At 47.7% G+C, this 115343-nt stretch carries 107 protein-coding genes, 1 tRNA gene and 1 pseudogene (1 of these 109 running past the window's edge); 78 read left to right on the top strand and 31 right to left on the bottom strand.

Features of this window, described 5'->3' with window-relative positions; genetic code table 11:
* Nucleotides 1-1461 carry the 3' portion of an amidohydrolase family protein gene (locus BM359_RS12485; protein WP_054490535.1) on the top strand. Its footprint begins 1716 nt before the window's first position, so the window shows 1461 of its 3177 coding nt (coding positions 1717-3177); its start codon lies beyond the left edge, outside the window; it ends in the stop codon at nt 1459-1461.
* A 16-nt stretch (nt 1462-1477) separates the two neighbouring features.
* On the opposite strand, the gene BM359_RS12480 is transcribed toward BM359_RS12485, so the two are convergent.
* Nucleotides 1478-2413 carry a LysR family transcriptional regulator gene (locus BM359_RS12480; protein ID WP_054490537.1) on the bottom strand — a complete coding sequence of 312 codons (936 nt, stop codon included), beginning with the start codon at nt 2411-2413 and terminating at the stop codon, nt 1478-1480.
* A 161-nt stretch (nt 2414-2574) separates the two neighbouring features.
* Between BM359_RS12480 and BM359_RS12475 the strand changes: the two genes are divergently transcribed.
* From BM359_RS12475 to aceK, 3 genes are read left to right on the top strand one after another with little or no spacing between them, the layout of a single operon-like run.
* A complete protein-coding gene (locus BM359_RS12475) occupies nt 2575-2874 on the top strand; it encodes a helix-turn-helix domain-containing protein (RefSeq protein ID WP_054490539.1) in 300 nt (99 codons plus the stop codon).
* Nucleotides 2864-4075 (top strand): type II toxin-antitoxin system HipA family toxin, encoded by a 1212-nt coding sequence (locus BM359_RS12470; RefSeq protein ID WP_054490541.1) that lies wholly within the window; start codon nt 2864-2866, stop codon nt 4073-4075. The genes BM359_RS12475 and BM359_RS12470 overlap by 11 nt, the downstream gene beginning before the upstream one ends.
* Before the next feature lie 17 nt (nt 4076-4092).
* Nucleotides 4093-5787, top strand: a complete 1695-nt coding sequence (gene aceK / locus BM359_RS12465) for a bifunctional isocitrate dehydrogenase kinase/phosphatase (protein ID WP_054490543.1) — start codon at nt 4093-4095, stop codon at nt 5785-5787.
* Here aceK and aceA read toward each other — a convergent pair.
* From aceA to argE, 4 genes are all read right to left on the bottom strand, one after another.
* Complete coding sequence (gene aceA / locus BM359_RS12460; RefSeq protein ID WP_054490545.1) at nt 5771-7108, bottom strand: isocitrate lyase; 1338 nt, start codon at nt 7106-7108, stop codon at nt 5771-5773. The two genes, aceK and aceA, sit on opposite strands and share 17 nt — an antisense overlap.
* A gap of 42 nt (nt 7109-7150) precedes the next feature.
* Nucleotides 7151-8734 (bottom strand): malate synthase A, encoded by a 1584-nt coding sequence (gene aceB / locus BM359_RS12455; protein WP_054490547.1) that lies wholly within the window; start codon nt 8732-8734, stop codon nt 7151-7153.
* A gap of 183 nt (nt 8735-8917) precedes the next feature.
* The gene (locus BM359_RS12450; RefSeq protein ID WP_054490549.1) at nt 8918-10543 is read right to left on the bottom strand and encodes a methyl-accepting chemotaxis protein; all 1626 of its coding nucleotides are present in this window, start codon (nt 10541-10543) and stop codon (nt 8918-8920) included.
* A 90-nt stretch (nt 10544-10633) separates the two neighbouring features.
* Entirely contained in the window at nt 10634-11797 is a 1164-nt protein-coding gene (gene argE, locus BM359_RS12445) for an acetylornithine deacetylase (protein ID WP_054490551.1), read from the bottom strand.
* Nucleotides 11798-11892: 95 nt separating this feature from the next.
* Between argE and argC the strand changes: the two genes are divergently transcribed.
* The 5 genes from argC to argH are packed head-to-tail and all read left to right on the top strand — an operon-like array spanning nt 11893 to nt 17685.
* Nucleotides 11893-12918 (top strand): N-acetyl-gamma-glutamyl-phosphate reductase, encoded by a 1026-nt coding sequence (gene argC / locus BM359_RS12440; RefSeq protein ID WP_054490553.1) that lies wholly within the window; start codon nt 11893-11895, stop codon nt 12916-12918.
* Nucleotides 12915-13658, top strand: a complete 744-nt coding sequence (gene argB / locus BM359_RS12435; RefSeq protein WP_054490554.1) for an acetylglutamate kinase — start codon at nt 12915-12917, stop codon at nt 13656-13658. Before argC ends, argB begins: the two co-directional genes overlap by 4 nt.
* Nucleotides 13659-13660: 2 nt before the next feature.
* On the top strand, nt 13661-14611 hold the full coding sequence (locus BM359_RS12430; protein WP_054490556.1) for an ornithine carbamoyltransferase: 951 nt from the start codon (nt 13661-13663) through the stop codon (nt 14609-14611).
* Complete coding sequence (locus BM359_RS12425) at nt 14608-15819, top strand: argininosuccinate synthase (RefSeq protein WP_054490557.1); 1212 nt, start codon at nt 14608-14610, stop codon at nt 15817-15819. The genes BM359_RS12430 and BM359_RS12425 overlap by 4 nt, the downstream gene beginning before the upstream one ends.
* Before the next feature lie 3 nt (nt 15820-15822).
* Nucleotides 15823-17685, top strand: a complete 1863-nt coding sequence (gene argH, locus BM359_RS12420) for an argininosuccinate lyase (protein ID WP_054490560.1) — start codon at nt 15823-15825, stop codon at nt 17683-17685.
* A 22-nt stretch (nt 17686-17707) separates the two neighbouring features.
* Here the strand turns inward: argH and BM359_RS13230 are convergent, their stop codons facing one another.
* Nucleotides 17708-18040: an MBL fold metallo-hydrolase gene (locus tag BM359_RS13230; protein WP_412458238.1), complete on the bottom strand. Its 333-nt coding sequence runs from the start codon at nt 18038-18040 to the stop codon at nt 17708-17710.
* Nucleotides 18041-18091: 51 nt separating this feature from the next.
* Nucleotides 18092-18550: an MBL fold metallo-hydrolase gene (locus BM359_RS13225; RefSeq protein ID WP_412458237.1), complete on the bottom strand. Its 459-nt coding sequence runs from the start codon at nt 18548-18550 to the stop codon at nt 18092-18094.
* A 200-nt stretch (nt 18551-18750) separates the two neighbouring features.
* Here BM359_RS13225 and BM359_RS12410 point away from each other — a divergent pair, with 200 nt between their 5' ends.
* Both BM359_RS12410 and BM359_RS12405 read left to right on the top strand, forming a co-directional pair.
* Nucleotides 18751-20331: a hypothetical protein gene (locus tag BM359_RS12410; protein WP_054490562.1), complete on the top strand. Its 1581-nt coding sequence runs from the start codon at nt 18751-18753 to the stop codon at nt 20329-20331.
* 73 nt (nt 20332-20404) lie between these two features.
* Nucleotides 20405-23110 (top strand): TonB-dependent receptor domain-containing protein, encoded by a 2706-nt coding sequence (locus BM359_RS12405; protein ID WP_054490564.1) that lies wholly within the window; start codon nt 20405-20407, stop codon nt 23108-23110.
* 72 nt (nt 23111-23182) lie between these two features.
* Here BM359_RS12405 and BM359_RS12400 read toward each other — a convergent pair whose 3' ends face one another.
* On the bottom strand, nt 23183-24070 hold the full coding sequence (locus BM359_RS12400) for a mechanosensitive ion channel family protein (RefSeq protein ID WP_054490566.1): 888 nt from the start codon (nt 24068-24070) through the stop codon (nt 23183-23185).
* 99 nt (nt 24071-24169) lie between these two features.
* On the opposite strand from BM359_RS12400, the gene BM359_RS12395 reads away from it, so the two are divergent.
* Nucleotides 24170-25762 carry an ABC-F family ATPase gene (locus tag BM359_RS12395; RefSeq protein WP_054490568.1) on the top strand — a complete coding sequence of 531 codons (1593 nt, stop codon included), beginning with the start codon at nt 24170-24172 and terminating at the stop codon, nt 25760-25762.
* On the opposite strand, the gene BM359_RS12390 is transcribed toward BM359_RS12395, so the two are convergent.
* The 3 genes from BM359_RS12390 to BM359_RS12380 are packed head-to-tail and all read right to left on the bottom strand — an operon-like array spanning nt 25759 to nt 27754.
* Complete coding sequence (locus BM359_RS12390) at nt 25759-26424, bottom strand: glutathione S-transferase family protein (RefSeq protein ID WP_054490570.1); 666 nt, start codon at nt 26422-26424, stop codon at nt 25759-25761. The two genes, BM359_RS12395 and BM359_RS12390, sit on opposite strands and share 4 nt — an antisense overlap.
* A 12-nt stretch (nt 26425-26436) precedes the next feature.
* On the bottom strand, nt 26437-27054 hold the full coding sequence (locus BM359_RS12385) for a glutathione S-transferase family protein (protein WP_054490571.1): 618 nt from the start codon (nt 27052-27054) through the stop codon (nt 26437-26439).
* A gap of 49 nt (nt 27055-27103) precedes the next feature.
* On the bottom strand, nt 27104-27754 hold the full coding sequence (locus BM359_RS12380) for a DUF1707 SHOCT-like domain-containing protein (RefSeq protein ID WP_054490572.1): 651 nt from the start codon (nt 27752-27754) through the stop codon (nt 27104-27106).
* Nucleotides 27755-27984: 230 nt separating this feature from the next.
* Between BM359_RS12380 and BM359_RS12375 the strand changes: the two genes are divergently transcribed.
* From BM359_RS12375 to BM359_RS12360, 4 genes are all read left to right on the top strand, one after another.
* Nucleotides 27985-29574, top strand: coding sequence for an amidohydrolase family protein (locus BM359_RS12375; RefSeq protein WP_054490688.1), 1590 nt, complete (start codon nt 27985-27987; stop codon nt 29572-29574).
* A gap of 180 nt (nt 29575-29754) precedes the next feature.
* Complete coding sequence (locus BM359_RS12370) at nt 29755-30159, top strand: GreA/GreB family elongation factor (RefSeq protein WP_234972504.1); 405 nt, start codon at nt 29755-29757, stop codon at nt 30157-30159.
* 220 nt (nt 30160-30379) lie between these two features.
* On the top strand, nt 30380-30757 hold the full coding sequence (locus BM359_RS12365) for a GreA/GreB family elongation factor (protein WP_054490575.1): 378 nt from the start codon (nt 30380-30382) through the stop codon (nt 30755-30757).
* 60 nt (nt 30758-30817) lie between these two features.
* On the top strand, nt 30818-32029 hold the full coding sequence (locus BM359_RS12360; protein WP_054490577.1) for a M24 family metallopeptidase: 1212 nt from the start codon (nt 30818-30820) through the stop codon (nt 32027-32029).
* A 469-nt stretch (nt 32030-32498) separates the two neighbouring features.
* Here BM359_RS12360 and cadR (BM359_RS12355) read toward each other — a convergent pair whose 3' ends face one another.
* The gene (gene cadR, locus BM359_RS12355; RefSeq protein ID WP_004364961.1) at nt 32499-32906 is read right to left on the bottom strand and encodes a Cd(II)/Pb(II)-responsive transcriptional regulator; all 408 of its coding nucleotides are present in this window, start codon (nt 32904-32906) and stop codon (nt 32499-32501) included.
* 95 nt (nt 32907-33001) lie between these two features.
* Here cadR (BM359_RS12355) and BM359_RS12350 point away from each other — a divergent pair, with 95 nt between their 5' ends.
* From BM359_RS12350 to BM359_RS12335, 3 genes and pseudogenes are all read left to right on the top strand, one after another.
* On the top strand, nt 33002-33898 hold the full coding sequence (locus tag BM359_RS12350) for a cation efflux transmembrane domain-containing protein (protein WP_004574643.1): 897 nt from the start codon (nt 33002-33004) through the stop codon (nt 33896-33898).
* Between the two features lie 3 nt (nt 33899-33901).
* Nucleotides 33902-34414: a signal peptidase II gene (gene lspA / locus BM359_RS12345; protein ID WP_004863699.1), complete on the top strand. Its 513-nt coding sequence runs from the start codon at nt 33902-33904 to the stop codon at nt 34412-34414.
* 21 nt (nt 34415-34435) lie between these two features.
* Nucleotides 34436-35726: pseudogene (locus tag BM359_RS12335) on the top strand (ISL3-like element ISPpu12 family transposase).
* A 122-nt stretch (nt 35727-35848) separates the two neighbouring features.
* On the opposite strand, the gene BM359_RS12325 reads toward BM359_RS12335, so the two are convergent.
* Complete coding sequence (locus tag BM359_RS12325) at nt 35849-36049, bottom strand: hypothetical protein (RefSeq protein WP_006956255.1); 201 nt, start codon at nt 36047-36049, stop codon at nt 35849-35851.
* Between the two features lie 75 nt (nt 36050-36124).
* On the opposite strand from BM359_RS12325, the gene BM359_RS12320 reads away from it, so the two are divergent.
* The 9 genes from BM359_RS12320 (at nt 36125) to BM359_RS12280 (ending at nt 42762) form a co-directional block, all read left to right on the top strand.
* Nucleotides 36125-36469, top strand: coding sequence for a hypothetical protein (locus tag BM359_RS12320; protein WP_054490579.1), 345 nt, complete (start codon nt 36125-36127; stop codon nt 36467-36469).
* Nucleotides 36470-36535: 66 nt separating this feature from the next.
* A complete protein-coding gene (locus tag BM359_RS12315) occupies nt 36536-37027 on the top strand; it encodes a DUF411 domain-containing protein (RefSeq protein ID WP_006956253.1) in 492 nt (163 codons plus the stop codon).
* A 2-nt stretch (nt 37028-37029) separates the two neighbouring features.
* Complete coding sequence (gene tatA / locus BM359_RS12310) at nt 37030-37248, top strand: twin-arginine translocase TatA/TatE family subunit (protein WP_053954069.1); 219 nt, start codon at nt 37030-37032, stop codon at nt 37246-37248.
* A complete protein-coding gene (locus tag BM359_RS12305) occupies nt 37238-39001 on the top strand; it encodes a copper resistance system multicopper oxidase (protein WP_054490581.1) in 1764 nt (587 codons plus the stop codon). The genes tatA and BM359_RS12305 overlap by 11 nt, the downstream gene beginning before the upstream one ends.
* Before the next feature lie 11 nt (nt 39002-39012).
* Nucleotides 39013-39756, top strand: coding sequence for a copper resistance protein B (locus BM359_RS12300; protein ID WP_053954067.1), 744 nt, complete (start codon nt 39013-39015; stop codon nt 39754-39756).
* A 26-nt stretch (nt 39757-39782) separates the two neighbouring features.
* Nucleotides 39783-40133 carry a copper resistance CopC family protein gene (locus BM359_RS12295; RefSeq protein WP_011234483.1) on the top strand — a complete coding sequence of 117 codons (351 nt, stop codon included), beginning with the start codon at nt 39783-39785 and terminating at the stop codon, nt 40131-40133.
* Nucleotides 40130-40978, top strand: coding sequence for a copper resistance D family protein (locus BM359_RS12290; RefSeq protein WP_234972503.1), 849 nt, complete (start codon nt 40130-40132; stop codon nt 40976-40978). Before BM359_RS12295 ends, BM359_RS12290 begins: the two co-directional genes overlap by 4 nt.
* Before the next feature lie 17 nt (nt 40979-40995).
* Nucleotides 40996-41430 (top strand): YybH family protein, encoded by a 435-nt coding sequence (locus tag BM359_RS12285; protein ID WP_054490583.1) that lies wholly within the window; start codon nt 40996-40998, stop codon nt 41428-41430.
* A gap of 21 nt (nt 41431-41451) precedes the next feature.
* On the top strand, nt 41452-42762 hold the full coding sequence (locus BM359_RS12280) for an APC family permease (protein ID WP_054490585.1): 1311 nt from the start codon (nt 41452-41454) through the stop codon (nt 42760-42762).
* A gap of 26 nt (nt 42763-42788) precedes the next feature.
* Here BM359_RS12280 and BM359_RS12275 read toward each other — a convergent pair whose 3' ends face one another.
* Nucleotides 42789-43535 (bottom strand): MauE/DoxX family redox-associated membrane protein, encoded by a 747-nt coding sequence (locus BM359_RS12275; RefSeq protein WP_054490587.1) that lies wholly within the window; start codon nt 43533-43535, stop codon nt 42789-42791.
* A gap of 388 nt (nt 43536-43923) precedes the next feature.
* Here BM359_RS12275 and BM359_RS12270 point away from each other — a divergent pair, with 388 nt between their 5' ends.
* The 15 genes from BM359_RS12270 to BM359_RS13175 all read left to right on the top strand — a co-directional run bounded on the left by BM359_RS12270 (nt 43924) and on the right by BM359_RS13175 (nt 61121).
* The gene (locus BM359_RS12270) at nt 43924-46629 is read left to right on the top strand and encodes a TonB-dependent receptor (protein ID WP_054490588.1); all 2706 of its coding nucleotides are present in this window, start codon (nt 43924-43926) and stop codon (nt 46627-46629) included.
* A gap of 66 nt (nt 46630-46695) precedes the next feature.
* A complete protein-coding gene (locus BM359_RS12265) occupies nt 46696-47427 on the top strand; it encodes a hypothetical protein (RefSeq protein ID WP_054490590.1) in 732 nt (243 codons plus the stop codon).
* Nucleotides 47428-47435: 8 nt separating this feature from the next.
* Nucleotides 47436-49070 carry a PepSY domain-containing protein gene (locus BM359_RS12260; protein ID WP_234972502.1) on the top strand — a complete coding sequence of 545 codons (1635 nt, stop codon included), beginning with the start codon at nt 47436-47438 and terminating at the stop codon, nt 49068-49070.
* Between the two features lie 159 nt (nt 49071-49229).
* Nucleotides 49230-49559 carry a hypothetical protein gene (locus BM359_RS12255; protein WP_074930881.1) on the top strand — a complete coding sequence of 110 codons (330 nt, stop codon included), beginning with the start codon at nt 49230-49232 and terminating at the stop codon, nt 49557-49559.
* 170 nt (nt 49560-49729) lie between these two features.
* Nucleotides 49730-51019 (top strand): TolC family protein, encoded by a 1290-nt coding sequence (locus tag BM359_RS12250; protein WP_054490594.1) that lies wholly within the window; start codon nt 49730-49732, stop codon nt 51017-51019.
* 1 nt (nt 51020) lies between these two features.
* Entirely contained in the window at nt 51021-52550 is a 1530-nt protein-coding gene (locus BM359_RS12245) for an efflux RND transporter periplasmic adaptor subunit (protein WP_011234473.1), read from the top strand.
* Entirely contained in the window at nt 52543-55668 is a 3126-nt protein-coding gene (locus tag BM359_RS12240; RefSeq protein WP_054490596.1) for an efflux RND transporter permease subunit, read from the top strand. The genes BM359_RS12245 and BM359_RS12240 overlap by 8 nt, the downstream gene beginning before the upstream one ends.
* Before the next feature lie 256 nt (nt 55669-55924).
* Complete coding sequence (locus BM359_RS12235) at nt 55925-56263, top strand: P-II family nitrogen regulator (protein WP_054490598.1); 339 nt, start codon at nt 55925-55927, stop codon at nt 56261-56263.
* 57 nt (nt 56264-56320) lie between these two features.
* Nucleotides 56321-56692, top strand: coding sequence for a cation transporter (locus tag BM359_RS12230; RefSeq protein ID WP_011234471.1), 372 nt, complete (start codon nt 56321-56323; stop codon nt 56690-56692).
* A 27-nt stretch (nt 56693-56719) separates the two neighbouring features.
* Nucleotides 56720-57178: a hypothetical protein gene (locus BM359_RS12225; RefSeq protein WP_011234470.1), complete on the top strand. Its 459-nt coding sequence runs from the start codon at nt 56720-56722 to the stop codon at nt 57176-57178.
* 79 nt (nt 57179-57257) lie between these two features.
* Nucleotides 57258-59519, top strand: coding sequence for a heavy metal translocating P-type ATPase (locus BM359_RS12220; RefSeq protein WP_054490601.1), 2262 nt, complete (start codon nt 57258-57260; stop codon nt 59517-59519).
* 37 nt (nt 59520-59556) lie between these two features.
* Complete coding sequence (locus BM359_RS12215; RefSeq protein ID WP_034818182.1) at nt 59557-59910, top strand: cupredoxin domain-containing protein; 354 nt, start codon at nt 59557-59559, stop codon at nt 59908-59910.
* 214 nt (nt 59911-60124) lie between these two features.
* Nucleotides 60125-60565 carry an EMC3/TMCO1 family protein gene (locus BM359_RS12210; RefSeq protein WP_034818226.1) on the top strand — a complete coding sequence of 147 codons (441 nt, stop codon included), beginning with the start codon at nt 60125-60127 and terminating at the stop codon, nt 60563-60565.
* 103 nt (nt 60566-60668) lie between these two features.
* Nucleotides 60669-60935: a DUF5676 family membrane protein gene (locus BM359_RS12205; RefSeq protein WP_034818180.1), complete on the top strand. Its 267-nt coding sequence runs from the start codon at nt 60669-60671 to the stop codon at nt 60933-60935.
* A gap of 45 nt (nt 60936-60980) precedes the next feature.
* Nucleotides 60981-61121: a cupredoxin domain-containing protein gene (locus BM359_RS13175; protein WP_153849795.1), complete on the top strand. Its 141-nt coding sequence runs from the start codon at nt 60981-60983 to the stop codon at nt 61119-61121.
* A gap of 142 nt (nt 61122-61263) precedes the next feature.
* Here the strand turns inward: BM359_RS13175 and merA are convergent, their stop codons facing one another.
* The 3 genes from merA to merT are packed head-to-tail and all read right to left on the bottom strand — an operon-like array spanning nt 61264 to nt 63386.
* A complete protein-coding gene (gene merA, locus BM359_RS12195; RefSeq protein ID WP_034818177.1) occupies nt 61264-62667 on the bottom strand; it encodes a mercury(II) reductase in 1404 nt (467 codons plus the stop codon).
* Between the two features lie 55 nt (nt 62668-62722).
* Nucleotides 62723-63022, bottom strand: a complete 300-nt coding sequence (merP, locus tag BM359_RS12190) for a mercury resistance system periplasmic binding protein MerP (RefSeq protein WP_034818174.1) — start codon at nt 63020-63022, stop codon at nt 62723-62725.
* A 13-nt stretch (nt 63023-63035) separates the two neighbouring features.
* Nucleotides 63036-63386, bottom strand: a complete 351-nt coding sequence (gene merT / locus BM359_RS12185; protein WP_011234881.1) for a mercuric ion transporter MerT — start codon at nt 63384-63386, stop codon at nt 63036-63038.
* Between the two features lie 74 nt (nt 63387-63460).
* Here merT and merR point away from each other — a divergent pair, with 74 nt between their 5' ends.
* Nucleotides 63461-63904: an Hg(II)-responsive transcriptional regulator gene (merR, locus tag BM359_RS12180; RefSeq protein ID WP_054490603.1), complete on the top strand. Its 444-nt coding sequence runs from the start codon at nt 63461-63463 to the stop codon at nt 63902-63904.
* A 48-nt stretch (nt 63905-63952) separates the two neighbouring features.
* Here the strand turns inward: merR and BM359_RS12175 are convergent, their stop codons facing one another.
* From BM359_RS12175 to BM359_RS12155, 5 genes are all read right to left on the bottom strand, one after another.
* A complete protein-coding gene (locus BM359_RS12175; protein WP_054490605.1) occupies nt 63953-64288 on the bottom strand; it encodes a YnfA family protein in 336 nt (111 codons plus the stop codon).
* Between the two features lie 2 nt (nt 64289-64290).
* Nucleotides 64291-65178 carry a cation diffusion facilitator family transporter gene (locus tag BM359_RS12170; RefSeq protein WP_054490607.1) on the bottom strand — a complete coding sequence of 296 codons (888 nt, stop codon included), beginning with the start codon at nt 65176-65178 and terminating at the stop codon, nt 64291-64293.
* 62 nt (nt 65179-65240) lie between these two features.
* Complete coding sequence (locus BM359_RS12165) at nt 65241-68438, bottom strand: efflux RND transporter permease subunit (RefSeq protein WP_054490609.1); 3198 nt, start codon at nt 68436-68438, stop codon at nt 65241-65243.
* A gap of 11 nt (nt 68439-68449) precedes the next feature.
* The gene (locus tag BM359_RS12160) at nt 68450-69595 is read right to left on the bottom strand and encodes an efflux RND transporter periplasmic adaptor subunit (RefSeq protein ID WP_054490611.1); all 1146 of its coding nucleotides are present in this window, start codon (nt 69593-69595) and stop codon (nt 68450-68452) included.
* A 3-nt stretch (nt 69596-69598) separates the two neighbouring features.
* The gene (locus BM359_RS12155; protein WP_054490612.1) at nt 69599-70849 is read right to left on the bottom strand and encodes a TolC family protein; all 1251 of its coding nucleotides are present in this window, start codon (nt 70847-70849) and stop codon (nt 69599-69601) included.
* A gap of 211 nt (nt 70850-71060) precedes the next feature.
* Between BM359_RS12155 and BM359_RS12150 the strand changes: the two genes are divergently transcribed.
* Entirely contained in the window at nt 71061-71246 is a 186-nt protein-coding gene (locus BM359_RS12150; RefSeq protein ID WP_054490613.1) for a hypothetical protein, read from the top strand.
* A gap of 186 nt (nt 71247-71432) precedes the next feature.
* Here the strand turns inward: BM359_RS12150 and cadR (BM359_RS12145) are convergent, their stop codons facing one another.
* Nucleotides 71433-71852 (bottom strand): Cd(II)/Pb(II)-responsive transcriptional regulator, encoded by a 420-nt coding sequence (gene cadR / locus BM359_RS12145; RefSeq protein ID WP_074668950.1) that lies wholly within the window; start codon nt 71850-71852, stop codon nt 71433-71435.
* A 94-nt stretch (nt 71853-71946) separates the two neighbouring features.
* Between cadR (BM359_RS12145) and BM359_RS12140 the strand changes: the two genes are divergently transcribed.
* From BM359_RS12140 to BM359_RS12115, 6 genes are all read left to right on the top strand, one after another.
* Nucleotides 71947-72825 (top strand): cation efflux transmembrane domain-containing protein, encoded by an 879-nt coding sequence (locus BM359_RS12140; RefSeq protein ID WP_054490616.1) that lies wholly within the window; start codon nt 71947-71949, stop codon nt 72823-72825.
* Nucleotides 72826-73329, top strand: coding sequence for a signal peptidase II (gene lspA / locus BM359_RS12135; protein WP_034818150.1), 504 nt, complete (start codon nt 72826-72828; stop codon nt 73327-73329).
* 75 nt (nt 73330-73404) lie between these two features.
* Nucleotides 73405-73728, top strand: coding sequence for a hypothetical protein (locus BM359_RS12130; protein ID WP_006955685.1), 324 nt, complete (start codon nt 73405-73407; stop codon nt 73726-73728).
* A gap of 47 nt (nt 73729-73775) precedes the next feature.
* On the top strand, nt 73776-75023 hold the full coding sequence (locus BM359_RS12125; RefSeq protein WP_011234871.1) for a TolC family protein: 1248 nt from the start codon (nt 73776-73778) through the stop codon (nt 75021-75023).
* Nucleotides 75020-75922, top strand: a complete 903-nt coding sequence (locus tag BM359_RS12120; protein WP_011234870.1) for an efflux RND transporter periplasmic adaptor subunit — start codon at nt 75020-75022, stop codon at nt 75920-75922. The genes BM359_RS12125 and BM359_RS12120 overlap by 4 nt, the downstream gene beginning before the upstream one ends.
* A gap of 12 nt (nt 75923-75934) precedes the next feature.
* Nucleotides 75935-79066, top strand: a complete 3132-nt coding sequence (locus BM359_RS12115) for an efflux RND transporter permease subunit (protein WP_054490618.1) — start codon at nt 75935-75937, stop codon at nt 79064-79066.
* Between the two features lie 134 nt (nt 79067-79200).
* Here the strand turns inward: BM359_RS12115 and BM359_RS12110 are convergent.
* The 4 genes from BM359_RS12110 to BM359_RS12095 form a co-directional block, all read right to left on the bottom strand.
* A tRNA-Phe gene (locus BM359_RS12110) sits at nt 79201-79276 on the bottom strand.
* 103 nt (nt 79277-79379) lie between these two features.
* The gene (speA, locus tag BM359_RS12105; RefSeq protein WP_054490620.1) at nt 79380-81290 is read right to left on the bottom strand and encodes a biosynthetic arginine decarboxylase; all 1911 of its coding nucleotides are present in this window, start codon (nt 81288-81290) and stop codon (nt 79380-79382) included.
* A gap of 1 nt (nt 81291) precedes the next feature.
* Nucleotides 81292-82218, bottom strand: coding sequence for an agmatinase (gene speB, locus BM359_RS12100; protein WP_054490622.1), 927 nt, complete (start codon nt 82216-82218; stop codon nt 81292-81294).
* Between the two features lie 18 nt (nt 82219-82236).
* Nucleotides 82237-83271, bottom strand: a complete 1035-nt coding sequence (locus BM359_RS12095; protein ID WP_054490624.1) for a 6-phosphofructokinase — start codon at nt 83269-83271, stop codon at nt 82237-82239.
* Nucleotides 83272-83342: 71 nt separating this feature from the next.
* Between BM359_RS12095 and BM359_RS12090 the strand changes: the two genes are divergently transcribed.
* Entirely contained in the window at nt 83343-84413 is a 1071-nt protein-coding gene (locus tag BM359_RS12090; protein WP_054490626.1) for an Ldh family oxidoreductase, read from the top strand.
* Here the strand turns inward: BM359_RS12090 and pdxH are convergent.
* Genes pdxH through BM359_RS12075 form a run of 3 tightly spaced genes read right to left on the bottom strand, consistent with a single transcriptional unit; the run spans nt 84394 to nt 88306 of the window.
* Nucleotides 84394-85032 (bottom strand): pyridoxamine 5'-phosphate oxidase, encoded by a 639-nt coding sequence (pdxH, locus tag BM359_RS12085; RefSeq protein WP_054490628.1) that lies wholly within the window; start codon nt 85030-85032, stop codon nt 84394-84396. The genes BM359_RS12090 and pdxH overlap by 20 nt on opposite strands.
* A gap of 58 nt (nt 85033-85090) precedes the next feature.
* Nucleotides 85091-86638, bottom strand: a complete 1548-nt coding sequence (locus BM359_RS12080; RefSeq protein ID WP_054490629.1) for a response regulator — start codon at nt 86636-86638, stop codon at nt 85091-85093.
* 15 nt (nt 86639-86653) lie between these two features.
* Nucleotides 86654-88306, bottom strand: a complete 1653-nt coding sequence (locus tag BM359_RS12075; protein ID WP_054490631.1) for an amidohydrolase — start codon at nt 88304-88306, stop codon at nt 86654-86656.
* Nucleotides 88307-88507: 201 nt separating this feature from the next.
* Between BM359_RS12075 and BM359_RS12070 the strand changes: the two genes are divergently transcribed.
* From BM359_RS12070 to glnB, 22 genes are all read left to right on the top strand, one after another.
* The gene (locus BM359_RS12070; protein WP_054490632.1) at nt 88508-89131 is read left to right on the top strand and encodes a LuxR C-terminal-related transcriptional regulator; all 624 of its coding nucleotides are present in this window, start codon (nt 88508-88510) and stop codon (nt 89129-89131) included.
* A gap of 10 nt (nt 89132-89141) precedes the next feature.
* A complete protein-coding gene (locus tag BM359_RS12065) occupies nt 89142-89669 on the top strand; it encodes a DUF1285 domain-containing protein (protein ID WP_054490635.1) in 528 nt (175 codons plus the stop codon).
* Nucleotides 89670-89690: 21 nt separating this feature from the next.
* A complete protein-coding gene (locus BM359_RS12060; RefSeq protein WP_054490638.1) occupies nt 89691-91133 on the top strand; it encodes a sigma-54 dependent transcriptional regulator in 1443 nt (480 codons plus the stop codon).
* Nucleotides 91134-91250: 117 nt separating this feature from the next.
* Nucleotides 91251-92258 (top strand): sensor histidine kinase, encoded by a 1008-nt coding sequence (locus BM359_RS12055; RefSeq protein ID WP_054490640.1) that lies wholly within the window; start codon nt 91251-91253, stop codon nt 92256-92258.
* Entirely contained in the window at nt 92251-93612 is a 1362-nt protein-coding gene (locus tag BM359_RS12050; protein WP_054490642.1) for a sigma-54-dependent transcriptional regulator, read from the top strand. Before BM359_RS12055 ends, BM359_RS12050 begins: the two co-directional genes overlap by 8 nt.
* 138 nt (nt 93613-93750) lie before the next feature.
* Nucleotides 93751-94083, top strand: a complete 333-nt coding sequence (fliE, locus tag BM359_RS12045; RefSeq protein ID WP_054490644.1) for a flagellar hook-basal body complex protein FliE — start codon at nt 93751-93753, stop codon at nt 94081-94083.
* A gap of 47 nt (nt 94084-94130) precedes the next feature.
* Nucleotides 94131-95822, top strand: a complete 1692-nt coding sequence (gene fliF, locus BM359_RS12040) for a flagellar basal-body MS-ring/collar protein FliF (protein WP_174507671.1) — start codon at nt 94131-94133, stop codon at nt 95820-95822.
* A complete protein-coding gene (fliG, locus tag BM359_RS12035) occupies nt 95815-96861 on the top strand; it encodes a flagellar motor switch protein FliG (RefSeq protein WP_054490648.1) in 1047 nt (348 codons plus the stop codon). The genes fliF and fliG overlap by 8 nt, the downstream gene beginning before the upstream one ends.
* Before the next feature lie 14 nt (nt 96862-96875).
* Nucleotides 96876-97625, top strand: a complete 750-nt coding sequence (gene fliH, locus BM359_RS12030) for a flagellar assembly protein FliH (RefSeq protein ID WP_054490650.1) — start codon at nt 96876-96878, stop codon at nt 97623-97625.
* Nucleotides 97626-97628: 3 nt separating this feature from the next.
* Complete coding sequence (gene fliI / locus BM359_RS12025; protein WP_054490652.1) at nt 97629-98984, top strand: flagellar protein export ATPase FliI; 1356 nt, start codon at nt 97629-97631, stop codon at nt 98982-98984.
* A gap of 3 nt (nt 98985-98987) precedes the next feature.
* The gene (fliJ, locus tag BM359_RS12020; protein ID WP_054490654.1) at nt 98988-99431 is read left to right on the top strand and encodes a flagellar export protein FliJ; all 444 of its coding nucleotides are present in this window, start codon (nt 98988-98990) and stop codon (nt 99429-99431) included.
* A 78-nt stretch (nt 99432-99509) separates the two neighbouring features.
* Nucleotides 99510-101252, top strand: a complete 1743-nt coding sequence (locus BM359_RS12015; RefSeq protein ID WP_054490656.1) for a flagellar hook-length control protein FliK — start codon at nt 99510-99512, stop codon at nt 101250-101252.
* Between the two features lie 68 nt (nt 101253-101320).
* The gene (gene fliL, locus BM359_RS12010) at nt 101321-101860 is read left to right on the top strand and encodes a flagellar basal body-associated protein FliL (protein WP_054490658.1); all 540 of its coding nucleotides are present in this window, start codon (nt 101321-101323) and stop codon (nt 101858-101860) included.
* Nucleotides 101861-101876: 16 nt separating this feature from the next.
* Complete coding sequence (gene fliM / locus BM359_RS12005; RefSeq protein ID WP_054490690.1) at nt 101877-102941, top strand: flagellar motor switch protein FliM; 1065 nt, start codon at nt 101877-101879, stop codon at nt 102939-102941.
* 31 nt (nt 102942-102972) lie between these two features.
* Nucleotides 102973-103428, top strand: coding sequence for a flagellar motor switch protein FliN (fliN, locus tag BM359_RS12000; protein WP_054490660.1), 456 nt, complete (start codon nt 102973-102975; stop codon nt 103426-103428).
* Nucleotides 103403-103759 carry a flagellar biosynthetic protein FliO gene (gene fliO, locus BM359_RS11995; RefSeq protein ID WP_233399236.1) on the top strand — a complete coding sequence of 119 codons (357 nt, stop codon included), beginning with the start codon at nt 103403-103405 and terminating at the stop codon, nt 103757-103759. Before fliN ends, fliO begins: the two co-directional genes overlap by 26 nt.
* Nucleotides 103756-104502: a flagellar type III secretion system pore protein FliP gene (gene fliP, locus BM359_RS11990; RefSeq protein WP_054490664.1), complete on the top strand. Its 747-nt coding sequence runs from the start codon at nt 103756-103758 to the stop codon at nt 104500-104502. The genes fliO and fliP overlap by 4 nt, the downstream gene beginning before the upstream one ends.
* 8 nt (nt 104503-104510) lie before the next feature.
* Nucleotides 104511-104780, top strand: a complete 270-nt coding sequence (gene fliQ, locus BM359_RS11985; RefSeq protein ID WP_054490666.1) for a flagellar biosynthesis protein FliQ — start codon at nt 104511-104513, stop codon at nt 104778-104780.
* Nucleotides 104780-105565 (top strand): flagellar biosynthetic protein FliR, encoded by a 786-nt coding sequence (gene fliR / locus BM359_RS11980; RefSeq protein ID WP_054490668.1) that lies wholly within the window; start codon nt 104780-104782, stop codon nt 105563-105565. Before fliQ ends, fliR begins: the two co-directional genes overlap by 1 nt.
* 30 nt (nt 105566-105595) lie before the next feature.
* The gene (flhB, locus tag BM359_RS11975; RefSeq protein ID WP_054490670.1) at nt 105596-106723 is read left to right on the top strand and encodes a flagellar biosynthesis protein FlhB; all 1128 of its coding nucleotides are present in this window, start codon (nt 105596-105598) and stop codon (nt 106721-106723) included.
* An 88-nt stretch (nt 106724-106811) separates the two neighbouring features.
* Nucleotides 106812-108443: an NAD+ synthase gene (locus BM359_RS11970; protein WP_054490672.1), complete on the top strand. Its 1632-nt coding sequence runs from the start codon at nt 106812-106814 to the stop codon at nt 108441-108443.
* A 10-nt stretch (nt 108444-108453) separates the two neighbouring features.
* Nucleotides 108454-108792, top strand: a complete 339-nt coding sequence (gene glnB, locus BM359_RS11965; protein ID WP_054490674.1) for a nitrogen regulatory protein P-II — start codon at nt 108454-108456, stop codon at nt 108790-108792.
* 27 nt (nt 108793-108819) lie between these two features.
* On the opposite strand, the gene BM359_RS11960 is transcribed toward glnB, so the two are convergent.
* Nucleotides 108820-109590 carry an outer membrane protein assembly factor BamD gene (locus BM359_RS11960; RefSeq protein WP_054490676.1) on the bottom strand — a complete coding sequence of 257 codons (771 nt, stop codon included), beginning with the start codon at nt 109588-109590 and terminating at the stop codon, nt 108820-108822.
* A 111-nt stretch (nt 109591-109701) separates the two neighbouring features.
* Here BM359_RS11960 and rluD point away from each other — a divergent pair, with 111 nt between their 5' ends.
* The 4 genes from rluD (at nt 109702) to pssA (ending at nt 114923) form a co-directional block, all read left to right on the top strand.
* Nucleotides 109702-110670, top strand: coding sequence for a 23S rRNA pseudouridine(1911/1915/1917) synthase RluD (gene rluD / locus BM359_RS11955; protein ID WP_054490692.1), 969 nt, complete (start codon nt 109702-109704; stop codon nt 110668-110670).
* Complete coding sequence (pgeF, locus tag BM359_RS11950; protein WP_234972501.1) at nt 110642-111361, top strand: peptidoglycan editing factor PgeF; 720 nt, start codon at nt 110642-110644, stop codon at nt 111359-111361. Before rluD ends, pgeF begins: the two co-directional genes overlap by 29 nt.
* A 72-nt stretch (nt 111362-111433) precedes the next feature.
* Entirely contained in the window at nt 111434-114007 is a 2574-nt protein-coding gene (clpB, locus tag BM359_RS11945) for an ATP-dependent chaperone ClpB (RefSeq protein WP_054490678.1), read from the top strand.
* Between the two features lie 88 nt (nt 114008-114095).
* Nucleotides 114096-114923, top strand: coding sequence for a CDP-diacylglycerol--serine O-phosphatidyltransferase (gene pssA / locus BM359_RS11940; RefSeq protein ID WP_054490680.1), 828 nt, complete (start codon nt 114096-114098; stop codon nt 114921-114923).
* Nucleotides 114924-115343 lie beyond the last annotated feature (420 nt).

The following is a 115343-nucleotide window of genomic DNA, read 5'->3' as shown; positions in this document are numbered from 1 at the left end:
AACGTAGGGCCGGGAGATAAGCAAATGCCGGTGCATCAGCTGTCTGTTCGTGCCGGTGAAAATCTATCCTGGACGGCAAACAGTGACCAGATTTACTGGACTCTGGGACCGGAGCTTTACCATACATCGGTGGCTGAAGCCTTTAATGCTGACACTGAAAGCGACACCCTGAAAGTAGAAAATGGCCAGAACATTGGTTTTGAACATGACGCCATGGTACCGGATACAACCGTTGCCTTTGTGGGTGGCCAGGTCATTACCATGAATGGCGATACCGTTTATGAGCAGGGCACTGTGGTCGTGCGCAATAATAAAATTGTGGCGGTGGGCCCTGAAGCTGAAGTTAATGTGCCTTCCGGCGCTGAGGTTATTGATACCAGTGGCAAAACTGTTATGCCGGGGTTATTCGATGCGCACGCGCATGGTGGTCAGGGCCAGGCGGAAGTTATCCCGCAACAGAACTGGGGACAATACGCGAACCTGGCATTTGGTGTGACCTCAATTCACGATCCGTCTAATGATACCACCGAGTTCTTTGCAGCCTCAGAACTGCAGAAAGCGGGCAGAATTGCCGCGCCACGATTGTTCTCAACCGGTACCATTTTATACGGTGCTAACGGCCCGGGTTACACCTCGCATGTGGATAGTTTAGAAGACGCTAAGTTTCATTTAGAGCGCCTGAAGAAAGTGGGTGCGTTTTCTGTGAAGAGTTATAACCAGCCACGTCGTAACCAGCGTCAACAAGTGGTTGAAGCCGGACGCGAGCTGGAAATGATGGTGGTGCCTGAGGGCGGCTCGTTGTTGCAGCATAATTTGAGCATGATCATGGACGGCCACACCACGGTTGAGCACTCACTACCGGTCGCCAATATCTATGATGATATCCGTCAGTTATGGCAGCAAAGTGACGTAGCTTACACACCAACTCTGGGTGTGGCTTATGGCGGTATCTGGGGTGAGAACTATTGGTATGCGGAAACCGATGTATGGAAGCATCCTAAGCTGACTCAGTATGTCCCTATGGACTTTTTAGTGGGTAAGTCGATGCGTCGTGAAAAAGCACCGCATAACCATTACAACCACTTTAATAATGCGGAAGTGGCTACTGAGCTGCAGGACTTAGGTGTTGATGTGCTCTCTGGTGCTCACGGTCAGCGTGAAGGTTTAGCGCAACACTGGGAAATTTGGATGATGGCGCAGGGCGGTATGGAGCCGCTGGAAGCACTGCGTACAACGACCATTGATCCGGCTAAAGTCTTTGGTATGGACCACGCTCTGGGCTCACTGGAAGAAGGTAAACTGGCGGATATTATTGTTATTGACGGTAACCCGCTGGAAAACATCCGTGACACCGACAAAGTGACTCACACCATGGTTAATGGCGTGTTGTATGATGCCACGACTATGGATCGCTTGTTGCCGGAGCCACGCAAACGTAAGGGCTTTTTCTGGGAGGAATAAGCCCCTGGTAACAAAGCTATGAAGCTGCCGCGGTTTCGGCGACCACTTGTCGGAACCAGCGGTGGCCTGCATCGTGCTGTAGTAGCGGTGACCAGATCATGGTCAGAGTTAACCCCGGTATTTCAAACGGTGGAGCCTTCATGACCAGTTGACTGTCCTGTGAATACAGTTCGGCGGCCCGTGTTGGCAAGGTAGCAACCAGCCCCTGACGAGCCAGGTACATAGCCACATGATAATTACGGGTAAACACTTTAATTTTCCGGCGTTTGCCCAGTTTATCTAAAGCGTCGTCGACCCAGCCAAGTTTTTGTACGTCGTGCGGATCCATCCCTACGCCCACACCAAAGCCCGTTTTACTCACCCACACATGTTGAGCCTTTAAGTAATTGTCCAGCGTGTAGTCTTCCAGTAATGGGTGGTCTTTGCGGATCAAACAGGAAAACTCGTCACTCCATAAGTTCTTTTGATGAAACGACTGTGGCAGTTGTTCAAAGCGGTTAATGGCCAGATCCACTTTGCCGTTCTCAACGTCGTGAAAGCTGATGTCGCTGGGGGTCATGATATCCAGTGAGACATTGGGTGCCTGCTCATCGAGTTTTTCCAGCAGTTTAGGCATAAGCGTGGAAGCGGCATAGTCGGACGCCATAATCCGAAAAACCTGATCACTGGTGGGGGCGTCAAACTCACGCACTGGCTGGATCATCTCTTCAACCGAGTACAATACCCCGCGCAGGGCTTCCTGCATGTCCAGCGCGCGTTGAGTCGGCACCATGCCTTCACTGGTACGTACTAAAATAGGGTCGTTTAACAGGTTACGTAAACGCTTCAGGCCGTTACTCATGGCCGGCTGGGTGATATTTAGCTGTGCTGCGGCACGGGTCACGTTTTTTTCCCGCAGCAAAACATCCAGGTAAACCAGCAGGTTCAGATCAATGTCTTTGATGGTATTCATAGCTATCCAGAATAAGTGGAATATGAAAAATCTATCGGGATTATAAATAGGGTGAATGTATAACGCCAGTCTTGTTTCGTTACCCTGGGTTAAGAAAGGGACTTGCTTATTTCTATTAATCCACCATAATCAATTTATTAAGCATTAATAAATGATATTTGGTGATTAAAGTGAATGGTGCAGATGGCTTTTTAAAAACAGTTGGTGAGCTCATTAAGCGTCAGCGTTCATTAACAATGGATCAGCAGGACTTCGCTAAGCGGCTGGGCTGCGGCGTTAATACGGTTTACCGTATGGAAAACGGTCATTCAGTTAACTCGTTGACCCTATTTACCGCGCTCGAATTACTGGGACTGCTGGAACATTTCACGCCGGTTTTGGATGATCAGTATGCACGGGTAGCTAATGCACCTAAGCGCAAACGCCGAAAAATCTCAGAGGATTTTTCTAATGACTTCTAAGGCTTATGTTTTTATCGAAGGGCTAGAGAATGAGCCGGTTATTTGTGGTGTTATTTGGTATGACCCGGAAAACAGAATTGGCCGTTTTCGATACGGTCAGTCCTATTTAGCCCGAAACGATGCTTTTGCACTGGATCCTGTTCATTTGCCGTTAACGGATGAACTATTTGAGACGCGAGCTAACAAAGGGCTGTTTGGTGTTTTGACCGATGCCGGAGCTGATGCCTGGGGACGAAAGCTGATCACCCAGTTACGCACAACCAAACCCGAAAATGAGTTGGAGTTTTTAATTGCCGGTGCATCCATGGGGGTGGGTGCTATTAGTTTTAGTCTTTCTCAATCCAAGTCAAAAGCTAAGGTATCCCGGAATACATTGGATGATATCGACTTGTTACTGGCCGGGAAAAACGCAATTTTGAACTCGAAGAATGTTTCTGTTGAGGTGAAAAAGGCGTTTCAATATGGTGAGTCAATGGGTGGTGCCAGACCAAAAACTGTACTCCAGCATAATGGACAAGCTCATTTATTAAAATTTAACCGCTCCGACGATCTCTACAACGTTGCCAGAGTAGAAAGCGCGACAATGGCAATGCTAAATGAAGTAGAAGGAGTCAATGTTGCCAGTACGCGGTTGCTTAACGGTGAAGAAGACGTACTAATGAGCGAGCGATTTGACCGTCGTGGTCTGGATGTTTCGCATCACTTTATTAGTGCTAACTCTTTGCTGACCGAGGGAAATGTCAGCGAAGCCATGCTTAAGACAACATACTCCTATGGTGCACTGGCGGAGTATCTGAGGAAAAACAGCCAGCGTGCTGAGGATGCAACCGAGCTTTATAGACGCATGGCATTTAATGTGTTTATTGGTAACACGGACGACCACGGCAGAAATCATGCTTTACTCTGGGATTTAAAGTCGGGCGGCTGGAAACTTTCGCCCGCCTATGACGTACTGCCTATTAATAATAGTCAGCAACATGCTTTAGGTATTGGCGAATATGGACGTGCAGGCAGTATTGATAATGTGCTGTCGCAATGCCGACGGTTTGGTGTTACCCCTAATAAAGCGAAGAATTTACTTAAAAACATTCAGGAGCTGATTGCTGAGTGGCCCGCTTACTATAAAAAGAACGGCGTCGGTGACGGTGATATTGAACGATTAAAAGCTGTTATTCCACAAGCGTCCAGATTAAAGGGCTGAATTCAGGAGAGGCAAGCATGACAATTAGCCCAGAGACATTGGCAAAAAGTATTCTGGATGGCTTCCATAGTCATTACCGGCGTTTTCAAGCGTTGACTCAGGGGGCACGCGAACGTTTTTTGCAGCGCGACTGGACCGCGGTTGTGTCGGCGGCCTCAGAGCGTATCCATTATTACGACCATCAGGTGGGTACAACGGCGAAAAAAGTGGAGCGCCGCGTGGGTAACGCGCTTGATGAAAACTTGTGGCGTGCAACCCGGCAACGTTACCAGCAATTACTGAAGTTTCATCCGCAGGCGGAGCTTGCAGAGACTTTTTACAACTCGGTATTTTGCCGGGTATTCGACCGTGCCTACTTTAATAACGACTATATTTTTGTAGAAACTGTGCTTGCGAACCACATTCCGGTGCCGGTGGAAAACGAATGCCACTCTTACTTTCCGGTGGTTGACGGGCTGGAAGGAACACTGACCCGGGTGTTTGAGGATATTGGGTTGGGCGGTGAGTTTGAAAGCTTCGAAAATGATATTGAACAGCTGCGCGATAAGTTCTTTGAGCGCGCAACTGAAACCGATATTGAAGCCCACAACCTGCGCATAGATGTTTTGAAGTCCCCGTTTTACCGCAATAAAGCCGCGTATATTGTCGGACGGGTAGTGACTGAAAATAACCATTATCCTTTTATTGTACCGGTGCTGATCAACTCGCAGGGCAAGCTTTATGTGGATGCCTTTATTACCCGGTCGGATCGCATGGCGACCATTTTCGGCTTTGCCCGTTCGTACTTTATGGTCGAAACCGAGGCGCCTTCTGCCTTGGTGCGGTTTTTAAAAGATTTAATGCCGCACAAAACGCTGGCTGAACTTTATTCGTCGGTGGGTTTTCATAAGCAGGGAAAAACCGAGTTTTATCGCGAGTTTTTGCATCACTTGCGCCGTACAGACGACCAATTGTCTGCGGCCCCTGGTGTTAAAGGCATGGTCATGACGGTGTTCACGCTGCCGTCTTTTCCTTATGTGTTTAAAGTCATTAAAGACCGGTTGGGCGGCACCAAGGAGTTTGGTCGGCAGACCGTTATTGACCGTTACCGCATGGTTAAACGACATGATCGGGTAGGGCGTATGGCCGATACACTGGAATTTGTCGATGTGGCATTGCCGCTTAAGCGTATTTCTGCGGACTTACTGGAGGAATTTAAGCAAACCATTAGTAATTCTATTTCGATAGAGGGTGACACTTTGGTGATTCACCAGTTGTTTGTTGAGCGCCGAATGACGCCACTGAATTTGTACTTAGAATACGCCAATGACGAAGAGATAGACGCGGCGATGGATGATTACGGCCGGGCCTTAAAAGAAATGATGGCGGCGAATATTTTCCCCGGCGACATGCTGTTAAAAAACTTTGGTGTCACGAGGCATAAACGGGTGGTGTTCTATGACTACGACGAAGTACGGTATTTAACGGACATGAGCTTTCGACGCTTACCGGACAACGACTGGGAAGTATCTATTGCCCCGGACGATGTGTTTCCGCAGCAGCTGGCGCAATTTGCGGTGCCGCAGGCGAAATACCGTGACAAATTATTGAAGCGTCATCCTGAATTGATTGACCCGGCTTATTGGTGCCGCGTACAAAAAAACATCCGCAAGGGTGAGCTTACGGATGTCTTTCCTTATAATGCCGACTTGCGCTTTACGCGGAGGTTTTAAACTGGTCTTCCTCGGTCGAGCCTTTCAGTGCTGTAACTGAGGATAGCCCGCCCTGAATCACGTTGGTCAGCTCGTCAAAGTAACCGGTACCCACTTCCTGCTGGTGCGCCACAAAGGTGTAGCCTTTGTCTGCTGCGTCAAACTCCTGCTGCTGCAGTTTAACGTAGGCTGACATGTCGTTGCGGGCATAATCATGTGCCAGTTCAAACATGTGGTACCACATATTGTGTACACCGGCCAAAGTAATAAACTGGAACTTGTAACCCATAGCGGCGAGCTCACGCTGAAACTTAGCTATGGTGTCGTCGTCCAGGTTGCGTTTCCAGTTAAACGACGGCGAGCAGTTGTAAGCCAACAGTTTTCCGGGGTATTTGGCATGCACAGCTTCAGCAAACTGGCGGGCTTCGTCTAAATCGGGCTTAGCGGTTTCGCACCAAATAAGGTCTGCAAACGGGGCATAGGCTAAACCGCGTGAAATGGCCTGTTCAATGCCCGGCTTAACCCGATAGAAACCTTCGGCAGTGCGCTCGCCGGTAATGAAAGGCTTGTCATTAGGGTCGAAGTCAGACGTCAGCAGGTCAGCGGCGTTGGCGTCAGTACGAGCCACAATCAGTGTTGGTGTACCGGCAACGTCTGCGGCTAAACGTGCGGCTGAAAGTTTCTGTACCGCTTCTTGTGTTGGTACCAGCACTTTGCCGCCCATGTGGCCACATTTTTTTACTGATGCCAATTGGTCTTCAAAGTGCACGCCGGCAGCACCGGACTGGATCATGCGCTTCATCAGTTCGTACGCATTGAGAACGCCACCAAAACCGGCTTCCGCGTCAGCAACAATCGGCGCAAAGTAGTCTACGTAATTGTCGTCTTCCGGCGTAACGCCTTTTGACCACTGTATCTGATCAGCACGGGCAAAGGAGTTATTAATGCGCTCAACCACCGTTGGTACCGAATCCACCGGGTACAGGGACTGGTCCGGATACATACTGCAGGCTGAGTTATTGTCAGCAGCGACCTGCCAGCCGGAAAGGTAAATGGCTTGTAAGCCAGCTTTAACCTGCTGTACCGCCTGACCGCCGGTTAAAGCACCCAGTGCGTTGACATAGTCTTTGCCAAATTTTTCCTGTGCTTTGCCGTGAATCAGCTGCCAGAGTTTATCGGCACCATTGCGGGCATAGGTGTATTCCGGCTGAACGGTACCACGCAAGCGCACTACGTCTTCGGCACTGTAGGGGCGCTCAACGCCGTGCCAGCGTGGGTCGGTATCCCATTGCTTTTGTAATTCTTTAACCTGTTGTGCGAATGAAAGATTCTGGGTTGTCATAAATAATTCCTTGTTGCTTTTTAATTGTTGCGAATTTTATTGTTATTTCAGTTGTTGGTAGCCGGGCAGAGTCAGAAAATCGACCAGCTCGTCGGCTGTGGTAATTTCTTCCAGTAAGCTCAGGGCCTGGGAAAAGGGTTCGTTGTTCCATCGTTGTTCACCGACCTCGTTTTTCACCACTTCTGCTTCTTCTTGGAGGTACTGTCGGAACAACTCTTTGGTAACCGGGGTTTTGTCGGAAAGCGTCTTGCCGTGGCGTATCCACTGCCAAATTGAGGTCCGTGAAATTTCAGCGGTGGCGGCGTCTTCCATCAGGCCGTAGATAGGCACGCAGCCTTTGCCGTTCAGCCAGGAGGCAATGTATTGCAGTGATACCCGAATATTAGTGCGCATGCCGGCTTCGGTACGCTCGCCGTCACAGGGTTGTAGTAGTAAGGCCTGATCAATTGGCGTGTCGTTTTCACGCAGTACGTTAAGCTGGTTGTCGCCCTCAATACCGTCGACAAAAATTTCGCGCACGGTATCCGCAAGCCCGGGGTGAGCAATCCAGGTGCCATCGTGGCCATTGTCGCGTTCCATGGTTTTGTCGGCATGAACTTTAGCGAGTATTTTCTCATTCTCAGCTGGATCTTTGCTGGGAATAAAGGCCGCCATGCCACCCATAGCCAGGGCGCCGCGCTGGTGACAAGTTTTCACTAACAAGCGTGAGTAGGCATTAAGGAAAGGTTTGTCCATGCTCACTACCTGGCGGTCGGGAAGAACCCGCTCCGGATGCTCTTTCAGGGTTTTAATGTAACTGAAAATGTAGTCCCAGCGACCGCAGTTAAGTGCAGCAATATGGTCTTTCATGGCGTGCAGTATTTCGTGCATTTGAAAAACCGCTGGCAGGGTTTCAATCAGTATGGTGGCGCGAATGGTGCTGGTTTTTAAGCTGAACTTTTTCTCGGTGAAATGAAAAACATCGGCCCACCATTTGGCTTCGTCGCTGTGCTCCAGCTTGGGCAGGTAGTAATACACCCCGGAGCCTTGTTGCAGGCGCTGCTGATAATTCAGTAAAAAGTACAGAGCAAAGTCCATTAAGGCACCGGGAATTGGCTTGCCGTTACGCTGTACGTGTTTTTCCGGTAAGTGCAGACCGCGAACCCGGGCAATCAATAATGCCGGGTCAGGCCCGACTTCATAGTGCTTGCCGCTGTCCGGGTCGGTGTAGGTCATGCCGCCAATGTTGGCGTCGCGCAGGTTAACTTGACCGTTTACCATGCCCTCCCAGGTGGGTGACTGGGAATCTTCAAAGTCCGCCATGTAACAGTCAACATTGGCATTCAGCGCGTTGATGACCATTTTGCGATCCACCGGTCCGGTAATTTCTAAGCGGCGTTTTTTCAAATCAGCCGGCAGTTCGGCAATGCGCCAGTTTCCTTCACGGATGTCCTGAGTTGCAGGATCAAAATTGGGTAACTGACCCTGGTCAAATTGCGCCTGACGTTGCTGGCGTTTCTTCAACAGGGACTCTAACTGTGGTTGAAAGGTATCGACTAACTCCGCGAGAAAAGACTGATTCTCGTCGTTGAACAATGCTTTTGCATCGTTATCAAGCGGTTGACTGAAGTTAAATAGATTATTCATTTTTGAATCCGTTGTTATTAGTTTGTTAACACGGATTTAGATTAGTTGCTGGTCGCACCATTAGTCTAATTTATGCGGTTGATTAGCAGTATTCAGGATGGTTATTTTGGTTGAGAGAGGTTCTGTGGCTAAAATTCGAACGGGGCCATTGCGGCCCCGTTCATCTTTAATGGTGAAATGTGGTTACAGTCTGAAAGCTCTAACCAGTTCACTGAGGTCAACGGCAAGTCGTGATAACTCTTTGCTTGATGCGCTGGTTTGTTCAGCGCCTGATGCTGTCGAGTTGGATAAGTCACGGATACTTACCAGGTTCTTATCAACGTCACGGGACACATTGGCCTGCTCTTCTGAAGCACTGGCTATCGAGGTGTTGTGGTTGTTGATTTCATCCACCGCGGTTGCTATAAGCTGTAAGGCTTCACCTGCTTCGCGAGCTACGTCCAGAGTTTTCGTTGCGCGCTCCAGACTTCTGTCCATAGTCGCTACTGAACGGTCGCTGGACTCGTTAATGGCTTTGACCATGTCTTCAATTTCAACGGTAGACTGTTGAGTTTTGTGCGCCAATGAACGAACTTCATCGGCTACCACTGCGAAGCCACGGCCAGATTCTCCGGCACGGGCAGCCTCAATAGCGGCGTTAAGTGCCAGTAAGTTAGTTTGTTCTGCTATACCGCGAATAACTTCAAGCACCTTGGTAATATTTTTCACCTTGTCGGCCAGTTCAGTTACGCTACCGGAAGAGTCGCCAATTTCCTGAGAGAGCTCTTCGATAGCGCGAACGGTTTGACGGACACGATCATCACCGTGTTGCGCTTGTCTGTTTGCTTCTTCAGATGCTTCCGACGCGTTTTGAGCGTCTTGTGCAACAGTTTCAACCGCAGTGGTTAATTCGGTAACTGCGGTTGCTGCCTGCTCCAGCTCTTCTGACTGCTGCTGAATGGTGCGGGTTGACTCGTCGGTAACCGAGCTTAATTCTTCAGATGTGGAAGCCAGCTGCTCTGAGGACTCCGAGATAGTACTCATGGACTCACGCAATTGGTTGCGCATCGTTTTTAACTGCTGCAGCAATTGTGCGGGCTCGTCCTTGCCTTCAATTTCAATGGTCTGACTTAAATCGCGTGATGCAATGATTTTGGCAAAATCTACCGCATCCCCAATGGGTTTAACGATGCTTCTGGTAAGCGTTACAGCAAATAACGCGAGTAAAGCGACCACAACCACTAAAGCAATAATCATCATGACTTGTGCGTTACTGGATACGGCATCGGCTTCGTCGGAAGCTGCGTCTATTAATGACATCTCTCTGTTTAAAAGCTCATCGAGTTTCGCTGACATTTTGTTGGTCAGCGGCAGAATGCTATTTTCCCGAATGGAGTCTATGGCATCGGAAAGCCCGGCATTAACCAGTTTTTCGAACTGGTTATTTAGCTTCCAGTACTCGTCATCAAGGGCCATGTACTCTGCAAATAGCTTTTGGGCTTCAGGGTCATCAAGCGTTTTCTTATATTCATTTTGATTACGCTTAAGAGCACTGATCGAATCATTTAAACTCTTTTGATACCTTTCCAGACGCGCAGGATCGTTAATGTAGGCTGCGACGTTAGCGGAGTGAATACGTACGCGCAGAAACTCTCTGTCTAAATCATTGACGTTATCAACGGAAGGAACCTGCTTGTCACTAATGATGTTTAGCTGAGTTTCAATCGCCCCCATTCGGTTGAGTGCGAAAATGCCCAAAATGAGCGTCAGTATTCCAATCAGTCCGAAAGCCGCGCTTGCGCGGGCACCTATGGAGAGCTGTCGTATCATGTGATAATCCTTTGTTGTACCAAAACTCATGGTCTACTACTGGCAGATTTGATGTGACTCAAATCTAAGACATAGTTTTGTTATCGGCAGCTACTGCGAAAAACAAAACGCTTTTAATAAACTTTTTAGTTTTTCTTGAGTGGGCTTTATAGAATCTACCGACAAATATTCATCCGGCTGGTGTGCCTGTTTTATTGAGCCCGGGCCCAAGACCAACGTTTCGCAGCCGAGCTCCTGCAGAAAAGGAGCCTCAGTGCAGTAGTTTACCGCCTGCGCTTTGCTTTGTGATATTTTTTCGGCCAGTTGCACCAAAGCTGAGTCGGTTGTTTGCCGGAAAGCCGGTACCGGGTGGTGCAGTGAGATTAATTCAACACAACCGGGGTAACGAGCCTGAACACTCTCGGTTGCTTTATGCAGGTGGGCATAAAGTTCGTCGACCGATAAACCCGGCAGCGGCCTAATGTCCAGATGCAACTCGCAACAACCACAAATACGATTAGCATTGTCACCGCCGTGTATGTGGCCAAAGTTCATGGTTGGCTGTGGCACTGTAAAGCTTGAATCTGAATATTTATGCTTAAACTCTTCTTTTAATTTCAGCAGTGCAGAAATGACTTCGTGCATCAGTTCTATGGCGTTAATTCCCAGTGCTGGATCGGAGCTGTGACCAGAGCGTCCGGTAATTCGAATAACCTCACTCATATGGCCTTTATGGGCATAGACCGGACGCATATCGGTGGGTTCGCCTATAACACAGTAGTCGGGCTTGAGGTTCGCAAAGCGGCTCACTTCACGGGCACCGTTCATGGTGGTTTCTTCGTCGGCGGTTGCCAGAACCATAATAGGTTTGTTTTGTTGGCTGGTATCCAGTTCACTCAAAGCTTGCATAACAAAGGCAAAAAAGCCTTTCATATCAATGCTTCCAAGCCCGTACCAGCGGTTATCCTGTTCGGTTAATTTAAAGGGATCGAAGTTCCAGCGACTGGCATCATAGGGAACGGTGTCGGTATGACCGGACAGCAGTAAACCGCCGCTTCCAGTGCCCCGCCGGGCCAGTAAATTGTACTTTCCTTGTTGGCTATTCAGCTCGTTTATTTCGCAGTCAAACCCAAGCAGTTCGAGCCATTCAGCTAATAAATGAATGACTTTCTGGTTGCTCTGATCCCACTTAGGGTCGGTGGCACTGATGGATGGCTGAGCAATGAGCTGCTGATACATAGCAAAAAAAGACGGCAAAGAACGGGCGGTTACCATAGCTTATCCTTAATATAATTATTCACTATTATTGCATAAATATATCTATTCAGTTATTCTGCATTTTTACTCAGGAACAGCAACAGGTTTTTCGCATGCAGTATCAACCAGCGCCGTCACACTCAGTGGCTATTATCGGAGCCAGCGGTTACGTTGGAGCTGAGCTTAGCCGTTTAGTGCAGCAACACCCGGCGCTTAGCCTTTTCGGTTGCTATGTGTCTGAGCATAGCAGCGATGCCGGTACCTTGTTGAGTGATTTGTATCCACAATACGCACATTGTTTAAAAATCCCTTTGCAAGGTCTGACGGATAACGAGAAGTCCAGCATTAAGCACCAGGCAGACACCGTGTTTTTATGCACGGAGCATAATATCAGTGTTGCACTGGCACCTGAGTTTCTTGAGGCGGGCTTAAAAGTCATAGACTTGTCCGGTGGTTTTCGCTTAGACGCAGTTGAAGACTATCCGCCATTTTATGGGTTCGAACACAAGCAGGCTCATTGGCTTCGCCAGGCTGTTTATGGTCTTGCTGAGTGGTATCCGCATGAGATAGCGGAAGCTCAGTTAGTTGCGGTTCCTGGCTGTTACCCGACAGCCAGCTTAATGGCATTACTTCCGCTTAAAAAGGCCGGTTTACTTAAAAGCAGCAAAGTTATTATTAATGCGGTCTCCGGAGTGACCGGAGCCGGACGTAAAGCGTCTCTTGCTACTCAGGGTGCAGAGCTCTCTTTGCAGGCATATGGTCTGTTTGAGCATCGGCATACGCCGGAAATTACACAGCAATTACAACATGAAGTGCTGTTCACTCCCCACTTGGCGCAATTCCCTCGTGGCATTTTGGCCACTTTGTACGCCGAGCTTAATGACGATACCAGCGATGATGACTTAACCGGCGCGTACCAATGCTATGCGGAGCAACCCTTAGTGCGCTTTAAGAAGCTGGCTCGCCCTGCCATTAAGGATGTCGTGCAGCAGCCGTTTGTGGATATTGGCTGGCACCGGCAGGGTAACCAACTGATTGTGCTGTCGGCTATTGATAACTTACTGAAAGGCGCGGCGAGTCAGGCCATTCAGTGCATTAACCTGCAACTGGGGTTGCCGGTTGAGGAGGGCTTGCTGTGAAAGTCATAAAACTCGGCGGCAGCTTGCTAGAACAGCCGGAAGCCTTAAGTGCGCTGTTTCAGTCACTAAAACAAAGCGAGGATGAAGTTGTGCTCGTGCACGGTGGTGGTGCCCTGGTGCAACAGTGGCTGGCAACCGCCGGTTTGCACAGCGAAAAGCAACACGGTTTAAGAGTCAGCCCGGAGCAGCACATGCCTTATATTGTCGGCGGTTTGGCAGGTGCGGCCAATAAAACCTTAATGAAACAGGCTATTGCCGTAAGCATAAAGCCTATTGGGATTACGCTTTATGAAGCAGGCGTTCTTTGTGCTAAACAGTCAGAAAGTTTAGGTCAGGTTGGGGTTTGTCAGCTTCCAAATGCAGAGCCCGTGCCCGGTCTTATTTCTGATTTACTGGCTCAGGGGTACCTGCCAGTTATCAGCTCTATTGGCTTCAGTGATTCCGGCGACTGGTTCAATGTGAATGCCGACGACGCCGCTGTGGCCGTTGCTGCCACCTACAATGCCGATTTGTTGTTGATTACCGATGTTGAAGCGGTGCTTGACGGCAACGGAGCCCCTTTAAGCCATCTCAATTCAGAGTCTATTCAGGAGCTTACCCGGGCGGGTGTTATTAAAGACGGTATGGAGGTAAAAGTCCGCGGGGCGCTAAGCGCCGCAAAACGCTTACGACGATGTGTGCGAATTGGCAGTTGTAATGTAATGAATAACCCCTTTTCAGGCACACAGATTAGTGAGTAAGTATGATGAAGCATTGTTTATCCGGGCTGGAGTTTTCTCCGGCTGACACTTTACAGTTATTGGCGTTAGCGCAAGCGCAAAAAGCCTACCCCGAAAAATACCAACACACGCTGGCCGGCAAAAGCGTGGTTACCCTATTTGAAAAACCAAGTTTACGCACGCGGCTGTCTTTTGACATTGGTTTGCAGAAGCTGGGTGGTCATGCGGTTTACCTGAACGAGCAGGGGCAGGGCATGGGCGTGCGTGAAACCGTTGCCGACTACGCCCGAAACCTCTCCTGCTGGGCCGATGCCATTGTCGCCCGGGTGATGTCGCACAGTACCTTAGAAGAATTAGCGCAGCATGCTTCGGTACCTGTGGTGAACAGCTTGTGCGACTGCTTTCATCCTTGTCAGGCACTGGCGGACTTTTTAACGCTACAGGAGCAGTACGGAAAGGTACAGGGACTAAAACTGGTGTACTTAGGCGACGGTAATAACGTGTCGCATTCACTGATGCTAACCGCTGCCGCAGTCGGCACCGATTGCACTATTATTTGCCCGAAAGGCTATGCACCCAATGCGGACCTTGTGAAAAAAGCGAAGGCTTTGGCGAAGAAGAGCGGCGCCAACATTGTGGTGACGCACGATATTGCTGCGGTGGCAGATGCCGATGCGCTCTACACCGACACCTGGGTGTCCATGGGGGATGATCAACCTCTGGATGCGGTCCGTGAGATTTTCCATCCCTATCAAATTAACGCGCAGCTGGTTGAGCACAGTGGTGCCACTTCGGTGCTGCACTGTCAGCCGGCGCATCGCGGCTATGAAATTACCTCCGATGTTATGGACGGCCCGCTATCGCGCTGTTTCCAGCAGGCCGAGAACCGGCTTTACGCGCAAAACGCTTTATTAACCCTGTTATTAAACCCAACGGCAGCAGTACTGCCAGAATCTATGGAGAAAGCCTCATGAGTTACGTGAAGAAAGTTGTATTGGCCTATTCTGGCGGTCTGGACACCTCGGCCATTGTGCCCTGGTTAAAAGAAAATTATGGCTGTGAGGTCGTGGCTTTTGTGGCTGACGTGGGCCAGGGCGCCGAAGAGCTGGAAGGCGTGGAAGAAAAAGCCAAAGCGTCCGGTGCGTTCGAATGCCACGTGGTCGATTTAAAAGACGAGTTTGTGGAGAGCTACGTGTACCCAACGCTCAAAACCGGGGCTATTTATGAGGGCACTTATTTGCTGGGTACGGCCATGGCGCGTCCGATTATTGCCAAAGCGCAGGTTGAAGTGGCTCGTAAAGTGGGTGCGGATGCGCTGGCGCACGGTTGTACCGGTAAAGGTAATGATCAGGTCCGCTTTGAGTCCTGCTACGCAGCTTTAGCTCCTGACTTACAAGTGATAGCTCCGTGGCGCGAATGGGAGCTGAGCAGCCGGGAGTCTCTGTTGGATTATCTGGCAGAGCGCAATATTCCGTGCTCGGCGTCGGCGACCAAAATCTACAGCCGGGACGCTAACGCCTGGCATATTTCGCACGAAGGCGGTGAGCTGGAAGACCCTTGGTGTGAACCCAAAGATAAAGTCTGGACCATGACGGCATCGCCGGAGCAGGCGCCGGATAAGCCGGAATATGTTTCCGTTAAGGTTGAAGATGGCGAAATTACCGCGGTGAATGACAAAGCGTTGTCGCCTTTTGAATGCCTGGAAGTGTTGAACGACATTGGCGCTAAGCATGGCATCGGGCGGGTGGATATTGTGGAAAACCGTCTGGTGGGCATGAAAAGCCGGGGCTGTTACGAAACACCGGGCGGCACCGTCATGATGGCTGCCTTGCAGGCTATTGACGAGCTGGTATTGGATAAAACCAGCCGTAGCTGGAAAGCGCAATTGAGCGAGCAGTTCGCACAGTTGTTGTACGACGGACGCTGGTTCACACCGCTGCAACAGTCGGTGATGGCGGCCGCACAATCACTGTGCTCGACCGCCAGCGGCGACGTGGTGCTGAAGCTCTATAAAGGCTCAGTGACTGCGGTTCAGAAACGTTCTCCGAATAGCTTATACAGCGAAGACTTTGCGACCTTTGGTGCGGACGAAGTCTATAACCAGGCGCACGCCGAAGGTTTTATTCGGTTGTTCTCCCTTCCCAGCCGGATAGCGGCGTTACAGAAGCAGCAAAAGGGGTAGATTATGGCGCTATGGGGTGGACGTTTTGCGGCAGGACCCGATGCCGCGTTTCAGCAGTTTAATGATTCGCTGCCTTTTGACTATGTGCTGGCTGAGCAGGACATTACCGGCTCTAAAGCCTGGGCGAATGCGTTGCACAAGGTTGGCGTACTGAGTACGGAAGAGTGCCAGCAGTTACAGCAGGCATTGAGTGAACTGCTCAGCGAAGTACGCGAAGGCCCGACGGCAGTTGCTGTTGGCGGCGACGAGGATATTCATTCTTTTGTGGAAGCTGCTTTGATAGCTAAGGTGGGTGATTTAGCCAAAAAGCTTCATACCGGGCGTAGCCGTAATGATCAGGTAGCGACCGATTTACGCTTGTGGTGCCGCGAGCAGGTTGGTGTACTGCAGCAGTCTCTGAAGCAAACTCAGCAGGCATTACTGGACCTTGCGCAACGTGAAAAAGACACGGTCATACCCGGTTACACACACCTGCAACGGGCGCAACCGGTTTTGCTGGCGCACTGGTGCCTGGCCTATGTGGAAATGCTGCAGCGCGATAGTGAGCGCTTACAAGACGCTACTGAACGGCTCAATAAAAGCCCCTTAGGTTGCGGTGCACTGGCGGGGACGGCGTATGCAGTCGACCGCGAAGCCATTGCCAGCGAGTTGGGGTTTAGCGAAGTAACGCGTAACAGTCTGGATTCAGTATCTGATCGTGATTTTGTGGTGGAGCTGTTAAGCACCGCGTCGCTGTCGATGCTGCATTTGTCGCGCTTAGCGGAAGACTTAATTTTCTACAATTCAGGCGAAGCTGGTTTTATTGAGCTGGCAGACAACGTGACCTCGGGGTCTTCGCTCATGCCGCAGAAGAAAAACCCGGACGCGCTGGAGTTGGTGCGCGGTAAAAGTGGCCGGGTGGTGGGCTCGTTAACCGGCTTAATGATGACCTTAAAAGCGCTGCCATTGGCTTACAACAAAGACATGCAGGAAGATAAAGAAGGTCTGTTCGATGCTTTTACCACCTGGCAGGCGTCATTGGCTATGGTGACCTCGAGCCTGAATGGTCTGACGGTTAACCATGAAGCCTGTTGCAAAGCGGCGCAGGGCGGTTACGCCAATGCGACGGAGTTAGCGGACTATATGGTGTCCAAAGGTATTCCTTTCCGGCAGGCGCATCACAACGTCGGTGAACTGGTTCAACAAGCCATCCAGGCGAAAAAGCCATTAGAGGATATGCCGCTGGAGGCGTTTCAGGCGGTGGCTCCGGTGATTGAGCAGGACGTTTATGGCTGGCTGACTCTGGATGCTCTGCTGGAAAAACGCTGTGCGCTGGGCGGTACCTCGCCGCAACGGGTGAATGAAGCTTTAAAAGCGGCACAGCAGCAACAGCAGATTCAGGTGCGTGATGCTAATCTGGGGGATATTGGTGCCATTTTAGACTTAGTTCAGCATTGGGCCGGAGCCGGCGAGAACCTGCCGCGGGCTAAAGACGACATCGTGCATTCTATTAACGAATTTGCGGTGACGGAAGTTGACGGTAAGGTGATGGGTTGTGCGTCTTTGTATATTTACACCACAGGTTTAGCGGAAATTCGCTCGTTAGGAGTCAACCCAAAAACCGAGGTGCGTGGTCAGGGGCGTATGCTGGTGGCTTACTTATTGAAAAAAGCCCGTTTGTTGCAGCTAAACCGAGTGATAGTACTGACCCGGGTGCCGGACTTTTTTGAGCAGCAGGGCTTTAGCCATTGCTCAAAAGACACTTTACCGGAAAAGGTCATGAAAGACTGTGAGATTTGCCCAAGGCTGGCCAACTGCGACGAGCTGGCCATGGAATACCACCTTGAACAGCCGAACGAACAGTTAATTTTCCGTTCGGTTTGTTAGTCATATTACGGTTACTTAAAGCTTAGTAGAGCGTTGCAATCCAACGCTCTTCGTTAATAAAGGACCAACTCCAGTCTTTCCATTTGTCGCTCAGACCCTTGGTCTTCACTTCATCAAGGGTCATGCCGCTTTGCTTCATGGCATCAACTTCGGCTTTGGTTTTTTTCATCATGTTCAAAAAGCTTTGGTAATCGGCTTTATTTGCCAACGGACCATGGCCGGGAATAATCACGGTTTCATCGGTAATACGGTTCAACAACTGCTCCACATTTGCGATATAGCCATCCACGTCTCCGCCACTTTTCAGATCAATAAACGGGAAACGTTTATTAAAGAACAAATCGCCCGGATGCAATACGTTCGCATTTTTAAACCATACCGCGCTGTCACCGTCAGTATGACCGTTTTAGAGGTGGAAAACGTAAATGGTGTCATTGTTAAAGTGGAAGGTAATGGCAGAGTCAAAAGTAATGGCCGGCAGACCCGTTTCGTTAAAGCTGTCGTCGTTACTTAAGCGCTCACGCACATGGTCATGAGCAAAAATGGTCGAGCTTTGGTTGTTCGCGAACCACATATTGGAGCCGACATGGTCGCCGTGGAAGTGCGTGTTCAGAATATAATGAACTTCTTCACCGCTTAACTCCTGAATTTTTTCCGCAATACGCTCTGCTACCTGAGTGTATTGGTCATCGACCAGAAACACGCCATCGTCACCTGATGACATCAGCATATTGCCGCCGGCTCCGGTCAGCATGTAAATATTGTCGGCTACTTCATTGTGTTCAATGGTTACATCTTCGAAACGGTCAGCCGCAGCGGGTAAAGCAAAGGCTGCCATTAAACCGCTGATTAAAAGTTTACGCATGGGGTCTTTCCTCGTTTGTGTTTTTATTACTGATATAGGTTACTTATTCAACAAGCGCAAAGATCAAAAGAGAAAACTTAGGTTACCGAATGGTGAATATTTTGTGACACTTTTGTGTTGTCACAATCCTGTCATGCAGGCGTCTTAGTCTGCTCCCGACTTAAATCATAACTGGACAACATCCAAGTCGGGAGAACCCAATGAAATTTAATACTTTATTCAAAATCTCTGCAGTTACAGCAGCCTTATTTTTAGCTGGTTGCGGCGGCGATATTAATGTTACCCCAACGGTGAATAACAATGGCGGATCTGATGCTGGCGGCGATACGGGCGGTGGCGACAGCGGCTCATCAAACCCTTGTGCAAGCTATGCAGACATTCAGGGTGAGTACGACGGTCAGGACTGTTCTTATGATACAGACTTTGCCAGTGCAACCATTGAAATAGCTGAGGACATTACTTTTGAAGAGTTGCCTGACGGCGGTGTTCATGTGTTTGATGGTGCTCTGCAAATTGGTGAAGACTGCGACACCACAACCGATTGTGAAATTAATCAAAATGGCCCGGTCATGACGGTTGAACCTGGCGCGGTGCTGGCATTCACTTCTGGCGAAGCCATTATTCAGATTGCTCGTGGCGCTCAGTTGAACGCTATCGGTACTTTCGACAAGCCGGTTAAGTTCACCTCGGCTAACGAGTTTGACCGTTTAAACGTATCAGGCGACGCTCCACGCTACGCAGACTGGGGTGGGATCATCGTTAACGGTAACGGTATTACCAATGAGTGTACTGATGCAGAGCGCGACGGTGGTACCTGTAACCGTGAATCGGAAGGTATTGTCAGCTTCTACGGTGGTAACGACAACACTGACGACAGCGGCTCAATGAAGTACGCACAAATTTGGTACGCAGGCTCGGGCCCTCGTGACGGCGGTGACGGTGATGACTTGAACTCACTAACGCTAAACGCAGTAGGTTCAGGCTCTTCTTATGAGTTTATTCACATTCACCAGGGCTTTGATGATGGCATTGAGTTCTTCGGTGGCGCTGCTGACTTAAGAAACATTGTCGTAACGGATACCCAGGATGACTCGCTGGATATGGACGCTGGTTGGCAGGGACGTGCGCAATTTGTGTTTATTAAACATGGCACAGTGACGGTAGACGGTCAGACCAACTACATGGGTAACGGTGGTTTTGAGGCAGACGGCGAGAAAAACAACGGTCCGGACTACTCGCAGGCACCAACATCTGCACCGACTATTGCTAACGTGACTATTATCACTACCGACGGCACATCCGTACGTGATAACGACCCGTCAATCGCTACGAAATTTGACGACAACTTCCAGGGTCAGATGTATAACGTACTGAAAATTAAAGAGAACGGTACGGCAGACGACGGCTGTGTCTTCTTCACTTCAGACGGTGAAGCGGGCGTTGATAATGGCGAACTCGATTTCTACAGCTCGGTTATGGCGTGTACCAATAACTTTGTGAACACCGGTGACAATACCTTTGGTGACGGCGAAACCTACAGCCAATGGTATGACAACGGTGGTGAAAATGAAGTGTTAGACGGTTCAGCAATGGTTCTGAATGACGATGGTATTTCGACCGATATGTCTTCTTCAATCACTATTGCTGCGAATGACTTAACCGCATTGAATGATGACTTCTTTACTCCGGTTGATTTTATCGGCGCACTTTCTGACGACGATACAAGCTCTGAATGGTACCAGTGGGTTGAAACTGCTGTAGCTGCTTCTGAGCAGGACTAATTAGAGTTGGAATGCGAATAAATAGGCGCACCACAGTTGCGCCTATTTTCCGATTTTATTGCAGGAGTTGATTATGAAGAATCAATACAAACTCAAACCTGTTGCTTTAGCGGTTGGTTTGGGCCTGTTTGCCACGGCTCCGATAGCTTTGGCACAGCAAGCTGACGAAACCGAAGTTGAACGCGAGTCGACCATTGAAGAAGTGGTTACTACCGGTAGTCGTTTGCAGGGAAGTGCGGCTGCGGTGGTTGAAGAGCGCAAGAACCAGGCCTTTGTGGCGGATATTCTGGGTGCAGAGCAGCTGTCCCGCTCGGGTGACAGTGACGCTGCTTCAGCGCTGCGCCGGGTGACCGGTTTGACCCTGGTGGACGGCAAGTTCATTTACGTGCGTGGTTTAGGTGAGCGCTATTCAAGTGCCCGCATTAACGGTGCCAGTATTCCCAGCCCGGACTTAACTCGTAACGTGGTACCGCTGGATATTATTCCTTCGACCATTATTGAAAGCATGGCGGTACAAAAGGTGTTTTCACCTTCCATGCCAGCGGCTTTTGGCGGTGGTAACATTGATATCCGCACGCGCTCGCTACCGGATGACTTTATTTTTAACGTTGAGGCCGGAGTCGGTCTTAACAGCAATGCGGATGACGGCTACACCTATAACCGCAACGATGACGGCATTCCTGATGGGATCCGCGATGCGATTGGTCGTTATCAGGGTGACTTTAGCTTACGCAACATTATTAATACCGATGGACTGAGCGGTAGCGGGAACAGTGCCGGTGATCAGGCGCGGGCGATTAATGCGTCACTGGCGAAACAATTACCTCGTGACATGGTGCTAAAGGAAGAGTCTCTGGATCCTAACTTTGATTTAAAAGCGACCTTAGGTAACAGTTTTGATGAGTCCTGGTTGGGCGGCACTATCGGAGTGTTGGCTGCTGCGTCTTATGACAATGACTGGGATGTCTCAGAGCGTCGTAATGCGGTTATCAGTAACAATGCCGAAGCGGGATGTTCAACGTCTTTAGAAACTGCGGAAGATGTTTCTAACTCGTGTTACAACACCTTGTCTGAAACTACGGTGACACAGGAAACAGAACGTCTTAACGGCTTTTTTACCGCAGGCTATGAATTAGACACACACAGCGTCAGCTACACTAAAATTTACCTGGAAGACTCAGAGGACGAGTCAGAATTTGGTATTAAGCAAAGCCCCAACGGCAGTAACCTGAAAACCATTGCCGGAACCGGTATTGCTAACCGCGAACATGAGTTCAAATACGAAGAGCGGGTACTAAACGTTGACCAATTCCGCGGCCAGCACACCTTTATGGACTACTGGGGGGTTGGCTTTGACTGGCAGTACACTGAGTCAAAAGCGGAAACGGAAATTCCGACCGAAGTGTCTTACCGTTTTGATGACATTTACAACACTGACGGTAGCTTCTCTGAGACTCGGGTAACGGGTGATGACAACCGCGCTATTTTCCAGTTCGTAGATATGGAAGACAACGTGAAGTCATACGGTGGTAATTTCTCGCTGCCATTAATGTTTTCCGGATTAGAGCTGGAATTGAAAGCGGGCTACGACTTTGTTGATAAAGCACGTTACTACAACACCAGTCGTTTTAGTCTGGATAACGCTTCTGGATCACGTTTGTCAGTGCTGGATGATTTAGACAACGTACTGGGAGTTACTGGGTATCTGACCGATGAGGTCATCGACGAAAATGACTTCCGTATTACCTTCCGTGAACCGGGTGCGCCAAATGCGGATGATTACCTGGCTGCTCAGAAAATCGATGCGTATTACGGTGAGTTCGATGCCATATTCGACAATACCTGGCGTGTCAGTGGTGGTATTCGTTACGAAGACTTTAAGCAAGTGTCATTGGCGACCTCGAGCTTAATTTTCGACGAGCAGGACCTGAATAACTACTTCAACCCTCAGCGCGTTATCGATAGCTCGATTTCAGAAGACGATGTTTACACCGCTTTGTCACTGACCTATATGGCTAATGAAAATTATCAGCTTCGCTTTGGTTACGGTGAAACGGTTGTTCGTCCGGACTTGCGCGAGACGGTTCCGGTAGCTTACTACGACCCGACTACGGATATTCGCACCTTTGGTACGGCCGGTTTGCAAAGCAGTGACTTACGTAACTACGATGCACGCTTTGAGTATTACGCGGATAATGGCGATAACTACACCGTTGCAGCCTTCTATAAGGACATAGAAAACCCAATTGAGTCGGTGCTGCGCGTGGGTGATGAAGATTACACACTGATCTATGTGAACGGTGAATCAGCCGAAGTGTACGGTGTTGAGTTTGAATGGCTGCACGACTTAGGCTACTTGGCGAACGGCTTCTTCACCTCAGGTAACTTAACCTGGAGTGACTCAGAAGCGTCGATTGACCCTGCCTTGGCGGGTAACTTAACTAACCCGACGAAGCGTATGACCGGACACTCAGAATACGTAGCGAACTTCCAGTTAAACTACGACTCTGCCAACGGCGAGCACTCAACCTCGTTGGTTTACAACGTGTTTGGTGAACGCATTCTTGCAGCTGGTGTTGGTGGACGTGAAGACGCTTACGAACAGCCTTTCCACTCGCTGGATTTGGTGTACAACTACTATCCGAGCTTTAGTTCAAAAATCGGCTTCAAGGTAAAGAACATTCTTGGAGAAGATCAGGAAGTGACGCAATCGGATATTTTAGTTCGTAGCAAAGAAGTCGGAACCGTTGTTAGCTTAAGTTACAGCTACGAGTTCTAGGTAGCCTGATGTTTACATCAGGTGAGGTGGATGTTGCGGGCGCTGAGGTCGCGCCCTCTATCACCAGCATCATTACGTCATCTTTATTTCTAAAGGTTTTAACGTATCTAAATGCACATCGCGCTGCGGGAAGGCGATGGTGATGTCATTCTCGGCGAATATCTTATCGATTTTAAAGCGTATGTCGGACTGTACTCGACGAATGTCCATCGGGGCTTCAACTTCTGTCCAGAACAGTAAATTGAAGGTTAAGCTGTTGTCACCAAAGTCATCGAAAAAGACTTCAAAAGGCAGGCGTTGAACAATTTTTTCGTGTTGGCTGGCAGCTTCCAGCATGAGTTCGCGAACTTTGTCGATAGGCGAGCCATAGGCAACCCCAACGGTGACTGTGCTGCGTATTTCCGTCGAAACTAGTGTCCAGTTCACTACCCGCTGCTCAAGGAAATAACTGTTTGGAACCAGCACATGCACGCCGTCGAAGCGTTTGATGCGAACACAGCGGTTGCCAATTTCTTCAATTTTGCCCCGTTCATTTTCCAGCTCAACAATGTCGCCAATGCGAATAGGGCGCTCTGCAACCAATATCATTCCGGAAATTAGATTGTTTAACAGGTTCTGCGCACCAAAACCGACACCAATGGCTAACGCACCACCTAACACAGCAAATATGGTAATGGGGATGCCTGCAACGGGCAGGGCTATTAAGACAATGAGCACGTAAGCCAGGAAAGAGAACAGCTTTCGAAAGGCATAAATGGTGTTCTGAGAGGCATGACCCGATTTAAGAGCTCGTTTTACCAGACTGGAACCAACCCAGCGTATAACAATAACGCCAACAATAATCAGCGTAATGGCAATAATTACCTGACTGAGGTATATCTGTGCGTCGCCGGTCTTCCAAAGCTCGGTGTTCCAAATTTTACTTAAATTCGTGGAGACATCATTCCAGGACATTTGCATAGTCTATTTACCCATTAGTGAATCTTTCTTTGTAATTTACGCGAAAAACACGTACATTGCGCGCTCAATTTTTACCCTATAGTCCTGGATGTTGAATACGTGATTTCTGCTGCAAATATCACCATGCAATTTGGTGCGAAGCCTCTTTTTGAAAATATTTCTGTTAAATTCGGCAATGGCAACCGTTATGGCCTTATTGGTGCTAATGGCTGTGGTAAGTCGACCTTTATGCGCATTTTAAGTGGTGAGCAGGAGCCTTCCTCCGGCAACGTCTCGCTGGAGCCGAATACCCGCATTGGTAAGTTGCGCCAGGACCAGTTTGCGTACGAAGAGTACAGCGTGGTTGACGCCGTTATTATGGGGCACGAAGAGCTGTGGGCGGTAAAAGAAGAGCGTGACCGTATTTATAGCAGTGGCGAAATGAGTGAAGAAGACGGTATGCGTGTAGCCGATTTGGAAACCGAATTCGCTGAAATGGACGGTTACACAGCTGAATCTCGTGCAGGCGAATTGCTGTTGGGCTTAGGTATACCGGTAGAGCAGCACTTTGGCTTAATGTCGGCACTGGCACCGGGTGTGAAAATTCGGGTGTTATTGGCGCAGGTGCTGTTCTCTGAGCCGGATATTATGCTGCTGGACGAGCCGACCAACAACCTGGACATTAACACCATTCGCTGGCTGGAAGAGGTGCTGGCGGAAAAGCAAAGCACCATGATCATTATTTCGCACGACCGTCACTTTCTGAACACGGTTTGTACACACATGGCCGATATCGATTACGGCGAGTTGCGCGTGTACCCGGGTAACTATGACGAATACATGTTTGCCGCTACTCAGGCGCGCGAACAGCTGATGAGCGATAACGCCAAGAAGAAAGAGAAAATTGCGGAGCTGCAGAGCTTTGTCAGTCGTTTCTCGGCGAATGCGTCAAAAGCCAAGCAGGCGACCTCGCGTCAGCGACAAATGGAAAAGATTCAGTTGGATGAGGTTAAAGCATCCAGCCGGGTGAATCCGTATATTCGTTTCACGCAAGAGAAGAAGCTTTACCGGCTGGCGCTTGAAACTGAAAACGTACGTAAGAGCTTTGATGACGAAGCCGTTTTAAAAGGCTTGAGCACATCGATAGAAGTGGGTGAGAAAGTCGCTATTATCGGTGCCAACGGTATTGGTAAAACGACGTTGCTGAAATGTTTGATGGGCGAGTACACGCCGGATTCAGGCAGCATCAAGTGGTCTGAAAATGCAGCGATAGGCTACTACGCGCAGGATCACGCCCACTGGTTTAAGCAGGAAATGACCGTTTACGAATGGATGTATCAGTGGAAGAAGCCAGGCGATGACGAACAGGCTATTCGTGGTGTGCTGGGTCGTATGCTGTTTTCTTCAGACGATATTCAGAAGCCGGTATCGATTTTATCCGGTGGTGAAAAAGGGCGGATGATCTTCGGGAAACTGATTTTGCAGCGCCCGAACATTCTGGTGATGGACGAACCGACGAACCATTTGGATATGGAATCGATAGAGTCGTTAAACATGGCACTGGAGCAGTTTGAAGGGACCTTGTTGTTTGTCAGCCATGACCGCGAGTTCGTGTCGACTTTGGCTACGCGTATTATCGAAATTACCGACAAAGGCTTACGTGACTTTGCCGGCAGTTACGATGAGTACCTGGCGCAGTTGGCTGCCGCTTAACGCTGCACCATTTTTTGGGCGCTCTTGACCAGTTCGTCAGGATCGCCCATCCGCTCCGGCTTCGTGACACCGCGTTGGCAGGCCGGACGCTCACTGATGGTGTTCATCCATCGCTTCAGGTTTTCCAGGCCGTCAAGACTGACACCGGACCAGTCGTGGGTACGCACCCAGCACCAGTTGGCAATATCCGCTAACGAGAAGTTTTCACCGGCTAAGTATTCAGACTCTCCTAAACGCTTATTCAGCACCTCGAACAGCCGACGGCTTTCGTTTTGATAACGTTCAATGGCTGACGGCAGCTTCTCCGGAAAGTACCGATAGAAGACATTAGCTTGTCCCATCATGGGGCCAATGCCACCCATTTGAAACATCAGCCACTGAATCATACGTGAGCGTTCTTTTGGGTCTTTGGGGTTCAGTTTGTCGTAGGTTTCCGCCAAATACAGCATAATGGCACCGGACTCAAATACCGCGAAGTCGTCGTTGTCTTTATCGACAATTACCGGAATGCGCCCGTTAGGGTTCATTTTCAGAAAGTCCGGACGCTTTTGCTCGTCGTCCTGCAACTGAACGTGATGGAGATTATAGTCCAGCCCCATTTCTTCTAATGTGACCGTGGCTTTGTAACCGTTGGGTGTCGCTGCTGTGTAGAGTTCAATCATATGTCCCCCTCCTTAAACCTTTGATGAGTCACGCTCTTTCATACGCTCATACCAGGCTTTTAGATTAGGCCAGCGCTGATCGACACGCAGCTGGATCACCTTGGCGAAATCCACCGTGCAAAAGGCGTTAATGTCAGCAATGGTAAAACGTTCCAGCGCAATGAACTGATGCTCGGCTAAGTGTTTTTCCAGAAAGTCGAAGAAGGTCAGGGTTGCTGCGTGGTTTGCCTCGCCCCACTCTTTAATGGGTGTCATTTTGTGTTTGAAGTAGTCGGTGGTGTGCTGAAAACACATGCCAATTGGGGTAAATAAATAGAAGTCTATCCAGCGTGTCCATTGTTCGAGAATGGCCTGCTCTTCAGCGGTATTGCCTAGTAAGGCTTCAGATTCCGGGAAGGCGGCTTCAAAGTAGCGGCAAATGGCCATGGTTTCGCCAATGCAGGTGCCGTTGTCGAGTTCCAGTACCGGCACTTTTTTCATTGGGTTTTTTCGTTCAAATTCCTGCGTTAAGTTCTCGCCTTTGGCCAGATCGAGCTCAACGCAGTCGACCTTGTTCAGGAGCCCTTTTTCAGCGAGAAACATCCGCACCCGCCGAGGATTGGGCGCTTTTGCCATTTCATAGAGTTTCATGGAGCTAACTCTCCGTTAAATTGAGTGTTAGCTCCAATTTACTCCGACACTAACGAGATTGAAAGGTGCCTTTTAAGCTATTTGCAAAGGCAACAAACTTCTCTTTTATGGTGCGCTTCACTTTTACCTCAACAGAACCCAGTACCTGGAAGCCCTCAATGCGTATATGTGGTGCCTGCTTTAAGTTGCCCATAGACGGGGCTTTATTCTCTGTGGACCCAAGAATGCTAAAGACGTTGGTGCTAATGGTGATTTCTTCAGGCACAAAAATTTCAAGACTTGAAAGGCCGCCTATAATTTTTATAGTAACGTCCGGGTGTTGAAAAACGGCATCGGTAAAGTCCAGCTCTACTGAGCCTAACAGGGAGTAGATGGTGATTTCGCGCGGAACCGTCCATACGCCACACCGCTCATTAGAAGACAGTATGGAGACGACGTTTTCTGTCGGTTGAACACGCCCCTCGCCGTAATGTGGCGAGAACTGCTGCTCTTTCATGCTGTCGTATGAGGTATCGGGCCTAAGCTCCAGGTCTTCTACCAGTTCCGCCAGCTGGCTATGTGCCGTCGCGTCCATGGCTTGATCAAGTCGGCGTTCAAAGGCTTCTGCCGACAGTTCACCGTGGCTGTAATTCATGACCAGTTGGTCGATGGTTTCTTCCCGGACTTTTTCTATTGGGCGATCTTCAAACTTTACACTCATGATGGTTCCTTGTTGTTCTTATCTTCTTATTATGGACAACAAAGCAATTCTTAGGCCAGAAATAATTTCTTTAATAATCATGCGCTTATAATTTCATTGAAAGTTCAGGTTTGTGCTTGTGACCAAATATTGGGAAGAACGACCAATTTAAACGAGAGCAGTTGACCTTATGCGAGTTATTAACTTAACTAAAATTCAGGAAAATCAGGCTACTTGAGATGGATACGACCATGAATAAACTCCCTTTTGTTGTTGATGCCCATACCCACCTTTTCAACGCTCGTTATATGCCTTTGCAGGGAATTCTTGAGAGTTGGGGTATTTGGAAATTACCGGCAAAGTTAATTAGCAAACTGGCGTATTCACTGACCGCCAGCTCTACATTACAAGAGCGGCTGGCGTCATTTTCAGTCACCACTCAAAAAGGTGCCACAGAAAAAATCTGCAACGAATTTGCCCATCTGGTTTGTGTTGAAATAGAGCATTACTTACCGGGAGAATTAAGTGAAGAGGGCAGTAGCAATCCGGAGTTAGCGAAAGCCTACCAGGAGAAATTCATTAATAGTGAGTTGTACTCGGTTCTGAGAGAAATACATCAGTATTACGGTGACAGCGAATCGGCCCGGGAGTTGGAGTTAGATTACATAGAAACAAAATTAACCTTCAAAGCAGAAACTCACCCTCAGGATAAAATATCGGGCTGGTTTTCCGGCATTCATAAAATGATAGAGCGCATGCTGCGCAAGTCACTGGAGTTTTTGGAAAACGCTGCGGACAAAATAGATTTTGTTTTAAATATGCTGCGTAGTGAAGTCGGGATACTCAAGCGGTTAAAAGGCTATTACGGCAACTTTGCGGAAAATTATGTGCTTTTTCATTACATGATGGATATGGCCTATCCGTTTGATGATAACCCCAAGTATGAGTTTTATGATCAGCAGTTAGAGCGCATGACTGCGTTGGAGAATTATTCAGAGGGAATCGTGCTGGGGTTCTCTGCCTTTGATCCTTTGCGATTTGTTTCTCAGTCTGCCACTGATCGCGTGCTTCGAGATGCCATAGAGCGATCGTTAGAGCACGGCAAAGCGGGATTCAAGTTTTATCCTCCCATGGGTTACAAGCCAGCGGGTAATGAACCTCCGGTTGAACGGGTTGTTGATTACTTTCTGGATTTTTGTGTGGAGTATTCCATTCCGGTTTTCACTCACTGCACGCCGGAAGGCTTTCAGGCTTATAAAGGGTCAGGGCTAAATTCAGACCCGGATTACTGGGAGCAGGCGCTGACAAAAAGTGAGCAAAGGCAAACAATGAGACTCTGCTTTGGCCATGCCGGTGGCGGAAAGCGAAAAGTGAACGGGCGCTGGGTTAAAGGTTGGCTGGCAGAGACAGAAGAGGAGTGGAGTGATCCGAACAATTACGCCCGTAAAGTTGTTGAGCTGTGTCGGCGTTACCCGCATGTTTATTGCGATTTGTCCTACTTACATGAAATTGTCGGCAGTAAGAAAGCACAGGCAAGCCTGGCCCGGCGGCTTGAAATTGAGCTAACGCGTGAAGCGACCGCAGACAAACCTTTTAAGCTGGCTGACAAAATAATGTACGGTAGCGACTGGCATATGGTGTCTATGGTTGACGACATTGAAGCCTATTTTGGGCAAATAAAGGACATTTTTGAAAAGCAGAAAATGCAGCCTTTTGCCGATAGGTTCTATTTTAAAAATGCACTGAGGTATGTTGATTTAGAGGCTTATATTAAACGTGCGGAAAATGTGTTTAGTTCGAATTACGTTGCTCGGCTAGAGAATATCGCCGGCTTGCTTTAAATTTCTAACGGGCTATGATGGATTCAGTTGTTAAGAGGACATCATGTTTAAGTCTAACTATTCAATACAGAGTACCGCTCTCACCTTTCCAAATTAAGCCGGACGCGCCTTAAGCGTCCGGCCAGTCTGTCTGTTATTCCCTTTAAATAATTTATGTTCAGTTCGGTTGGAGATAAAGCCGTGCTTAAGCGTGCATTCAGGTTCTGTAAAACCTCGGTTTGTCCGTCAAACCCAATTTTTCAGGAAGCGGGGCAGCAAATGCTGATAGACCCCGTAGAGCTCAGTATTTTGTTGAATAGACTTGAGTTCAGTGAATCAAAAGAAGCCTTAATTGAAAAACGCATTCGAGTTGGAGCTTCGGTTGTCTTGCGTAATGTAAAAACAATGGAACAGGTAAGGGTTAGGTTGGTTCCGCCAGAGTTAGCGGATACTGATAACTACCTGGTGTCTTTTATTTCCCCCTTAGGCTCGACGTTGCTTGGTCTTCGCGTAGGCGATATAGCAACAGTCATTGTTAAAGGTATATCAATAAAGTGGGAGGTTCTGACGGTAAATCAGAATCGACTCGCATCTGTTGATGCTTAGCCAGAATTCAAAGGAGGGTAGTGCCTTGGAGTAACTTAGTTGTGCAATGTGTCGATTAACTTAAACATTTGAACAGATAAGGTGAATCCAATGAGTAAAGAAAAGCAGAAGAAAAAACCGCAGTTAACGTTGAAAGAAAAACGAAAAGAAAAGAAGAAAAAGAAACTTGAAGAGTAAACTTAAAGGGCTCTCCGGAGCCCTTTTTTTATGAGAGAGAATTATGAATACTAGACCTAACATTGTTATTTCGTGTGTCGATATGGCCTTAATTGAACATCATTTAGATGAGACCAGTTTACCCCGGGAGTTTTTGGATGAGTTAGAGGTTGAGCTGGCCCGTGCTAAAATTGTTGAGCCGAATGTCATGCCTGCCGACGTTGCTTGTCTGAATCGGCAAGTGACCTTTAAGGTTTTAGAAACGGGGAAAGTTTTTACAAAAACTCTGACTGCACCCGATCAGGTGGATAAATATGAAGACAGTTTATCGGTTTTTGCTCCTTTGGGAGCAGCGCTTATTGGTCTTTCCGTAGGGCAGTCTATTCAATGGAAAACCAACCGCGGTCTACAGTCAGTTGAGATTATTCATGTAGCCAAGTAGGTAATCGATGAATCGATACAGAATTTGTCCTGGTGGCACAATTAATGAGAGGAGTGTTTTATGACGCATGGTGTGGGAGTTGCGCGGGCTGAAGAGGCTCTCAGCGCTTTGGAGAATATGACCGCAGGTGTTCAGCCTATTGCGTTGGAAGAATACCAACAGCGCGTTGCCAGAGCGCAGGCACTGATGCAGGAGCAAGGCATTAGCGCTATGTACTTAAACGCAGGAACCAACTTAGAATATTTTACTGGTTTAAAGTGGTACCCCAGTGAGCGCCTGGTTGGCGCTGTTCTCCCGGTTGAAGGGGATGTCACCCTGATAGCGCCGGCGTTTGAAGTCGGTTCATTAACTCAGGCAATGATACTGCCCATGGATACGGTTTTGTGGGACGAGCACGAATCACCCTACGAACGGTTGTTGGCGTTCTTAACGGAGCATTTTTCTGATGGTTATAAGCTGGCATTAGATGAATCCACACCCTACAGCGTGGTGGCACAGCTGGAGGAACGTAAACCCGCCGAAACAATGTGCGACGCAAAAGTCATTACCGCTGCCTGCAGAATGCATAAATCTCCCGCAGAATTAGCGTTAATTCAGGCCGCAATGGATATGACCATGGCTGTGCACAGAGCCACCGGTGCTATGCTTCACGAAGGCATCACAGCGTCGGAAGTCAGAGCTTTTATTGATAAAGCACATCGTAAGGTGGGAGCGTCCGGTTCGTTTTTCTGTATTGTTTTATTTGGCAAGGGCACCAGCTACCCGCACGGAGTTAATTACGAACAGCGCTTAGAAAAAGACGACTGGGTGCTGATAGATACCGGCTGCAAGTTGCATGGGTATCATTCTGATATTACCCGTACATACGCTTTTGGCACTGCAACTGAAGAGCAGCAGAAATTTTGGCAGTACGAACGAGATTTGCAACAAGCCGCTTTTGATGCCGCTGTATTGGGTAAGACTTGTGAGTCAGTGGATGACGCCGTGCGTGTTAAATTAAAAGAACAGGGCCTGGAGCCCGACTATCAATTACCGGGTGTGCCGCACAGAACAGGCCACGGTATTGGTATGGATTTGCATGAATGGCCCTATCTAGTTGGAGGCGATAAAACTGAATTAGCGCCGGCAATGTGCTTTAGTAATGAACCCATGGTGATTAACCCGGAGAAGTTCGGCGTGCGCCTGGAAGACCATTTTTATATGAGCGAAGAGGGGGCTTTTTGGTTTACCGAGCCGTCGCGCTCAGTGGATGACCCTTTTAACCTTTTGTAACTGACGCATATGTAGCCTGACCTTTCACGTCAGGCTCTATGCTTAAATATCGTACCTGATGTAAACATCAGGCTACTGGTACAAAATTGGCACAATGGCTAAAATGAAAAAAGCCCCGCACTTGCGTGCAGGGCTTTAAAATAGTGGTGCCGGAGGCGGAATCGATAAGATCTAATAACTTATTGTTTTATAGTGGATAAAAAATATTAAGATTCAAGCGTGTTACTTACCTTGTTACTAAAACTTCAGCTTTAGTTTTTTGATTGAAAGCTTTTTCACAAATGAATCTTTTAACTTTTTGGCTATGCCCAATACTCGCTTAACACGTTGAACATAGCTATAGTGGTCTGCAACTTGTGAACGTGTAGTGGCAAATAAATTCGGGTAAGCGGATTAAATGGTTGATCTTACCTTTGCATGAGAGTGAGACAGACCGGCATCTCATCGGATTATCTGGTTGATGCTTCACCTACTGCTGGTGCATGTTTCCTTCGCTAATTCCAGCAAGAACCCCACACGCCTCAACTTCCCGGTCATCGTTGCAACTCGCTCTCAGTGAAACGAGTTGTTTCTCAAGCGCTTGCAGAGCGGTTATCTGCGACCGCACATGAGAGATGTGATCATCGAGCAAGGCGTTGACGGCGGTACAAGGCTGATGAGGGTCGTCCTGATAGCTCTGTAGTTCGTGAATCTCAGCCAGTGACAGGCCCAGGATTCTGCAGCGACGGATGAAGGCCAGCCCCTCACCATGCTTCTCGGTATAGACACGGTAACCGTTGTCCTGCCGATCAGGCGGCGGCAACAAGCCCTGCTGTTCATAGAAGCGGATCGTCTGTGTTTCGACCCCTACCAACTGCGCCAACTGACCAATGCGCATCAGCCTCCTCCCCAACGGATTCTTTACTCTATTGACCTTATAGTAGCTTTATAGTTTAAAATGGTACCACAACATTGTTCAAGTGGAGTCGTATCATGAGCAAATCCTGTGGTGGCGCCTGTGGCGGTGATGCAACGTCCGCAGCGGATACCGATATACAGGCCTCCTCCGAGGCGCCAGGGAGATGGGTCAGTGTTTATGCCGTGCCGAAGATGGACTGTCCATCAGAAGAACGAATGATTCGCCTAGCCCTGAACGGCTTTGAGGAGATTCGGGCGCTGTCCTTCGACTTGTCGAACCGCCGGCTGAAGGTCGTGCATGACGGCGAGGTCGAGCCCGTCACCTCGAAACTGAAGACCTTGGGGCTAGGCGCCTCGCTTCAGGAAACCGTCGCTGCAAATCCGGAGACCATCAAGGCCGCCGAGTTTTCGGCAGCTTCTGCTAAGCAAGAATCCGGGACCCTGCGCTGGTTGCTCGGCATCAATGCACTTCTGTTCGTGGTGGAAATGACTGCCGGTCTGATCGCCCAGTCCACCGGCCTGATTGGAGAATCCCTGGACAATTTTGCCGATGCGGCGGTGTACGGGCTTGCCCTTTATGCGGTTGGACATAGCGTGAAAATGCAGGTACGTGCCGCGCATCTTGCTGGTGTACTGCAACTGATCTTGGCTGTGGGCGTGCTCGTAGAGGTGGTGAGACGCTTTGTATTCGGTAGTGAGCCTGAATCGCTGGTGATGATGGCTATCGCATTCGTCGCATTGATTGCCAATACCAGTTGTCTGCTGCTCATATCCAAACATCGGGAAGGCGGGGCGCACATGAAGGCAAGCTGGATATTCTCGGCCAACGACGTGGTGATCAACCTGGGGGTCATCACCGCCGGCGCCCTGGTCGCGTGGACCGGTTCCAATTATCCGGATCTGATTATCGGCACCATCGCGGGGGGCATTGTACTTAACGGTGCCAGACGCATTTTGGCGTTGAAGGGTTAAATAATGCTCATTATTGGCAAAAAGCTCTCGCCGTATGCCCTATTGTCCATATCGGGCCTGCTGGCAGCGTCTGATCAGGCTGTAAAGTGGCTGGTGCAGCAATCAATGGCCTATGGCGAGTATGTTTCGGTGACCCCGTTCTTTAACTGGGTGCACCTATGGAACACCGGTGCCGCATTCAGTCTTTTTGCGAATGGTGGAGGCTGGCAGCGCTACTTTTTTATCGGAATCGCGGTAGTGGTCTCGATTTTTTTGATCAAGCTGATCCTTGAAAATCGTCATAAAGGAGAAGCCATCGCTTACAGTCTTATCCTCGGTGGCGCCATGGGCAACCTGATTGACCGGGTCTTTCGCGGCTATGTTGTGGATTCCTTTGATTTCTATTGGCGAGACTGGCATTGGCCGGCCTTCAACCTGGCTGATATTGCAATTGTCCTCGGTGCCTTACTTTTCGTTTCCAGCAGCTTGTTGGGTAAAAAAGCAAACACCAATGCCGAGCCGGATGGATCTGACTGACACCTACGCCTATACAACACCATGACCGAACTTCCCGACAACATCCTTCACCTGCCGCAATACCAAGTACTGGGCTGCAAATCAACCGACGACGAAATGCACTTCCAGGTGGACGTGCCCGATCCCATCGCCTGCGAGGAATGCGGCGTGCAGGGTGAGTTCGTACGGTTCGGCAAGCGTGACGTTCCCTATCGTGATCTGCCCATCCACGGCAAGCGGGTCACTCTCTGGGTGGTCCGCCGCCGATACACCTGCCGGGCCTGCAAGACAACATTCAGGCCCCAGCTACCGGAGATCGGTGGACGGATTCCGTATGACACTGCGGCTGCATGAGTACGTGGAGAAGGAATCCTTCAACCACCCCTACACCTTTGTGGCGGCACAGACCGGCCTGGACGAGAAGACGGTGCGCGACATCTTCAACGCCCGCGCCGAGTTCCTGGGGCGCTGGCACCGCTTCGAGACGCCCCGCATCCTGGGCATTGACGAGCTATACCTGAACAAGCGCTACCGCTGCATTCTGACCAACATTGAGGAGCGAACCCTGCTCGACCTGCTGGCCACCCGCCGCCAGGACGTGGTGACCAACTACCTGATGAAGCTGAAAGACCGGCAGAAGGTCGAGATCGTCAGCATGGACATGTGGAACCCCTACCGGGCAGCGGTCAAGGCTGTGCTGCCCCAGGCCCGTATCGTGGTCGATAAGTTCCATGTGGTGCGCATGGCCAACGATGCCCTAGAGAGAGTGCGCAAGGGCCTCAGAAAGGAGCTGAAACCGTCCCAGAGCCGGACTCTCAAGGGAGACCGGAAAATCCTGCTGAAACGCGCTCACGAAGTCTCAGACCGGGAGCGCCTCATCATGGAGACCTGGACAGGCGCGTTCCCGCAACTGCTGGCCGCCTACGAGCACAAGGAGCGCTTCTACGGCATCTGGGACGCCACCACACGGCTCCAGGCAGAAGCCGCCCTGGACGAGTGGATAGCCACCATCCCGAAGGGCCAAAAGGAAGTCTGGAGCGATCTGGTCAGGGCAGTGGGAAACTGGCGCGAAGAGACCATGACCTACTTCGAGACGGACATGCCCGTCACCAACGCTTACACGGAGTCCATCAACCGACTGGCCAAGGACAAGAACCGTGAAGGGCGCGGTTACTCCTTCGAGGTGATGCGGGCACGAATGCTCTACACCACGAAGCACAAGAAGAAGGCACCGACTGCGAAGGTCTCTCCTTTCTACAAGAAAACCATCGGTTACGGACTGCCGGACTTCGCAGAGGAACTCAACTACGGAGTCGATCTATCAACCATCTGAGGGTGGTATCAGATTGATGGGGTGAAGGTGCCCCATCAACCATTAAATCCGTATACCCATAAATTCGTGCTTCTGATCAGAGATGAAAAGCTATACTTGTTGCTTTGGTTAAAGTGAATTAGCTATTTATCAACATTTTTCCATGGGCCGAACGCTATAAAGTAAAGAAGAATGATATTTGCGATAGGGATAACAATCAGAAGACCCAATGGACCAGGGTAGCCAACTCGTTGGCAGATACGCCATGCGGGAACAATAAAAATAGCTCCCACAATCAGCATCCATAGAAAGCCCATACCTGCGAACATTTCGTGATTCATCATTATCTGCTCCTTATTTGACATGCGTTAAAATGACGTTAGACTGAAGTTTATTAAATTGCAAAAAGCAGGGTGCTCGTGCTAATTCGAATTCTGTTATTAATGACAGTGCTATTGGTGTCGATGTCGTTTTCGCAAACGGCAGATGCTCACGCATGTCATGGTAAAGGACAAATGCAGCACAGCATGATGCAAAAAGCAGACGTAAGCGACTGCGAACATGAGAAGCAAAAGCACAACTCGTGCTGTGCTGACATGACAATTCGGCATTGCTCCGGCGGCTCGGTTTTATTTGTCGGACAGTCTTCTTCGGTTAATGCTGCTGCAGTTAACCTCTCTGCCAAAGTCGATGCGCCCATCGACACCTCAATTCGTGCTAAACACGCGTCTAATTTATTCCGTCCCCCAATAATTACCGCTTAATAAGTTACTAGAAATTTAACACACGCTCGGCGTGTTTCCTTAAAACTTACTAATCGGTGAATAATTATGTCTATCAAACGCAATATCGCTGTTTTGGCGATGCTGTTTTCCGTGTCTGTATCTGCAACCGATGTAGAAGAGCAGCAACTAACCGTTCTAAAAGATCCCAACTGCGGTTGCTGTGAAAAGTGGTTACAAGCTTTACCCGATAGCTTTAGTGTGTCCGTACAACATCCGAACAACCTGACCCAACGAAAACGTGACTCCGGTATTAGTGCCGAGGTCCAATCCTGTCATACCGCTATTTCTAGTAATGGCTATGTCTTTGAGGGGCACGTTCCTCCTACATTGGTTTCTCATTATTTAGCTGGGAAAAAGTCAGAAAATGGCATTGGATTAACTGTTCCTGGCATGCCGGTAGGGTCTGTTGGTATGGAAATGGGTACTCGGTTTCAACCGTATACGGTCTATGAAATCAAAAAGGACGGTTCAATTACACCTTATCAGCAGATAGCAAGTTTAGAGCAGCAGCAAGCACTCTCAAATGGAGGGCTTTAGCTATGGGATTTGGCGGCATGAGTATGGTTCAGTTAGGAGTTTTACTGGTTATTGTCATTCTTCTTTTTGGTAGTAAAAAGCTACGAACCCTGGGCTCCGATCTTGGTAGTGCGATTAAAGGGTTTAAATCATCGGTTTCTGATGAGCCGTCTGATAAGGAACAGGACGTTCAACGTTATCAAAATTTAACCTCAAAAGAGGAGCGTCATAATGAGCAATGAGTTTAACAAAGGGCGTCGAAAGTTTATTAAATCTGCATTCACTGTGGCGTCTGCTTTAGCAATCGCCAAAGTAGCCCCAACTTGGGCTGCTCCTCAGGGACGCAGTTTTAAAGATCAGATCCTGACAAACGATGAGATTGATCTGACCATTGCAAAGTCCCCACTGCTCGTGGGAAATAAAGTAGGAGCACCAATAACCATCAATGGCCAAATGCCGGGCCCTTTGATTCGTTTAAAAGAAGGGCAGCGAGCAAAGCTAAATGTGACTAACCGGTTGTCGGAAGACACGTCAATTCACTGGCACGGAATTATATTGCCGGAGAATATGGATGGCGTGCCTGGCGTATCTTTCGAAGGGATAAAGCCAGGACGAACGTTCAAATACCGCTACGATGTCGAGCAAAACGGAACTTATTGGTATCACAGCCATTCCGGTTTGCAGGAGCAATTGGGACACCTGGGGCCGTTAGTGATTGAACCGAAAGACGGAGACATTGGTGCTGATCGAGAACATACCATTATTCTCAGCGACTGGACATTCGAAGATCCGGATACCGTGTTTCGTAACTTGAAAGTTGCGGAGGGGTACTATAACTATCAAAAACGTACGATATTTGAGACCTTCGAGGACGTGCGACAGCAAGGGTTAGAGAAAACCTGGAAGCAACGAGAAATGTGGGGGCAAATGCGAATGAGCCCCCGTGATATTGCGGATGTGACGGGCAGTACTTATACCTACCTGATGAATGGCCGCGATTCACAGATGAACTGGTCAGCATTGTTTAAGCCTGGTGAAAAAGTACGCCTGCGTATCATTAATGGTTCGGCAATGAGTTTCTTCGACGTAAGAATCCCTGGATTGGAGATGACGGTAGTGGCCGCTGACGGGCAGCCTGTGAAGCCAGTGCCAGTTGACGAGTTCCGCATTGGTGTGGCGGAAACCTACGATGTAATTGTCCAGCCTAAGCAAAACAAGCCTTACACTATTTATGCTGAGAGCTTTGATCGAAGTGGTTATGTCAGAGGTACATTAACGCCGGAACTTGGTCTTGAGGCTGAAGTGCCTGAACTACGGCAAGTTCCTGAGCGAGGCATGGCCGCTATGGGCATGGGAGCGATGGCGATGTCCGGTGATATGAAAGGCAATAGCATGAATATGAAGCATATGGGCGGCAATAACAGCCATATGACGCATAAAATGACACACAAAAAAGAGCTCCCGGTCGAAAACATTAAAATCAAACACCGTGAGTCCGGACATGGCGCCGGGGCGGCTATGATTGCTACAAACCCGGTAAGCCGTTTGCATGAACCCGGGATTGGATTGGAAGACGTTGATCATAAAGTCTTAGTGTATACCGACTTGGTCGGCGCGCATGAATGGCCGGATACGCGGGAGCCCGAACGACAGATAGAGCTGCACTTAACGGGTAATATGGAGCGTTACATGTGGTCTTTCGACGGGAGTAAGTTTACCGAAGTGGATGGCCCGGTTCAGTTTCATCATGGAGAACGACTGAGGTTGGTGATGGTAAACGATACGATGATGGACCACCCCATACACCTACACGGTATGTGGATGGAACTTGAAAACGGACAGTATCCACGCCCACGCAAACATACGATTAGCCTGAAGCCGAGCGAAAAAGTGTCGTTATTGATAACGGCAGACGCGCCGGGTAGTTGGGCGTTCCACTGTCACCTGTTGTATCACATGAAAGCGGGTATGTTCCGTGTGGTCAATGTCGCATAAGGAGGACAATTATGTACGGTAAATCATTATTAGTGGGTGCGGCGTTGTTGCCAGGTTTAGCAGTCGCCGGACATGCGAAAGAGGACTGGCCTGAACCCGTCAAAGAATATTACACCGGGCAAGTACTGTTCGATCGGTTGGAGTTAACGCGAACCAACGAGGAAGAGAACCTAGCCGTCTGGGACATGATGGCTTGGTATGGCGGTGACTATCACCGAGCTGTTTTCAAGAGTGAAGGGGAGAATGTTCAAGACGACGGTGAGCCCACTGACTTGGAAAGTGCCGAACTGCTGTATGGATACTTGGTGTCTCCGTTTTGGTCGTTTCAGGCCGGTATTGGTACGCGAGGTACCTTATCGTCGGACGCGTCTATGGAAAATTATGCTGTCGTGAGTTTTATGGGGTTGGCGCCCTATTGGTTCGAAATGGATAACTCGCTGATGGTGAATGAAGAAGGCGACGTCCAATTTGTTAGCGAAACTGAGTACGAGTGGCAGCTCACACAAACATCGTACTTACAGCCTCGCATTGAGTTTACAGCCAACCTGACAGATTCAGACAAATATGAACGGCAAAGTGGCTTGAGCAACTTGCGTGTGGGGTTGCGTTATCGTCACGAAATCAGTCGTGAGTTTGCACCCTACATTGGTGTTTATTGGAACGGCGCGTTAGGCAACACGGCAGATGAAATGAAACGAATGGGTGAGGACACCACAGAAACAGGCGTGGTCCTTGGGGCCAGAGTTTGGTTTTAATTGATAATAAACAAAGAGGAAACAACATGAAAAACATACTTAAGTTAGCCTTCGGTACCACGTTATTTTTTAGTGCATGGGCCAGCGCTCACGTCGGCCTAACATCCAGTAGCCCGGAGGACGGTGCGACTTTGTCCGAGTCACCAACGGAAATTACGATGAATTTTTCCGGTGATGTTCGTCTGGCTAAAATTATGCTGCACTCAGATGACGGTAAAATGCATCCGCTGGACTTTTCGATGAGCATGACTCCCAAAGCAGCGTACGAAATTGCTGTTAAAAACAATTTGGCGTCAGGTGGTTATACGGTTTATTGGACGGCAATGGGTGGGGACAGTCATAAAATATCGGGTGATTTTAGCTTTGAGGTGAAATGATGACCCTTTGGAGTGTGGCCAGCGTTTTAACGTTGGCCTTTATATTCTGGCTTAACGCGGTGATGACCGCCTCGCCTTATATCGTTTATTTGTCCGGTTTAAAAAAGCAGTCTGAACGAAAGAATAGCCTTGTTGCGTTGCTTCTATTACTGGCAAGCCTTCTGTATTTTTTTCTGAAAGTCGGTAGTTTTGCTGCTGAAGGCTTTGCCGGCATGATTGACACGACCTACATGCAGTTTATATGGACCGGCCCTGTTGGGTTGTTCATCCAACTTCAGATAGCGGTTGCTATTGCTTGGATTGTTTACTCCGTTGTTAAGCTAAAACGTATAAAGTGGGTGCTATATGTTGTCGCCATTGGACTCATGGGATGGAGCTTTTTAAGTATTGGTCACGGCAGTGACGCCGTCTGGTGGGGAAAGCTAGCGCTTTTAACACACTTGTTAGTCGCTTGGGTTTGGTTCGGCAGTCTTAACTCATTGCGAAAGCTGGCAACGTCGGTACCGCTTGCTAAAGCGAAAGCCATTATGGAGCGTTTTGGTGTGCATATGTCTGCAGCGGTTCCAATACTCCTTATTGCGGGCTTGGTTATGTATCGTAGTGCAACAGGGCGATGGATGCCAGAGCTGCCGCTTACGTCGTATGACACGGTACTACTAGCGAAACTTGTGTTTGTGGCGCTGATTCTCCTTGTTGCCGCATTGCATAAATTAAAGTTCGTACCGCAATTAAATGATAACGCGGCCGCCAAGCGACTCAAAAACTCCATAACGGCGGAAATGGTATTGGCTGTCACTATTTTTACCCTGGCCTCTGCGCTAAGCAGCGCGTTTTCCCCCGGTTAATGTAAGGAATAAGAAGAATGAAATTACTTGTGAGTGTTTTTATGGTTTCGGTAATGTTTATTTCAGCGCCCAGTAGCGCCGAAAAACTATCTGAGCCGACCGCTGTGCTTGATGCATTTCGAACTGCTTTAACTGAAGGTGACACGGAGGTCGTTAAAGACGTGCTTTCCGATGATGTGCTTATCTTTGAAGGTGGTGGTGTTGAACGGTCCCTGGCTGAATACAGAGCTCATCATCTTAAGTCAGATATCAAATTTAGCCAGGCGGTTCCTTCCAAGCTGATTGAAAGAACACGATATGAAGTGGCTAGCCTTGCTGTGATCACTTCTCGATATAGTATTTCCGGGGCGTACAACGGGCGTGAGATTGATTTAACGATGAATGAAACTGTAACCGTATCAAATACGACTGAGTCTGGCTGGAAAATTATCCGGATTCACTGGTCCAACTAACGTCAACCACAGGAGCTGATTATGGCAGAACACGATCACGAACACGGACATCAGGGTTATCAGAAAGGAAGCCTTAGTCTTTGGGGGGCGGTGTCGCTGGGGACTGGTGTGATGATTGGCGCTGGTATTTTTGCACTGACCGGACAAGTTGCTCAGCTGGCAAGAGAGTGGTTTGTCCTGGCGTTTGTGTGCGGCGGTATCATTGCCGGCTTTAGCGCTTACTCTTACGTTAAGTTGGCGAAAGCCTATCCGTCAGCGGGCGGTATTGCGATGTTCCTCAGTAAAGCTTATGGAAAAGGAAGTGTGACGGCGATATTCGCACTCTTGATGTACTTTTCTATGGTGATTAATGAAAGTTTAGTCGCTCGGACATTTGCGTCTTATACCAGCCAGTTAATTTCTTTTGAAGCGCAGTGGCTTATCCCTTTGTTGGCGGTGGGTTTGCTGGTCTTTGCGTTTTTTATCAATATTTTGAGTAATCAGTTTATTCAAACGTTCTCGTTTTTTATGGCCTTTGTTAAGACTTTAGGGTTGGTCATTTTAGCGGCTGGTGGTTTGTGGGCCTCAGGCATTCAGTTTGAATCGATATCGGCTATTCCAGAAGAAGCTACGGGTGGCGGTATTTTAGCGGGGATTGCTTTAAGCATACTTGCGTACAAAGGGTTTACAACAATAACCAATAGTGGCGGTGAAATTGTTGAGCCTAAGAGAAATGTCGGGCGTGCCATTATTATTTCGCTGATTATCTGCGCGTTAATATACGTTCTGGTCACTCTGGCGGTTGGCTCGAGCCTGTCCATAGATGAGATTGTGAAAGCGAAAGACTACGCGCTTGCTGAAGCAGCCAGACCCGTCTATGGCGAGACCGGACTATGGGTGACGGTCGCTTTTGCAATTGTAGCAACGGTATCAGGAGTGATTGCCAGCGCGTTTGCCGTTTCAAGAATGTTAGCCATGTTGACCAATATGAAGCTTGTTCCACACAGTCATTTTGGCATGCCAGGTTCCATTCAGAAGCATACGCTGGTTTACACCATTGTTATGGCTATGATCTTAGCGGCATTCTTCGATTTGAGTCGAATTGCGTCACTGGGCGCTATTTTTTATATCGTGATGGACATTGCGATCCACTGGGGCGTATTACGGCATCTAAGGCAAAAGGTGAATGCCAATATTTACATACTTGTCAGCGCAATCACGCTAGACGTCATCGTTTTAGTCGCTTTTATATGGGTGAAATGGACGAGCGATCCGCTGGTGATTTGGGCGTCTCTTATCGGTATGGCATTGATTGCCGCTGGTGAGATTTTGTTTTTACGTAAAAAGCGTTAAGAAAAAGAGCGCATAGCGCTCTTTTTCTAGTTCATTGTAAAAAACATCCAGACAGCCATAGCGACCATCATGAGGTTTTCAGTGAGCGAAATGAAGCCTAACGGCACATTACTGGAGCCACCGACACAGGCACATTTTAGCTCGCGTTTGTCGACATAAACGGCTTTAAACACCGAGACAGAGCCCACCATGCCGATAAATAACGCGATAGGGATGGAAATGACGTGAGCAAATTCCGCAGCCATTAACAGACCCGCCAAGCCTTCGGCGTAGGGGTAAATACGGCCATAAGGCACCCATTTTTTGGCGAGAAGATCGTAATTGAGAAACATGGTAGAGAATTTCTCTACGTCCTGGAGTTTGAGCAAGGCCAGAACCACCATAGAGAAACTGATGAACCACTCGATGGTTTGTACGGTAAATACGCGACCAAAAGACAACCACGACGTGGCTACAGAGAGGAGTGCCGTCATAGTAAATAATGCAATAACGGGTCGGTAACTGGTTGCGTCAGGGTCAGGAAGAGGCTTTCCAAGAAAGGCTCGAACCTCCTCGTACCCACCGATACGTTTATCACCAATAAACACTTGTGGAGTGGTATCGACGTCGTGCTTTTCCTTGAATTTGTCGGTTTTTTGACGACTCTCTAACAGATTGTCGTCTACTTCGAAGCCATTGGCTTTAAGTAAGTGCCGGGTTTTTAGCCCAAAAGGGCACTGGTGATCAGGCGTTGACATTCTGTAAAGCGTAGCTTTTTGAGTTGACTGACTCATAGCCAAGTTCCTTACGTAAAAGTTATGTATTCATGTACGCATTATAGTCGGCAAGAGATTAAAAGCATCAATAATCAGAAGAGGGTAAAAATTCATTAAAAATGAAAAATTATTTTTATTTTGAAAAAAGTGGACAACTTTTTTTATTGCTTTTCTAGCTATCTTGAAGAGCTTATTTTAAAAGATTATTGATACATGAGGATAACTTAAAGTTGAATATACAACCTCTATAAGCTTTGCTATTAAAGGGTTTTTTATACAACTTTAATCGTTTTTAGCTTGACTAAAATCCTAAGGTTTCTATTCTGAAGGTTGTATAAACAACTTAGATGGCAGTACGAAGTCTAATCGGAAAGTACAATAATTATAATTTAATCGAGGTGACAAAATGCAAAAGTTACTTAAGTCTGCTGTCGCTATAGGCGTATCTGCGGCACTCTTCAATACAACAACAGTCTGGGCTCAGTCAGGGCCTGATAATACTCAAGCCGAAGACGTTGAGAAAATCACGGTGACCGGTTCGCGAATTCAGCGAATAGAAGCAGAAAGTGCTGCTCCTGTTCAGGTTTTTACGGCGGAAGATATTGAAGTATCGGGAATGACCTCGGTAGAAATGATTTTACAGAGAATGTCAGCCTCCGCTGGTTTTGCTGGCAGTCAGAGCAATGCTTATTGGACAGGTAATGGCTATGGTACCGCCCAAGTTAATTTGCGTGGACTGGGCATTAACCGAACACTTGTGCTTCTGAATGGCCGCCGTGTTGTAAATGGTGGGACCGGTGCTAATAGTTCAGTCGACTTAAATATGATACCTGTCGAAATGATCCAACGTATCGAAGTACTGAAAGACGGCGCTTCAGCGATATACGGTGCGGATGCTGTAGCAGGTGTGGTCAACATCATCACTCGTAAAAGTTATGACGGCTTTACTATAGAAGGGCGCTTGGGCTCGACAGATGACGGTGAGGGCCAAGATCGTAAAGTTAACATGATCTTTGGCGCCAGCAGCGACAAAGGTCGCATAATGGCGACTCTAGGCTACCGTTCTTCCGATGAGGTCAATATGGCTGATCAAGCCGGCTGTGCTTTGGGTGAATTAACACCAGGCCAACTGGATTGCTTCGGGAGCTCAAGTACCATTGGGGGTAGAGCAACCATATTGACGGGGCCAAATGCTGGCGAACGGATTAATTTCAGTCAAGATGCGGACGGTAACGGGGACTTTTATGAACCCTACAGCTCTGAAAAACACAACTTTGCATTTTTTCCTTACCTAAATTCGGTTAACCCAATTACAAACTGGAATTTCTCCGCTTTCGGGGATTATCAACTGTCGCCAGATACGACGGTATTTACTGAAGTTTTATACAACAATCGAACATCCGATCAATTAGCGACACCCGGAACATTAAGAGGTATTGAGTTTGATGCCAGCCACCCAACAAACCCAACGGGTGAAACAATTCGACTTGAAGGTCGTCGCTTATTAGAAGGTGGACCAAGAACGTTCTTTCAAGATGTTAATACGTTCAGAACGGTCGTCGGCATGAATGGTGTTATTGGCTCAGGTTGGAACTGGGAAGTTGCTTATAACTATGGCCGTAATACAGCCATTGACGGCATGACCAATATAGTCAACATGCAGCGTCTATCTGCGGGTTTAGATCCGAATACTTGTGGCTCCAACGGCATTCCTTGTATTGACTTGCTGGGGTACGGTGACCTGTCTCAAGAAGCTTTGGACTACATTATGTTTCGGACGACTGACAACGGTGGTAATGAGCAGCGTTCATTGACAGCAAATATTTCCGGAGACTTATTCGAAATGCCTTCTGGATGGGTTCCTGTCGCTTTTGGTGTTGAACACCGTAAAGAGAAAGGTTGGCGAAACCCGGACTCATCAATTGTCGCTGGTATTATGAATACTAACCAAGCAGATCCTATTGAGGGAAGCTATACGGTCGATGAGGTGTATGGTGAAACTTCGTTACCTTTATTAGCTGACTTACCGTTGGTTCAATCTTTAAACTTAGATTTAGCATACCGTTATAGTGACTATGACACCTTTGGTAGTGATGGGAACTACAAAGCGAGTGTTCACTGGCGTGTATCTGATGCGTTGAAAGTGCGTGCGACTCAGTCAACTGCTTTTCGGATCCCGAACATACCTGAACTCTTTGGTGGTGTTGCTGAAGGAAACCTGACAACAACGGATCCGTGTGACGGATGGGATCAAGCCGGTGCTAATCCAACTGTGGCGGCAAATTGCCAAGCAGATGGTGTCCCTGCAGGGTATGAACAATTTGGTGCAACCGTTCTTACCACTGTTGGCGGGAACCCTGATTTAAAACCGGAAGACGCAGATACTTTCACTGCTGGTTTCGTATGGGATATCGGCTCAGCGGACAATTTACAATTGACGGTTGATTACTACGATATTGATATTGAGAATGCTATCCAAAGAATTCCCGGTTCAACGAAGCTGTCTGTCTGCTATAACTCAGAAAATCTATCGCACCCATTTTGCAGTCCGGAGCATTTCACGAGAGATTCTTTAACTGGCGATATTAACTTTTTGTCTGCTCAACCCACCAATGCCGCAACTGAAAATGTGTCGGGTATTGATACGGCTTTGTTTTATAACACCGAGCTGCTGGGTTGGAAAAGTGACTTCAGTTGGAATGTCAGTTACCTAAATGAGTATACATTTGCGCCTTTCGTTGGTGCGGATGAAATTGAATATGCCGGGTACATTACTGGTGGCAGAGGAAGCTATACGCACTGGCGTTCAAACGCTTCGGGAACCTTTATGAAACAGGACTGGCGTGTACATTACTCCGTCCAGTACATTGGACCTGCCGATGACATTAATGCTGCTCCGGGAGATATTGGAGCCCGAGCCCCCAGTGTTTTCTATCATAACGTGCAGGGAACTTATTTCGTAAATTCAAAACTGAGCGTGACTGGCGGTGTTAATAACCTTTTTGACAAAGAACCGCCTTATATTCAAAGTTGGACGGACGCCAATACTGACACTATGACATATGACTTGTTAGGCCGTCAGTTATATCTGAAGGTACGTTACAGCTTTTAAAGACTAGACTGGCTGTCGCTTTTCCCTGGGAGCGGCAGCTTTTTTTTATTAAATTTGAGGTAGGGTATGACTCAAAAGAAACGCTCCAGTAGCTGGCGAGTTTGGCATCGTTGGCTATCTTTGATTTTTGGCCTGCAAATGGTTATTTGGACAATCAGTGGCGCTTACATGGTGTTCTTCGATTTGGATTATATTCATGGTGATCACTTAGTTCAGGATATAAGCCAGCCAATACCGAAAGGTGTTGAAATATCAAGCTTAAATGACCTGTTGAGCCGCTATCCAGAAACACGAAAAACGTCGTTAAAAAGCGTATGGCTGAATCAGAAGTTACAGCCGGTGTATAAAATAGAGAGTAACGAGGGAGCGTTTTTAGTTAATGCGGAGTCGCTGCAGCGTATTGATATAACCGAACAACACATTAAAGAGTTAGCGAATCAATATTACACGAAGGATCCCGACGCTATTGAATCGGTCGTTTACATGACTGATAACCCACCAACAGAAGTGAGTGGTGCTTTGTTACCGATTTGGCAGGTAAATTATAACGATTTCGGTAATACCAGTCTGTATTTATCTGAAACGACCGGGGAGCTTTTGATAAAGCGACATACGTTTTGGCGGGGGTTTGATATCGCCTGGATGTTACACATAATGGACTACGACGAGCGTGTGGATATCGAGACCTGGTGGTTAAAGGGCTTTATTATCGGTACGTTTATTTTAATGATAACGGGCACTGTCCTGCTTTTTTATACGATTACGTTTAAGAGAAAATCGACTGGGGGTGCTCAATGATAAGGTTTATGCAATGGCTTCATCGTTGGGTGAGTTTGGTTTTAGTGATTCAAGTCGCTTTGTGGCTAGTGAGTGGGTTATTTTTTAGCTTAACCGGACATCACGGAATGTCAGGCCACCAATATATGGTCTCAAAAAACTCTGAACCCCCACTTAAAAAAATAGCGCCTCAAATCGATGTTACTGAAATGCATCAACGATTCCCCTTAGCTCACTCCATTGAACTGGTCAGTGTTGCCGGGGTAGGTCAGTATCAGGTGTCTCTGCCAGATGGACGTTTGCTTTACTTCAACGCAGATACCGGTGAACGGTGGTCTACGGACCAAGCTTTGGCGACTCAGCTAGCGCTGAATAGCTACAATGGACCGGGCCAGGTTGAAAGGGTTGAAAGAGTCAAGGGAAGCGATGAAGTGAATGGCTGGAATGCCTCAGGATTCCGCATTGATATCGAGGATGATCTTAATACCCGAATATATATCGATGAAGCGTCATCCCGGGTTGTGGAACATCGTAATACGCCATGGACAATCGCTGACTGGGCGTTTCGTCTGCACTTTATGGATTACACGGGCGGTCGAAGTTTTAATCATCTATTGATATGGAGTGCTGGATTATTCGCTCTTTGGTTTTCATTATCCGGTTTAATTCTCTTAGGCCGAAATATTACTAACGGTGACTTTAATCCAAAACGTAAGAAAACGTGGCTAGAATATTTTCAGCAGAAAGGGCAACCAATTGCGAGTAATTGTGGCGGAGGCGGTACCTGTGGGTTATGTAAAGTGACACTGCAAGGCAGCAATATACCCAGCCCGAAAGCAGCTGATAAAGCGTTATTGAGCGCCAACGAATTAGAAGCAGGAACGCGCCTATCTTGTCAACACAGAACGTCATCCAATTATGACGTTAAGCTGCATAATGCCGGAGTCGATGATATTGCTTTAACACTTGATTCAAAGCGGCAACTTACTCCATCCATTATGGAGCTTACTTTTGTAAGTTCAGACCCCGTTAGTTATGAAGCCGGGCAATTTATGCAGTTCCGTATTCCACATATAAACGAAATATTGTCACGGCATTACTCGGTTGCTACGCGGCCTCACCCGACTCGGTTTGTATTTAACATAAGGCTGCTGCCATCGCCAAGCGAAGGGATTCCCCCAGGTATCGGTTCAAGCTACCTATGTAACCTAGAGGCTGGTGCGAGTGTCGATGCTGTAGGACCATTTGGTGACTTTCAGCTGACGAAACAAAATAATTACACGCAAGTCTTTATCGGAGGCGGCGCAGGTGTTGCACCGTTAAGAGCGTTAATACAAAGTGAATTAGCAGCAGGCTCTCCTCGTCGCTGTATCTTTTTTTACGGCGCACGATATGAAAAAGAGCTCTGTTATAGAAACGAGTTTGAAAGAGAAGAGCGGTTAACTTATATACCTGTTCTTTCTGAGAGCGCCAAGTCGGATGACTGGACTGGACCAACTGGCTTTGTGCACGAAACCGCAATGAAATGGTTGGCCGGCAAAAACAAAGAAACATTAGATATTTACGTGTGTGGTCCTCCGCCGATGCTAGAAGCAACGTTAAAGTCTCTTGCTGACTTTGGTATTCCGCGAGAACGCATAAAGTTCGATGACTTTGGTATTTAGACTTTAAAATCGCCTAAGTTAGTCGTAAATCTGGGTGGTGATATAGTAGTCGTATCGCCACCTGGATTGACTACCTCGTTATGGGTACTTCCTTTAATCGGTTGATCTTTATCAGACAAAGAGATATTATTTTAACATGTTTTTACAGCAGAACTTCGCATGTATCGTTTAATCATTGCTCTATTGCTATTGGCAGTAACAACAATGTCATTTTCACAAACTATCAGTACGGAAGAGGCATGTATGCACGATCCTACTGAGCAGGTTTCTGATCTTGCTGATTGCGAAGTGTCACATTCTCTTACCGATAACTGTAGCTCTGATTCAATGATGCGACATTGTTACAGCCCGTCGATTACTGTCGTTTATTCTGAGCAACCCACCGTTCCGCCTATTGAGAAGCTGGTTTTTAACGCTTCCTCATTCTTAGATACGAATATTAAAGAAAAGCATTCTCTCTCGCTTTTTCGCCCCCCAATCCACTCTTAAAAATACGAAATTTCTCGCTCCTGGCGCGTTTATCGTCCAGGTAAAAGCACAGCTATAAGCTTTGGTTCGGTCATTGTCGTTACGACGTCGTTCGTCGTCCTCGTTACGGTCCGACTCATAACTTGAGTCTGTGTTTAATTTAAAAATTCACAGTTTTTGAGAGTAACAATATGAAACTTTTAAGAAGAATGGCTTATTTAAGTGTTCTGACTGTAGTGGTGCCAAATGTCGTTAATGCACAAGAGCCGCTTTTGAATTTGCAAGAAGCAGTGAGTATCGCTGTACAAGAAGATCCTTGGTTAACGGCAAGTAAGCAAACCCAAGAGGCATTCGCGAGTGAAGCTATAGCCTCTTCCAGCTTACCTGACCCTAAAATATCGCTCACGGCTGCCAGTTTCCCTGTTGACAGTTTTAGTTCAAGACAGGAAGGGATGACCCAGTTAGTCGTCGGTGTTTCACAAGCATTTCCCAGAGGAGACACTTTATCGTTGTCTCGTAAGCAGAAAAACCAATTAGCTCAAAAACAACCGTTTTTGAGAGCGGATCGTATTGCAAAGGTCAAAACAACGGTCACGAAGTTGTGGTTAGATGTTTTTTTCTCTCAGCAAAGTATTCGCTTGATTGAATCGGATAGAGCGCTTTTTGAACAGTTAGTGTCAACCGCTAAGGCGAGTTATACCAGTACCGAGGGAAAAGCACGGCAGCAAGATGTTATTAGAGCCCAACTTGAGCTTACACGCCTGGATGATAGGTTGACGTCACTGCGACAAAAAGAGGAGCGACTTCAAAGCGAATTGTCGGAATGGATAGGTGTTATAGCGAAATCAAAGTTACCGGATGACGTTCCTAACCTTACGCTACAGGAGGCATTGAGTTCGCCTTCAACAATGCCTAAACAAGCCTTGTACGAATTGATAAAAGAACACCCGGTTTTGCAAGCGACCGATCAAGACATTTTGGCGTCGGAGACGTCTGTCGAGCTCGCTCAGCAAGGTTATAAACCGCAATGGTCAGCCAATCTGAAATATGGCCATAGAAACGACGATCCAAGCGGCAATGACCGTGCCAACTTGCTGTCAGCCGGGGTTACGTTCGATGTCCCTTTATTTACTGATAACAAACAGGATAAGCAGGTACGCTCAGCAAAGTTTAGAACGGAAGCGAAAAAAACTGAGAAGTTATTGGTTGCCAGGCAGTTAATAGCCAATTTACGCAGTACGTTTTTACAACTGAACCGTTTGAATGAACGTGCTGCCCTATATCACGAAGAGCTACTTCCACAAATGTCCGCCCAGTCTGAAGCCGCATTGACTGCCTACAACAATGATGATGGCGACTTTGCCGAGGCGGTACGGTCACAGATTGCGGAAGTCAACGCAAAAATTGATGCATTAGCGATCGCCATCAACCGCCAAAAGCTGATTGCCGAAGCAAACTACTTATTATTTTCAGGAGTTTAAAATGAAAACAGTCACTAAATCTCTTATAAGTTTAGCTGTAGGATTTGCGGTTGGCGCTGGCGCTATTGGCTACTTAATGCAGTCAACTGCGGGCTCCGCTGGTTCATCGGATAATGCCAAAAAAGAGCCGTTATATTGGGTGGCTCCGATGGATCCCAATTATCGCAGAGACAAGCCTGGAAAGTCTCCAATGGGGATGGACCTTATTCCGTTCTATGGCGATGATGGGGGAGAGAGTTCACCAGGTACTGTGAGAATCGATCCCGATGTTATTAACAACCTTGGGGTTACAACTGCAACCGTCACGTCCTCGAGACTCAACCTGGATATCGAAACAGTTGGCTATGTTCAGTTTGATGAGAACCGAGTATTAACAGTAAGCCCTCGTGTTGAAGGCTGGATTGAAAACCTTTTTGTAAAAGCGGTCGGTAACTCGGTTAAAGCAGGCCAACCTTTATACAGTATTTACTCCCCGGAAATGGTTAATGCTCAAGAGGAGCTTGTACTGGCCTCGCAGCGAGGTAATCAGGTTCTAATAGACGCTGCTGAAGAACGCTTAAGAGCCCTGCAAGTCTCTGAATCTGAGATTAAGAAGTTAAAAGAGACTCATAAAATTCAGAAAACAATTACGGTAAAAGCAAAGCAGTCAGGGGTATTGGATAAACTGACTGTGCGTGAAGGTGCGTTTGTAAAGCCGAGTATGAATTTAATGACGATCGCCCAACTGGATAAAATATGGGTTATTGCAGAAGTCTTTGAGCGGCAACTGAACCAAGTTGAGGTAGGTAATAAAGTTCAAATGGATCTTGAGTATGCTCCGGGTAAAGACTGGGAAGGAAAGGTTGATTATGTCTATCCGTCACTTAACCCTAAAACTCGGACGGGACAAGTTCGAATTCACTTCAATAACCCTGACGCTTTTTTGAAGCCGGGCATGTTTGCGAATCTTAATATTAATGCTGGTTTAGGCGACGAAAGCTTAATCATCCCCAAAGAAGCGCTGATTCGAATGGGTGGTTCGAACCGAGTTGTACTGGCACTGGGTGATGGGAAATTTAAATCAGTTAATGTTGACGTTGGGCGGTTAGGTAGCTCGCGAGTTGAGATTTTATCGGGTCTTATGGCAGGTGATGAAATTGTTACATCGGCTCAGTTCTTAATTGACTCTGAGTCCAGTAAGTCTTCCGACTTTAAACGTATGAACCACGACTCTAACACTGATAGCGAGAGCCACGACACTATGTTAAATGAAGCTGTATCAGTCGAAGCTGTCTGGGTCGAAGCAACAGTTAAAAGTGTTATGCCTCAACATTCGATGGTTACGCTGAATCACGGTGAGATTCCTGAATGGGACTGGCCTGCAATGACGATGGACTTCGATGTTGCTTCGGATGTTGAACTTTCTCAGCTTAGCACGGGGTTATCCTTGCATGCGGAAATAACGCAAGTCGGGAAGCAACAGTACCAGCTCACATCGATTCATATTCCTGAGCAAAAACAAGTGACAGAGCAGGAGCATAACCATGATTAAGTCAGTCATTCGATGGTCAGTGAATAACCGTTTTTTCGTTCTTCTGGCGACATTAATCCTCGTGGGTGTTGGTGCTTTTGCGGTTAAGAATACGCCCGTAGACGCACTGCCGGACTTGTCGGATGTCCAGGTGATCATTAAAACCAGCTATCCGGGTCAAGCGCCGCAGGTGGTAGAAGATCAAGTAACCTATCCATTAACAACCGCTATGCTGTCTGTCCCCGGCGCTAAAACCGTCCGTGGATATTCGTTTTTCGGCGACTCCTATGTGTATGTCATTTTTGACGAAGATACAGACGCTTACTGGGCGCGTTCGCGAGTACTGGAATATTTGTCTCAGGTTGCTCCGACACTGCCTTCTAATGCAAGACCGCAATTAGGCCCTGATGCAACAGGGGTTGGTTGGGTGTATTTGTATGCCTTGGTTGATCGTACGGGTAACCACAATTTGAGTGAGTTACGCAGTATGCAGGATTGGTTTTTAAAGTATGAACTGCAAACGGTCGAGGGGGTTTCGGAAGTTGCCGCCCTCGGCGGGATGGTAAAGCAGTACCAGGTGAAAGTGGATCCGGAGAAGCTGCGCGCATTCGATATTCCTCTTGCTCACATACAAAATGCTATCCAGCGAGGTAATCAGGAAGTGGGGGCGTCGGTGGTTGAAATGGCGGAAGCTGAGTATATGGTCCGGGCCTCAGGCTATATTGATGGTGTGTCAGACTTAGAGAGTATCCCGCTTGGCGTTGATGAAAATGGCACGCCATTATTGCTTAAAGACGTTGCTGATGTGGGTGTGGGCCCCCAAATGAGACGCGGTATCGCCGAACTCAACGGTGAGGGAGAAGCCGTGGGTGGTATTGTGGTAATGCGTTTCGGAGAAAATGCCCAAAAAACGATTGATGGCGTTAAACAAAAGTTGGAAGAATTAAAGTCTGGGCTACCAGAAGGTGTCGATATAGTCACTGTCTATGATCGTTCGGGGCTTATCTCGGATGCCGTGGAAAGTCTCTGGAAAAGTTTAATAGAAGAACTCGCTATTGTCGCGTTTATCTGTGTGATATTTCTCTTCCATGTCCGCTCCTCGCTGGTTGCCGTTATCAGCTTGCCTTTGGGTATTTTAACCGCGTTTATTGTCATGTATTGGCAAGGAATTAACGCGAATATTATGTCACTTGGAGGGATCGCAATCGCTATTGGCGCTATGCTCGATGGTGCCATCGTCATGATTGAAAATATGCATAAGCATATGGAAAAAACGCCACTGACAGCAGAGAACCGCTGGCGGGTGGTTGCCGCCTCTGCTTCAGAGGTGGGCCCTGCTCTTTTCTTTAGCTTGCTCATTATTACCGTCAGCTTTATGCCGGTATTTACCTTAGAAGCCCAGGAAGGGCGGATGTTTTCTCCGCTTGCTTTCACGAAAACTTACGCAATGGCAGCCAGTGCAGCCTTAGCGGTTACCGTTATCCCCGTGTTGATGGGATATTTTATCAGAGGAAAGGTAACACCTGAGGGGAAAAACCCGCTTAATCGGTTATTGATCGCCGGGTATAAACCGCTTTTAAAAGGCATTTTGAAATACCCCAAGACAGCAGTTGTCGGAGCGCTTGTTATCCTGGCTGTTGGTGTCTGGCCGATTGACAAAATTGGTAGTGAATTTATTCCAGATTTGGATGAGGGCGATTTGATGTATATGCCCACTACCTATCCCGGATTATCAATTGGTAAAGCAAGGGAGCTGTTGCAGCAAACCGACAAGCTCATAAAAACGGTACCGGAAGTGAAGACGGTTTTTGGCAAAATTGGTCGAGCGGATACCGCCACTGATCCGGCACCCCTAACGATGATTGAAACCTTTATTCAACTGAAACCGAAAGATCAGTGGAGAGACGGTATGACCACTGAGAAGTTGAAAAAAGAACTGGATGCGCTTGTAAAGTTTCCGGGGCTGACCAATGCGTGGGTTTACCCCATTAAAACTCGCATTGATATGCTATCGACAGGTATCAAAACGCCGGTAGGTATAAAAGTTGCCGGAGCCGATCTTAATGAAATTCAGACGATAGGGCAGCAGCTTGAAACGATACTTGAAGATGTAGATGGTACGGCTTCTGTTTATTCAGAACGTGTGGCAGGTGGGCGCTATGTCAAAGTTGACATAAAAAGAGAGCAAGCTGCACGTTACGGTTTGAACATTGAGGATGTTCAACAGGTTGTTGCCACGGCTATTGGTGGAATGAATGTTTCAGAGACCATTGAAGGGCTTGAACGTTACCCAATAAACTTGCGCTACCCTCAAGATTACCGTGATTCGCCGGAAGAATTAAAGAAGCTACCTTTAGTTACGCCAAACGGGCAGCGTATTAGTTTGGCGGATGTGGCTGATGTCTACGTTGAACTTGGACCGCCGGCAATTAAAAGCGAAAACGCAAGACTTAATGGCTGGACTTTTGTCGACATTGAGGGAGTTGATGTCGGCACTTATGTTGAAAAAGCAATGAAGGTTGTAGAACAAGAACTCGAGTTGCCAGCAGGGTATTCAGTTACCTGGTCCGGGCAGTACGAATATATGGAAAGGGCAAAGGAAAAACTGACTTACGTGATTCCGTTAACGCTCGCGATTATTATCGTTCTTTTATATATGAACTTTCGAAACGCTACAGAAATAGCCATTATATTGGGAACTTTGCCTCTCGCATTGGTGGGGTCAATCTGGCTAATGTATCTTTTAGATTATAATTTCTCAGTTGCTGTAGCGGTTGGTTTTATAGCACTAGCGGGGGTTACCGTAGAAATAGGGATATTAATGCTGACTTATCTTAATCAGTCCTATAACGAATACGAACAACGCCAACTAGAGCAAGGTAAAGCTTTGACTAAAGACGGTGTTTCTCGCGCTGTAATGGAAGGGGCTGGGCTTCGTGTTCGTCCTGTCATGATGACGGCGGTTTCTACAATTGCTGGTCTATTGCCTATAATGTTTAGTACAGGGACTGGGGCTGAGGTGGTTAGTAGAATAGCGGCGCCAATGGTTGGAGGAATGATCAGCGCTGTTATCTTAACCTTGCTCGTATTACCTGCTGTTTACTATTTGTGGCGAAAGAAAGACGTTAAGGTTAGATGATACCTTACTCTGTAAATATCACCTGCGCACCTTTGATCTCGATCAATGATGTGCAGGTGGTAGTATGCTAATTCATAGCATGGCAATAGGAGCGCACATATGTTTCAAGCAAAATTTTTAGTTGTGCTTATGTTAGGAATAGTGATACAGCTATCCTTCCCAGCCGCTCCTGCTTATAACAATGCTTCCAATGTACAGCACGAAAAAAGTGTTAGCCATCCATAAGCTATATGCTTTAGGGCTTTTAGGGGGGTATATGAACCTATCTAAAATTACCGCTATTTTTGATCAACTTCGACAAGACTCAGTGGAAGAGGCTCTCATCGGCCGTGGCGTTAGCGGCTTTACGCTGTTTCCTGTGCGAGGACGGGGTTACTACTTCGATAGCTATAACGATGATCACTTAGTTGATCACGTACAGCTTGAAGTTTATGTGAACAGTGATGACGCGCGTGACGTTGCGTTTTTGGTAGTTGAAGCGGCCCATACCGGGGTATCTAACGAGGGCTTAGTCTGTATCTCGCCAATAGATGAATTGCTTTGGGTTCACGACAAACGAGCAGCGACTGATAAAGAACTCTCGTTACAAAGTTAACACCGAGCAAATGTTGCCTGAAACGTATTGGTAGTTTTAATTAACAGGACAGTATTGATGTCAAATAACGATCATAGAGCAGGAGTGCGGGGAATTAACTTAGTAAACCGCACTTTAAAGCTAAACGCAGAGAGTGTGAAAGAAGTTCGCAAAGCTATCAAAGAAATTGACTTGTTGGTTGGTCTCGATAGCGTTGCCTATGACTCTGAGCGTAACTTGTTATTGGTAGCTTATGATGCCTCTAAAGTGGATCTCAATGTTATAGAGGAAAAGCTCAGGAAGTTTGGTGTTGAAATAAATAGTGGGTGGTGGACTCATCTGAAAGAAGAGTACTACAAGTTTATTGACCAAAATATTAAAGATAATTCGGAACATACACCGTGGAGTTGTCATAGAAGTCCGCCAGTTAACAAAAGCAAACGAAAGTAACAATTAATTATAGGTAAGGAGTAAAAAATGCAAATAGAAACAATCAAAGATGTGCTGAGTTGGACCGTTGATTTCCACAAAAACCTGAAGGAGTGTGTTACTCACTGCTCTAAACAAAACCAAGATGAACGAGCTCGGATGATTCTAAACTACGTGTCGGGTCATGAGGCTAGCTTAGAGCGAATGGTCGAAGGTTTTTTGAGTACAGCAAACCGAAATGCATTAGACACTTGGTGTTATGACTATATTGGGAAACATCCCATCGTTGAGCATGGACACTGTGATTCGCCTTTTAAAGAGTTAGATACTGATCACATTATGGAGAACATTGTAAACCATCATGAGCAAGTCATTGAGTTGTATGAACACCTATATTCCCGTGTTGATATAGACAGCGCAAAAGAGCTGTTAGAAACAGTAAAAAACGTTGAAGAAAATGAAATTAAACGAATGGTGCAAACTGCGAATCGATTTTCGGATATGTAGTTAGTGAAAATTTTATCGTTGGTACTTTGTGGGAAAGAGCCCTGATTTGGTTAATTTTCCATAAATAAGGAGCACTTGTATGGGTGTGAAAACTGAGGACGTTAGTAGTAGTTCCATTGAGGAACTCATTATCGAGGGAGCCGGTTGCGCGAGTTGTGTTGGCAAAATCGAGAGTGCACTAAAGTCTGTATCCGGTGTGGAAAATGCAGAGATGAACTTTGCGCAGCGAACAGTCAGTGTGACAGGAACAGCAAGTCCGAGCGCTTTAGTGAAAGCGGTAGAGAAGGCGGGGTATAGCGCTAAAGTAGCCACTTCCCAAAGTGGCGATGATGCGTTGGCAGAAAAAGAGCAAGCCGACTGGGCTTACTATAAGCGACTGATGCGTGAGATGACCGTCGCGCTGTCGTTAGGTGTACCCCTAATGATTTATAGCCTTTTTGTTGGTGAAATGACGGTTACCACTACCTCAGAACGTGTGACATGGTTAGTCGTAGGTATTCTAACGTTAGGTGTACTTTATTTCTCTGGCAAACACTTCTTTGTTGGTGCCTGGCAATCCCTGAAAAATCATTCCGCTAATATGGATACGCTGATCGCGCTTGGTACTGGTACAGCCTGGTTGTATTCTATGGTGGTTGTAATCGTTCCACACCTGGTTCCGGAAATGGCGCGTCACGTTTACTTTGAAGCGACTGCGATGATTATCGGTTTGATCAATCTGGGGTTGGCACTTGAACTGAAAGCTCGTGGGCGCACGTCCGAAGCCATAAAGCGTCTCATTGGTTTGCAGGCCAAAACAGCTAGGGTGATTCGTGACGATAAACAATTGGATATCGCCATCGAAAAAGTACTTCAGGGCGATTTAGTGCGTGTCCGTCCGGGAGAAAAAATTCCCGTAGATGGGGAGGTAACCGAGGGAAATACCACCGTTGACGAATCTATGTTAACGGGTGAACCCATGCCAGTGGAAAAAGCTGCTGGTGATAAAATCGTGGCTGGAACTATAAATAAGAGCGGCTCCTTTTTGTTTCAAGCGACGAGAGTTGGTAAAGATACAGCACTTGCTCAAATTATTAACATGGTGAAACGGGCGCAAAACTCTAAGCCCCCAATCGGTCGTCTTGCCGATATTATTTCAGCTTACTTTGTGCCAGTCGTTATGATTATCGCTGTTATCAGTGCTCTAGCTTGGCTTAACTTTGGGCCTGAGCCGGCACTGGCCTTTGCTGTGGTATCAGCGACCACTGTCTTGATTATTGCTTGCCCTTGCGCATTAGGCCTGGCGACGCCTATGTCGGTAATGGTGGGTGTAGGAAAAGCCGCAGAGGCAGGTGTGCTGATTCGCAATGGCGAAGCATTGCAAACAGCGTCGAAAGTATCGGCTATGATCCTGGATAAAACGGGCACCATTACACTTGGTTCTCCTAAAGTCACCGACGTATTAGTAGCGAGTGAGTACGATGAGCAAACCGTACTGCAACTTGCAGCGACACTTGAGTCTGGCTCTGAACATCCGCTAGCACAGGCGATAGTTGAGTCAGCCAGGGAAAGAGGGATTAAGACAAGTAAGGTCTCGAACTTCAACGCCATCGCTGGTCATGGCGTGGAGGCAGAAGTTGACGGGAAGTCCCTCCTTTTCGGTAATGAAAAGCTGTTGCGTGAACGTCAAGTTGAGCTCGGTAACTTTGTTGAAAAAGCCCAAGGCTTAGCTGCTGAAGCTAAGACGCCTATGTACTTTGCCGTTGATAATGAGTTAGCTGCAATTATTGCAGTTGCCGACCCGATAAAAGACGACTCCGTAGCCGCCATTAAACGTTTGCAAGATAACGGTGTGCGAGTAGTGATGCTTACTGGTGATAATCGCGCGACAGCAGAAGCAGTTGCTGAAAAAGTAGGAATTAAAGAATTTTTCGCTGAAGTTCTGCCGGAAGAAAAATCAAAAAAGGTTCAGGAGCTGCAGATGGAAGGCGAAATCGTTGGCATGACGGGAGATGGTATTAATGATGCGCCAGCACTAGCTATTGCCAATGTAGGCTTCGCGATTGGCACGGGAACGGACGTCGCTATTGAAAGTGCTGATATTACATTGATGCGCGGGTCGTTGCACGGGCTTGCCGATGCGGTCGCGGTGAGCAAGGCCACACTGAGCAACATTAAACAAAACTTATTTGGTGCTTTTATTTACAACGTAGCAGGTATTCCTTTTGCCGCAGGCGTTCTGTATCCATTTTTTGGAATGCTGTTGAGTCCGGTTATTGCAGGTGCAGCAATGGCTTTTTCTTCGCTTACGGTAGTGAGCAACGCTAACCGGTTACGCTTTTTCAAAGCCAAGAAACATTAATGCACCTTTTAACATTGGCGCATTCAGGAGAATAAATATGTTATTTATTAATATTGCTGGTATCGCTCTGATCGCACTGATCGTCTGGTGGTTTTGGCTTTACACGCCCAAGCAGATGAAGCTGGGAGAAGGTGATTGGGTGATTGCCGTCGAAAACGGCACCTACTCGCCTTCGAGAATAAACGTACCTGAAGGTAAGCCGGTTGAACTCAGGTTTCTGCGGAAGGATCAATCGCCTTGCTCTGAAACTCTGCTTATCCCTGACCTGGAAATCAGTGAAACGTTGCCTTTTAACAAATTAAAGCCAATTCAAATACCAGCACTGGAACCCGGAGAGTATGACTTTCATTGCCAGATGCAAATGTATCGGGGAAAGCTAGTTGTCGGTTAAATGGCTTAAAACGTCCAGGTCACAATATGAGCTTTAAAAGTTTCCCGTTAGATTCGATGAAATTCAATTTCATCGAAGGCATTGAAGGATTCGGCAATAAATATCGCCGTTATATGAGGTCTACGTCAGCGTGGGCTCCAAGATTTAACGATAGTGAAACAAAGTAAAATTAATGAGACCAATACAATTTGGTCATAGTCAAGAGGGTAATAAAATGAAAAAAGTACTTTCAGCTTTAACTATCACAGCTTTAATGGCCTCTCCTGTCTTTGCTGATGCACAGCATAAACATGGTGATGATAAAACAGGTTCAATGAGTGGAATGATGCATCATGAAAAAATGACATCAATGAATGAGCACATGCAAGAAATGCGCGAAGCTATGGAAAAAATAAAAAGCGAATCCGATCCCAAGAAACGTAAAAAACTAATGGAAGAACACATGAAGTCAATGCAGAAGGGAATGCAAATGATGAACCATGGGATGGATAAAGGCATGAACAAAGGAGAACATAAAAAGGGAGACAAAGCAGAGCAAATGGGCAAAGAGAATATGATGAATAAAATGAAAATGATGGAGCATAGAATGGATATGATGCAAATGATGATGGAGCAGATGATGGAACATCAGAGTGAAGAAAAAAAGGAAATGTAGTAGAGATTAAGCTCTCCGTTGGAAATGCCGCTACTTGCAGTGTGCAAGTAGCGGTACTTTTTCAATATATCTAATTTACAACGGTATTTTTAAGGAGGAAGTTATGAAACTTAATGCAAAGAAATTTGGCTTAGCAGCTGGCGGTGCTTTCGCAGTTTTATGGGGAGTTTGTAGCTTGCTAGTGCTTATTATGCCCTCTAGCATGATGGCTTTAACAGAAGGCATGGTTCACGGAAAACTCTCTGGTTTCGAGTGGCATTTGAGTTTTAGTGGATTTGTTACGGGATTATTCGGGTGGTCCTTGGGAGCTATGATTACTGGCTGGCTAATTGTAACGTTATATAATAAACAAATGAAAACGGCTAAATGAGATTGTTGTCAAACTGGAAGCCTTTAAATCTGTTGCTCTGAAACTTTGCTTATTCCTGATCTGGGGATCAGCGATACTTTACCGACCAATAAGTTAAAGTTGATCGAATTGCCAGTATTAAAGACCGGAGAATACGATTTTCATTGTCAGATGCAAAGGTATCTAGGAAAACTTATTGTCAAATAAGTGAGACAAATAAGAGCTAATATGAATGAAAAAAAAGTGCTTATAACAACTATTATCACTCCTGAACTAGCTTAACCTATCACCAACCAGCAGCTAAACCCGAAATATTGGTAACTGTCCAGTGAAGTTAAGCTAGGTTATCTCACCCAGCGCAGCAAGATAATTGGCTAACATCTTTAGTAAACGTTTGAGCGCATAATTTTAAGCCTTCTACCATCGTAAGGTATGGGAAGAGCTCATCAGCCAACTCATTGACTGTCATTCCTGCTCTTATCGCCATTACAGCAGCTTGAATCAACTCACCAGCTTCTCCTGCGACGACTTGAACACCGAGCAGCCGGCCGCTGCCACTTTCTGCGACAATTTTTATAAACCCTTGGGTATCGAAGTTAACCAATGCCCGTGGGACATTTTCAAGGCCCAACGTGCGGCTTTCGGTGACGTAACCACCAGTTTTAGCATCAGCTTCTGATAAACCCACCGTGGCGACTTGTGGATCAGTAAAGATAACCTCGGGCATGGCACTGAGATCAAGATGCGCATCACCGCCCGTCATGTTAATAGCGGCTCGGCTGCCGCCTGCGGCGGCGACATAGACAAACTTCGGCTGATTCGTACAGTCGCCTGCCGCATATACTCTTGAGTTAGAGGTTTGCATGCGATCGTTAATCGTTATGGCACCGCGCTCGGTTTGTACGGCGATGGTTTCTAAATCGAGGTTTTCCGTATTGGGCGTGCGGCCTGTGGCCACGAGCAGTTGTTCTGCTTTTAATGTTCCGGCATTGGTTTTGAGAATGAAGTGTTGTCCGTCGTAACGCACTTCGCTGGCTTCTGTATGCTCAAGCACATTGATGCCTTCGTGATAAAAAACAGTGGCTATTGCCTCACCAATGGCAGGCTCGTCTTGGGATAACACCCGACTGCGAGCCAAAACAGTAACTTCACTACCGAGACGCGCGAAGGCCTGTGCTAATTCAAGAGCAACGACCGAGGCTCCAATAATAGCGAGGCGCTTAGGAATGTTACTTAGCCCTAATGCGCTTGTCGAAGTAAGGTAAGGGGTTTCAGCTAAGCCGGGGATGGGTGGTTGTGCGGGTCGGGCCCCGGTGCCGATAAAAGCACGGTCAAAGTGAACCGTTTGCTCACCGCCATCGCAAAGTGATACGGAAAGAGTTTCATCGTTTATAAAGCGGGCTTCGCCGTTAATAACGGTAATGGCGGAATTCTCTCTAAGAATACTCTGGTATTTGGATTCACGGAGTTCTTCTACCCGAGCCTGTTGTTGCTCGAGGAGAGCTGATCGATTTACCTTAAGAGTATGGGTACTTAAGCCTTTATCAAAAGGGCTTTCTCGCCGCAGTTGGGCGATATGAGCCGCTCGGATCATGATTTTAGACGGGACACAGCCAATATTGACACAAGTTCCGCCAATAGTACCTCTCTCAATGAGCGTCACTCGGGCACCTCCCTCGGTCGCTTTGAGTGCCGCAGCCATCGCACTGCCGCCGCTACCAATGACAGCAATGTGTAAATTGTTATTACTCATAACGGTTACTCCTTGGTCTTTCAGTTTTACAGCAGCTATAAGGCATTGTGATGTTTCATGACTGATTTTTTGGTGCCGTTGCTTTCAGTGTTGATGGGTATCCTGCATTTGTCGTTGCTTCAGTGAGCTGCTTAACTGACGTTTTTTCGTCGTCGAATGTCACGGTTGCATCCCGCTCTTCAAAACGGACATCGACGGCGCTCACACCTGCAACTTGGCCAAGTGCAGCTTTGACAGTAATTGGGCAGGTGACGCATGTCATACCGGGTACTGATAGCGTAACCGTTTTCTCAACCGCCAATGCGGGCATGCTAAACAGTAAAAATAAAATGGTTGTTATCATTGTTTTTTTCATCGTGTATTGCCTCCTAGTAAAACAAAGGAACAACATAGGGGTAAGCCAATGCTGTTAAAGTAAGCACCGCAACGAGCCAAAACATCACTTTGTAGCTCTTACGAGCATTTGGCGTTGCGCAGGTGTTATCAGGGTTGCAGTCATCAGCACGCCGGTATATTCGACGCCAGGCAAAGAATATGGCAATCAATGCAATGGTAATAAAAATGGGTCGATAAGGCTCAAGTGCTGTGAGGCTCCCAATCCAGGCCCCGGATACACCGAGTGCAAGTAATATGAGGGGACCCAGACAACACGCAGATGCCAGAGTCGCTGCGATCCCTCCCGCGAGAAGAGAGCCCCGACCAGATTTTGAATTTGACATAAGAGTAACTCCTTCGGGCATTTTGCTTTAATGTGTTAATCTTAAACCCGTACCTCACTACGGAAGCAATAGCTATGTTAAAAAAACGCAACGTAATGACAATTGGCACGCTGGCCAAAACAGCCGGCGTGGGCGTGGAAACGGTGCGCTATTATCAGCGCCGAGGGCTAATGAGCGAGCCGGAAAAGCCGTATGGGGGGATCCGACATTACGACGAACAAGCGCTTGCTCGGCTTCATTTTATTCGCGCGTCTCAATGGCTTGGATTTAGTCTGGATGAAATTGGTGAGCTATTAACTCTGCAAGATGGCGCTCATTGCGATGAAGCACGGGAGCTTGGAGAGCAAAAGCTCATCAGTGTTCGTCGAAAGATATCGCACTTACAGCAAATTGAACAAGCGCTGAATGAGTTGGTGCAAAAATGCAGCGCCGGACACGGAGATGTCTATTGTCCACTGATGGCGTCGCTTAATGATGGGTTTGAGGACGCTACGACGGACAAACATAAGGTGCGCTAGTCTGTGTAAAACTTTTGAGTGGAGTTCTTTAACTGAATTGCTTTATAGCTAACGCCAGCCATACACAAGAATCCCCATACCGGTTAGCACAAACGTCGTGCCAATCAGGTCGAAATTGGATAGTGGCGATTTATCGACAATTCGCAGCCAGACTATGGCAGTTAACACGTAAATACCACCATAAGCTGCGTAGACCCGCCCGCTTTCCGCCGGATGAAGTGTTAACAAGTAAGCAAATAAGGCTAAGCTCACTGCCGCCGGAATGAGCAACCAAACCGAATGGCCCTCTTTGAGCCATAGGTAGGGTAAATAGCATCCGACAATTTCAGCAATTGCGGTGGCAATAAATAAGCCCAATGTTTTCATTAAAAATAATGCACTCATTATCAGTTGTCCCTACAGGCTTCATCAGGATCTTCTAGTTCTACCGTTGTATGGCTTAAAGCATAGGGCGCAAGGACGTCATCGATGCGCTGTTTTAAATCGCTACGGGCCTCGATATCAAGGTTTTTAGATAACACCAAATGAACGGTTAATACATGCTCCTCGCCATCTAGTGACCAAAAATGCAGATGGTGTAGGTCAGCAACATGAGGTAGCTCCAGCAAAGTGTCAGCGACTTGTCTGTAGGTTTCTTTGTCCGGAGTTGCTTGTATGAAGAGTTTCAGCGTTGCCCACAGGTTGCGCAGCACATTCACTAAAATAAATAGAGTAAAACCAATCGACAATATAGGGTCGAGAATTGGCCAGTCTACGAACAACAAAACAATACCAACGATAAGTACAGCGACCCAGCCGAGAACATCCTCCAGCAAGTGCCAGTTAATAACGCGTTCGTTTAACGTTTTGCCCTCTGACAATTTGTAAGCAGCAAATCCATTAACTGTAATGCCAACGACGGCTAAAGCAATCATGCCATCAGCGACGGGCATCTGAGGGTTCCAGAGTCTGGGAATTGCTTCCACAAGTACCCAGGCAGAGCCTGCGATTAACACAACGGCATTAATAAATGCACCGGCAAGATTCAGTCTTTTATAACCGTAGGTAAAGTGTTGGTTAGCCTGTTTTTTGCCAAGTTTATTTAGTATCCACGCGAGACCTAACGACAGGCTATCGCCAAGATCATGAACGGCATCAGCTAAAATGGCGGTACTGTTGGTAAGAAAACCACCAATGAACTCAATAATGGTAAAAACAAAGTTAAGCAGGAATGCCCAACCTAATCGGTTGGACGGCATGTCCTTTGAGTGATCATGGTTATGGTGATGTCCCATAATACGTTCCTCTTTTAATAAAAGGGGGCGACAATAACCGCCCCCTTAAATGCTATTGAACCCTAACGGCTCAGATCCTTAATTTTTTGTTTCGAAAACCAAGGATAGAGCACGGGTAAGATAACCAATGTCAGCAGAGTAGCTGATACCAAACCACCAACAATGACGGTAGCCAGTGGGCGTTGAATTTCAGCCCCTGCACCGGTTGCAAACAGCATGGGAATGAGTCCTAACGCTGAGGTTATTGCTGTCATTAATACCGGGCGTAGTCGAGACCATGCGCCATCAAACACGGCATCATTAACCGCATGCCCATCGGTTATTCTCTGGTTAATACTTTCGACCAGAACTACACCGTTTAGTACCGCCACACCAAACAGCGTGATGAAACCCACGGCGCTGGGCACCGATAAGTACTGTCCTGACACATAGAGAGCCACAATACCGCCGATGACTGCCAATGGTACATTCACCAAAATCAACATGGCTTGACCCATGGTGCCGAAAGCAAAATAAAGCAGCAGGGCGATGAGTGCCAGCGATATGGGAACGACAATGGACAAGCGCTCCTGTGCTCGTTGTTGACTTTCGAACTGGCCACCAATGTCGACTGAGTAACCGGTTGGTAAATCCACCTTCTCGTCAATCGCCTTCCGAATATCGGCAACCACGCTGCCCATGTCACGACCCTGAACGTTCGATTGAATCACAACGCGACGCTGTACATCATCACGACGTATTTGCGGTGGTCCTGATTCAATTGCAACGTTGGCGACTTCGCCTAAGGTTACCCAGGCCCCCGAGGGAGTTAACAAGCGTAACGAGCGAATAGACTCCGGCGTATCGCGGAATTGCTTGGCTAGCCGTACGTAAATATCATAGCGCTCATTACCGCGAATGATCTGGCCTGCCGAAGCGCCACCCAAGCCATTGTCGACAACGCTAAGTACATCGGAGACATTTAAGCCGTAGCGTGAAAGTTGTTGACGTTTCGGAGAAACCACCAGTTGTGCTTCACCTTTTATTTGCTCCATCGCTACAGCAACCGCCCCGTCAACTTGCTTGACAGCACTTTCTATTTCCTGGCCTTTACGGGCCAACACGTCAAGCTCGGGTCCAAATAGTTTGATGGCTAGCTGCGATTTCACACCTGAGAGCAGTTCATCAACCCGTGTTGCGATAGGTTGTGAAAAATTAAACAACAAGCCTGGGTGAGCATCGAGTTTTGCCTCCATTTTTTCTTGTAAGGCGTAGCGATCGGATGCTGTTGTCCATTCAGACTGCGGCTTAAGACCCACGTATATCTCGATGTTGCTGATAGGCTCGGGGTCGCCACCCACTTCTGCTCGTCCAATGCGGCTGAGTGCGTAGGTGGTTTCCGGGAACGACATCAGGATTTTTTCAAGCTTAGGTGCCACCTCTAAGGCCGTTTCAAGGTTAGAGGAGGGGGCTAATGTCACGCGAATATTAATCGTGCCTTCTTCCAGTTCGGGCGCGAACTCTGTGCCGAGACGAGGCACTAACACCAAAGCGCCGACAAACAACACACCGGCCAGGGTAATAACAGCCTTTTTACTGCGTAACGCCACCGATAATAGTCTTTTATAACCATTATCTAATGGCTTAAGCAGCTTATTCTCACGAGGTTTAATACCCCGACTGAAAAAGTAACTGGCTAATGCCGGTACAACCATAATGGCCACAAAAACCGCGGAGATAATGGCCAACATAATACTGATCGCCATGGGCTCAAATAATTTAGCTTCAACACCCTGAAAACTAAACAGTGGCATAAAGACCACCAAGATAATCATGGCGGCAAAGAATACCGGTCGTGCCACTTCGTTAGCCGCTTCCTTAACTCGCAGCTTGATACCATGGCTATCGAGTTTGGCTGCCTGAGGATCTGGGTCGCGGTGCTCTGTGCGTTGCTCGGCGTCGTCATGGTGTTCACTATCCGGACGACTTAAGTGCTTAAAGATGTTTTCAACCATCACCACGGAGCCGTCGACCAGCATACCAATGGCAACAGCAATCCCGCCCAGCGACATCAGGTTAGCTGACATGCCCATCGCGGACATTACCATCAGGGCAATGGCGATAGAAACGGGAATGGACAGTAACACTAAAAAAGTAGCGCGTATGTTGAGCAAAAACAGTGCTAATACTGCGATAATAAAGACAAAGGCAATGAGCAGTGAATACGCGACCGTAGATACGGCTTTTTGTATTAAATCGGCCTGATCATAATACGGCTCAAAGGTGACACCCTCGGGTAATGCTTGCTGAATAAGCGGAATGCGCTTTTTAATACCGTCGATAGTGGCTTTGGTATTCGAGCCCATGCGTTTGAGCACAATACCCGACACCACTTCGCCCAGCTGGTTGACCTCGCCGTCGACTTTACGCGACATTGAGACCGCCCCCTGGCGAATTTCACTGCCGACTTCGACGTCGGCAACCTGGCCCAGTGTTACGGAAACGCCGTCAACGGTTTTGAGCGGTATTTGTCGTATTTGTTGCAGGCCTTTTTTACCACTATCCAACCAGCCGGTGCCGCGAATAACCAACTGCTCCTGACCGCGGGGCATATACCAACCACCAACGTTACCGTTATTCTTGTTGACCGCGCCCATGACGTCCTGCTGGGTAAGGTCGTAAGACAACAGCTTGGCGGGATTGAGGTTAACCTGATATTGCTTAACTTCACCACCAAAGGACAAGACTTCGGTAATTCCCTCAACGGGCATCAGTAGCAGTTTAACCACATAGTCGTTAAGACTGCGTAGCTCCATACTGCTGACACCGGAGCCCGGTTCGGCAAGTAGCAGATACTGATAAACCTGGCCGAGGCCGGAAGAGTTAGGGCCCATTTCGGGCGTACCTACGCCTTCGGGTATCAACTCCTTTGCTGCCTGTAGTCGTTCAAACACCAGTTGCCGGGCAAAATAGATATCGACACTCTCGTCAAATACCACAGTAATGCCCGATAAACCTGTTTTTGAGATTGACCGAACTTCTTTGACGTCGGGCAGGGCATACATCACCGACTCTATCGGATAGGTAATCAGCTGCTCGACTTCAGTCGCCGCTAATCCGGGTGCTTCCGTATTTACCGTTACCTGAACGTTGGTAACATCGGGAAAGGCATCCAGATTAAGTTTGGGAATAATAAAAAATGACGCAATGCTGATGCTGAATAAAGCCAATACCAATAACAGGCGATTGGCGACAGCAAACTGAATAATGCGCTGAAACATACAACCTCCTGTTAGTGGTTATGTGGGTCAAAACCGCCTTTAGCGATTTGTGAGCGAACGAAAAACGCGCCGTTGTCTACGTATTTTGTGCCTTCCTTAACGCCTCGAATAACTTTCCACGGACCCTTTTCATCAACCAATTCGACTTTCTTCGGTTCAAACTTTCCGGGTTCGTGCTCAATGAATATCTGCCAGTCACCATCAGGGGCCCGCATTAAGGCTGAGTCCTTAACTGCAAGCACCGGTCCATCCGACTTGACTGAGAAATAAACATCCGCAAATAAACCAGGGTGTAATTGGTCCTTTTCGTTATTTACCGCAAGTCGTACCGTTCGGGTGCGGGTTTTATGGTCTATTGTGTGGCCTTCCTGAATGACTTTTGCCGCAAAGCGCTGATTGTCGACACTCACTGTAACAGGATCACCAAACTGCACACTAAGGTCAGCTGAGCCTGGTAGACGAGCATTAACCCACAAGGTTTCTTCTTGCAGCACTTCAACCAAGTGATTACCGGCATTAACTTGCTGGCCTTGCTTGAAGTTATCGCTAACCACAATCCCGCCAATTTCTGAGGTCAGTTGGTATTCGCCGATAGGGTAGTTAGCTTTACTTAAACGCTTAATGTCGCTGGCTGACATACCAAATGCTTTGAGTTGCGCTTGCGCTGAGGTAAAGGCGTTTTTCGCTTCGACAAAGCGTTTTTCACCCACCGTTGACTCGCCGAGTGACTGCACGCGTTGCCACTCGTTAAGTGTGACCAAATACTGACTTTGCGCCTCCGCCATGGTCGCGCTGAAGAGGGTTGCCAGCGGCTCACCTTTTTCGACGTGGTCGCCAATACTGACAAAACGTTTGAGCACGGTCGAATCGATGCGCGGACTCACGATGTAGCTGTTAAAGTCGTTAGCAACCACCTCGCCCGGAGCATAAACCGGGTATTCAATAACTTGAGTTTGCAAGGTTCGCGTGGTGATATACGCCATGGACAGCTGCTTGCTGGATAGCTCCACGCCTGCACTTTCCTTATGTTCACCTTGCTCGTGTTTGCCTTTTTCCTTGTGGGTATCTTCTTTTTCGTCGTGTCCGTGTTCATCCTGCGCCATAACCGAAAAGCTCAGCGCAAGTGCTATTGCTGCGTATAAAGGTTTTACTGACATCGTTTACTCTCCAATCTCTGCGTTTGTTGGCTGGCTTAACGGCGATAACGTCAGCGCTTTACTGAGTTCGCCCGAACGGTACAACCATTCAATGGCGGCCAACCGATATTGTGTTTGCAGCGCTATCCCTGCAAATTGGCTATCGAGCTGCTGTTGCACAGCGGTGAGGTAGTCTGTGGTGGATAGGTCACCGGCGAGCCAGGACTGTTCAATCACCTGCATCGACTCATCCTGCCGAGATTGAAAGTCTTTTTGCCAGCTTTGCCACTGTTTTTTCACAAAGCGGTAGTTGTTAAGGGACGATTTCAGTGCTGCTTGCCATTGTTGGCGTAGTGCAATCAAACGTTTTTCTTCAGCAACAGCTTCGCTATTGGCTGCGCGTACTGCATCGCTGTAGTTATTGCGAATCTGTAGTGGAATGCTGAATGATAAGCCAACTACTGTTTCGTTATCGTTCTCGCCCGCTTCGACGCCTACGGTTGGGTTGGCGGTGGTTAACGAGCGTTTCCAGTCGACATCGGCGCGCTTTAATTGCCATTGCAGGTAAGCAGCTTTTAACGCCGGATGTTGTTGCCAGCGAGCCGTTAACGCAGGTTCAACGTTAAATAGCTCCTCATTCACGGAGAGTTGAGCGACGTCAATCGTGGTTAGCAGAGCGTTTAACTCTGCTTCAGCGGATTGCAGTTGTTGATAAGCCGCTGCCGTTTGTTGCAGTTGCCGACTTAGCGCGAGTACCGTCAGTTGTTCGTCGACGGCACCTAAGTCACCGGCTTTACGTCGTTCGGCAACCAGGCTTATCGCCTGTTTAACGATTTTCTCTTGCTGCTCAGCCAGTGCGTAACGCTGTTTTGCGTCCAGCCATTGCACATAGGCATTCAACAAAGTTTTAGCATGCGATGTCGCCGACTGGCGATAAATACTCACTGCCATAGCCGTCATGGCGTCACTCTGACTGGCCCTTGCTTCATTGCGAGTGCTCCAGTCCAGCGTCTGGCTTAGACCAACAGCGTAATTATTGATGTCACCCTCGCGCTCTAAGCGTGACGATAAGCTAGGGTTGTACAAAGGCTGATTTAATTGTTTGCCCTGTTGGATCAGCGCTTCAGCCTGCTGTTGAGCGGCTTCAACACTGGGGTGTTGCTGCACAGTTTTTTGCCATTGATCGGGCAACTGTTGTGCATTGGCGTAGCTTGAACTTATTGCCAGACTAACGGCAATAAACAAGCGTTTGCTATGTGTCGAAAACGGACCCATAGATAGACTCCTCAGTCATATTACTGCGTAAAATAATGATTTTCTTGCGCTGCTAAAGCAGCTTATTAGGCAGTTATGAGGAGATAGGAGGCCGGAACAGCGGCGATGATAGAAGGTTAGTGTAAAACTCAGTATACCCAAGACGTATTGTGCCCATTCGTGGTAACGCGAGAGTTTTTTCAGCCTTCATGGCATATAAATGAAATGAACCATGGCAGTGACAGCAATGATGGCAGTCAAAGCTGATTTCGCCACTTTTAGGGAGATTGCGCTTATCGATGTGGGATTCGTCATGCTCAAAGTTGAGGTGTTGCTCAGAAGAGGACTGGTGAGATTGATGCACATCAGCAACCGCCTGACTGATTTGAGTCAGAACAGCAACAAGCACCAGTATTAAAAATCCGAGTCTAAGCATCATTACCTACAGTTCTAAATAAGCAGCTTAACGGTACATTAATTAAAAATAGTTCTCAACTAGTGCATTCTGAATCGCCACTAGTTCACTAGACACTCAGTAGCCTAACGAAGCTCCGCTGGACAACCTTAAAAAATTGTGTAAGTACGTTGTGTAACCTCCGGAAATTTAGACGTCTCGGTTACAACTAACAGATTCTATTTCATCAATTTTATTAAGAATTGTACACGCAATAACTTTGCTTTGGCCAGTACAACTTGTTCTAATTGAAGTGAGTTGCTTCTCAAGATCTTGCAAAGAAGTAATTTGAGAGCGTATGTGCATTATGTGTTCATCAATCAGGGTATTAACGGCTGAGCAAGGTTGATGTGGATTGTCTTGATAATCTTGTAATCTGCGGGTTTCAGATAATGAAAGGCCTATAGCTCTGCAGCTACATACAAACTTAAGTCTTTTGTAATGTTTTTCAGTGTATACTCGATATCCGTTATAACTACGAGCTGGTAAAGGTAACAAACCCTTTTTTTCATAGAACCTTATTGTCTGGGTTTGAATTCCTAATAAGTCTGCTAGTTGACCAATACGCATAAGAAAATTTCCTATCTAGTTAAGTAATTTCTTGACCTTATAGTAACTTTATAGTTTTTAATTGTGAAACTATATATTTAAGGTAAGTAATACGATGGCTAGTTCCTTTGATACGGTTCGAACAAATGGCGACTCAAAAAATGCCTACGAAGAGTCAGGTAAACGGCTCATCGTTTACTCTGTAGCAAAAATGGATTGCCCATCAGAAGAACGAATGATTCGCTTGGCACTGAATGGGTTTGAGGAAATTCATTCATTATCCTTCGACTTGTCAAACCGTCGGCTGAAGGTATTACATGATGGTGAGACAGCCTTTATTACTTCTAAATTAGAGACTCTAGGTTTGGGTGCCTCGCTTGAAAGAGACACTGCTGCGGACTCCGAGGCAATCAAAGCTGAGGAGTTTTCGGCAAGTTCGGATAAGCAGGAGTCCCGCACCTTGTGTTGGTTGCTCACCATCAATACTGTTCTGTTCTTGGTGGAAATGACTGCCGGACTGCTTTGGCAGTCTGCTGGTTTGATTGGGGAATCTTTAGATAATTTTGCCGATGCGGCAGTTTACGGGCTTTCTCTTTATGCCGTAGCGCGTAGTGTTAATATGCAAATACGTGCTGCGCACCTAGCTGGCGTACTACAACTGGTTTTGGCTCTGGGTGTACTTGCAGAAGTTGTGAGACGCTTCGTATTCGGGAGTGAACCTGAGTCACTTGCTATGATGGGGATTGCATTTGTCGCGTTGATTGGCAATACCATCTGTCTTCTACTTATCTCCAAACATAGAGGAGGTGGTGCGCATATGAAAGCAAGTTGGATTTTTTCAGCTAATGATGTAGTGATTAACCTTGGCGTAATCATCGCTGGCATCCTCGTTGCGTTGACCGGGTCGAATTACCCAGATCTTATTATAGGTAGCATAGCAGGTTTAATCGTGCTTAACGGGTCAAGACGCATTTTTGCACTGAAGGGGAACTGAATGTCCTGCGTTGATAAAGGATTTTCGCCCTATATTTCTCTGTTAATTTCTGGTTTAACTGTAGTCCTTGACCAAGTGATCAAGTGGCAGACGCAGCAATCAATAGCTTACGGTGATTCGATTTCATTGACCCCTTTTTTCAATTGGGTACACACTTGGAACACTGGTGCGGCATTTGGCCTGCTTTCAAATGGTGGAGGTTGGCAGCGCTATTTTTTTATTGGGGTTGCTCTGCTAATGTCTGTGGCTTTAACGAGGTTGATCTTTAATAAAGTAAGTAAACGGGATGGCATTAGCTACGGGCTGATTCTTGGGGGGGCGGTTGGGAACCTCATTGACCGACTGTTTCGTGGCTATGTTGTCGACTCCCTTCATCTAGGTTGGCAAACGTGGCAATTGCCAGTTTTTAATATTGCCGATATTGCAATTACCCTAGGAGTTATCCTATTACTGTTAAGCAACTTGCAGGTCTCAATGATACCGAATCTACCGGGTTCTAAGTAAATAGTAAGTATAATAATTAATATGGCCGAGCTTATTTTGGATGGATTAGGAATTTATCTTGAGTGGGGTAATTGAATGAAAATATCTTGGTTTTTAATACTGACTGTGCTCATTCATAGCTCTTTTGCCTGTGCTCCTGTGGCTGGTACTTTCAGTCAGTCTTCAATAAAGAGTGCAGGAGTTGCGTATGACTTAGTCTTAGAAATTGAGCGTGAAAATCAAGACTTAAATAAATCAATATATGATAGTAAACAACAAACACAACCTCATATTAGTTGCATTACTGGTTATAACCTCTTAATTTCAGCCGTGCCTGTTATTTTGGCACCCAACTCAAACTCGGTAGGTTTTGACCAAAGCCTGACTCACCAACCCCCTGTACCTCCACCAAACGCGTAACCGTTAACTTAGACTTTTTAAAACCTATAAGTTAATGGAGAAGCAACATGAAGTATTTATACTTCGTGGCAGCCTTTTGCTTAGGTGCGCTAGTGCCTGTGGCGACGGCTGCGACGACAGATTTAAAGCTGAAAGAAGCGTTACAAAAAACGATCAAGAATAACCCTGAGTTACTGGAGTATGATTATAAAATACGAGCTGCAGGAGCACTGATAGAGCAGGCTGAGTTTTCAGCGAACCCAAGGGTATCTGCGGAAATAGAAAACTTTGCCGGCTCAGGACGGCTAGAAGGTATCAGTAACTCACAATTGACCGTATCCTTTTCTCAGCTCATAGAGTTAGGGGACAAACGGCAGTTACGAGTTAAAGCTGCAACCGAAAAAGAGAAAGCTCAGCGAGCAGAGTTTGAGTATCGTCAAATTGAGGTTTTGGCAGAAACCACACAGCGTTTCTATGACATTTTAAAACTTCAGCAAGTCGCGCATACCAGCGAGCGTCAAATTCAGCGAACTGAGCGACTGATAAAAGTGGCGCAGGAGCGTGTAGAAGCTGGCGCGGTGCCTAAATCCGAGGTTATTCGCATTAAATTACAGTTAGAGCGCCAATACGCTTTCTCTGACGAGTTGAACGGTAAACTGAAAAAGCAACAAGCTGAACTGGCTTCAATGTGGGCAGGCGAGCTCAATTTTACGCGCGTCTCTGGAGACTTTACTTTTCCGCTAAGCCTCCCGGAAAAAGCCAACGTGTTATCGGCTGTTAATCGGGCGCCGGAGTATTTGCGTTTACTGGACTCTGAGCAACTTCTACAAGCGCAAGCCAGAGCGTTAGCAGCGGACTCAAAGTCGGATATTACCGTTGGTGTCGGGGCTCGCTACAATAATGAGTTCGATGATGTAGGTTTAATCGTCCAGGCATCGATGCCATTGCAGTTCACTGACCCTAACGTCGGTCGCATAAAACAAAGCCGATTACTGCATCAGTCTATCCTGGCGCAGCAAAAACAGGTTCGGCAGCAACTAAAATCACTGGCTTTATCGCTAGTGCACAGTTTGCAAACTCACCAAAGTTATCTGCAAAAGATAAACCAGCGACTGATGCCGCTATCTGAACAGTTACTCGCACAAACTCAACAGGGTTACGCACGCGGAACGCACTCTTTGTTGCAAGTGTTAGACGCGCAAACAGAGTTAGCAAAACTCGAGTATGAAAAAATCTCCCGTCAACATGCGATTTACAGCGACATCATCGAATTAGAGCGCATGACCGGACAGCCGTTTTTAGGAGTACAACAATGAAACTCAACACATTGATTACAATTATCTGCATTGCCAGTTTTTCACTGCCCGTATTGGCTTATGAGAAAAAACACGAAGAGCATGAAGCACCCCATACCAATTTAAGTGATGCAGCAATAGAAAACGCGAAATTAACGTTGGCAACAGCGAGCGCTCAAAGCATTCGAGTAAAGCAAACAATTTTCGGTGTAATAGCCCCCAATAATAACAATATTGTGCATATCGGAGCGAAGTACAAAGGTATTGTTACGTCACTAAAGGCCAATATCGGCGATGACATAAAAGCCGGGCAAACTCTGGCTGTTGTTGAGAATGTTACGACAGGCACGGCATTTGAAGTCATCAGCCCAATTAGCGGAGAGGTAACTGCACGTTTTACCAATGTTGGTGAAGTGGTTGAGCAAAAGCCATTATTTGAAGTCCTGGATCCATCATCGGTCTGGGTAGAGCTTTCAGCGTTCCCGGAGAACATTGAGTCGTTAGAAGAAGAGCAAACGACCTATGTGTACGACTTGCATCATCATAAAACCGTCGAAGGAACTGTGTCTTATATCTCGCCACAAATGACTGGCGGACATATTGCACGCGCACTTATCGAGTTGCCCAATCAGTCGGGGCATTGGCGACCGGGAATGCACGTAAAAGCGGATGTCGTTACAGACAGCTTTAACGCGAGCTTGGCGATAAACAATGATGCTGTTCAACGTTTAGAAGATAACCCCGTTGTTTTTATTAAAGAGGGTAATCGTTTCGAAGCCAGGGAAGTTGAGTTAGGCCGAACTGACGGTGAATACACCGAGGTGTTATCGGGTATTGAGAATGGCGAAAGTTATGTCGTTGAAAACAGCTACTTGATAAAGGCTGACATTCTAAAACAAGGCGCAGGCCAAAGCCATTAGGGAGAGTAAACAATGATAGATGCACTCATTCGCTTTGCGGTTGATCGTCGATGGCTGGTGCTTGCCGCAACCTTGTTAGTAGCAGCTGCGGGCGTTTATAGCACATTAAAGCTACCCATCGATGCTGTGCCGGATATTACCAATGTTCAGGTACAGATAAATTCAGAAGCGCCAGGCTATTCGCCATTAGAAACCGAACAACGTATTTCTTATCCGGTGGAAACCGCGATGGCAGGTTTACCAAAGCTGGACTACACCCGCTCGATCTCACGCTATGGGTTGTCGCAAGTTACCGTGGTGTTTGAAGAGGGCACCGATATTTACTGGGCTAGACAGCAAATCAGTGAGCGATTGCAAAAGGTAAGGGGAGAAGTACCCGACGGTATCGAGCCGACGATGGGGCCAATAGCCTCCGGCCTTGGTGAAATTGTTAATTATGTAGTACGCGCGAAAGAGGGGGCTACCAATGCCGATGGCGAGGCGTATACGCCCGAGCAGTTGCGTACCATCCAGGATTGGATCATTAAGCCGCAACTGGTCAAGGTGCCCGGTGTTACCGAGATTAATAGTGTGGGGGGTTATGAAAAGCAATACCAGGTGGCTCCCATCCCCGGTCGTATGCTGGCCTATAAAGTGACCATGCAGGACCTTTTGGCAGCATTGGATCTTAACAATAGAAACGCTGGTGCCGGTTATATCGAGAAAAATGGTGAGCAATGGTTGGTGCGTTCGCCTGGACAGCTTAAGACACTTGACGATATTCGTGATGTGGTCGTGACAAAACGTGATGATGCACCGGTGCGCGTGAGTGACGTGGCTGAGGTCAAACTGGGAGAACAATTACGCACTGGCGCTTCAACCTCGGGCGAGAGCGAGGTGGTATTGGGCACGGCCATGATGCTTATTGGCGAAAACAGTCGCATCGTTGCACAGAATGTCGCCAATAAAATTGAGGAGGTGCAACGAAGCTTGCCAGACGGGGTGGTGATTGAAACGGTGTATAACCGTACTTCTCTCGTTGATAAAACTATTGCAACGGTCGAGAAAAACCTGTTTGAAGGTGCGGTGCTGGTTATTGTGGTGCTTTTCATTCTGCTTGGAAATGTCCGTGCAGCACTGATTACGGCGTGCGTTATTCCCTTGAGTATGCTGTTTGCGGTAAGCGGCATGGTCGCCAACAAGGTGTCTGGTAATTTAATGAGCCTGGGCGCAATTGATTTTGGTATTATCGTCGATGGTGCGGTCATTGTGGTTGAAAACGCTTTGCGACGGCTTGGAATTGCACAGCAACGCTTAGGCCGGGTACTTACCACTAAAGAGCGCTTAATTGAAGTAACCCATAGTACTCGTGAGGTATTTAACCCTGCGGTATTTGGTGTGCTTATCATTATGCTGGTGTACTTGCCCATATTTGCGTTAAGTGGTGTTGAAGGCAAAATGTTTCATCCCATGGCGTTTACTGTCGTAGCCGCGCTTTTAGGGGCTCTGATTTTCAGCGTTACCTTTGTACCCGCTGCTATTGCAATATTTGTCCGTGGCAATATTAAGCACGGTGAAAACCGAATAATGCGAGCCGCCCGCAAAGTGTATCAGCCGGTTTTACGGCAAACACTGAAGCTTCCAGTTGTCATTATTTTGCTTGGCTTTGGGCTGTTTGCGGTATCAATGTTTCAGGCGAGTCGCATGGGAACTGAGTTTTTGCCACAGCTTGATGAAGGCGATATTGCCATGCAAGCCTTGCGCATTCCGGGGACTGGCTTGCAGCAATCTATAGCAATGCAAAAAGATGTCGAGTCTGTGGTGTCACGCTTTGACGAAGTTAAACTGGTATTCTCAAAAATTGGTACCCCGGATGTTGCGACCGACCCTATGCCACCGAGCGTCGCTGATACCATTATTATTTTAAAGGAGCGTGAGGACTGGCTAAACCCAGAAAAAACCAAAGAGCAACTGGTTGCTGAAATACGAACTGCTGTGCAAGAGCTTCCCGGTAATAAGTACGAGTTCACTCAACCGATTGAAATGCGGTTTAACGAACTTATTGCAGGCGTTCGAGCTGACTTGGGGGTTCGTATTTATGGCGATGACTTGCAAACGCTTAAACGGTTAGGCGACTCAGCCGCGGCAGTCATTCGCACCGTTGATGGCGCTGCTGATGTTCGGGTTGAACAAATGACCGGTTTATCGACACTCTCAGTGATACCTAAGCGTGATCATTTAGCGTTATTAGGCCTAACAGTCGCTGATGTACAGCGAGCAGTTCAAGCTGCGGTTGGTGGAGTTCAGTCAGGGATTATTTACGAGGGGGATAAACGCTTCAAGCTAATGGTACGTCTCGACAAAGAATGGCGTAAGAGCATTGAACAGCTTAAATCACTGCCTATTGATCTGCCTGCCGGCAACCCTGAGCTGCGCTATGTGCCGTTGGGAGAGGTCGCCGAATTGAGTTTGGAAAGTGGACCGAACCAAATTAACCGAGAAAGCAGCAAACGCAATGTTATTGTGAGTGCGAATGTTGAAGATCGTGATTTGGGCTCTTTTGTGGCAGATGTTCAGGATGCGCTAACGACTGACGTTGATTTGCCAGCAGGTTATTGGGTTAACTACGACGGTACCTTTGAACAGCTGCAATCAGCTTCCCAACGGTTGAGTTTGGTTGTGCCATTAGCGCTGCTATTAATTATTGGCCTGCTATACAGTGCGTTTAATTCGCTGAGCAGTGCACTCGTCATATTCACAGGCGTTCCCTTAGGGCTGACCGGCGGGATATTCGCATTAGCGCTGCGTGATATGCCGCTATCAATTTCCGCTGCAGTCGGCTTCATTGCACTGTCGGGCGTGGCGGTTTTGAACGGCGTGGTCATGCTGACATTCATACGGCAACTGCTGCGCGACGGACTGCCGTTGAAAGATGCGGTGTTTGAAGGCGCGCAACAACGGTTAAGACCTGTACTGATGACTGCTCTTGTAGCTAGCCTGGGCTTTGTCCCTATGGCATTTAATACCGGTGTCGGCGCTGAGGTACAGCGACCACTGGCTACTGTGGTAATCGGCGGCATTGTCTCGTCGACATTATTGACTTTGGTGGTGCTGCCAGCGTTGTACTACACAGTGCAGCGCTTTAAGAGACCCCGTGTAGAATAAGTTGAAAATTTAAGCACGCTCTTTATTGGGCGTGCTTTTTTATCTTTGCATTGATGAAGGCTTGGTTGGTACAAAATTGGCACAATGCCTAAAACAAAAAAGCCCCGCTGTTTCCAGCGAGGCCTTGCAATATGTGGTGCCCGGAGGCGGAATCGAACCACCGACACGAGGATTTTCAATCCTCTGCTCTACCGACTGAGCTATCCGGGCAACGGCGTGTATTAAACGTTTTTTTCGGTTTCGAGTCAACCGCTTTTCGTGCCTTTTTTACTGTTTGCTCAGTAATTGCACATTAAGCGGTTGTTTTGGTGAATTATTCAACGCGTAAGTAGGTGCTGCCGGCTAAACAGTGCTCGTAAAAATTTGTCCAGCGAACACCTTCACGTGGCGCCAGTGAGCCTTTACGTACCTGACGGTCAATTTGTTTCTTCACTGTTTTGGCCATGTACTCGGTATTGTACTGCATGGTTTGTAGTACTTTTTCGGCCGATGTTCCCGGTACCACTTCTTCAATATAAAAGTCGCCGGGTTCATCGTCGTGACAGTAAACATGCACTTCGGTCAGGCGGCCAAACAGGTTGTGCATATCGCCCATAACGTCCTGGTAGGCGCCGGTGAGGAATAAACCTACGTGGTAGTCCTCGCCTTTGCGCAGGCTATGCATCGGAATATTATCGCTAATTTCAGTACCTTCAATGTATTTGCTGAGCTTACCGTCACTATCGCAGGTAATATCGACAATTGAGCAGCGTACTTCGGGCTGTTCGTTCAGGCGCGAGATAGGCACCACTGGCAGTACTTGCCCGATGGCCCAGGTATCGGCGGCTGACTGAAATACCGAAAAGTTACACAGGTACTGACTGGCGAGCATGTCTTCTAACTCTTCCAGCTCCTGAATAACGTAACTGTCTTTATCCAGCGAATGGTGAATGTCGGTAAGTATTTGCCAGTACATGGTGTCCAGCTTGGCCATTTCACTGAGTGATAATATACCCAGTTTAAAGGCTTCGTAGGCATTTTGCTTATAGCCAGCGGCGTCGTTATAACGTTCCTGCGGGTGGAACTGGTCGCCGGAGCTGTGTAGTTCGCGCATGTTCTTAACTAAAATGTGTTCGTTCTCGCTGGCGCTGATATCGAATTGGGTACCCGCTGGTTTCATTTCGCCCACAATATTAGTGACTACGCAGCTGTGGTGCGCAGTCATCGCACGACCACTTTCACTGACTAAATTAGGGTGGGGCACCTGTTCCAGGTCACAAATTTGCTTCACACCCCAGACAACGTCAGCTACGTATTCTTCAGTTGAGTAGTTACGTGAGGAGTCGCTGGTGGTGCTGGTACCGTCGTAGTCGATGCCTAGACCGCCGCCGATATCCAGGTATTCTAAAGGCACACCTTCCTGAACTAATTTGGCGTACAGACGCGCGCCTTCGTTGACGGCTTCTTTAATTTTACGAATATCGGACAACTGGCTGCCAATGTGAAAATGCAGCAGCTTGGCACAGTGCAGCATGTCTTCTTCGCGCAGGCGTTCAATAACATTCAAAATTTCGGCAATACTTAAACCAAACTTGGCGCGGTCGCCACTGGAGCTGGCCCACTTACCGGAGCTTTTCACCATCATTTTTGAGCGCAGGCCAATCATAGGCTCAACACCCATTTGTTTCGCCAACGGGATCAGCATTTCCAGCTCGCTGAACTTTTCAATAACGATGATCATTTTGCGTTTAAGCTGGCGGCCAAGCAGTGCCAGAGTCAGGTAGTCTTTGTCTTTGTAACCGTTGAGAATAGTCAGCGCATCGGGATTGTCGTTGTACGCCATTACTGCCATCAGCTCCGGCTTAGAGCCGGCCTCAAGGCCATAGTTATAAGGTTCACCTGCGTCCATGATCTCTTCAACCACTTCGCGCATTTGGTTCACTTTAATGGGAAATACACCGCAATACTGCCCTTGATAATTGGCGTCAGCTATCAGTTTACCGAAAGTCTCGTTAATGATTTCAACCTGCGAGCGCAAAATGTCATGAAAACGGATAACAGCCGGAAACTGAATACCCTCCGAAATAATTTCATCCACCACTTCTTTCATATCAATGGTGACATCCGGCAAGCGGTGGTTAGGTCGAATTTGAATGTTGCCGTTTTCGCCAATGGAGAAATAGCCCGCGCCCCAGCGGTTAACACCATACAGTTCTTCTGCTTGATCGATATTCCAGTCTGACATCTCAGGCTCCCGACTGTTGTAATACGAGTAATAATTCGCGCACAATTTTAGCGGCGAACACGTCGGAGTTACCGGTTGGGTCTATTTGTGGTGACAATTCAACTACGTCAGCACCCACCAGATTTTTCTGGCGCAGTAGCTTCATCAGGCTGACAAAGGAATGGAAATCTTCACCGCCCGGCTCCGGAGTTCCTGTGCCTGGTAAAAAGGAAGGATCGAAATAATCGAGATCCAGCGTCAGGTAAACCGGACGGTCTTTGGCAATGGCTTCCACACTGTCGAGAAAGTCTTTACGCGAACTGCGAATGGTTTTGTGTTCTTTCATCCATTGGTACTCGTCGCGTGTACCAGAGCGAATGCCGTACTGAATGAGCTCATGGCCGGGACCAAAGTGGTCGACCGAACGGCGAATAATAGACGCGTGTGAATAATGGTAACCAAGGAAGCCATCGCGTAAATCCGCGTGAGCATCCAGATGCAGCAACACCATATCGGGGTATTGTTTTAAGTACTTCACAATAGGTGCGTAAGAAATAGAATGCTCACCACCTAAGGTCAGCAGTTTAATTTTTTCCTGAGCCAGGTCGACGGAATCAAATATCGCGTTAAAGTCATGAACCGCGTGATGCCATTGCTTTTCTTCGTCGTCATCGAAGCCCAGCCGCAGGTTGCCTAAGTCGTAGAAGCTTTGATCTTCTAAGTCGGCGTCAAGGTACGGCGAGTAAGATTCAATGTCCTCAGAAACCGCGCGTAAACCGTCGGGCCCTTCTCGGGTGCCTTTACGAAAGCAGGCGGTACCATCAAAACCAAACCCAAGAATATGGGTATGTCCCGGATGTAAGTCGGTGCTATGCTCCGCGCCGAAAAACGGGCGGCTCGGGTCATTTAATGGTACGGGTAGTGGCACCGTTAGTGGCGTTAGGGGCATTGTTGTTGCAGACCTCTCTTACTTTGTCGATTTGCTGCGATCTTTTTTGATCGGATTAAACAGACTTTGTTGAATATTAATTAACTCTTCGCTCAATTTTTTACGCTTGGTCCAGGTATCGGCTAATGGTGTTTCGCTGAGTTCATTCGCCGTAACGCCGGCCATAACGCCAGTTTTTTGTTGGCGGACTAATTCAACAGCGTGCACACCCAGACGAGTACCTAAAATGCGATCCATTGCCGTAGGGCGTCCGCCACGTTGAACGTGACCAAGTAAACACGGACGACAGGGTAAGTTAAGACGATCTTCTAGCTGCTCCGCAAGTCGAACCGCACCACCAGGCCATTGATTTTCACATAACACCATAACGTAGCTGGAGTCTCCGCGTACGCGCTGTACCGACTCAATGTGTTTAACCAAAGCCGCTACGGTTAAGGGTTTATCTTTTTGTAGCTCCGGCAGAATCATTCGCTCAGCGCCACTTGCCATAGCGCTGCTAATACCAATATAACCGGCATTGCGGCCCATAACCTCGACAATGAAAACGCGATCCATGGCTTCAGCGGTATCCCGGATTTTATCCAGCGCATCCATGGCAGTTTCTACTGCCGTGTCATAGCCAATAGTGTTATCCGTGCCAAAGAGATCATTATCGATGGTGCCGGGTATGCCAATAATGGGACCTTTCCAAAAGTTAGCTAAATGCTCAGCGCCGCGAAATGAACCGTCGCCGCCAATAACGATAAAGGCGTCAATTTGGTGTGCGTCTAAATTCGTTGCTGCTTCGCGAGCACCTTCTTCGGTTCTGAAGCGTTCGCTGCGGGCACTTTTAATAATGGTGCCGGAATACTGCAATATATGTTCAACGTCTTTGCGGTCTAACTTTACAAAGTCGTTATTTAAGAGTCCTTCATAGCCATGACGAAAGCCCATGACTTCGATACCATAGTTCTCCGCGGCCAGAACAACGCCACGGATAGCGGCATTCATGCCCGGAGCATCGCCACCACTGGTTATAATGGCAATGCGGTTTATTGTGTTAGCAGATGACACAATCTCTACTCCTTGATAATGTCGTATGCGTAGCTTAAACGACCTGCAGGCCGTGACCAAGAGGAAATTTCATGAGCACTGATGTTGTACGTTTTGATTATTCAGAATTATCGAACTGGGCGCGCAATTGTCTGACCGAGGTAGGGGCTTCGGGGGAGGTCGCGCGCAATGTGAGTTATTACCTGTTGGAAGGCGATTTACTGGGTTTTAGTACCCATGGTTTAATTCGCCTGCTGAACAATTGCCAATGGCTGCGTGAGGGTAAAAGCCTGGCAAAAGGGCAGCCTGTGGTATTAAGTGAGCGTGCTGCGGCTGCGAACTGGGACGCACAATTTTTACCGGGGCCCTACGTGGTGCCGCAGGCAATTGATGCCGCCTGCAAAATGGCGCAACAAGCCGGTACCGGAACTGTGGTGGTAAGACGCAGCCAGCATGTAGCCTCATTAGCCGCTTATTTGACTATAGCGACGGAGCAGGGGTTGGTGGTCAGTCTGATGTGCTCAACGCCCGGGCAACGTGCTGTAGCACCTTTTGGTGGTAAAGAAGCGGTATTTTCTCCCAACCCTTTTGCGGTGGGCGTGCCCAGCTCCGGCAATCCACTGCTATTTGATATCAGCTTTTCGATGACTGCCGCGGGAAAAGTGCGTCAGGCAAAAGCCAACGGCACGAAGTTGCCATACAAAGCATTGATTAAACCCGATGGTGAATGGACCGACGACCCGCTAACCTTTTTCGACTTGCCGGGTAGCGCGATAGCGCCGCTGGGTGGAGAACAGCTTGGCTATAAAGGTTATGGTCTGACGCTGTTCAGCGAAATTTGGTCCATGGCGTTAAGTCAGTATGGTCGCCGGCAGGGTGCGGATGACGGTGACGCGAACTCTGTATGGATACAAGTGATTGATCCGGAAGCTTTTGGGGATAAACAGGCGTTTTTACAGCAGGTTGATGATTTGTTGGAAGATAGCCGGAAAAGTGCGGCAGCCGATCCGCAACAACCGGTGCGTATTCCCGGCGAAGCCGCTCAGCAACGCAAACGTGAGCAATTGCAGCAGGGTGTTTACTACAGCAGCGCAACGTTAAAAGTGCTGCAACGCTGCGCTGAGTTTTGTGGGGTTGAATTACCTAAGGCTGTAAGCGGGTAATACGCCAGTTAGAGCCATCTTTGCTGTACAGGTAGCGGTCATGCAAACGATGCTGGCCGCCTTGCCAGAATTCAAATTGCTGAGGCTCGACGCAATAGCCACCCCAGTGTTCAGGGCGTGGCACTTCGGTATTCTCATATTCACGCAGTAGCGACTTATAGTGGCTTTCCAGTACATCGCGGCTTTCTACCGGGCGGCTTTGCTGCGAAGCAAGGGCGGCTACCTGGCTTTCTTTGGGACGAGAATGGAAGTAGCGGTCGTTATCTTCACTGTCGAGCGGGATAGCGCTGCCGGTAATGCTAATTTGTCGTTCCAGCGGAAGCCAGGCAAAGTGCAGATTAACCTGTGAGTTAGTGCTTATATCCTGGCCTTTTTGACTGTTTTTATTAGTATAAAACCGGAAGCCTTTGTGGTCATAGCCTTTCAATAAAACAATACGCTGGCTTGGTACAAGTTCATTATTGACCGTTGCCACTGTCATCGCGGTAGGATCGCTTAACAAGCCGCTGTCTATGGCTTGTTGCATCCAGAGTTCAAATTGTTTGACCGGGTCTGAATTCAACTGCTCCCGGTGCAAACTGCCTAAACCGTACTCTCTGCGCATTGCTTGTAAATCCATGACCGCTCCTTATGGACTTGGGGAAGGCCCCGTTTTCAGTTTCCAGTCGCTTATTATATTATTTTTTATCCAGATAACGCTGTCGTATTTTTTCCATCGCATCCAGATTATCCAGCATAAGCCCGACCAGCTCAGGGTCGAAGAACCTGCCGCTGTGTTGCAACAGATAATCGGCAGCGTCTTTAGATTCTTTGGCGTCACGATAATTGCGCTGCGTGCGCAGTGCATCAAAGTGGCTGCTAATAGTCATTATACGGGCATTAAGGTCAATGTCTTTGCCTGACTTCTGACTTGGAAAACCTGAACCATTCCAGCGTTCATGAATATCCTGCGCAATAGCTGCCGCGATTTTCGCCACAGCGGTATCGGTCTGGCGTAAGTAATCATGACCCTGAATCACCTTCTGCATGATCTCTTCATAGTCGTGAATGCTTAAGACGTCGGCACGCTGAGCGAGCTCCATTTGTACCGATACTTTACCTATATCGTAGACTGATGCAGCTTGTTTTAAAGCTTCCGCCTGTTCGTGCGTTGCGCCGGCAAAAATGGCCAGTTGCCCGGCCATTTCGGCTGATCGTTTAACATGATGGCTGATTTCATCGATGGAGTGCTTTTCAATAGCCTCTCCAACGCAATAAAGCAATTCACGCTGAGCTTCTCGTTCGTTCTCAGTGGCCTGCAGGTTATCAATAGCAATGGAGCTATTATTCACAAAAAGGCCCAGCAAGTTTTGATCAAGCTCAGATAAGTCACGGACACCGCGAATGAAGAGCAAATACTGGCGTGAGCTGCTGGTTTTATAAAGGCCGTAGTAATTATTGTCTACTATCCGGAAATCGACATTTTGCGAACTTTGTTGCATTGGGCGAACGATATCCCAGTCAATTTCGCTTTTTATCGGTTGTCCTGCCGCACCTTCGTATTCTCCGGTGCCACCAATAATTTCAAAGGGTTCACTGGTATTCGAGCTGGCGGTTAACGCGTCAATTCGGCAGTACATAGCGTCGTCAGACAAGGTGATTAGGGCAACAAGCTGTTCCAGTATCCCCTGACACAAGCCGTGCATTGAGCGGGCCGAAAACACCTCTGCCGATGCGTTAATGACTTTTTCTAAGCCCCGTTTGTTGCGTTCAATAGCTTTTAAGTCTCGGTAAGCGCGAAGGCACGAGTACATAAGAGTCACTAACTTGCGATAAGTCAGCTCGGTCTTTTCCTTATAGTCATCAATGTCATAACGCGCTATGACGTCCTCTTCTGGTGCCTGACCAGGTTGCCCGGTACGCAGAACAATGCGGATTAACCGGTTTTTCCGGGTTTCTCTCACCCATTGCGCGACATCTAAGCCCGCGTGGTCAGTTTCCATAACCACATCCAGCAGCATCATGGCGATGTCGGTGTTTTCCTGCAAAAACGCAATGGCGTCTTTTCCCGAGTAAACCGAATGGAACTCCAGTGGACGCCCATCAAGCTTAAATTCACCCAGTGCCATTTTGGTGATGGTATGAATTTCCTCATCGTCATCGACAATCAACACATGATAAGGCTCGCAAACCTCTTCAACGGCCACATCGGGCTCGTCCTCAGAAAACAGAAAGTCATCGTTCATGATGCTGCTACTCCATTAGTAAACGCGTTCGCCGGCAACATAGGTCTGTTCAACTTGAGTCTGCCAAATTTGGCTGGCATCAACGGCAAAAGGGTCCTGCTCCAGTACAATAAAGTCAGCCCATTTACCGGGTTCAAGCGAACCGAGTGACTTTTCCTGCCAGGCACTGTAAGCGGCATCAATGGTAAATGAACGCAAAGCCTGTTCAAGGCTCATTTTCTCTTCGGCGTACCAGCCACCCGAAGGCATATTATCGCGGTCCTGACGAGTAACGGCTGCGTGCAGCCCGTAGAAAGGGTTCGCTAATTCAACCGGAAAGTCAGATCCTGCCGCGATAACGGTACCCTCATCCAGCAATGTTTGCCATGCATAGGCTCCGGCCATACGTTCAGAACCCAGACGATCTTCCGCCATATTTTTGTCGCTGGTAGCGTGGGTCGGTTGCATCGAAGCAATCAGATTAAGCTCGGTAAAACGTTTCAGGTCATCCGGGTGCACAATTTGTGCGTGTTCAATGCGGTTACGTAAATTGCGGCCACCCAGTTCATCATAGACTTCGGCCAGATTATCCAGAACGACACGGTTAGCACGGTCGCCAATGGCGTGGGTATTTATCTGAAAACCGTGTGGGATGATCAGTTTATAGAGATCCTGAATCTTCTCTTCTGAAGTTACCATTAGCCCGTGGTTGTCATGGTCATCGCTGTAAGGCTCAATCAGTGCTGCTCCGCGGCTTCCAAGCGCACCGTCGGCATATATTTTAACGCTGCGAATAGCCAGTTTCTGGTCCCGGGTTTCGTAAGGCCCTTCAGCCAGAAGTTGAGCGAGCTTCGGCTCGGTCGCTGCAATCATGCCGTAAACCCGAAGCGGCATACGACCTTGGTTATGCAAACCTTTGTAAATGGAAATTTCGTCAGAATTAATGCCTGCGTCGTGGACGCTGGTAATGCCAAGTTTAACCAGGTGCTGAAAAGCCAACTCATATGCGGCCCGTTGCTGTTGAAGCGAAGGTTCGGGAATAATGTCTTCAACCAGCTGCATTGCATTATCGACCAGAACACCGGTGGGGTTACCCTGTTCGTCACGGATAATTTCGCCACCTTCAGGAGAGACGGTATTTTTATCAATACCCGCGCGGCGCAGCGCTTCGCTGTTTGCCCAGCCTGCGTGGGCGTCGACGCGCATCAGCCAGACGGGACGGTCACTGACAACTTCATCAAGATTTGCTGCACTAGGGAAGACTTTTTTCTTCCATTGTTCCTGGTTCCAGCCGCGGCCGGTAATCCATTCTATTTCCTGCTGCTCTTTGGCGTAGTTGTGAACTTTTTGGACTGCATCAGAAACCGATTCAGTGTCGCGCAAATCGACCTGTAAAAGACTGTTGCCTAAACTTTGGATATGGCCGTGGGCGTCAGTTAACCCCGGGAGTACGGTTTTGCCATTCATATCGACCGTACTGTCTATATCAGCAAAGCGTTGGGCAAGAGTCTCGCCGCCTATAGCCTGAATTTTTCCGTTTTCCACCAGCATGGTAGAGAACTCCTGTAATACCGCGTTTTCTCCGGCAGGGCTGGTCAGGGTGTATCCCTTCATGTTGGTATATAAGGTGTCGGCGATGGCTGAAGCGGATAAGCCCAGGCTTATAACTAAGCAGGTAATGCGTCGCATTGTAATTTAACTCCGTGGCAAATAATTTAGACAACACTATAGCGTTTTTACTGTACAACCGCCTAGGTGTTGCCGGAAGTTTTTGTTAACTAAGTTAACATGACATTCAGGAAGCTGTTAGATAACCGTAAAAAACTTGCTGTCTGTTATAATTTAGGTATGCTAAAAGTTAATTGAATAGGCATTATTTTGGATTTCAGGATGAAAGTTCTAATTATTGATCCGCAATTTTTTATGCGTGCTGGTCTTATACAAATTCTTACCAACTATGCGAATCAACCCTCAATCTATGAGGCTGATTCGTTTGAGATTGCGGAAAGTTATTTAGCAGCTGATGATTACGATCTGATTTTTTTAGAGATGGATTTGCCGGACGCTGAAATCCGTCCAGCCCTGCAACGCTTGAAAAAAGTTGCGCCGCGCACGCATATCGTCTTGTTTACGCGCCCACGGTCTATCTCCGAAGTACGCCAGGTACTGGCGGCAGGGGTTCGTAGCTATTTGCCGAAAGACAGTTCAGCTGAGCAGGCTAAACTGGCTATTCGCGCCTTGCTAAATGGTGATCGTCATATTCCTGATGACCCGCATCTGAATGAACCTCGTGATAAGTCCAGCGGCGCTGAAAGTTTCTTGTCTCCACGGCAATTAGAGATTATGCAATTATTGGCGCAGGGCTTATCAAATAAAGAGATAGCCAATATTCTGGGTATTACCGAAGGCACCATTCGTGTGCACTTATCGGCAATATTTAAGGCCATAAAAGTATCAAACCGTACAGAAGCAACGCTTTGGTATTTATTAAGACAGAAGAAGTTAGTCGACTAAGCTTTGATTTATGTCACTGAACCGTTTGATCTCTGAACTGGAAAAACATCAACACGCGCCAACCGAATTGTGGGATCCGCCTTATTGTGGCGAGATTCCCATTCACATTGCCGCTAATGGTGATTGGTTTTATCAGGGGAGTCAGATAAAGCGTCAGGCTCTGGTTAAGCTGTTTGCCTCGGTTCTGGTGGTCGAGGAAGGCGACTATTTTTTAGTAACACCTGCTGAAAAAGTTAAAATTACTGTTGAAGATACGCCTTTTGTTGTCGTCGACTGGGAACAAAGGGAAGAAGATGGTGAGCAATTATTGCTGTTAACCACCAATATCGGTGATACTCTGGTATTAAGTTCTGAACATCCGCTCACAATGAAAGAAGGCATCCCTTATATTGTGATGCAAAGAGGATTGACAGCAAGAGTACATCGCAATGTATTCTATCAGTGGGTTTCACACGCAGAGTCACGAACTGTCGATGGGCAGGAGCAGTGGTATCTCTCGAGTGCGGGTGAAACGTTTGTGTTAGGAAATGTGAAATAGGACGTTGCGGTAAACTCGTCTATGACAAAAACAAGAACAGTCTACCTGGTTGAACAGCAACCAGAGCGTCGTCAGCATTTTGAAACGGTATTAACCTTTATTGGTGAAACCGTTGAAGTCATATCTCCTTCGGACACTCTTAAACTCTCTGCAACCGATGCTCTGTGTGTCATTGCCGGCAATGGTATTGATAACCTGATGGAGCTGGCCGGCGATTCGCCACACCTTCCTTTTATTTGTGCGAACACGCAACAGCATCAGGCGCTACAAAAAGCCAATGTCATTGGTCCTTTGGAGGACTCTTTTGACTACGCCAGTTTGTCCAATATGCTGCATTACTGTCAGGCGTATCATCAGCAAATGCCAATTAAGCCCGCAAGAACGCGGCATCCCGGCAGTGGTAAACTGGAGCAGACGTTAATTGGTAATGGCCGCACCATGAAACATGTGCGGCAGTTAATCGAGCAAGTGGCGGTTACCGACGCCAACGTTCTTGTTCTGGGAGAGTCCGGAACCGGTAAAGAAGTTGTCGCCCGCGGTATCCATGATTTATCAGAACGCAACAAAGGGCCTTTTGTGCCGGTGAACTGCGGTGCCATTCCCGGAGACTTATTAGAAAGTGAATTGTTCGGCCATGAGAAAGGGGCATTTACCGGGGCAATAGGCGCGCGCAAAGGGCGTTTTGAACTGGCTCAGGGGGGAACCCTATTTCTGGATGAAATTGGTGATATGCCAATGCCAATGCAGGTAAAGCTGCTACGGGTTTTACAGGAACGCACTTTTGAGCGCGTAGGTGGCAGTAAAAGTATTGTTGCCGACGTACGAGTTGTTGCAGCAACCCACCGTGAGCTGGAGCAGATGATCATTGACGGTAAATTCCGCGAGGACTTGTATTACCGCCTGAATGTTTTCCCGATTGAAATGCCTGCATTGCGCGAACGTCAGGAAGACGTGCCGCTGTTATTACAGGAACTGACCCAGCGTTTCAAAAAGGAGCGTGGTGTGGGCGTGCGCTTTACGGAAAGGGCACTGGAGTCGCTTTCTTATCATCGTTGGCCGGGTAACGTGCGCGAACTAACAAACCTGATTGAGCGCTTGACCATTATGCACCCTGACAGTCTGGTGGATGTTCCTGACTTGCCGCCGAAATATCAGCATGTTGAACACAGTGCTCCAAGCCCGGACTACCCGGAAGAAATGCTGGAGCGTGAAGCGCTTAGTGCCATTTTCAACGAGTCGGACGATGACAGCGATGATGCGCAAGTCGGACCCGCTAATGACAGCTCTGAATTACCGGACGATGGCGTTAATTTAAAAGACATGCTGACAGAAATAGAAACCGGAATGATTGCTCAGGCATTGGAAAAGTCGGACTGGGTGGTGGCTAAGGCCGCTGAGTTACTTAGCATGCGGCGCACGACTCTGGTTGAGAAGATGAAAAAGTACGGAATCCAGAAAGATTAAAGGCAAGTGTCAGTCTTTTGACAACAAATAACAAACCAACCGACTGAAAAATAAAGAAATTATACTGGCACTCATTTTGCATTAACCTCTCCATAGTCGTTAATTGGAGATGTCAGTATGGCCACTTATCATCAAATTATTGATGCCATGCCAAATGCCGTAATTTTACTGGACAGTCATGGGCTTGTGGATTATTGCAATGACAACGCAACGGGGCTTTTGGGTCATCCGTTGAAAGGTTACCTCTGGCGCGAGTTAGTCAGCGAGCTGTTTGCTCCGAAAGCGGATGACTGGCACGAAGTGTCTCTGCGTAACGGGCGCCGGGTCAGGCTGGATACCTCGGTGGTCAATGAAAAACCAGGGCAGCTTATTGTCTTAACGGACTTAACTGAAACCCGTCGCCTGCAAAACCGCATTAGTCATCTGCAGCGTTTATCGTCCATGGGAAAGATGGTTGCGTCTCTGGCACATCAAATAAGAACGCCTCTGTCTGCCGCGATTCTTTACGCACAAAACCTTAAACAGGGCACGATTTCCCCGGTGAAGCAGCAGCGCTTTTCTGCAAAATTGCTTTCCCGATTGCATTCATTAGAGCAGCAGGTCAATGACATGTTGTTGTTTGCTAAAAGTGGTGAGCAACCCATGTTGGATGATCTCAGCACCCACAGCCTTATTGAGCAAGTTCTTGCCAATACCGAAAACTATGCTGAGCAACATCAGGTGAAGATTAATTGCATTGATTCGGCTTCCGGAGCTGTGTTGCGGGCAAATCAAACCGCATTAGTCGGGGCGATACAAAACCTGATTAACAACGCTGTGGATGCCAGCCAGCCGGGACAAGAGGTCTTAGTAAAGACTGATGCTGATAGTGACAGTTGGCGAGTTTCTGTTATTGATGCGGGCTGCGGCATTCCTGAAGAAAGACAGGACAATGTCTTCACCCCATTTTTTACCGAGAAGTCTAACGGTACCGGTTTGGGACTAGCGGTTGTGCAAACGGTAATTAAGGCACATAACGGGAGTATTGACTGGGAAAGCCAGCCAGCTAAAGGCAGTCGCTTCACATTGTCCTTGCCGGTGCACCAGTGGTCAGAAAACCGACTGAACGAGGTGTGTTATGGCTGAGCGACAAGTACTGGTTGTTGAAGACGATGTTTCTTTGCGTGAGGCAATTATCGATACTTTGGAGCTGGCGGACTGCCAGTGTCTGGAAGCTGCAAATGGTGAAGAGGCTCTGTTAATACTGAAAAAAGAGCCGGTAGCTTTAGTAATTAGTGACGTTCAAATGCCGGGTATTGATGGTTTGCAATTATTGCGCAGTATGAACAATCAGCAATATGACATTCCGGTTATTATGATGACCGCCTTTGCTAAGGTAGATGATGCTGTCGTAGCAATGCGCGAAGGGGCTGTCGACTACCTGACGAAGCCTTTTTCAATAGAAAAACTGCAGACTTTGGTACAACGTTATTTGCCGGACGGTGCCATTAACGACATTGAACCAGTTGCCGAGGAAGAGTCGAGCCAGGCTATTCTGAATATGGCACGCAAGGTAGCTGCCAGCGAGGCCAGCGTAATGGTTACCGGGCCCAGTGGTACGGGTAAAGAAGTGTTGGCGCGTTATATTCATCAGCACTCTGAGCGTGCGAATGGTCCTTTTGTCGCGATTAACTGTGCAGCCATACCCGAGAACATGCTTGAGTCTATGTTATTTGGCTATGAAAAAGGGGCTTTTACGGGTGCGAATCAGTCGTCTCCCGGTAAGTTTGAGCTAGCTCAGGGAGGTACCTTGTTGCTGGACGAAGTCACCGAAATGGCTATGCATTTGCAGGCAAAACTATTACGGGTTATTCAGGAGCGTCAGGTAGAGCGGCTGGGTTCGCGTAAAACCATTCAGCTTGACGTCCGTTTAATTGCAACCTCTAACCGCGACCTTCAACAAGCTGTGCGTGAAGGACAGTTGCGCGAAGATCTTATGTATCGGCTGAACGTGTTTCCGTTGCACTGGAAGTCTTTGTGCGAACGCCCTGCGGATATTGTGCCTTTAGCTGAAAATTTATTGCAGCGACACAAGCAACGTTCGGGTATTAAAACACCTGTCATTTTTTCGGCAGCGGCTTTAAAGCAGTTACAGGCTTATTCCTGGCCGGGAAATGTTCGTGAACTGGAAAATGTCGTACAGCGCGCGCTGGTTCTGCATCGTGGTGATGAAATTCAGCCCGATGATTTAATGCTGGAACTTAATGATATCGCTGAATCGGCGAGTGTGTTTCCGGAGCAAGTGAGCACGGCTGATGATAAATCGGAAAACCTCGATGAGTCGCTTTTTCATCAGGAGTACCAAATTATCAAAGAAGCTTTGCAACGCCACCAGGGTAAACGACAACCCGTTGCGGATGAATTAGGAATTAGTCCGCGGACGCTGCGTTACAAATTGGCGAAGATTCGTGAGCAGGGACTTACCCTGACAGGCTCTTAAAGACGATTCACAATAACTCTACCTGCATTATTAGCCCTGGTCCTCAGGGCTTTTCTTTACACAATCTTATAAGTTGGCATTTTGCTTGCATAGTTAACCTTAAATAGAGTCAGTGATGAATTTTTGACGGGGTTAATTATGAAAGTGGAAGCAAACGCACTTTACCAACAGTTACAGTCTATGGCGACGCAGGCTTCTCAGCGTGACCAGCCTGCGAATGTGAACGCCCTGCAAGGCAATACTGCTCAGGCAGACTTTTCCAATATGCTGAAAAATGCAATGGATAACGTTAACGAACTGCAACAAACCTCAGGCGATTTAAAAACCCGCATGGAGCTCGGTGACCCGAATGTCACGCTGGAGCAAACCATGATTGCCAGCCAAAAAGCCGGCATCGCGTTTGAGGCAACTGTTCAGGTACGCAACAAAGTGGTTGATGCGTACAAAGAAATTATGTCAATGCCGGTATAACCGCAGCAGCACTGGAGATATGAGTCGTGGCTGAATCAACAGACTTAATGGTACAAGACACCGATTTACCTGAGAGCAACAGATCAGGTAATGATGACGGTGGCGAAAAGACCGGCATTATGACCATGCTGGGTAACTTTGACATGCTGCGCCAGGTCATTGTGGTATTGGCTCTGGCAATTTGTGTGGCCATTGCTGTATTCATTATGTTGTGGGCGCAGGAGTCAACCTACCGTCCGCTGGGTCAGATGGAAACCGAGGAGTTGATCAGCACACTGGATTATATGGATGCCAATGGTATTGAATACCAGGTTGAAGGTAGTACGGTTTCAGTACCGGAAGAAAGCTACGACGCTATTAAGCTGCAACTGACCCGTGCGGGTGTTGATTACGGTAACTCGACCAATAACGGCTCTGAAATTTTGATGAGCGAGCCGGGCTTTGGTGTTAGCCAGCGTCTTGAGCGTGAGCGCCTGATACATTCCCGTGAAGTACAGCTGGCTCGTGCTATTGAAGAAATTAAGAAAGTTTCCGGGGCTCGGGTATTGCTTGCTGTGCCAAAGGAAAACGTTTTTGCCCGCCGTGAAAAACAACCGAAAGCATCTGTAATGCTGAACGTACGCGGTGGTACCTCGTTAAGCGAAGAAGAGGTAGCCTCTATTGTCGATATGGTTGCATCCTCTGTGACCGGGTTAAATACAGAACATGTTACCGTAACTGACCAGGCCGGCCGTTTGCTGAACTCAGGCTCACAAAGTGCGCTGGCCGCAAAAAGCTCGCGCGAGTATCAAATTGAACAGAAACGCGAAAAAGAATACTTGGAAAAAATAGACAGCATTTTGATTCCTGTGCTGGGCTATGACAATTATACCGCACAGGTTGATGTGACCATGGACTTCACTCAGCGTGAAGAAACTCAGCGTCAGTTTAACCCCGACATGCCGGCAATTCGCAGTGAAATGACGGTCGAGAACCGCTCTGTCGGCAGCGCAATTGGTGGTATTCCTGGTGCATTGACTAATCAGCCGCCACTTGACTCTGACATTCCGGAAGAAGCTGGAGCAGGGGCCGCAGGTGGAGGCGGTAATGGTAGTACCCACCGTGAAGCGACACGAAATTACGAGCTTGATAACTCGGTAACTTATACCCGTAACCAAACTGGCACCATTAAGCGTTTGAGTGTTTCCGTTGCGGTTAACCACGAAGCGGTAGCTGGAGAAGCGGGTGAAGGCGAAACCCAGTCGCGCAGTGCCGAAGAAATGGCGAATATTCGTCGCTTGCTTCAAGGTGGTTTGGGGTTTGATATTAACCGTGGCGACAGTATTGAAGTTGTTTCAGTACCTTTTGCACAACTGCCTGATTTAGGTGCCGGAGAAACGCCGGTATGGGAAGAGCCATGGTTCTGGCGTGCTTTCCGTCTGGTAATGGGTGCTTTGGTTATTATGGTATTGATTCTGGCAGTGGTTCGTCCAATGCTGAAGAAGCTGATGAATCCTGAATCTGGTGTTGAAGACGATGCTGAAGCGTTTCTTGATGAGGAATCGATGGGCGATGAAACCATTGATCTGTTATCCTCACAATTTGATGAGAGTGCGGTAGGGTTCGGTGCGGATGGCAGCCTGCAATTACCGGATCTGCACAAAGATGAAGACTTGCTGAAAGCGGTAAGGGCGTTGGTTGCCAATGAGCCTGAACTGTCGTCACAAGTGGTTAAAGCGTGGTTGAACGAAGATGCCTAATCAAGATATAAAAACCAAGCGCAGTAAGGTCGAGTTTGACGTAGATACTTTAGAAGGTGTCGAGAAAGCGGCGATTTTGTTACTGAGCCTGTCCGAAGAAGACGCTGCCCAGATATTGAAGCACCTGGAACCTAAGCAGGTTCAGAAAGTGGGTATGGCCATGGCGAGCCTGGAAGACTTTAATCAGGACAAAGTTAATGCCGTGCATCATCTCTTCCTGGAAGAAATTCAGAAGTTCACCAATATTGGCTTCAAGAGCGAAGAGTTTGTGCGTAAAGCACTGACCTCGGCTCTGGGTGAAGACAAAGCCGGCAATCTGATTGAGCAGATTGTCATGGGCGGTGGCTCAAAAGGTCTGGACTCATTGAAGTGGATGGACTCCAAACAGGTTGCGACGATTATTCGTAATGAGCACCCGCAAATTCAGACCATTGTTCTGTCTTATCTTGACCCTGAGCAAAGTGCCGAAATTATGGCGCAGTTCCCGGACAAAGTGCGTCTGGACTTAATGATGCGTATTGCCAACTTAGAAGAAGTTCAACCGGCTGCATTGCAGGAACTGAACGAAATTATGGAAAAACAGTTTGCCGGTCAGGCTGGTGCTCAGGCTGCGAAGATGGGCGGCCTGAAGGCAGCAGCAAATATCATGAACTACCTGGATACCAATATCGAAGGTCAGTTGATGGACTCTATCCGCGAGCAGGACGAAGAAATGAGCCAGAACATTCAGGACCTGATGTTTGTGTTCGAGAACCTGGTGGATGTCGACGACCGTGGTATTCAGACCTTGCTGCGTGAAGTTGAAGGCGAAGTTCTGCAAAAAGCAATGAAAGGTGCAGACGAAGCGGTTCAGGAAAAAATCTTTAAGAACATGTCAAAACGTGCCGGCGACATGCTGCGTGATGACCTTGAAGCCATGGGCCCCATTCGTATTAGCGATGTAGAAGCGGCGCAGAAAGACATTCTTGCTGCGGCCCGTCGTCTGGCTGACGCTGGTGAAATTATGCTTGGCGGCGGTGGCGGTGACGAATTCTTATAAGGGCTTAACGCATAATGACCGATGATAAAGACGTAACACATCGTTGGGATTTACCTGACATGACATCTGAAGAGCTCAAACAGGGCTCTCAGGTGAATGCGTTAAATAAACCCCGCCGCTGGCAATATGAGCCACCTGAAGCCGATGACGAGCAAGAGGAAGAGCTGAAGCCTCTGACTGCTGAACAGTTGGAGGAAATTCGTCAGGCAGCGCGCGAAGAAGGCCACAAAGAAGGTTTTGATGAAGGCCGCAGTGAGGGCCTGAAGAAAGGCTATGACGAGGGCTACGAAGCGGGTAAAAAAGAAGGCTTTGAAGCGGGTCATGAGCAGGGCGTTGAAGCTGGCAAAGAAGCCATGAACGAGCAGCAGCAACAGCTGGAGACTCTTTTACAAAGCTTATCCCACCCCAACGAGCGTATTACCGAAGCGGTGCAGGATGAACTGGTTGAAATGGTCACCGAGCTGACAAGAGTCATCTGTCTGAATGTTGCCGAAAACTCTAAGGAGTTGGTTGTTAATGCGGTACGAGAGGCGATAGCGGTTCTGCCGGTCACCGATCAGCGTGTCATTATTCACTTAAATGAAGAAGACTTAGCATTACTGCAGAACGTCTACAGCGAAGACGAGCTTAAGGAAAAGGGCTGGTTACTGAATAAAGATGAATTACTGGAGCGTGGCGGCTGCCGCGTGACGACCGAAAGCTCCACTATTGATTACACCCTGAGCAGTCGTATGGAAGATGTCTTCTCCAAAGTAAAAGGTTAACCCATGAGTGCTTCTGAACGCCTGGTTGAACAGTTACGCAAAAAGCGGGAGCGCATTCAGAAACCGTCCGTTGCGGTATCGGGCTATTTAACTCGTGTCGTTGGTTTGATGTTCGAAGCCGTTGGTTGCCGGGCTCCGGTCGGTTCGAGTGTTGCCGTAGAAGCTGACAGCGGTGATATTGAAGCCGAAGTTGTTGGTTTTGAAGGTAATATCAGTTACCTGATGCCAACCGAAGATGCCCACGGCGTCATACCAGGCGCCAGAGTCCGTCCGTTAAACCGAAAAAACCAATTACCGTTGGGTATGGAGCTGTTGGGACGAGTTATCGATGCCCGCGGTGAACCTCTGGATGGTAAAGGTCCTATCTTCTCTGATGGTAAGACTTACCGCAGCAAACCAATGAACCCGTTGAATCGTCGTCAGGTTAAACAACCTCTGGATGTGGGGGTTACCGCAATCAATGCGTGTTTAACCGTGGGCCAGGGCCAGCGAATGGGCTTGTTTGCCGGTAGTGGTGTCGGTAAGAGTGTGCTGCTGGGCATGATGACGCGGGGAACCACGGCCGACGTCATTGTTGTTGGTCTGATTGGTGAACGTGGCCGCGAAGTAAAAGAGTTTATTGAAGAAATTTTAGGTGAAGAAGGGCGAGAGAAAGCTGTGGTTATTGCGGCACCGGCTGACCAGTCGCCCCTGATTCGTTTGCGAGGGTGCGAAACCGCGTCTCAGGTTGCGGAGTATTTCCGTGATCAGGGTTTGAACGTTTTGCTGTTGATGGATTCGTTGACCCGTTACGCCATGGCACAGCGTGAAATTGCATTGGCTGTTGGCGAACCACCGGCGACAAAAGGTTATCCGCCTTCTGTTTTTGCTAAGTTGCCGGCACTGGTTGAGCGAGCGGGTAATGGTGGTGACGGGCAAGGTTCGGTTACTGCCTTTTATACGGTCTTAACCGAAGGTGACGACTTACAGGATCCTATTGCGGATTCTGCACGGGCAATATTGGACGGACACATTGTGTTAAACCGCGAATTGGCGGACAGCGGTCACTATCCGGCAATAGATGTTGAAGCCTCTATTAGTCGTGTTATGCCGCAAGTGGTTTCAGAAGAGCATATGCAACAGGCCATTAAGGTCAGGCAGTGGTATTCGCATTATCGGCGCAATCGTGACTTGATCTCTATTGGCGCTTATACGCGTGGAAGCGACCCGGCTATTGATCAGGCTATTGCTATGCAGCCGCGCGTGAATCAGTTTTTACAACAAAAGATGCAACAGGTTGTCAGCTACGATGAGAGCTTGTTGTTGCTTAACCAATTAGTAAATCCAAATCAAAAGCAGCAGTCAGCCGGAGGCGCTTAAATTATGGCCGAGTTGGCGCAGTTGCAGATGCTACTGGAGTTAGAACAAAGACGTGAAGATAAGGCTGCTCAGGATTTCGCACAGGTTCAGCAACAGGTGCAGGAACAACAGATGCGCCTGGATGGTATGTCAAAATACCGACTCGACTATTTAAATCAACTGCAAGAGCGCGGGCAAGGCGGTATTGCTTCTATCCAGGTGGGTCAGTACCACGCCTTTGTCGGCAAGCTGGATGAAGGTGTTGAACAGTTGCATCACGAGGTCGTGAAGTTGCAACAGGTACTGCAACAACGAAAAGAACGTTGGCTGGCGCAAAGGCGTAAGCGTGAGTCAGTTGATTTTTTAATTAAGGAACGCAGAAAGCGCGAACAAATAGCCCAGGCGCGGAAAGAGCAAAAAAACCTGGATGACTTCAGTAGTCAGCGTTTTATCCGTGACAGAAAATAGTTGGAACAAAAATTGCTTGGTTATTGATGAGAAAATTAAGCAAAGCGTGAATAAGCACTTAATTCAGGAAAAAATACTATGCAACAGCTGCTCAACTTAACCGAATCTGCCGATAACTTTGCCCGTATGGGTAAAGGGAAAGGGCTATCAGTGAAAAACGCTGAAGGCGAAAGCAGTGAGTTCTCTCGTTTGATGATCAAGCAAAATTCCGGCGATAAAGAGCTGCAACAATTGGCCGCCAAATTAGAAGCCCACCAGGCTGCCAACGGCGATTCTAAAGGTCGTGAAATTGACCGTAAAAATGTCGGTGAGCCAGTTACCCGAAACCTATGGGAACTGTTGCAACAAATGCAGCAGGAAACCGCGGATATTAAAGTTGAAGGCAAGGCGGCTGTCATTGGTGAAATTGACGTTGAGCCCGACAGCGGCGAACTGGAATTAAGTGATGAAGAACTGTCAAAAATGTTGCAGTCTTTGCTAGCTAAGCTTGATAAAGCGAGTGCCGACGGTGAAAGTAGCGAGACTGTAATGACGGATGCGGAGCGGCAGAAGTTTGCCGATCAATTGCTGGCCGGCATGACGGATAAAGACAAGCAAGCGTTACAGTCAAAATTGCAGCAGATGATACAAGCCGTTGAGCAAGGTGAAAATGCCGGTGAAGCGGTAGAAGATGCGGGTAAGTTCATTGTTAACTTAATGGAGCCTATGTTACCAGAAGCCGATGCGGATAAGTTATTGGTCGGTAATGAAAGGGCGCTGACTCAGGCGTTGAACCAGGCGGCCGAGCAAGCTATTGCACAGCAGTCTGTGGATAAGGGAGCAACCAAGCCGCAAAGCTCGGAAGAGTTGCTTACCCTATTGAAGCAGTTAGAGCAGCAGGTTTCGGCACAAAAGTCGAAAGGCGAAAATAGTGAACTGAGCCTGGCGGAACAGAAAAAATTACAGCAGTTTACCGCTGAGCTACGTCAGCTTTTAGCCGGTCAGAATAATGACACTGATAAGTTCCAGGTGTTGAGCAAAGAGCAGGCGGCCAAAGCAGAACAGCTTTTGGCAGAAGTACGACAATTATTAAAAGGCCGCACCGGGCATAGTGAAAAAGTATCGGAACCGATCATTACAGCAACTAACGGCAAAGTAGGAAAAGAAAAGACTGAGGCTGGCGATACCGCTATTAAGGGTAATGAGAGCAAACAGTCTGCGGGCAAAGCCGATGGTTTAGCCAACGCAGTGGATGTCGATACTAAGTTGCCTGATTCAGCGCAACAGAGTCAGGTGTTCAGAAACAACACTGATGCTTTAGCGGATGCTAACGCGGCCCGCGCAATACAAGGTCAGATGGTGTCTACGACACAAGGTACTGTAGCGGCTAACGAATCGAGTCAAAGTAATACTTTGCAGGCTCTGCAGCGTCCTCTGGACTTGCAGCAGACAGAAGCATCGCAAAAATTGCAGGAGCGCATCAACATTATGATGAGCCGCAATATTCAGCGAGCTGATATACGTCTGGATCCGCCCGAGCTTGGCAGTGTTCAGATTCGGGTTAATATGAGTGGTGAACAGGCTTCGGTGCAGTTTCAGGTGCAAAGTGCACAAGCCAAAGATGCAATAGAAACGGCAATGCCGCGTCTGCGTGAGATGTTAGAACAACAGGGCATCGACTTAGCCGACACTCAGGTGGGTGAACAAAGTAAAGAAGGCGAACGCACTGCCGGTGGCCAGGGTGGCTCAGCTGAAGAGTCAGAAGACTGGGCCGTAGAGGGCGAAATTGCTTTGGATGAAGGTAGAGTTCTTGCCGACGGGCAGGTCGATTTCTATGTTTGAAACGGTATAACTAAAGCAACGATCAAGCTATAGTAACTGTTATTAGACAGTGACACAGGACATAACGCATGGCAGAAGATAAAAACGATAACGAAGAAGAACAAACCGAAGAAAAAGCTGGCGGCAAAAAGAAGAAATTAATACTGTCCGGCATTATCGGTATTGTTTTAATCGTGACTGTCGTGCTCGTTCTCTGGTTATTTGGCGGTTCGTCGTCTTCTTCGGATGAACCGGCGACAAGTGGAAGTGGCTCGCCAGCGCCGTCTTCGTCGTCGCGACCGGAAGTCGGTAATGCGCTCTATGTGGGCATGCCCAGAGCGTTTGTCTTTATTGTTCCGGGCGACTCACGTGAACGAACCGTGCAAATTAAAGCACAACTTATGGTTCGCGGTGAGGAAAATGAAGAACTGGCGAAAAAACATATTCCGCTCATTGAAGGAACCTTGCACGAGGTATTTTCTTCGTCAACGGCGGACAGATTAAAGACAGCCGAGGGTAAAGGTCAGCTGCGTGAGTTAGCACTCACTGAAGTGCGCTCTGCGCTTGAAGAAGTGACCGGGAAGTCGGTTGTGGAACAGGTTTTATTTACCAGCTTGGTAATGCAATAAGTGAGCTATTATGGCGGTGAGTGACTTACTATCTCAAGACGAAATTGACGCGCTGTTGCATGGCGTCGATGACGTTGAGGAAGAGGATACAGAGAAACAGTCCGCTTCTGCGGATGCGCTCGATTATGACTTTTCATCGCAAGATAGAATTGTCCGTGGTCGTATGCCAACGCTGGAAATTGTTAATGAGCGTTTTGCCCGTCATATGCGGGTCAGCTTATTTAACATGATGCGGCGCACAGCAGAAGTGTCGATTAACGGCGTCCAGATGATTAAATTTGGTGAGTACGTGCATACCTTGTTCGTACCAACCAGTTTAAACATGGTGCGTTTTCGTCCGTTAAAAGGGACGGCGCTAATTACCATGGAAGCGCGGTTAGTCTTTATTCTGGTGGATAACTTTTTTGGTGGTGACGGACGTTACCACGCAAAAATTGAAGGACGTGAATTTACGCCTACGGAACGCCGCATTATTCAAATGTTGCTCAAGCTTGTCTTTGAAGACTACAAAGAAGCCTGGGCTCCGGTTATGGATGTGGGCTTTGAGTATTTAGACTCGGAAGTTAACCCGGCCATGGCAAACATAGTGAGCCCGACCGAGGTTATTGTCATTAGCTCTTTCCATATTGAGCTGGATGGCGGCGGTGGTGACTTCCATATTGCTTTGCCTTATTCAATGCTGGAACCGATTCGCGAGCTGCTGGATGCTGGTGTGCAGTCGGATAAAGAAGACACCGATATGCGCTGGAGTAAGGCACTGCGTGACGAAATTATGGATGTTCCGGTAGAAATGATTGCCAAACTGGCGCAAACCGAAATGTCCTTGCGAGAAGTGATGGAGCTGCGGGAAGGGGATGTTATTCCACTTGAGTTACCGGATGATTTAACCGTGCTCATTGAGGACTTACCGACCTTCCACGCAAAAATGGGGCGTTCAAGAGACAACGTTGCTCTGAAAATTTCAGAGAAAATTAAACGTCCTGAAACCGTTAAGTCTGATATTCATATGTTGACGCGTGGTGGTCGCCGCATAGGTGGTGACGCCGAGCTGCAACAGTTAGAAGAAGACATTGATTTATAATAATTGCTGCTTGAGAAAGTGAGGTTGCAACATGAGTAACGATGATAAAGATATGGATGACTGGGAAGCAGCAATGGCTGAACAGGCAGCTGCTGAAGACGAAGAAGGCGGCGAATCTGAAGCGAGTGAAGATGGCGGAAAAGCGTCAAGTCATTCGGGTATGGATAACGTGCAAACCGCCGAGTTGGAAGAGCTTAGTGAAGATAAGCCTGTAACCGAAGAAGAAAAACGCAAGCTGGATGCGATTCTTGATATTCCGGTCACGATTTCAATGGAAGTTGGCCGTAGCCAAATCAGCATTCGTAATTTGCTGCAATTGAACCAGGGCTCTGTGGTTGAGCTTGAACGTGTTGCCGGTGAACCATTAGACGTACTGGTTAATGGCACCTTGATAGCACACGGCGAGGTGGTTGTTGTTAATGATAAATTCGGGATACGCTTAACCGATGTTATTAGTCAGATTGAACGTATTCGTAAGCTTCGCTAGTTTGCTGCTTATTCCTTCTGCAGCATACGCTCAGACAGAAGAGAAAGCCGGCATTATCTCGGGCAATGACATAGGCGCCATGGTTTTGGCGCTTTTTGCCGTTTTGGCGGTGATAGTTGTGTTGGCTTCGCTTTTAAAGCGCTTTAACCTGAAGTTTCAGGGCGCGTCTGGTATGAAAGTATTGAGTAGCGTATCTTTAGGAACAAAAGAGCGGTTAGTGATTGTTGAAGTGGGTGGACAAAAACTGTTGCTTGGTGTTACCCAACAACGCATAGACTGTTTAAAAGAACTCCCGAGCGATATCAACCTGGAAGGAAAAGAAGAACAATGAACCGCTGGTTGTGGCTTAGTATTTTAACCCTTTTGTGTTTGCTGCCGGATCAGGCATTTGCCTGGCAGGATATTTCCGCCGTTACGGTGAAAACAAATCCGGATGGAAGTGAAGAGTATTCCGTAACCCTGCAAATTCTGGCAATAATGACGGCACTGACCTTCATTCCTGCCATGGTCATCATGATGACGTCGTTTACCCGAATTATTATTGTTCTGGCCATTTTGCGTCAGGCAATTGGTCTGCAGCAATCGCCTTCTAATCAGGTGTTGCTGGGTATCGCGTTATTTCTCAGCTTTTTTATTATGACGCCGGTACTGAACGAAATAAACGACAAAGCGCTGCAACCGTACTTAAATGAAGAGATACAGTCGATGGAGGCTGTCGACAGAGCGAAGGCTCCAATAAAGGCCTTTATGCTGGCGCAGACGCGGTTAACGGATTTAGAAACTTTTGTAGAAATTTCGGGCACAGAAGGTGTGGAAGAGCCGGAGGATGTGCCCATGTCGGTACTTATTCCGTCTTTTATTACCTCCGAGCTAAAAACGGCCTTTCAAATAGGTTTCATGCTCTTTATTCCGTTTTTGATTATTGACCTGGTGGTTGCCAGTGTTCTCATGGCCATGGGTATGATGATGTTGTCCCCCATGATTGTTTCGCTACCCTTCAAGCTCATGTTGTTTGTGCTGGTTGATGGCTGGAGTTTAACCATGAGTACCCTGGCCGGAAGTTTCGGGGTCTAGGAGGCACTATGTCACCAGAAATGTTTCTCGACATTTTCCAGGAAGCCTTAAAGACAATTGTCATTATGGTGGCTTTTATTATCGTGCCGGGCCTGTTGGTTGGTCTGGTGGTCGCCGTTTTCCAGGCGGCTACGTCAATTAACGAACAAACATTAAGTTTTTTACCGCGCCTATTAGTCACTCTTGCGGTTATTGGCCTTGGTGGGCATTTTCTGACAGAGACGGTGATGGACTTCACCATAGAGATGTTTAACCGGATACCCGAAGTGGTCGGCTGATGGATCTGGTAACCTCCGTTGTGCTCGAGTGGTTGGAGCAGCACCTGTGGCCTTTGACCCGGGTGTCTTCAATGATAATGAGCATGGCGCTTTTCTCCGGCACCATTGTTAATTCCCGTATTAAGATCTTCTTATCTTTAGCTATTATTCTTGCTGTATCGCCGGCACTGCCGGAGGTTGATGCCGGTGTTGAAATGATGTCGGTCGGCGGCTTTGTGGTAACGGCTCAACAAGTTGTTATTGGTGTTGCCCTGGGCTTGCTCTCTATTCTATTTCTGCAGACCTTTGTTTTAGGTGGACAGATCATTGCGATGCAGATTGGCCTGGGCTTTGCGTCTATGGTCGACCCCACCAACGGGCAGCAAGTACCGGTTATTGCACAATTCTTTTTAATGCTGGCAAGTTTGGTGTTTCTGGCATTCGACGGTCACCTGCTAATGATTCATATGGTGGTTGCCAGTTTTGATGCAATACCCGTTGGTATGACAGGACTCGATGCCGATGCTTTATTTGCTGTGGCCGAATGGGGCGTTTATATGTTCTCTGCTGCGTTAACGGCAATGTTGTCCGGAGTCATTGCCCTGCTTTTAATTAACCTGAGCTTTGGTGTTATGACTCGCGCCGCACCGCAATTGAACATATTTGCGATTGGTTTCCCTATAACCATGGTCAGTGGTTTGGTGGTTGTGTGGTTGACTATGGGCGGTTTTATCTTTCATTTCGAGAATCAGTGGGCTCGGGTTGTGCAGACCATGTGTGAAATACTGGGTAGTCAATGCGCTTAAATCGACTTTTGCTGACAAAGGGCAATAAGCATGGCTGAAACTGATCAGGAACGTACTGAAGACCCCACGGAGCGACGAAAACAGCAGGCCCGTGAAAAAGGGCAAATTGCTCGTTCAAAGGAGATGGGAACAGCCTTTGTATTGGTCAGCGCAGCGGTCGCTTTCTTTTGGTTTGGCGGTGCGCTGTATCGGGCCGTGCGGAATGTGTTTGAGACCATGTTCACCATTGACCGACAACAGGCCTTTGATACCACTAAAATCTATGAGGCATTCGCTGTTTCTTTTGGCGAGATCCTATGGCCCATTCTGAGCATTTTTGCCTTTATTGTTGTCTTTACCTTCCTCGGAAACAGTTGGCTTGGCGGCATTAACTTCTCCGCTCAGGCAATGGCACCCAAGTTCAACCGAATGAGTCCGCTTAACGGTTTTAAGCGCATGTTTGGTGTTCAGGCGTTGGTGGAGTTGGTCAAAGCTATTGCCAAGTTTATGGTGGTCGCGGTTTCCGCATATTTCTTATTAAAGTGGCAGTTTGTCGACATATTGCAGATGTCTATGGGGCAAATGCCAACTATGGTTGGCAATGCGCTGGATACGCTGCTCTGGATGTTTTTACTGCTGTGTTGCTCAATGTTTTTAATTGTCGTTATTGATGCGCCGTTCCAACTCTGGAAGCATAATAAAGACTTAAAAATGAGTAAGCAGGAAGTCAAAGACGAACATAAAGACACCGAAGGGAGCCCCGAAGTTAAAGGTCGTATTCGCCGTTTGCAGATGGAAATGGCTAACCGCCGTATGATGCAGGAAGTTCCGAAGGCTGATGTTGTGGTTACCAACCCGACGCACTATGCGGTCGCGTTAAAATATGAAGACGGAGGCGCTCAGGCGCCAGTCTTGCTGGCAAAAGGAACCGATGAAACGGCAGCAAAAATCCGGGAAATTGCACTGGAATATGAAATTCCTCTGGTCGCTTCACCGGGGCTTGCTCGTTCAATTTATCACACCACGGAACTTGAAAAGGAAATTCCCAAAGGTCTGTTTATTGCTGTGGCGCAAATTCTGGCTTATGTCTATCAGTTACGAATGTTTAAGCAAGGTCAGGCTAAGCGCCCTAAGAAGCCACCAACCGATAAAGACATTCCGGATGACCTGCGCTATTAATCCATCATTTGCGCGTTGGGGCGGGCTGCTATATCATTCCGCCCCATTCGGGCCGATATCGGCAATGGCAAATTTGGACTGAGCAGTTATGGCAAAACTTTCATTGTGCATGGCACAGCTGGACTTTACGGTTGGCGCCATTCACAACAACACCGCCTTAATTCTTAAAACTTTACGTGAACAGGGCGAGCAACACGACATTATTGTCTTTCCTGAGCTGGCTATTACGGGTTATCCGCCAGAGGACTTACTGTTCCGCGAAGACTTACATCAGGCTGTCGACAATGCGGTTGAGCAAATCAGTGCAGCGGCGTCTGAATGCGTTGTCATTGTTGGTCATCCTCAGGCTATAGGTGGTGAGCTATTTAATGCGATGTCGGTTTTACATCGTGGTGAATGCTTGTTGCGCTACTTTAAACAACGCCTGCCGAATTATGGTGTTTTCGATGAGCAGCGCTACTTTATTCCTGGCCATCAGAGTCAGGTATTCGAATGGCAGGGTGTTCGTATTGGCCTGCAAATTTGTGAGGATCTATGGCATCCACAACCGTTACAGCAATTGCTGGATGACGATATCGATCTTGTGCTGTCAATTAATGCTTCACCTTACGAGCTTAACAAGCACGAACAACGTCTGGGCGTACTGAAACAGCGTGTTGCCGAAACCGGTAAGCCCATTTTATACCTGAATAATTGCGGCGCTCAGGATGAGCTTGTCTTTGACGGTCATTCTTTGGTTATCGACGCAGAAGGTAATCTGGTGGCTGAGTTGCCACATTGCCAAATGACTACAGCAACCGTGGTTTACGAAAATAACCAGGTTGTCTGTAACGGATTTGAAGCTCAGGCTGAGCAGAATGACCTGGCTCACGTATACGATGCGTTGGTGTTAGCGGTGCGTGATTACGTCACTAAAAATGGTTTTTCCGGAGTGGCTCTGGGCTTGTCGGGCGGTATTGATTCAGCACTAACCCTGGCAATTGCCAGCGACGCTTTAGGTGCCGATAAAGTTCATGCTGTAATGATGCCGTTTCGTTATACCTCGGATATGAGTCTGGAAGACGCAGAGCAGCAGGCGAAAACGCTGGGTGTTCGTTATGATGCGGTGCCGATTGAACCTATGTTTGACGAGTTTATGAATCAACTGTCGCCGTTATTCGGTGAAACGGAACCCGACACGACAGAAGAAAACTTACAATCGCGTTGCCGCGGCGTATTGCTTATGGCCTTGTCGAATAAGACCGGTTCGCTTGTGTTAGCAACGGGCAATAAAAGTGAAATGGCTGTCGGTTATGCAACTTTATACGGCGATATGTGCGGCGGATTTGCGCCAATTAAAGACATTCCGAAATTACTGGTTTATCAATTGGCTGAGTTCAGAAATAGTCGCGGCTCGTGTATCCCACAACGTGTCATCGACAGACCTCCTTCGGCTGAATTAGCACCAGACCAGGTCGATTCTGATTCTCTACCCGACTATAGCGATTTAGATCGCATTCTGGCATTGTATGTAGAGAGGGACTGGTCGGTAACCGACATTGTTGCGGCAGGGTTTGCAGAAGATGATGTGCGTCGGGTTATTCGTTTAGTGGATCTGAACGAATATAAACGCAGACAATCTGCAGTTGGCCCTAAAGTAACGCCTCGTAATTTTGGTAAAGATCGTCGTTACCCTATTACCAGTCACTATCGCCATGAATTACAGCGACAAGGTCAATAGGACAACACTGATGAAAAAAGTTGAAGCCATTATTAAACCGTTTAAATTGGACGATGTGCGTGAAGCGCTGTCTGAGGTTGGAATTGCTGGTATGACGGTATCAGAGGTAAAAGGCTTTGGTCGTCAAAAAGGTCACACCGAGCTTTATCGGGGCGCTGAGTATATGGTCGATTTCCTGCCCAAAGTAAAACTGGAAGTTGTCGTTGCCGACAGCGAAGTTGAGCGTTGTATTGAGGCGATAATGGAAACGGCTCAGACCGGTAAAATTGGTGATGGCAAAATTTTTATTACCGATATTGAACGGGTTATTCGTATTCGTACCGGAGAGGAAAACGAAGACGCGGTATAAATTACCGCGTCGACTGAATAGTTAAAATTAGCGAGCTGAAACTAACTGATTATTAGGGAAGTTAGCTCGCAATACCTTCATTGCGTCTTCACGTAATTCAGGCAATTCAAGCTGATCGTAACTTTCTACCATAATGGCTAATGCGTTTTCTACTTCCGGTGTGTCCGAGAAGTGTTCTAATACATAACGTCCACGGTTAGCTGCTGCTAAATAAGCCTGACGCTCCATATAGTATTGCGCAATTGCCAGTTCTTTCTTAGCTAAACGGCTTTTTAATGCAATTAAACGTTGTTTAGCGTCTGCTGCGTATCCACTGTCCGGATATTTGCGGATGAGTTCAGCAAAATCTTTAAACGCTTCCTGAGCCATTGAAGAGTCACGATCGGAACGATCAACACCTGCGAGTTCGTGTATCGCATTATGTTCCGCTCTCTGGTTTACCAGCCCACGCATATAAAGTGCGTAATCCACATCTTTATGGTTTGGGTTAAGACTAATAAAGCGATCGATAGCGGCCAGGGCTTCGTCAGTATTATCTAACTTGTAGTGTAGATAGATAAGATCTAACTGAATTTGATGAGCGAAAGGACCAAAAGGATAACGGCGATTAAGGTTTGACAATTGTTCTTGTGCCAAATTTAAGTTGCCGTTGGACATGCTCTCCTGAGCCTGGTCATACATAGCTTCTATTTGTGTTTTTGACACCTGTTCTTCTTCTGATTGACTTGAGCAACCAGCTAACATTAACCCCAGAACCGATGATAAAACGACGCTTCGGCCTAACTTATTACTAAACATATTATGAAGGATTCCCTTTATTTTTTTGGCGCTGCACCGGCAAACCGTTACACTAGCATATTCTTGCATTCTAACGCAGCCGTAAAGGCTTTGACAGTCGAAACCCAATATATGAACAAAAGCATTGAATTAGAAGCCATTGTTACCGAGTCTCTGGCTGGAAAAAGATTAGACCAGGCACTTGCAGAGTTGTTCCCCGACTACTCCCGGTCAAGGCTAAAAAGCTGGATAACCGATGGAAAAGTGACCGTTGATACAAAAGTTATCGAAAAACCGCGAGAAAAAGTGGTTGCCGGTAGCTTAGTTGCTGTGGACGCTGAAATTGAGAGTGAAGAGCGGCATGAAGCACAACTGGTAGAACTGGACATCGTATATGAAGACGAGGACATTCTTGTTATCAACAAACCTGCCGGGCTGGTTGTTCACCCCGGAGCCGGTGCACCTGACAGAACCCTATTAAACGGTTTGCTACACTATGCTCCGCAACTCGACCTCGTGCCACGAGCGGGAATTATTCATCGTTTAGACAAAGATACCACCGGGTTAATGGTGGTAGCGCGTAATGTACCGGCGCAGACTCAATTAGTGTCAATGATGCAGGCCCGGGAAATCACCCGTGAGTACGAGGCTGTTTGTAATGGCGTTATGACAGCGGGTGGTATGGTTGATGAGCCTATTGGACGTCATCCGACGAAACGCACACATATGGCAGTTGTGCAGTCTGGGAAACCGGCGGTTACTCATTATCGTGTGTTGGACCGTTATAGAGCACATACCTTATTGCGCTTGCGTTTAGAGTCCGGCCGAACTCACCAAATTCGCGTGCATATGGCGCACATTCGGCACCCCTTGGTCGGTGATTTAACCTACGGTGGTCGCCCGCGTCCGCCCAAACAGGCTGAAGATCGTCTATTGCAAACCTTGCGAGGGTTTAATCGCCAGGCGCTACATGCGGCATCGCTGGGCTTGCACCACCCAATTACCGGGGACTGGCTGGAGTTTAATGTTCCGCGCCCTAAAGATTTTCAATATTTGATTGAAGAGTTGCGAGTTGATAACGAACGCTTTAAATCGGCATGAAGCCATTTTAACGCCGGACTGGGAACTGCCGCCGAACGTTCATGCGGCAGTGACAACCAGAGAGTTTGGCAATTTAGCGGTTCATGTGGGAGATGACCCGGCTGCTGTTCTGCTGCGTCGCCGGCAACTGCAACGTTCACTTAGGCTACCAACCGCAGTTACCTGGCTGCAGCAACAGCATACCAATAAGGTTTTGGATTGGCCTTTTAAATCAGCGGTTGCTGATGCCGCTTACAGCAGTTCACCTCAGAGCGTCTGCGCTGTGCTAACCGCAGACTGTCTGCCTATTCTTTGTTGTTCAGATGACGGAAAAGAAATTGCAGCCGTGCACGCCGGGTGGCGTGGTTTAGCCGACGGAGTATTACAAAATGCTCTGGCAAGCTTTAAAGCACCGGCGGCTAACATTCGAATTTGGATAGGACCGTCTATCGGCGCTTCGGCCTTTGAAGTCGGAGATGACGTACGAGATGCTTTTGTTGCTCGCGATTCATCTAATGCGGAATACTTTCTTTCTCACTCTGGTAAATGGTTAGCCGATTTAACCTCAATTGCAGAGGCCGAGTGTTTACGCACGGGAGTCAAAAATATTACCCAAAGTGCCGAATGCACTGTCCGCAATAACACAAGCTGGTACTCGTGGCGTAAGGAGAAAGCTGCAGCAAGGTTTGCGTCAATTATTTGGCGAAATTAATTTTAATCACTTGAAAATGCGCAAAAAGTACCCACATTTAACTTAACGAAAGAATTAAGTGAGGAAGTACCGATGCGACACGATAAATTTACCAGTAAGTTTCAGATGGCAATTGCTGATGCTCAGTCAATTGCTCTGGGACGTGACCATCAATTCATAGAACCCGTCCATTTAATGCAGGCACTGTTGGATCAAAATGGTGGCTCAGTGCGCCCTTTATTTACGATGCTGGGCGTGGACATTCCCCAGTTCAGAGCAAATCTGTCGAAATCTCTGGATGCCTTACCTCAGGTTGAAGGCACCGGTGGTGACGTTCAGTTATCGCAAAACACAGCTCAACTTTTGAATCTTTGCGATAAATACGCGCAGAAACGAAATGATTCGTACATTTCGTCGGAACTGTTTTTGCTGGCTGCAACGGAAGATAAAGGCAAGCTGGGCGATATTTTTCGTCAGCAGGGAATAAAACGTGATGCGCTGGAAAAAGCCATTAACGACATTCGCGATGGTGAAAAAGTGGATGACCCCAATGCCGAAGATAAACGCCAGGCGCTGGACAAGTACACCATAGATTTAACCGAACGTGCGGAGCAGGGCAAGCTAGACCCTGTTATTGGCCGTGATGAAGAAATTCGCCGGACGATTCAGGTATTGCAGCGCCGCACAAAAAACAACCCGGTTCTTATAGGTGAGCCAGGTGTTGGTAAAACCGCCATTGTAGAAGGACTGGCACAGCGCATCGTTAACGGTGAAGTACCTGAAGGCTTAAAGCATAAACGGGTATTGTCTCTGGACTTGGGCGCGTTATTAGCGGGCGCAAAATTCCGTGGTGAGTTTGAAGAGCGACTCAAAGCTTTATTAACCGAGCTTTCTAAAGAAGAAGGCCGCATCATTTTGTTCATTGACGAGATGCACACTATGGTTGGTGCAGGTAAAGCGGACGGTGCGATGGATGCCGGCAACATGTTGAAGCCTGCCCTGGCTCGTGGAGAACTGCACTGTGTTGGCGCTACTACGCTGGATGAATACCGCCAGTATATTGAAAAAGATGCGGCACTTGAACGACGCTTCCAGAAAGTTTTGGTGGAAGAACCGAACGTGGAAGACACCATTGCTATTTTACGTGGTTTGAAAGAGCGCTACGAACTACACCATTCGGTAGAAATTACAGACCCGGCCATTGTGGCCGCGGCGTCTTTATCGCATCGCTATATCAGTGACCGTAAACTGCCGGATAAGGCTATCGACTTAATTGACGAGGCGGCATCAAGTATTCGTATGCAAATCGACTCTAAGCCGGAAGATTTGGATCGTCTGGAGCGCCGGATTATTCAGTTGAAGCTTGAACGTCAGGCGTTGCAGAAAGAAAAAGATGATGCCAGCAAGAAACGTCTGGAAATTCTGCACGGCGAGCTTGATGAACAAGAACGTAAATACGAAGAACTGGAAGAGATCTGGAATACTGAGAAAGCGGCGGTACAAGGTACCCAGCATATTAAAGCTCAGTTAGAACAGGCTCGTACCGATATGGATATTGCTCGTCGCGCCGGTGACTTAAACCGTATGTCTGAACTTCAGTATGGTCGTATTCCTGAACTGGAGCGACAGCTGGATTTAGCCTTACAGGCTGAAATGCAGGATATGAGCTTGCTCAAAAACCGTGTTACCGAAGAAGAAATTGCTGACGTATTGTCACGCTGGACGGGTATTCCGGTTAACAGAATGCTCGAAGGCGAGCGCGAAAAGCTGTTGCACATGGAAGAGCAAATCCACAGTCGGGTAGTGGGTCAGAATGAAGCCGTAGATGCGGTTTCCAATGCGATTCGTCGTTCACGCGCAGGGCTTGGGGATCCAAACCGTCCTATTGGTTCATTCTTATTCCTTGGTCCAACCGGTGTGGGTAAAACTGAATTATCTAAGGCTTTAGCTAACTTCATGTTTGATACTGACCATGCGATGGTACGTATTGATATGTCCGAGTTTATGGAGAAGCATTCGGTTGCTCGCCTGGTTGGTGCGCCTCCTGGCTATGTTGGCTACGAAGAAGGTGGCTACTTAACCGAAGCCGTGCGGCGTAAACCCTATTCGGTAATTTTGCTCGACGAAATTGAGAAGGCTCACCCAGATGTCTTTAATGTCTTATTGCAGGTATTGGACGATGGCCGCCTAACCGATGGGCAGGGGCGTACGGTCGATTTCAAAAACACCGTTATTATTATGACCTCTAACCTTGGCTCCGATTTAATTCAGGAGCATGCCAAAGAGCATACTTATGAGCAGATGAAGGCTGAGGTAATGGAAGTGCTGGCGCATCATTTCCGTCCGGAGTTCATTAACCGTGTGGATGAAACCGTTGTTTTCCATCCTCTTGGAGAAAGTGAAATTCGCTCTATTGCGCAGTTCCAGTTGCAGCTTCTTTATAAGCGCCTGGAAGAAAAAGAGTATCAGCTTGAGTTGGATGATGACGCTTTATCTCACCTTGCTAGAACTGGGTTCGATCCTGTGTTCGGGGCACGCCCTCTTAAACGTGCAATTCAGCATGAGCTGGAAAACCCGTTAGCGCAAAAAATCTTGTCAGGGGAACTTGAGCCTGCTAAACCGATCAAAGTAAGTGTTGAAAATGAGCGGTTAGTGATCACGCAATAACCACACAGAGCTTCGGGCATTTCCTGTTCGAAGCCCTAATGTGATAACCTGACTACTTTCATATTAGTGACTAAAGAGTGTTTTATACATGAGTAATGACAGCTCAAATGCCAGTGGTAAGAGCCGCGGTATCTATTTATTGCCAAACTTGTTTACAACTGCAGGCCTGTTTTCGGGCTTCTATGCCATAGTTGCGTCAATGAACGATCGCTTTATAGAGGCGGCTGTAGCAATTTTTATCGCAATGGTTTTTGATGGGCTGGACGGTCGGGTTGCAAGAATGACCAATACAGAGAGCGATTTCGGTGCTGAATTCGACAGTATGGCCGATATTGTATCCTTTGGTATGGCACCTGCTTTGGTTATGTACAACTATGCCTTGGCTGATCTCGGAAAAATTGGCTGGTTAGCGGCATTTATTTTTGTGGCTGGTGGTGCATTACGCCTGGCGCGCTTTAATACAAACTTAGGTTCTTCCGATAAAAAGTTCTTTCAGGGGCTGGCTATACCCAGCGCTGCAGCAATCGTTGCCGGTTTAGTCTGGGTTGGTTCTGAATACGGTGTTGAAGGGAGCGATATAGCAGGCTTCGCTGCTGTTGTTACCATTTGTGCCGGCCTATTGATGGTAACCAACTTCCGTTACCACTCTTTTAAAGACGTTGACTGGAAAGGTAAAGTTTCATTTTTAGTCATACTGGTCATTGTACTGGCTTTCGTGATTGTTGCGACGCAACCATCATTAGTGCTGTTCTCTATATTCTTTTTATATGCTTTGTCAGGCCCGGTATTAACCATAAAGAATGTGAAGAAATTGAAGTTGGGCCATGTCGTTGGTGATGACGACGACGATGACGCAGACTTTAATGACAATAAAGAGACCAAAAAAGAAACAGAAAAGACTGAGAAAGAAGATTAAAACACCAAATTGGTGAACTTCTGAGCAAACGATCAAAGTGGTCCGAAAAAGATCTTGAAAGGCTCAGAGAGATCACTATAATTCGCCGCCGTTGTCATGAGTTATCCGGAAGGGATTCAGGCAACGGCGTTTTGTTTCAGCCGGGCTGAAAAAAGCCGCTAAAAAGTGGTTGACGAAACGACTGGGAAGTGTAGAATACGCCTCCCTGCTTCGAAAGAAGCAACGCTCTTTAACAATACTATCAAGCCAAGCAAACTGTGTGGGCACTTGCAGAAGTAAGCAAACAGAAATATTTGTATTGCAACTTTTGAATGAGTGTTCAGCAAAGTTTCATTATGAAGCTAAGCAAAAACGCGTAATTCATTGAGTTGATTGAACTACTTTTAATTGAAGAGTTTGATCATGGCTCAGATTGAACGC

It is taken from the genome of Idiomarina abyssalis, assembly GCF_900116625.1.
Classification (GTDB): Bacteria; Pseudomonadota; Gammaproteobacteria; order Enterobacterales; family Alteromonadaceae; genus Idiomarina; species Idiomarina abyssalis.
The sequence above is the reverse complement of the archived record's forward strand: the minus strand, read 5'-3'. Positions and strand labels throughout refer to the sequence as shown.

Bases quoted from the DNA above. Each gene is read 5' to 3' on its own strand.
- BM359_RS12480 (WP_054490537.1), bottom strand. From the start codon at position 2,413: ATGAATACCATCAAAGACATTGATCTGAACCTGCTGGTTTACCTGGAT.
- BM359_RS12470 (WP_054490541.1), top strand. From the start codon at position 2,864: ATGACTTCTAAGGCTTATGTTTTTATCGAAGGGCTAGAGAATGAGCCG.
- aceK (WP_054490543.1), top strand. From the start codon at position 4,093: ATGACAATTAGCCCAGAGACATTGGCAAAAAGTATTCTGGATGGCTTC.
- aceA (WP_054490545.1), bottom strand. From the start codon at position 7,108: ATGACAACCCAGAATCTTTCATTCGCACAACAGGTTAAAGAATTACAA.
- aceB (WP_054490547.1), bottom strand. From the start codon at position 8,734: ATGAATAATCTATTTAACTTCAGTCAACCGCTTGATAACGATGCAAAA.
- BM359_RS12450 (WP_054490549.1), bottom strand. From the start codon at position 10,543: ATGATACGACAGCTCTCCATAGGTGCCCGCGCAAGCGCGGCTTTCGGA.
- argE (WP_054490551.1), bottom strand. From the start codon at position 11,797: ATGGTAACCGCCCGTTCTTTGCCGTCTTTTTTTGCTATGTATCAGCAG.
- argC (WP_054490553.1), top strand. From the start codon at position 11,893: ATGCAGTATCAACCAGCGCCGTCACACTCAGTGGCTATTATCGGAGCC.
- BM359_RS12430 (WP_054490556.1), top strand. From the start codon at position 13,661: ATGATGAAGCATTGTTTATCCGGGCTGGAGTTTTCTCCGGCTGACACT.
- BM359_RS12425 (WP_054490557.1), top strand. From the start codon at position 14,608: ATGAGTTACGTGAAGAAAGTTGTATTGGCCTATTCTGGCGGTCTGGAC.
- argH (WP_054490560.1), top strand. From the start codon at position 15,823: ATGGCGCTATGGGGTGGACGTTTTGCGGCAGGACCCGATGCCGCGTTT.
- BM359_RS13225 (WP_412458237.1), bottom strand. From the start codon at position 18,550: ATGCGTAAACTTTTAATCAGCGGTTTAATGGCAGCCTTTGCTTTACCC.
- BM359_RS12410 (WP_054490562.1), top strand. From the start codon at position 18,751: ATGAAATTTAATACTTTATTCAAAATCTCTGCAGTTACAGCAGCCTTA.
- BM359_RS12405 (WP_054490564.1), top strand. From the start codon at position 20,405: ATGAAGAATCAATACAAACTCAAACCTGTTGCTTTAGCGGTTGGTTTG.
- BM359_RS12400 (WP_054490566.1), bottom strand. From the start codon at position 24,070: ATGCAAATGTCCTGGAATGATGTCTCCACGAATTTAAGTAAAATTTGG.
- BM359_RS12390 (WP_054490570.1), bottom strand. From the start codon at position 26,424: ATGATTGAACTCTACACAGCAGCGACACCCAACGGTTACAAAGCCACG.
- BM359_RS12385 (WP_054490571.1), bottom strand. From the start codon at position 27,054: ATGAAACTCTATGAAATGGCAAAAGCGCCCAATCCTCGGCGGGTGCGG.
- BM359_RS12380 (WP_054490572.1), bottom strand. From the start codon at position 27,754: ATGAGTGTAAAGTTTGAAGATCGCCCAATAGAAAAAGTCCGGGAAGAA.
- BM359_RS12375 (WP_054490688.1), top strand. From the start codon at position 27,985: ATGAATAAACTCCCTTTTGTTGTTGATGCCCATACCCACCTTTTCAAC.
- BM359_RS12365 (WP_054490575.1), top strand. From the start codon at position 30,380: ATGAATACTAGACCTAACATTGTTATTTCGTGTGTCGATATGGCCTTA.
- BM359_RS12360 (WP_054490577.1), top strand. From the start codon at position 30,818: ATGACGCATGGTGTGGGAGTTGCGCGGGCTGAAGAGGCTCTCAGCGCT.
- cadR (WP_004364961.1), bottom strand. From the start codon at position 32,906: ATGCGCATTGGTCAGTTGGCGCAGTTGGTAGGGGTCGAAACACAGACG.
- BM359_RS12350 (WP_004574643.1), top strand. From the start codon at position 33,002: ATGAGCAAATCCTGTGGTGGCGCCTGTGGCGGTGATGCAACGTCCGCA.
- lspA (WP_004863699.1), top strand. From the start codon at position 33,902: ATGCTCATTATTGGCAAAAAGCTCTCGCCGTATGCCCTATTGTCCATA.
- BM359_RS12325 (WP_006956255.1), bottom strand. From the start codon at position 36,049: ATGATGAATCACGAAATGTTCGCAGGTATGGGCTTTCTATGGATGCTG.
- BM359_RS12315 (WP_006956253.1), top strand. From the start codon at position 36,536: ATGTCTATCAAACGCAATATCGCTGTTTTGGCGATGCTGTTTTCCGTG.
- tatA (WP_053954069.1), top strand. From the start codon at position 37,030: ATGGGATTTGGCGGCATGAGTATGGTTCAGTTAGGAGTTTTACTGGTT.
- BM359_RS12305 (WP_054490581.1), top strand. From the start codon at position 37,238: ATGAGCAATGAGTTTAACAAAGGGCGTCGAAAGTTTATTAAATCTGCA.
- BM359_RS12300 (WP_053954067.1), top strand. From the start codon at position 39,013: ATGTACGGTAAATCATTATTAGTGGGTGCGGCGTTGTTGCCAGGTTTA.
- BM359_RS12295 (WP_011234483.1), top strand. From the start codon at position 39,783: ATGAAAAACATACTTAAGTTAGCCTTCGGTACCACGTTATTTTTTAGT.
- BM359_RS12290 (WP_234972503.1), top strand. From the start codon at position 40,130: ATGATGACCCTTTGGAGTGTGGCCAGCGTTTTAACGTTGGCCTTTATA.
- BM359_RS12285 (WP_054490583.1), top strand. From the start codon at position 40,996: ATGAAATTACTTGTGAGTGTTTTTATGGTTTCGGTAATGTTTATTTCA.
- BM359_RS12280 (WP_054490585.1), top strand. From the start codon at position 41,452: ATGGCAGAACACGATCACGAACACGGACATCAGGGTTATCAGAAAGGA.
- BM359_RS12275 (WP_054490587.1), bottom strand. From the start codon at position 43,535: ATGAGTCAGTCAACTCAAAAAGCTACGCTTTACAGAATGTCAACGCCT.
- BM359_RS12270 (WP_054490588.1), top strand. From the start codon at position 43,924: ATGCAAAAGTTACTTAAGTCTGCTGTCGCTATAGGCGTATCTGCGGCA.
- BM359_RS12265 (WP_054490590.1), top strand. From the start codon at position 46,696: ATGACTCAAAAGAAACGCTCCAGTAGCTGGCGAGTTTGGCATCGTTGG.
- BM359_RS12260 (WP_234972502.1), top strand. From the start codon at position 47,436: ATGCAATGGCTTCATCGTTGGGTGAGTTTGGTTTTAGTGATTCAAGTC.
- BM359_RS12255 (WP_074930881.1), top strand. From the start codon at position 49,230: ATGTATCGTTTAATCATTGCTCTATTGCTATTGGCAGTAACAACAATG.
- BM359_RS12250 (WP_054490594.1), top strand. From the start codon at position 49,730: ATGAAACTTTTAAGAAGAATGGCTTATTTAAGTGTTCTGACTGTAGTG.
- BM359_RS12245 (WP_011234473.1), top strand. From the start codon at position 51,021: ATGAAAACAGTCACTAAATCTCTTATAAGTTTAGCTGTAGGATTTGCG.
- BM359_RS12240 (WP_054490596.1), top strand. From the start codon at position 52,543: ATGATTAAGTCAGTCATTCGATGGTCAGTGAATAACCGTTTTTTCGTT.
- BM359_RS12235 (WP_054490598.1), top strand. From the start codon at position 55,925: ATGAACCTATCTAAAATTACCGCTATTTTTGATCAACTTCGACAAGAC.
- BM359_RS12230 (WP_011234471.1), top strand. From the start codon at position 56,321: ATGTCAAATAACGATCATAGAGCAGGAGTGCGGGGAATTAACTTAGTA.
- BM359_RS12225 (WP_011234470.1), top strand. From the start codon at position 56,720: ATGCAAATAGAAACAATCAAAGATGTGCTGAGTTGGACCGTTGATTTC.
- BM359_RS12220 (WP_054490601.1), top strand. From the start codon at position 57,258: ATGGGTGTGAAAACTGAGGACGTTAGTAGTAGTTCCATTGAGGAACTC.
- BM359_RS12215 (WP_034818182.1), top strand. From the start codon at position 59,557: ATGTTATTTATTAATATTGCTGGTATCGCTCTGATCGCACTGATCGTC.
- BM359_RS12210 (WP_034818226.1), top strand. From the start codon at position 60,125: ATGAAAAAAGTACTTTCAGCTTTAACTATCACAGCTTTAATGGCCTCT.
- BM359_RS12205 (WP_034818180.1), top strand. From the start codon at position 60,669: ATGAAACTTAATGCAAAGAAATTTGGCTTAGCAGCTGGCGGTGCTTTC.
- merA (WP_034818177.1), bottom strand. From the start codon at position 62,667: ATGAGTAATAACAATTTACACATTGCTGTCATTGGTAGCGGCGGCAGT.
- merP (WP_034818174.1), bottom strand. From the start codon at position 63,022: ATGAAAAAAACAATGATAACAACCATTTTATTTTTACTGTTTAGCATG.
- merT (WP_011234881.1), bottom strand. From the start codon at position 63,386: ATGTCAAATTCAAAATCTGGTCGGGGCTCTCTTCTCGCGGGAGGGATC.
- merR (WP_054490603.1), top strand. From the start codon at position 63,461: ATGTTAAAAAAACGCAACGTAATGACAATTGGCACGCTGGCCAAAACA.
- BM359_RS12175 (WP_054490605.1), bottom strand. From the start codon at position 64,288: ATGAGTGCATTATTTTTAATGAAAACATTGGGCTTATTTATTGCCACC.
- BM359_RS12170 (WP_054490607.1), bottom strand. From the start codon at position 65,178: ATGGGACATCACCATAACCATGATCACTCAAAGGACATGCCGTCCAAC.
- BM359_RS12165 (WP_054490609.1), bottom strand. From the start codon at position 68,438: ATGTTTCAGCGCATTATTCAGTTTGCTGTCGCCAATCGCCTGTTATTG.
- BM359_RS12160 (WP_054490611.1), bottom strand. From the start codon at position 69,595: ATGTCAGTAAAACCTTTATACGCAGCAATAGCACTTGCGCTGAGCTTT.
- BM359_RS12155 (WP_054490612.1), bottom strand. From the start codon at position 70,849: ATGGGTCCGTTTTCGACACATAGCAAACGCTTGTTTATTGCCGTTAGT.
- BM359_RS12150 (WP_054490613.1), top strand. From the start codon at position 71,061: ATGGCAGTGACAGCAATGATGGCAGTCAAAGCTGATTTCGCCACTTTT.
- cadR (WP_074668950.1), bottom strand. From the start codon at position 71,852: ATGCGTATTGGTCAACTAGCAGACTTATTAGGAATTCAAACCCAGACA.
- BM359_RS12140 (WP_054490616.1), top strand. From the start codon at position 71,947: ATGGCTAGTTCCTTTGATACGGTTCGAACAAATGGCGACTCAAAAAAT.
- lspA (WP_034818150.1), top strand. From the start codon at position 72,826: ATGTCCTGCGTTGATAAAGGATTTTCGCCCTATATTTCTCTGTTAATT.
- BM359_RS12130 (WP_006955685.1), top strand. From the start codon at position 73,405: ATGAAAATATCTTGGTTTTTAATACTGACTGTGCTCATTCATAGCTCT.
- BM359_RS12125 (WP_011234871.1), top strand. From the start codon at position 73,776: ATGAAGTATTTATACTTCGTGGCAGCCTTTTGCTTAGGTGCGCTAGTG.
- BM359_RS12120 (WP_011234870.1), top strand. From the start codon at position 75,020: ATGAAACTCAACACATTGATTACAATTATCTGCATTGCCAGTTTTTCA.
- BM359_RS12115 (WP_054490618.1), top strand. From the start codon at position 75,935: ATGATAGATGCACTCATTCGCTTTGCGGTTGATCGTCGATGGCTGGTG.
- speA (WP_054490620.1), bottom strand. From the start codon at position 81,290: ATGTCAGACTGGAATATCGATCAAGCAGAAGAACTGTATGGTGTTAAC.
- speB (WP_054490622.1), bottom strand. From the start codon at position 82,218: ATGCCCCTAACGCCACTAACGGTGCCACTACCCGTACCATTAAATGAC.
- BM359_RS12090 (WP_054490626.1), top strand. From the start codon at position 83,343: ATGAGCACTGATGTTGTACGTTTTGATTATTCAGAATTATCGAACTGG.
- pdxH (WP_054490628.1), bottom strand. From the start codon at position 85,032: ATGGATTTACAAGCAATGCGCAGAGAGTACGGTTTAGGCAGTTTGCAC.
- BM359_RS12080 (WP_054490629.1), bottom strand. From the start codon at position 86,638: ATGAACGATGACTTTCTGTTTTCTGAGGACGAGCCCGATGTGGCCGTT.
- BM359_RS12075 (WP_054490631.1), bottom strand. From the start codon at position 88,306: ATGCGACGCATTACCTGCTTAGTTATAAGCCTGGGCTTATCCGCTTCA.
- BM359_RS12070 (WP_054490632.1), top strand. From the start codon at position 88,508: ATGAAAGTTCTAATTATTGATCCGCAATTTTTTATGCGTGCTGGTCTT.
- BM359_RS12065 (WP_054490635.1), top strand. From the start codon at position 89,142: ATGTCACTGAACCGTTTGATCTCTGAACTGGAAAAACATCAACACGCG.
- BM359_RS12060 (WP_054490638.1), top strand. From the start codon at position 89,691: ATGACAAAAACAAGAACAGTCTACCTGGTTGAACAGCAACCAGAGCGT.
- BM359_RS12055 (WP_054490640.1), top strand. From the start codon at position 91,251: ATGGCCACTTATCATCAAATTATTGATGCCATGCCAAATGCCGTAATT.
- BM359_RS12050 (WP_054490642.1), top strand. From the start codon at position 92,251: ATGGCTGAGCGACAAGTACTGGTTGTTGAAGACGATGTTTCTTTGCGT.
- fliE (WP_054490644.1), top strand. From the start codon at position 93,751: ATGAAAGTGGAAGCAAACGCACTTTACCAACAGTTACAGTCTATGGCG.
- fliF (WP_174507671.1), top strand. From the start codon at position 94,131: ATGGTACAAGACACCGATTTACCTGAGAGCAACAGATCAGGTAATGAT.
- fliG (WP_054490648.1), top strand. From the start codon at position 95,815: ATGCCTAATCAAGATATAAAAACCAAGCGCAGTAAGGTCGAGTTTGAC.
- fliH (WP_054490650.1), top strand. From the start codon at position 96,876: ATGACCGATGATAAAGACGTAACACATCGTTGGGATTTACCTGACATG.
- fliI (WP_054490652.1), top strand. From the start codon at position 97,629: ATGAGTGCTTCTGAACGCCTGGTTGAACAGTTACGCAAAAAGCGGGAG.
- fliJ (WP_054490654.1), top strand. From the start codon at position 98,988: ATGGCCGAGTTGGCGCAGTTGCAGATGCTACTGGAGTTAGAACAAAGA.
- BM359_RS12015 (WP_054490656.1), top strand. From the start codon at position 99,510: ATGCAACAGCTGCTCAACTTAACCGAATCTGCCGATAACTTTGCCCGT.
- fliL (WP_054490658.1), top strand. From the start codon at position 101,321: ATGGCAGAAGATAAAAACGATAACGAAGAAGAACAAACCGAAGAAAAA.
- fliN (WP_054490660.1), top strand. From the start codon at position 102,973: ATGAGTAACGATGATAAAGATATGGATGACTGGGAAGCAGCAATGGCT.
- fliP (WP_054490664.1), top strand. From the start codon at position 103,756: ATGAACCGCTGGTTGTGGCTTAGTATTTTAACCCTTTTGTGTTTGCTG.
- fliQ (WP_054490666.1), top strand. From the start codon at position 104,511: ATGTCACCAGAAATGTTTCTCGACATTTTCCAGGAAGCCTTAAAGACA.
- fliR (WP_054490668.1), top strand. From the start codon at position 104,780: ATGGATCTGGTAACCTCCGTTGTGCTCGAGTGGTTGGAGCAGCACCTG.
- flhB (WP_054490670.1), top strand. From the start codon at position 105,596: ATGGCTGAAACTGATCAGGAACGTACTGAAGACCCCACGGAGCGACGA.
- BM359_RS11970 (WP_054490672.1), top strand. From the start codon at position 106,812: ATGGCAAAACTTTCATTGTGCATGGCACAGCTGGACTTTACGGTTGGC.
- glnB (WP_054490674.1), top strand. From the start codon at position 108,454: ATGAAAAAAGTTGAAGCCATTATTAAACCGTTTAAATTGGACGATGTG.
- BM359_RS11960 (WP_054490676.1), bottom strand. From the start codon at position 109,590: ATGTTTAGTAATAAGTTAGGCCGAAGCGTCGTTTTATCATCGGTTCTG.
- rluD (WP_054490692.1), top strand. From the start codon at position 109,702: ATGAACAAAAGCATTGAATTAGAAGCCATTGTTACCGAGTCTCTGGCT.
- clpB (WP_054490678.1), top strand. From the start codon at position 111,434: ATGCGACACGATAAATTTACCAGTAAGTTTCAGATGGCAATTGCTGAT.
- pssA (WP_054490680.1), top strand. From the start codon at position 114,096: ATGAGTAATGACAGCTCAAATGCCAGTGGTAAGAGCCGCGGTATCTAT.